The following is a 115,343-nucleotide window of genomic DNA, read 5'->3' as shown; positions in this document are numbered from 1 at the left end:
TCGCAGAAATTAAAGAAAAAAATTTGGACTGTGAAATTGTAGACATTACAGCATCAATGGCAAACTTAAAGAGATTTTTAAAGGAGAGAGATTTCTCCGAAGAATTTGACGAAATTGTAAAAGAAGGCAGAGTTGGCGTTCCTGCACTTATGCGTGACGAGGATTTTTACTTCTTTGATGGAAATTTAGATGAATTTTTAAGGAGATAATATGGAATTTACCGATTTTAAAGAATTGGCAAAAATAAGACAGTCTTGTAGAGATTATGATCCAGATAGAAAGGTTGAAATAGAAAAATTGCAAACTTGCCTTGACACAATTAAGCTTGCACCTTCAGCTTGCAATGCACAACCCTATTACTATTACATTGTTCACGGCGATAATGCGAAAATTATTTCAAAATACCTTCAACTTGGAAAAATGAATTCTTTCACAAAAGATGTAAATGCTTTTGCCATTGTAACAGAAGAAAACTACAATTTGACTGCAAAAATTGGCTCTAAGGTAAAAAATCAAGATTTTAAATCAGTTGATATTGGAATATCTACGGCTTATTTTACAGCAGAGGCAACAACACTTGGGCTTTCAACTTGCATAATAGGTTGGTTTGACGAGGAAAAAATTCAAAAATTCTTAAATACTAAAAGTAGAATTAGACTTGTAATAGCAATTGGCTACGCAAAAAACGAAGAAATTCGCGAGAAAAAAAGAAAGACATCAGAGGCATTGTATAAAATAATTTCAGAAGATCTTTAATTTAATAATTTGCTCTTTGTCAAATAATGTTGGTGAAGAAAAATTAATTTATATGGTATATGGTTTATTGCCTAAACCATATATTTTTTTATGTTTCATCTTTTTTATTTTTCAAAGAGTAAAATATGGCATTTTATTGGACGTAAATTTTTCCAAGAGTTTTACTGCAATAAAAAATGGAGATAAATATCTCCAAATTTTTACTTATTAAGTTCTTCTTCCATAAATTGTACAAGTTTAGAAAAATATTTTTCTTCTAGGCTTGTGAAGCGGCCTATTTTTGGCGAATCCAAATCTAAAACTGCAATGACTTCGCCCTTTATTTTTATTGGCAAGACAAGCTCGGAATTTGATGCACTGTCGCAGGCTACATGTCCTTTAAATTCATGGACATTTTCTATTCGCATAATTTTTTGTACCTTCCAAGCTGCGACGCAAACTCCTTCATCTTTTAATCTAGTGCAAGCTGGCAAACCTTGAAAAGGTCCAAGGACAAGTTCATCTCCACGCACGAGATAAAAACCTGCCCAATTCAAATTCTCTACTACATTAAAAATTATGGAAGAAAGATTTGCCATCATGGCGATTAAGTCTTTTTCTGTTTTTATCGTGGCTTTCCCAAAGTCCACCATGTACTCAAGTCTTTCCTCTTTGTTTAAATTTTTTATTCCTTTGATTTCTAAAGTCATAATATATTAAAACTACCTTTTATAAACAATTTTACCGCCAACAATAGTCATTAAAGGTTTAATTTCCTTAATCTCCATTGGGTCAATAGTGAATATATCTCTGTCTAAAACTACAAAATCTGCCAAGAAGTCTTTTTTTATTCTTCCCTTTATGTCTTCCGCAAATTCTACATAGGCAGATTCAGTTGTGTAAGCATCAATTGCTTCATATACATCTACGCATTCCTTTGGATAAAATCCACCTTCAGGCTTTCCCAATTTGTCCTTCCTAGTTACTGCCATGTAAATATTTGGGAAAGGATTCAAATTTTCCACTGGTGCATCGGTACCATAGGCAACATGAGCACCAAGGTCTTTTAAAGATTTAAATGCATAGGATGTGCTTGCAAGTTCCTTTCCACATCTATCCTCAACTACTTTCATGTCGTAATCTAAAAATATTGGCTGTGCCATTACGCAAATGTCGTCTTTTGCAATTCTTTCTACAAGTTCTTTATCTGTTATTTGACAATGAACTAAAGTGTGTCGAAGGCTGTTTTTGCCATTTTTAAAAGATTCTTCATAACATTTTACTGTATCTTCAATTGCCTTATCGCCAATTACGTGAGTAATGACTTGGAGATTATTGTCGCTTGCAAGTTTTACATACTTCCTCATCTCTTCATCCTTTATCCAAGGAAGTCCGTGATTTTCTTTGTCATCATTGTAACCGTTGCGCATTAAAGCTGTCCTTGCGCCAAGTGATCCGTCCTTAAATAATTTAAGGGGCCCAAGTTTTAAGTAATTGTCCTTATAATCTTCTGACTTAAATTCTCCAACAGTTAAGTATTTTTCAAATTCAGAAAAATCATTGAAACAAACTTGATGTCTATATCTAATTTTTTTATAGGATTTATAGATGTCCTTTAAAAGTGCAAAGGCAACTGGTCCATTCATAAAAGTTGTGCCCACATCATTTGATTGTACAGATGTAAGTCCACAAGATATTGCATAATCCATAGTTTCGATTAGCATTTCTCGCCTTTCTTCTAAAGTAAAATCGGGGATTACATCCTTTGCAAAGTTGCAAGCATTGGCAGTATAAACTCCGCTTGGATAGCCGTCTTCTCCTATTAAAAATTCTCCGTCAGGATACTGTGGACTGTCCTTAGTTAGTCCAAGAATTTCAATTACCCTTGTGTTAGATGAAACTATATGACCGCAAACTCTTTCTAGTACAATGGGAATTTCTGTTGAAATTTTATCTAAATCAAATCTATTAGGGATTCTCTTATCTCCAACAAATAAATCTTGATTCCATCCAATTGCGTGGATTCCCTTTTCACATCTCTTGGGATTTTTTTCCATAAAGATTTTGCATCTTTCTATCATTTCTTCAATAGACTTTACGCCTTCTATATCAACTTGGTTCCTGCTTTCTCCAAATTGCATAAAGTGCAAATGTGAATCATTTAGTCCTGGGATTACAGTTTTTCCATTGCAGTCAATTTTTTCTATTGCTGAATCAGAATATTTTTCAAAAAGATCTTCACTTTTTCCTACTTCTTTTATAAATTCATCTTCAGTGTAAATTGCCTCTTGAAATTCATCTCTATTTACATAAACTTTTCCATTGTAAAATAATTTTTTCATCTTATACACCTTTTTCTTTTTTTAATTTTGCATCAAAAATCATATAAGTGATTGCTCCAAGAGCTGGTACTACAAGTCCAGTTAGCCCTGTAATTGGATCTTCAATTGCACCTTGAACTACAAGTCCTGCAAAAATTAGAGCTGTTATTATTACGGAAACTGGATAAAACCAAACTTTGTAAGGTCTTTCTATATTCGGATATTTTTTTCTAAGTATTGGAACACTTAAAATTGTAAGTACTGAAAAAATCATTCCTGTAATTACTACCATATTAGTAAGCTGGTCTAAGTTTGATGCCATTACAAGTATACAAGAAAATACACATTGCACAATAATTGGTGCTGTCGGAACTTTATATTTTGGATGAAGTTTTGCAAATGCTTTAAAGAAATGACCTTCCACCGCCATGGCATAGTACATTCTTGGTTGTGCAAGAATAAGTCCATTTAATGTTCCAAACATTGCAAGTATCATTCCTGCACTTACTATAATTACGCCAACGTGACCAAATACTCTTTTTGCAACTTCTGTGCCAAGATAAAGATTGCCGTTATTTATCATGGATACAATTTCGTCGTGAGGTATTACTTTCATAATTGCAAAGTTAAATAATGTATATAAAACTGTGATGCCACCAATTCCTATTATTAGTGCAAGGGGCAAATTTTTGTGAGGTTCCTTTATTTCCTCTGCAACTGTATTTAAATTTGTCCACCCTTCATATGCCCACAAAGTTGCAACAACAGCTATGGCAATTATGCCAAAGATATTTGTATCACTTGTCCTTGAATATTCAATTGCACTTCCAAGGCTCAAATCAGGACTTATCTTTCCAACAAAAAGTGCAGCCACCATTACAATTCCTATGGGAACAAGTTTTGCAACCATTGATAAATTTTGAAGAATTGACGATGCCTTTACACCAAATAAATTGTATATTGTAAGTGCAATAATTAAAAATATTGCTGCAATTTTTATTCCAAAGTCAGAAATTTCGAAAAAACTTTTAAAAACACTCATAAGGGCGATGGAAACTGCAGCAACTGAACCCGGTCCTCCCACTATCCAATCAGTAAATCCAGATATAAATCCAGCTATTGGATGATATGCTTCATTTAAGTAAACAATTCTTCCACCTGCTTTTGGCATTGCTGTGCCAAGTTCTGCATAGCAAAGTCCACCAAAAAGTGTGATAAGTCCACCAATTATCCAGCAAATAAGAGCTAGACCTGAATTCATATTTGTCCTTTGAAGAACATAGGATCCAAGATAAAAAATACCAGATCCGATCATAATTCCACCGATAATACTTACGCCGCCAAAAACGCCAATCTCTCTTTTAAACTCTGTATTTTCAGTAGTTAACCTTTCAATATTCTTTGAATTATTATTCATAGGACACCTCTTTCCTTTTTATTTTTACATTAATTTTTAAAGCTGTGAACTGGAGCAGGTATAAATCCTCCTCGATTTGCAAATCTTTCACTACTTCCTTGTTGAACTGGAATTATTGGTGCAGAACCTAAAAGTCCGCCAAAGATAGCCTCTTCGCCAACACCCTTTCCAATTACTGGGATAAGTCTAACCGCAGTAGTCTTTTGATTTATAATTCCAATCATTGCTTCGTCTGCGATTATTGCAGCTAATGTTGACGCCTTTGTGTCCCCTGGAATTGCAATCATATCTAGACCTACGGAACATACGCAAGTCATTGCCTCAAGTTTATCAAGTCCAATGTGCCCATTTCTCGCCGCTTCAATCATTCCTTCATCTTCACTTACTGGAATAAAGGCGCCACTAAGTCCTCCAACGTGACTTGATGCCATAATTCCGCCTTTTTTTACCGCGTCATTTAACATTGCAAGTGCTGCAGTAGTTCCATGTCCTCCTGCAAACTCTACTCCAATTTCTTCTAAAATTCGTGCAACAGAATCGCCAATAGCTGGTGTCGGTGCAAGAGATAAATCAATTGTTCCAAAAGGAACTCCTACTTTATTCGCAACTTCTGTGCCAATAAGCTCGCCCAATCTCGTTATTTTAAATGCTGTTTTCTTAATAGTTTCAGAAACTACATCAAAGCTTTTGCCTCTAACTTTTTCTAGTGCGTATTTAACTACACCAGGTCCAGATACCCCAACGTGAAGAACTACATCTCCCATTCCAACACCGTGGAAAGATCCTGCCATAAAGGGATTGTCTTCAACTGCGTTTGCAAAAACAACTAATTTTGCGCAACCAATAGAATCAGAGTCCTTAGTTTTTATAGCAGTTTCGTGAATAATCTCTCCCATAAGTTTAACTGCATCCATATTTAGACCCTTTTTTGTAGTTCCAACATTTATTGAAGAGCAAACTTTTTCTGTTTCGGAAAGTGCACGAGGAATGGAATTTATTAAAATTTCATCAGCTGGCGTCATTTCTCCATGAACTAATGCAGAAAATCCACCAATAAAATCTACTCCTATTTCCTTTGCAGCTTTGTCGAGAGTCCTTGCAAATTCTGTGTAGTCTTTTTCATCAGTCGCACCTGCAATAAGGGCAATAGGTGTTACGGAAACTCTTTTATTTACAATTTCAACACCGTATTTTTTGCCAATTTCATTTGCATATTCAACTAGATTCTTACCGTATTTTATTATTTTGTTATATATTTTTTTGCGTGCAGCTTCTCCATCTTTGTCTATACAGTCCAAAAGTGATATGCCAAGAGTTACAGTCCTAATGTCTAGGTTTTCTTGGTCAAGCATCCTAACTGTTTCTAAAATTTTTCTTTTATCCATAGGTTACTCCTTAAATTTGGTGCATCTTGTCGAAGATACCTTGGTGTTGAACTCTAATAGAAAGATCTAATTCTTCGCCAAGTTTTTCGTAAGCATCAACAACCTCTTGGAATTCAACATTCATTTTAGTTAAATCAACTATTACTATCATTGTGAAATAACCGTCTAAAATTGTTTGAGTGATATCTACAATATTTAGATCAAACTCCACCATTTTCTTTACTACTTCATATACAATACCAATTTTGTCACTGCCGATGACAGTTATAACAGCCTTCATAGCATCCCCCTTAATTAAAATTACAACTATTATATCATACATTTAAAGCATTAATAATCCCTTTATGGTTGCCCTTTATTTTACTTTATTATATTATAATATAAAAGGAGGAAAGTATGAAAAATTTTAAAATTTTAATAATATCTTTGATTACAATTTTGTTATTTACAGCTTGTGGGAAAAATATTGTTGAAAAAAATAAAATAGAAGATAAAGAAAAAACTGTGACAAAGGAACCTGAAATAAATCTTTATATTGCCAGAGAAAATCTTGGAGAGTCCAGTGAAAAATTTCCTCTTTCACAAATTATTGGCGAAATAAATTTGAATCAGTATGAAAAACTTTTTAATAATGCAAACTTTACTGACAAAAAAATAGAGAAAAGCAAAAACAATGTAGGTGATGTAATAATTTCATCAAATTATAGAAAAATTAAATTTGCAAAAAAAGCTAAAAATAATATTTTTGAAAATGAAGAAATTAAAAAAAGTGGATCAAAAATAATTGAGTCCCAAATTTCTCTAAGAGATAAAGCTTTTTCATATTTGCTTTCAAATAAAATGCGAGAAATTGATAATCCAAAAACTCCAGATAAACTTGGTGCTTATAGCACTTATTTTGTAAAGGACTTCTTTGAAGATGGAAAATTAATTTTACTTGCTAATGTATATAATTTAAATTATTCCTTTAAAGATGGAATTTTTGAAGAAGAATCTGGTTCTCATATGCCTATTGAATTTCAATATGTATTAAATAAAGATAATAATTTTGTCTTTGACAAGGTAATTTATGCACAAGATGGATCTTTGTATGCTCCTTCTATTAAAAAAATGGCTCGTGGCGATAAAATGACTTTTGATTATTTAATGAAAGAGGGCTATAACAAAGAAGACTACGATGAGTTAATGGATGATTTGTTTTATTTAGCTCAAGAAAAGGGATTAGATAATTTTTCCCACAAACTAAAAGAAATTCCTGGATATGAAAATGACGTAGTCTACATTGAAAAGGCTCCAAGACTAATTGAAGGCAATGTAGAAATTGCAAAGAAAAAGGATTACGAAGAAGCTAAAAAAACTGTAGGTAAAGATAGCTGGTCACACTGTGAAGGTATACTTTACAACAAAAAAACAGGTATTGCAGTAAAAACTTTTATAGATTATTTTGAGTAATTGAAAAACCCTTGATTAGAATTCTAAACAAGGGTTCTTTCGATTTTTTATTAATTTTTCTTACAAGCTTCAATAAATTTTTCAAAAATTTTATTCATACCTTTATCGTCGTACATCATTTCTGGATGCCATTGAACTGCTAAGGCAAACTTTTTGTAATCGAGATATACAGCTTCCACAAGTCCTTCTTCTGAAAGTGCTGCTTTTTTTAAGTTTTTGCCAAGTTCATTTATGCCTTGATGGTGGTAGGAATTTGTCCAAATTTCATCTCTTCCAAAAATTTCATAAAGTGGAGAACCCTCTATAATATTTATTGAATGTGATGGTTCATTTCTAAGTGAGTTGCTCATTGAATGTGCGGGAAAACCTGCTGATGGCAAGTCTTGATGAATAGTTCCTCCTAAAGTGATATTTAAAATTTGAAGACCTCTACATATTCCAAGAAAAGGAATATCCCTTTCAAGTGCATACTGTGTCATGAAAATTTCTTCATGATCTCTAAGATTGTCAAATTTTCCAGCTTTTCCACTGTTTCTTTCATTATAAGTCCTTGGGTTTACATCGTGTCCACCAGATAAAAGCAATCCGTCAACTTTGTCTAGCACAATTCTCATGTCTTCCAAGTTCTTTACATTTGGTATTAATATTGGCACGCCGCCATTTTTTTCGATAGCTCTAATATAATCAGCTGCAATAAGTTGCCAATCTTGACCTTCCACTCCAATTTGTCCAACATCATTTTGAGAAATGTCTCTAAGTGAGTTTACAGAAATTCCTATAATTGGTTTCATAATCTTCCTCCCGTAATTTAATATCTTTATTATATCAAAGAGATGAAAAATTTGGTAATATATAAGATCTCTTTGTTTTATTGATTCAAATTTTATGCTGATATATAATTAAAAAATTAGAGGTGTTTTATGAACTTAAGAAGACAGTTTTTCAAATTTGTGATCCCATCAATAATTGCCATGTGGGTCTTTTCAATTTACACAATTGTCGATGGATTTTTTGTTGCAAATTTTGCAGGCGAATTAGAATTATCTGCTGTAACAATAGTAATTCCATATGTAAACTTTCTCTTTGCTATTGCTATTATAACTGGCGTTGGGTCTCAAACTATAATTGGTATTGAACTTGGCAAGGGAAATAGAGATAAGGCAAATAAAGTTTTCACTTTTATAATCATTTTTATACTTGCCTTTGCAGTTCTTCTTGCTTTTTTTGCACTAATTTTTATGGATAAAATCATTCTTTTTTTGGGTGCTGACTCTAATTTATTTCCACTTTCACACCAATATTTGTCTGTAATCGTGTTCTTCTCTCCCTTTTATATAATTTCTTATGCCTTTGAAGTTTTGGTAAAGGTAGATGGATATCCTAGAACTGCCATATTAGGAGCAATCTCCGCTTGCGTTACAAATATTATTTTAGATTATATTTTAATTGACAAGTTTCAAATGGGTGTAAAAGGTGCTGCCTTGGCTACAGGCATTGCACAATTTCTATCTTGTGTTATATTTTTTATTCACTTTAGATCTACCAAGGGCTACCTTCGCTTTATGAAAATAAAAATGAGTGCTAAAGAAATTTTTGATTATTTAAAAACCACAATAGCCTATGGTTTTGGCGAATTTATATCGGAACTAAATACAGCTACCTTTGTCTTCATTTTCAATCTATTTGTAATAAAATACATCTCCGCAGAATTTTTATCTGCCTACGCAGTTATAAATTATATGTCTATTTTTGCAAACTCAACTTTCCAAGGAGTCTGCCACGGCACTCTTCCTCTTCTATCCTACTATCACGGATCACAGGAAAGAGAGAAAAGTTTAAAAATTATAAAAATGAGCTTCATTTTTATATCTATAATTGCAATTATAATGTATGCAATATCTTTTTTTGGCGCAGAAAAACTATTCAATATGTTTTTAGAAAATAAGACCATGATTTCATCTTCTATTAGACCACTAAAGCTTTATGCTTTGATGTTTTTCCTAGCAGGAAGCAATTTGTTTATCGCATCACTTTCTTCCGCTATTGGAAACCCAAAATATTCAATTATAATAAATATTGTTAGAGGATCTATTTCTCTATTTATTTCTATTTATCTCTGCGTAAAAATTTTGGGAACGAGATATTTATTTCTAGGAGCCTTTGTGTCTGAATTTATAGTATTTTTAATCTCCCTTTATTCATTAAAAAAGATGACTAAAAACCTTAACTTCAGAAGTTTAAATTAAAAAAGAAGTCAATAGTTTTGACTTCTCTTTAAGTTTATTCTTTTCAATCTAAATACTTTTTGAATTCTTCTGGAATATTTTCTTTTAAATAGGCTAGACCACAGATGTCTGGACCAACATGCACTGCAATTGTGTGACCTATCTCTAGGCACAAAAATTTATCATACCCTTTGTCTTTTAATTTATCAATTAATGGATTTAAAATTTCTCTGTCATCTGCATAAACTGGAAAAATTATATCACTTCCATCTGAGGTGGATTTTTCAGAAATAATTTCTACCATTCTTTTATAGGACTTATTTTTCCCACGAACTACATCGGAAACATAAAGTTTTCCCTCTTCATCGACTTCTAATATTGGAAGGATATTTAAGACATTTGAAATTCTTGCCTTTGTCTTTGAAACTCTGCCGCCTTCGTAAAGATATTTTAAATCAAAAACTGTAAAAATATGCTTTGTGTTTGCGATCAAGAATTCTATAAACCTTGACACTTCTTCATAGCTCGCCCCATTTTTTGCAGCTAGTCCTGCGAAATAGGTTATTTGACCAAAGCCAACTGATGCCGCAAGAGAGTCATAAACTTTTATTTTTACATTATACTTTTCTTCAATATCTTTTTTTGCCATGTAAGCATTTTGAAAAGTTCCGCTAAGTCCAGACGAAAGTGTCATACAAATGATGTCAATTCCTTTTCCCGCAAGCTCTTCGAATTTTTTTAAGTACTCATAATAAGTAATTTGACTTGTCTTAAAAAATTTTCCATTTCTCATATCTTGGTAAATTTCTTGATTAGTAATTTCTTCGGGCAAGTCTTCGCCATTTTCGTCTATACTTTTTATTTTTAAAACATCTACACTTAGTTCCTCCAGCGTTTCTTTGTCTAAATCGCATGAAGAGTCGGATATTATTTTAAAAGTCATTTTTCCCTCCTAGCTAGTCTCTGCTATTATTTTTATTGTATCTATTGTCTTATTTATTTCGTCCTCAGTGTTAAAATAGGAAAGTGATAGCCTCACTATGCCCCTTGTCTTTGTTCCAACTCTCTCGTGAAAAAGTGGTGCACAGTGTATTCCACCCCTAGAGGCAATTTTATTTATTTTATACATTCTCCTACAAATTTCAGAAGATGGGTAATCCTTGTAATTAAAGGAAACTATGCTTGAATCCTTTTCATTTGAAAATAATTTTATCCCTGGAGTTTCTCTTATACCATAAAAAAGCTTTTGTCGCAATGCGTGAATTTTTTTTGAAACTCTTTCTATTCCAATTTCGTCGATAAATTTTACTCCTGCACCAAGTGCCAATATTGAGTGGAAATTAATTGTACCATATTCAAAAACATCTGGCATCTCAACGGGATTAAATCTATGAAAACTATTTACCCCACTGCCTCCAGTAAATACATTTTTAAATTTTTCCCCTGACAAATCTATTATTGCTCCAGTCCCTGTTGGTCCAAAAAGAGCCTTGTGTCCCGTTATGCAAAAAATTAATTTTGGATACTTTCTCTCGTTAAATTTTATCTTTGCAGTTCCTGCAACTTGTGCTCCGTCAATAATTACTAAAAGGTCATGGGCTATTGCAAATTCGTAAATATATTCTAAATCAGTTTGGACTCCACTTGCATTGGACTCGGCAGTTATAACTATTGCCCTAGTATTGTCTTTTAAACAATTTTCAAGTTCCTTTAATTTTAAATTGTAATTTTCATCAATGTCTATAAAGGAAAGCTCAACACCTCTATCTTCAAGTTGATATAGTGGTCTTAAAACAGAATTGTGTTCCGTTACGCTTGTAATTATGTGGTCGCCACTTTTAAAAAGTGAATTTAAAACTAAATTTAGTGAAGTAGTAACATTTGCCGTGAAGGCAATATTTAGTGGGTCTTCTACTCCAAAAAATTCCGCTATAATTTCTCTTACATCATAAACTCCTTCGCTGGAATTTATCGCCTCTTGGTAAAATCCACGAGAAGGATTTGAAAATTTTTGGCTTGCAATAGCTTCGTATAAAGTCCTTGAAACCACATCTGGTTTTATAAGTGTAGTAGATGAATTATCTAAGTAAATCATTTTTCACCAATCTTTGTAATTTTTCTTACAGAATCTTCTTTGAGCTTATATATTCCCTTTGGAGAAATATTTTTTTCTTTCAAAAATTCTTTGGCAACCTTTATTTCACCCTCTAGCTTTATACAAAATCCACAACCCTTTGAAAGTTCTTCCGGAACAGGAATTACCCTCGCCCTTAATTTGTTTTTTCGAAGGATCCTCTCTGCCTTAATGGATCTATTTGAAGAATCAAAGGTCAAGATATAGTATTCTAACATGGTTTTACAACTCTATAATTTGTCATTATTTCACAAATTCTATACATATTTGTTATTTCGCCAATTTTTAATTTATCTTTTAATTTATAGTTTTCAAGGCAAAGTCCACAAGATAAAATTTCCGTGCCCTTTTTTTCTAAATTTTTGAAATCTTCTACAGTTTTTTCATTTATTGTTGTTAAATGAACTCCATAATTGTAACACAAAATATATTTTGGATGTCTATCTTCTTCTGAAAGGGAATAAGTGAAAGATTCCATTAATTTTTTGGAAAATTCTTCTTCGCCAATACCAAGTTTGTCTGATGAAAAAATCACTACATACTCGTCATTATTATTTTCAAAATTTTTAACATCTTCCATTTTTTTAAGATGGACTTCATAATCACTTTTAGAATTTTCAATAACACTTGCCTTATATCCCAATTGGTCTGCCATCTTTTTCAAGTTTTCTGTTGCAACTTCGTTATCAACTTTTATTAATAATTCTTCTGCATTGCTTTTGCTAATTGCCCTTTTAGTCATAATAACTGGCTTTGGACAAGCATATCCTCTTGCATCAATTTCCATTTATATCACCTTGAATTTTTTATTTTCCCTTGGAATTACACGACCAACATAAAAAGCTGGAATTCCATTTTTTTTCATTTCATCTAAAATTTTATCTGCTTCTTCTTTTTTTGCTGCAAATAAAAGACCACCTGAAGTCTGTGGATCAAATAGAACTTCTTCTAGGGCAAAATCATCGAAAGTAAAGACAACTTCATCTTCTAGTGCCTTCCTATTTCTCTGTCCTCCTGCAGTAAATAAAAATTCACTGGCAGCTTCATAACTTCCTGGCAAAAAATTTATTTCATCTGCAAAAATTTCCACAGAATTTTCAGTGCATTCATCTAAATGACCTATTAAGCCAAATCCTGTAACATCTGTAACAGAGGAAACCTCATATCTTTTTAAAATTTCTGCTGCATATTTATTTAATGTAGTCATTTTATTTATTGCTTCTATGTAATTATTTTCTGATGTCATGCCTACGGAATAGGCGCTCATAACAAGACTCACGCCAAGTGGTTTTGTCAGAATAAAATAATCTCCCACTTCTGCACCATTGTTTTTCCAAATTTCACTATTTTTAACAATTCCCGTCACACATTGACCAAACTTTATCTTCTTATCGTGAATAGAATGTCCGCCCGTTATGGAAACCTCCGCTTCTCTGCAAACATCACTTGCACCTCGAAGGATTTCCCTTAAAATTTCGAGATTCTCTTCCTCTGGAAAACAAACTATGTTTAGTGCAAATTTTGGCTCTCCACCCATTGCATAGATATCAGAAATTGCATTTGTTGAAGCAATCCTTCCAAAGTCGTAGGGATTTTTTACCATTGTAGAAAAAAAGTCTAAGCTCTCAACAATTGAGATATCCTCGTTTATTTTGTATACACAAGCATCATCTCTTTTATCAAAACCCACAGTTATTTCTTCTCTTTTATAGGGCCTTAAATCTTTTAGAATGCTAGTTAAATCTTTGACTCCAATTTTTTCATTGCATCCGCCACAAACTTCAAGTTCTAAATTTAATTCTGACATTTTATCACCTTTAAATATTATATCACAGAGATGATTTTTCATATAAACTTTTATAAAAGTAAAGGTCCTACACACATTTGAAAAATTTATTTGATATAATAATTTTATGGAAATTAAATATATGAAAAAGGCAATCCATTACGCAAAGAAATCACTTTTATCAGATGATGTGCCCATTGGATGTGTAATAGTAAAAAATAATAAAATAATTGGATATGGATACAACAAAAAAGAGGAACTTCAATCCCCCATTGCTCATGCAGAAATTATGGCGATAAATATGGCCTCTAAAAATTTAAATTCCTATCACTTGGAAGGCTCAGACATCTATGTAACTTTAGAGCCATGTCTAATGTGTGTGGGGGCAATTTTAAATTCTAGAATTAGAAATTTGTATTTTGGTGCTAAAAACAAAAGATTTGGAGCAGTTGTTTCTCATCAGAAAATAGAAAAACTCATAACTAATCACAATATAAGTTATGAGTCTGGTATTTGCGAAAGAGAATGTGCAAATCTAATTACCGAATTTTTTTTAGAACTTAGGAATAGGTCTAAATAAAAATGTAGCATTATTTTGCAAAAATTCTAAAATATATTTATCGTAACTATTTTTTGTTAAAATAGCAATTATCATTCCAAGCATTGCCCCAATTATTACATCACTTGGATAATGTACAAAATGATAAATTCTTGATAGTGAAATTAATGTTGCAACAACTAGAAAAAATATTCCCATACCTCTAAAATAAAAATAAATAGTTAGTGCAGCGGCAAAGGATGAAGATGCGTGACCCGATGGAAAAGAAAAGTCTGTTGGATTCTTTATCAAAAGTTCGACCTTTGAAATCCAAGAAGGTCTTTTTCTTTTCAAAATATTCTTTAAAAGTAAATTGCATACTATTCCGTTAAAAAATAGTGCTAAAGCTATATTTATGCTTTCAATTCGAAAGCCAAGATAAAATAGAATAAATATTGTAAATAGCCAAATAGCACCACCTGTGCCAAGATGTGTAATTGCAATCATATATCTATTTAATGTATTAGTCCTTATGCTAAGGAGCCAATCTAAAAATTTTTTATCCATTTGCACCTCTCGTAAAAAAAGGCCTATCATTAGGCCATATTTTACATTCTATTTTCTTTGTCAACCCATTCTTTAGCTTCTTCAACTTCTGCATCTGTTGGGATTTCAATTCCCGTTTTTGGATCTTTCCCTTCAGTTTTAGCATATACATCAGAATCTGGTCTATCTTCGGGTTTTATTTCCCTTTGTTGCTCCATGTTTGCTTTCATTTCTTTCTTTTTTGAATCAGAAAGAGTCTTTGAATTTTCAATTAAATTTTTTTCTTTTTTATCGTCCGTCATAATATCCCTCCATATATATATTATTACAAATAAAGTTTAAATACAATTCATTTAAGTAAAGTATTATAATATTTTTAGTAAAGTGTTTGACAAAATTATTTTGGGTATATATGTATCAAAATTAAATAGAATTTAGGAAGTGTTATATGTTAAAAATTATTTTTAATAATTTAGGCGAGTACAAAAAGTATGCAGTGCTCTCGCCTTTTTTTGTTTTGTTAGAAGTTTTAACGAATACATCAATTCCCTTTTACATGACAAAAATTATTGATCAAGGCATACTAAAAAATTCAAGTAAAAATATAATTCATTTTGGCATTATATTATTTATATTTGCGGCAATTTCTCTTACAACAGGTATAATTTCAGGTTATCTTGCTACAAAGGCTTCAAGTGGGCTTGCAAAAAATATGCGTTACTCCATGTTTGAGAACATTACAAATTTTTCCTTTGAAAACATGGACAAATTCAAGAGGGGAACTCTCATCACTAGAATGACTACTGATGTGCAAATGGTACAAATGGCATTCCAAATGACTACTAGAATGGCAATAAGGGCACCTCTTACAACCATCTTTTGCTTCGTCATGAGTTTTAAACTATCCAAAGAACTTGCTCCAACCTTTGTAATTATAATTCCACTAATCGCCACTGGAATGGGACTTATTATCAAGGGAGCCTACCCAATTTTTGAAAGAGTTTTTAAAATCACAGACAAATTAAACACGGATGTATCAGAAAACTTGTCTGCAATTAGAGTTGTTAAGTCCTTTGTAAAAGAAGATAAGGAAATAAAAAAGTTTAATGATATTTCTGATGAACTTCAAAATAATTACATCAAGGCGGAGAAGCTTCTTGCCTTTACAAATCCACTTATGAATTTTTCCACATATCTTATGACTATTTTAATTGCATGGCTTGGTAGTCATTTCATCGTGGCTGGAAACATGAGCACGGGTGCGCTAACAGGTCTTGTAACTTATGCAATTCAAATTCAGATTTCACTTATGATGCTTTCAATGATTACCGTACAAATTACCATCGCTAGAAATTCAATTGTTCGTATAAATGAAGTAATTTCCACAAAACCATCTATATTTAGTCCTGAAAATGCTGTAAGTGAAGTGAAAAATGGAGAAATTGTTTTTGACAATGTTTATTTTTCTTATTCAGGTGATTTAGACAAATCAGTTTTAGAAAATATTAATTTAAAGATAAACTCTGGAGACTATGTTGGCATAATTGGTCCAACAGGATCTGGTAAATCCACTCTCATAAGTTTAATAGCAAGACTATTTGACACTACAAGTGGCGAAGTATATGTTGGTGGAAAAAACGTTAGAAATTATGATCTCGTAGCTCTTAGAGACCAAGTATCTGTCGTTTTACAAAAAAATCAACTATTCACTGGCACACTTCGTGAAAATTTAAAATGGGCTAATGAAAATTTATCCGATGAAGAATTAAAAGAGGCACTTTACATTGCATCGTGCGACGACTTCATTGATCCAGAAAAGGATCTCGACATGACTGTACAAAGAGGTGGCACTAACTTTTCTGGTGGACAAAAACAGAGAATTTCTATTGCAAGGTCTATTTTAAAAAACCCGAAAATTTTAATTATGGATGACTCAACTTCAGCCCTAGACAATAAAACCGAAGAAAAAATAATTAATTCTCTAAACAATTTAAGGCCGGATATGACAAAAATTTTGATTTCACAAAAAATTAAATCACTAAAAAATACGGATTACACCATTGTCATGGATTCAGGTGAAATAGAGAACATTGGAACACACGAAAATTTAATTAAAAATAGTCCAATTTATAAAGAAATCAATGAAACTCAAGAAAGCGACGGTGATTTTGATGCGAAAGAATAAGACAAAAATTACATCTCCAGAAAATAAAGATGCAGCAAAAAAATTATTTTCCTTTATTTTTAAAAGACATAAATATAAACTCCTAGCAGTTTCTTTATTTGTAATAATTTCATCCTTTGCCACGATTTCCGTTTCACTTTTCATGAGATTTTTAATAGATGATTATGTACTACCACTTTTAAAAACTGATGTCCCTGATTTTTCAAATCTCTTGGACTTGCTAATTAAAATGTCTTTATTCTTGGCAATTGGTGTGCTCTCATCCTTTGCATATTCAAGACTAATGGTTTACATTTCCGAGAACACTCTTGGCGAAATTAGAAAGATGATGTTCAAAAAGATGCAATCTCTTCCCGTATCTTACTTCGATAGCAAAAGTCACGGTGACATTATGAGTTATTATACAAATGATGTAAGAGCACTTGGAGATATGATTTCCCAATCTTTTCCTTCTTTTGTATCATCACTTATGACAATAACAATGGTTTTAATTGCCATGTTTTCTCAATCTGTATTTTTGTCTCTCATAATAATTCTTACAGTTGGACTTATGATTTTTGTAATGAATGTAATTGGCGGAAAATCCTCTCATTATTTTATGAGCCAACAAAATTCTCTAGCAAAAACCAATGGATACATCGAAGAAATGACTGACGGACTAAAAGTCATAAAAGTTTTTAATCACGAAGAAGCTGCGAAAAAAGACTTCAAAATTATAAATGACGAACTTATGAAAAACACGATGATTGCAAATAGATTGGGACTTTTCCTTTTTCCAATGATTTTTGGAATTGGAAATTTTCAATACATTTTATTTGCATTAATCGGTGGACTAATGGCAGTACACGGCGGCTTTGGTATTACTGTCGGGGTAGTTGCATCCTTCTTACAATTATCAAGAACTATTACAGGTCCCATGGGTCAAATCGGCGGCAACATAAACTCCGTTGTTCTTGCAATTGCAGGCGCAAGAAGAATTTTTGACTTCTTAGAAGTTAGTCCCGAAGACTATTCTGGTGATGTAGAAAAAGTTGTACGTGAAGTTAATGGAAAAGAAAAATATTTTTGGCATGACCTTACCACAGATGAATACAGAGAACTTTCGGGCGACATTAAATTTAATGATGTGTCCTTCTCCTATGACGGCAAGAATAAGATTCTTAAAAATCTAAATCTATATGCAAAACCAGGGCAAAAAGTTGCCTTTGTTGGTGCAACTGGTGCAGGAAAAACCACAATCACAAACTTAATAAATAGATTTTACGACATTGACAGTGGTGAAATTACCTTTGATGGCTTCGATATAAAGAGAATAAGAAAGAAAGACCTTCGCTCATCACTTGGTATGGTCCTTCAAGATACACATTTATTTACAGGTACAATTGCAGAAAACATAAATTATTCCGTAGATGAAGTTGACATGGAAAAGACTATTGCAGCTGCCAAGAGAACTAACGCCCATAATTTTATAAAAAATCTAAAGGATGGCTACGACACAATTATCACTGGAGCAGGCGGCGAATTGTCTGAAGGTCAAATGCAACTATTATCCATAGCTAGAGCAGAAATTTTTAATCCACCAGTAATGATTCTCGATGAGGCAACTTCCTCCATAGACTCTCATACAGAAAAAATTGTGCAAAGGGGAATGGACGAAATTATGAAAGGCAGAACAACTTTTGTAATCGCCCACAGACTTTCAACAATTATGAATTCCAATGTAATAATAGTTTTACAAAATGGAGAAATTGTAGAAAGAGGAGACCATAAAGACTTACTTGAACAGAAAGGAATTTATTACAACCTCTACACAGGCGGCTTCGACAATGAATAGAACTAAAGTCATAAAATAGACTTTTGATTTTACGCAGACTATAAAAATCAAGAACAAAAACTAATTTATAATAAAATTTATGAAGTATAGCCTTCCTAAAAATGATAGGCTATAAATACAATATATGTACAAAAAAATTCCTTAGAGTTAATTTTCTAAGGAATTTTTAATTACAATACAGCTTGTAAAAATTTTTTCGTGTTTTCATTTTTTGTTTCATAAAAGATATAGTTTGGATCACCTATATCTTCTACGATGCCATTTTTCATAAATACAATTTTATCAGAAATTTCTCGCGCAAAACCCATTTCATGAGTTACTATTATCATAGTAAGACCCCTTTTTGCAAGGGCTTTTATTACATTTAAAACTTCTTTTACCATTTCTGGATCAAGGGCTGATGTTGGTTCATCAAACAAAAGTACCTCCGGTTTATTTGCAAGAGCTCTTGCTATGGCAACCCTTTGCTTTTGACCTCCAGATAGAGAGTCTGGATAGGCGTACACTTTATCTTCTAAACCCATACTTTTTAGAAGGGCAATTGCATTTTCCTTTGCAGATTTTTCATCTTCACCTTTAACTTTTATTGGTGCTAGAGTAATATTCTCAATTACAGATTTATTGGGAAATAAATTAAAGTTTTGAAAAACCATTCCAATTTTTAATCTTATTTTTTCTAAATTGGGATTTGCACCAGTTATTTCATAACCATCGAGAAAGATTTTTCCATCATCACACTTTTCTAAGAGATTAATTGTACGAAGGAGAGTTGATTTTCCTGATCCACTTGCTCCAATTATTGTTGTAACAGTTGAATCTTTGATGTCTAAGTTTATTCCCTTTAAAACTTCTTTATCTCCAAAGGATTTATATAAATTCTCAATTTTTATCATATTTCCCCTCCACAAATTTTAGTAATCTCGTAAGAGTAAAAGTAATTGCAAAATAAAGCATTGATCCAATTATAAGTGGCTCTAAAGATTTATAAGATGAACCTCTAACTAAGTTTACATTGTACATAATATCTGTAACACCTATTGTAGATATAATTGAAGTCTCTTTTATTACTGCAATAAATTCATTTGCAAGAGCTGGAAGTATATTTTTTGTAGCTTGTGGAAGAATAACCTCCTCCATTGCTAAAGATTTTTTCATTCCTAGAGAAATTGCCGCTTCCATTTGACCTTTGTCAATTGCATTTATACCAGCTCTAATAATTTCAGATACATAAGCCGCAGAGTTTAAACTCACTGCAATAACTCCTGTTACATAAGCAAAGGATGAAATTGAAATTCCAAAACTTTTAAAATTTATAATACTTGCCAGTCCAAAGAATACAAAAAATACTTGAGTAAGCATTGGAGTTCCTCTTATTATTTCAATGTATAAATTTGCAAAGATACTTAGACTTTTTATTTCCGAAGATTTCATCAAATATAAAAATAATCCAAATATAGAACCTAAAATTACAGATATAAGGGAAAGTGAAATAGTAGTCAAAAGTCCCTTTATATAATAGGAGCTGTACTTTTCAAAAATTTCTACTGTCGTGTTAAAAAAATTTATAATTAAATTGCCAAATATAAAGATAAAAATTACAAAGGCAAAAATTACTAAATAATTAATTATATTATTTTTTGAAAGTTTTTTATTTTCCAGTTTATATATATTTTCCATGAAACACCTACTTTGTTGAAAGTTCTAGTGCATCTTCATAATATTTTTCAAGCTTGCCTTCCTTTTCTAATCGGTCTAGCGTTTTGTTTACTACTTCTAAAAGTTCGTCATCGCCTTTTTTAAGACCAATAGCAGTTCCGCTAGTTTCAGCCTTAAAATAAAAACTATTTTCCATCTTTAAATTTTTATTGGAAAGTTCATAATTATCTCCAACACTTTTTTCAACTATTATTCCATCGATCAAGCCTTGATTTAATTGTGCAATTAAATCTGGTGTCTTTGGTAGTGAAACAATATTTTTAATCTTTAAATTTTTTGCAATTTCCTCTTGAACTGTCGCTGTCTGAACTCCAATAGTTAAATCAACAACACTCTTTTCATCTTTATATTTTCCTAAATCCTTAGAATTTACTAATAAATAATTTTTTGGGTCATAATAAACCTTTGAAAATAAAATTGATTTTTCTCTTTCAGGAGTCTTTGAAATTCCAGAAAGGGCAAGGTCAATTACGCCAGAGTCTAAACTTGCAAGCACAGATGAAAATTCCATATCTGAGATTTCAAGTTTTACTCCAAGATCCTTTGCAATTTCTTCTGCAATGAAAACATCAAATCCAACAATTTTATCTTTTCCATCAATGTTTTTGTGAAATTCAAAAGGTGGATAGTTTGCATTACATCCCATTACAATTTTCCCAGATTTTTTAATATCATTTATTCTTGCATTAGAATTACCATTAGACTTATTTAAAAATAATGCCACAAATAAAATAAGGGCAGCTAAAACTATTACTGATATACTTATTATTTTTTTCATTTTTTTCCTCCAAATTTTAAAACTTTGCAATATCTCACAATTAAGACTAAAAAAAGTATAAAAAAATCGCCTCTATGAAAGAGGCGAAGTCCGCGGTACCACTCTAATTATCTTTTAGATATCTCAAAACTTTAAGGCAGTTAACCTCTGTAAATACTAATTTCCTTACAGAATCTCTGTGGTTCTATTATATTCTTTCCCTTTACAAGCTTTCACCTAACCTTGCTCTCTAAAAAAGTTATAGGAATACTTTTTTTCCACTTCATTGATTTCTAAATACTTTACTATGCTAAATTGAATTTGTCAAGAATTTTTTTAAATTTTTTCAAATAAAAATTTTTGTCGATTTATTTTTATTACATTTATTTGTTGCCTTTAATAGATAAAAAAATTTTACAATGAAAAAATAAAAATTTTTTTTAATTCTTCTTGACAAATATGATTTATCTTGTTAGGATATCAAACAATAAAAGTTTTGAAGAGCGAGTAAAATTATCTAAGACTTTAAGAGAATTTTCGTTTGGTGAGAGAAAATAGGGAGGATAATTTGAATAGGAGCTTGGAACTTGCATCTCGATATTTAGATTTGCACGGTTACGCGTTATAGTTTTTGAGGTATAGAAATATACAAATTTGGGTGGTACCACGATTTTCGTCCCTTTATAGGGGCGATTTTTTTATACTTTTTTTGAGTCTCAATTGTAAGATATTTTAAAGTTTTGAAATTTGGAGGAAAAAAATGAAAAATAATAATTATAAAAAAGTTGCCCTAGCATATTCAGGTGGTCTTGACACATCTATAATAATTCCATGGCTAAAGGAAAATTATAACTGCGAAGTTATAGCAGTCGTTGGAAATGTTGGACAAAAAACTGAAATTGAAGGTCTTGAAGAAAAGGCAATAAAAACAGGAGCTTCAAAAATTTATATAGTAGATCTTGTGGATGAATATGTTAAAGACTTTGTATTTCCAACTTTAAAAATTGGTGCAAAGTACGAAAAGAATTATCTTCTCGGAACTGCAACAGCAAGACCTCTAATAGCAAAAGCACTAGTTGAAATTGCAAAAAAAGAAAATTGTGATGCTATTTGTCACGGATGTACTGGTAAAGGTAATGATCAAATTCGTTTTGAAATGGGAATAAAACACTTTGCACCAGAAATGCCAATAATTGCACCTTGGAGAATTTGGGATATAAAATCTCGTGAAGAGGAAATTGATTACGCAGAAGAACACAATATTCCACTTAAAATTTCAAGGGAAACAAATTATTCTAAAGATCTAAATATAATGCATCTATCCCATGAAGGTCTTGATCTTGAAAATCCAGAAAATTATCCAGATTATGATAAAATTTTAGAACTTTCAGTATCGCCAATGAAGGCAAAGGATGAAGTTTTTGACTTAGAAATTGAATTTCAAAGTGGAGAAGCTACTGCAGTAAATGGAGAAAAAATGACACCTGCAAATCTTTTAAAATATTTGAATAAGATTGGCGGTGAAAATGGAATTGGTATTGATGATATAGTTGAAAATCGTCTTGTGGGAATGAAAAGCCGTGGAGTTTACGAAAATCCAGGTGGAGCAATATTATATAAGGCACTTGAAATTTTGGAATCCATCACTTTAGACAAAGATTCAGCACATCTTAAAAATTATTTATCAATTAAATTTGCCGATCTTGTCTACGATGGAAAATGGTATTCAAATTCTTTAAGGGGTCTACTTGCCTTTAGCAACGAAATTTCAAAAAATGTAACTGGTAAGGTTAAACTAAAACTTTACAAGGGAAATATAATCCCAGCAGGAGTAAGCTCTAAATATTCACTTTATAACGAGGACTTGGCTTCCTTTGGAGATGGTGCAGAAAACTTATATTCTCACAAGGATGCCGAAGGATTTATTAATTTATATTCACTATCTACAGTTGTTGATGCTAAGATAAATAAAGGAGTTTAATATGTATTTATGGGGCAGTCACTTAGACGGACTTGAAAATTTTACACATGAATTCAATAAGTCCATTGACTTCGATAAAATTTTATTTGAGGAAGATATAATAGGTTCTCTTGCTCATGTAAAAATGCTCAGTAAAGTTGGAATAATAACGCAAAACGAAGAAAAAATTATTTCACGCGAACTTCAAAATATTTTAGACGAAATAAAAGAAGGAAAACTTGAAATTAATTTAAAGGAAGAAGACATCCATTCTTTTGTGGAAAATGAACTAACAAAAAGAGTGGGTGTTGTGGGGAAAAAGCTTCACACAGCTAGGTCAAGAAATGATCAATGTGCCTTAGATTTAAGATTATATTCTAAAAAATCATTGAAAGAAATAAAAATAAAGTTATTGGAATTAATTGAAACAATTATTGATTTAGCAGAAAAAAATATAGAAACAATAATGCCTGGTTTCACTCATATGCAGCATGCTCAAGTAACAACTTTTGCTCATTATATTTTAAGTTATGCCCAAATGTTTTGTAGGGATCTTAATAGATTAGAAGATACTTTTAATAGATTAGATGAAAATCCCCTTGGAAGCTGTGCTCTTGTTACAACAAGTTTTAACATCGATAGATTTATGACTTCAAAATTATTGGGCTTTAAAAAGCCAACAGAAAATTCTATGGATTCCGTTTCTGATAGAGATTATGTACTTGAAATTTTATTTAATAATTCAGTAATTATGACTCATCTTTCAAGACTTTGTGAAGAACTAATTTATTTTTCCAGTAGTGAATATAATTTTGTTAAGTTTTCTGATAAATTTTCTACTGGTTCAAGTATAATGCCTCAAAAGAAAAATCCTGACATGGCTGAATTAATAAGGGGCAAAAGCGGTAGATGTTATGGAGATTTATTCGCACTTTTTACAGTTTTAAAGGGCACGCCTCTTTCTTATAATAAGGATTTTCAAGAAGACAAGGAACCTCTTTTTGATTCAATAAAAACAGTTTTTAATTCTTTAAAAATTATGAAGGGGATTTTAAATACAATTTATATTAATAAGGAAAAAATGAAAAATTCTGCTGAAAAAGGATTTTTAAATGCAACAGATTTAGCTGATTATTTAGTATTAAAGGGCATAGCTTTTCGTGAAGCTTATAGCGTAGTTGGTCAAATTGTTAATTATTCAATAGAAAAAAACTTAAAACTTGAAGATATAAGTCTAAAAAAATATAAAGAATTTCACAAAGTTTTTGAAAAAGATCTTTATGATTTTATAACAATAGAAAAATCTTTAGAAAATCGCAATGTCTATGGTGGTCCTGCAAAGGATGCAGTAAATATTCAAATAAATAATTTAAAAAATTTTATAAGTAAAATAAAATAATTTCAAATAAGTGAACTGACCCACAAAACTAGAGTTAAAATCTAACTTTAAAAGGTCAGTTTTTTATTACAAACTTAAAAGTTTTTTTGAAAACATAATAAAATTTGTTGATTTCATACAATATATAGAAGAAAATACTTAAAATTTATTAAAAAAATTGTGGCGCTATTTGCACCACAATTGGTTAGATTATACTATTGGGTTAGGATATTATTCTTTATGTTAATCTAAATTAAACATATATCTTTTATCCATTTCATTATATTTATCAATATTTACTGTATCTAAATACTTTTCAAATGAAATCATTTTTTCGTAAAATGCTTCATCAGTTCCATTCTTTTTAATTTCATCTAATATAGCAATTTGAGCTGATACACTTGACATTAATTGTGCAAATGGGAATGTAATAATTTTATATCCCATTTCACCACAGTCTTTTGCTGTTATTCCCTTCGTTGTTTCCTTTCCATAAGTGAATCCTAAATGAATTGGTGCCTTTAAATACTTAGGGTAATCTTCCAATTCTTTCCTTGAGTGAGGCATTGGCTTAACCATATCAGCTCCTGCTTCTGCAAATATATTTAATCTTTCAACGGCTTCTTCAAAAGGTGCATCAGTTCTTGCAACTATTACAAAGTTAGGATCTTTTCTTGCGTCAACAGCTGCTTTTATTTTACTTACCATTTCCTCTACTGGAATCAATCTAGTTCCTTTTATATAAGGACAATTTGGAGGTAAAACTTGATCTTCTATAAAAAGTCCTGCTACTCCAGCATTTTCAAATTCTGTTATGGTTCTACTTGTATTAATTGCATTGCCATATCCGCCTTCAGCATCTGCCATCATTGGAATATCAATAGCACTGGACATATTTCTACACATTCTTAGCATTTCTGTAAATGTTAAAAGCCCATTATCAGGTACGCCTAGCATTGTGCCATGCATTCCAAAACCAGTTGTTGCAACTAAGTCAAATCCGCTATACTCAATTAATCTTGCAGATAAAGCATCAAATGCGCATGGAGCTACTACAGCGTCTTTCCCGTTAATTAAATCTCTCAATCTTTTAGTTTTTGTCATTCTTAACACCTTTTTCTTTCATATTACACTAAAATCTAACTTTTTTTCTTAGGAAGTTCTAATTTTAAATCATCTGATTTTCCAGCCTTTAATACATAGCTTCCAACATCATGATTTACCTTTTGTCTTATTTTTTGTCCAATTTCAATTACTGTATCAATATTTATTCCTGTGTTAATCTTCATTTGGTTAAACATATTCAAAACATCTTCTGTGGATACATTACCTGCGGCACCAGGAACAAAAGGACATCCTCCTAATCCTGCAAAAGAAGTGTCAAATTTTTTAACTCCTTCTTCTAAACCTGCTAGTATATTTGCAATTCCCAATCCTCTAGTATTATGAAAATGCAATATCCAACTAACATCCTTATATTTGTTTTTCACATGTCTAACTATCTCTTTTACTTGTAGAGGATTTGCTAACCCTGAAGCGTCTGAAAGTGATAGTTCATTAATATCATTTTTTAAATATGCCTCAATAATAGTTTCTATATCTTTCATAGGAATTTCATCTTCCCAAGGAGAACCAAAAGGCATAGATATTGATCCTGAAACCTCAATATTATTTTCTCTAGCAAGTTTTACACAATCCTTAAAACCATTAACACTTTCTTCTGGAGTCATATTCAAATTAGCAATATTATGAGCATAGCTTGCAGAAACATTTAATTTAACTTTTTTGCATCCACAATCAATTGCTCTTTCAACACCCTTTAAATTAGCTATTAAAGCTCTATACTCTACATCTTGTTTTAATTTTGCTTTTTTAAATACCTCATCTGTGTCTGCCATTTGAGGTACAGCTTTTGGACTCATAAAAGAACCTACTTCTATTATCTTAAAGCCCGCATCTGTTAATTTGTTTAAAATTTCAACTTTTTCATCCGTTGTAAGAAAAGATTTTTCATTTTGTAAACCATCTCTTAATCCAACCTCACAAAGTATTACATCTCTTTCTTTTTCCATTATTCCCTCCCTTTTACAAATTTATTACAATATGCTTTTGCTTTATCTAAGCAATTTTGAGCATGTCCTTTTAAGCCATATTCTTTTATATGAGCACTATTTGGTAATTCAATGGAGTAAGGAACTATTGGCATGCTATTTAGTATAGAAGCAATGTCTATTCCACCATCGCCAACATAATCCCTAGCTTCTCTCATTATTCTAATCATTTCTTCTTTTTCTTTAGGAATCTCTCCACTTGCATCACATAAGTGTGCAAAATGGAACCATTCTTTAGGAATTTTAGCTATATCTTCTGTATTATCTCCTGCTCTATGAATGTGATGCATGTCTAACATTATACCAGCATTATCTCTGTTAACATCATTTAACAATTCTACTGTTTGTTTCAAGTTGTTAACTCCTGCTATTGGCACATATTCTACATCAACTGTTAGTCCATTGCTTTTTGCTAAATCACAAAGTTTCGCAAATTCTTCTGTGTAAAAATCTTTGTTATCAGTCCATATAGATGACAAAATATGCTTTCCGCCAAGTTCTCTACAGGTTTCCATAGCAGGTTCATAATCTTTTATATTTACACCATCAAATATTCTTGCTAATTCTATATCTAAAACTTTGAGCCCCGTGTTTTTTAAAATTCCCTTTAGTTCCTGCATTAATTTTTTATCTTTTCTTAAATCATAAATTTTTTCGCCTTTAACACCCATATAAATTTGTCTTAAACTAACATAATCATAACCACATTCTGTTGCAATTTTTGCAATTTCAACAGGTGAAGTTTCTAAAACAGTGAGTTGTGCTAGCGAATATTCAAAAGTCATACTATATCCTCCTTATAAAAATATGCCTAAATACATAGAGGCACTATATCTAGTGCCAACTATACTAATTGTTACTATGTTTTTTATGAATCAAATTTTGACTATTCCAATCCCAATTCTTTTTTTACATAATCAATTGGCATATCTTTACCAGTCCAAATCTTAAATGCTAATGCACCTTGCCAGAGCATCATATTGATACCATTGCAAGTCTTACAACCTGCTTCTTTTGCAAATTTCATGAACTTTGTTTCTTTTGGTTCATAAACAATATCATATACAAAGGTATTAGGATTTGTGATTATATCGCATGAAGATATTGAACAAGCATCAATATTTCCCTTCATGCCTAATGGAGTTGCATTTACAAATAAATCAGCATTTTTTAGTTCTTCTTTTAATTCATCTTCATTATTTGAAAGCAATTTAACATTGCATTTTGGAATTCTTGATTTTATAGTATTTATAACTTCATCAGCTACTTCTTTATTTAACTCTTTTATTACAAGTTCTCCAACGCCAGAATATGCACTTTGTATAGCAATTGCTCTTCCTGCTCCTCCAACGCCTATTAGAACCATTTTCTTGCCTTTGTATTGAATTCCACTTTTTTCAAGAGATTCAATAAAACCTAATCCATCTGTGTTATAACCTTTTATCTTTTTAGTCTTATCGTCAATTGATATTGTATTTACAGATCCAATTATTTCTGCAGCTTCATCAATTTCATCTAAATACTTTAATACTTCTTGCTTATTGGGATAAGTTATATTTGCTCCAACTGCATCAAATGTTTTTAAAGCATTTAAAGCCATTTCTAAATCTTTATTTTCAATTTCAAAACATAAATAAACCAAATCCTCTTTCAAAAATTCAAAGGCTGAATTATGCATATGTGGAGATCTGCTATGCCTGATTGGCTTTCCTAAAAGTCCAACAAGTCTAGTAGTTCCTTGTATTCTATTGGTCATATTTTCTTCTCCTTATTTAATTTATATTTAATTCTTTTTCCGCCTTATCAATTTCACTTCTTAAAGTATCGACAAGATCTTTTCCTATTTGTTCTTCTAGTGATTTCCATACTGGTTCACTTGCAGTTCTCATATCATTAAATAATTCTTCGTTAAAAGGTATTATTTTTGTTCCACTATCTTTAATAATTTGAACTCTGCCTTCATTTCTTTCATCTGTCATTTTTCTAGCATATACTTTTGCTTCATCTGCTGCTTCATAAATGATTTTTTGAAGTTCTTCAGGTAATTCATTTATTATAGAAGGTGAACCAATTAAACATAATGTATGAAGAATATGATTTGTTAATATAACATCATCTTGTTGTTCGTATACTTTACTTGCAACAATTGTCTCTATTGGATTTTCTTGAGCATCAATAGAGCCTTGTTGTAATCCTATATAAACTTCAGACCAAGCCATTGGTGTTGGGTTTGCCCCTACTAATTTCCAAAATGCAATGTGATTTGGGTTTTCCATCGTTCTTATTTTTATACCTTTTAAATCACTCATTTTTTCAACTTTTTTATTTGAAGACATTACCCTGAAATCTTGATCTGCAAAGCCTAATAAAATAAGTTTTTTCTTAGCATAGTAATCCTTTAGTTTATCTGTTAGCTTGCCATCAAGAACTTTTCTTGCAACCTCTAGATTTTTAAATGCCATTGGAGCATCAAATATTGCTGCTTCAGGAACAAAGGAAACTTGTGGAGCTGTAGTTTGAACAACAAATGCTATGTTTCCATTTTGAACAGCTTCTGTTATTTCACCGTCTCCGCCTAGTTGTGAATTTGGAAATCTATTAATTTTCATTCTTCCATTAGATTTTTCTTCTAGTAAATCAGCAAATTTATTCATAAAAATACCTGTTACAGTATCTTCTTGTGAATCTATTGCTATTGATAATTCATATACATCTTTTTCTTTTGCTTCTCCCCTTCTCTCTTCAGTGCTTAAACAGCCTGTAAGTGTTAAAGGAATAATCATTAGTAAAGATGCAATACATATAATCTTCTTTTTCATTTTTATTCTCAACCTCCTAATAAAATTAAACTTGTTTTTGGAATGAATGTTATTAAGAGTAAAGCAATTAAAAATGCTATTATAAATGGAATTGCTTTTTTAACTATGCTTTCAACTTTTACACCCGTCAATGAGCTAGCAACAAAGAGGTTGATTCCAAGAGGTGGCGTTACAAATCCTATTGCCAAGTTTACAACTAACATTACACCAAAATGTATTGGATTTACTCCATAACTTACTACTATTGGAAGCAATATTGGTGTTAATACTAATATTGCTGGAGTTGTATCCATAATCATTCCTACAAATAACAACACTAGGTTTATAACTAATAAAACTGCAATCTTAGAAGAAACTGCATTTGTTATAAATCCTGCTATTATTTCAGGCGCTTTCATGAATGTAAGAACTCTGGCAAATCCAGTAGCTGCTGCAATAATAAATAATATTGTTGAATAAGTACCTACAGATTCTTTTAATATTTCTATAAAATCTTTCAATTTTATCGTTTTATAAATAAAAACTGAAACAATTAAAGAATAAAAAACTGAAATAACTGCGGCTTCTGTTGGAGAAGCTACACCAGTATAAATACTACCTAAAATTATTATTGGAGATAATAATGCCCAGAAGCTATTTAAAAATAGCTTTATAAAACCATCTTTCTTTACTTCTTTTTCATAAGCTTGTAATTTTTCTTTATCTTCTCCATTCTTTTTGCAGTAATACCAAGAATAAATCATTAGACATAATCCAATTAACAATCCTGGAACTACACCTGCCACGAATATATCTGCAACAGATACTCCAGCACTTTGTCCATAGAATATAAATGGTATTGAAGGAGGTATAATAACTCCAAGTCCTCCAGCTACCGCAACAAGAGCCGTAGAAAAAACGATATCATAACCTAGATTAGTTAAAACAGGAATCGCCATTGCTCCTACTGCAGCAGTTGTAGCTGGCCCTGAACCAGATATTGCTCCATAGAATAGACAAGTTACAATTGTTGCTATTGGAAGTCCTGCTGTCTTGTTTGCTATAAAAAATGAAAAGAAATTAAATAGTTTTTCACTAATTTTTCCCTTTGCCATTAGATTTCCAGATAAAATAAACATTGGAACTGCCAATACTGGAAAACTATTAACTCCACCTATCATCGCTCTAATAATATATTGAGGGTCAGCAGAAAACCAAGGATCTATCAAGTTTGGTAGTATTCCCAATGTCGCCAATATCATTCCTATAGGAATCCCTAAAAATATTAAAGCTAAAAATAATATAAATATACTTGCTATAGTCATTTAAGCCTCCTGTTTCTCTTCCTCAAAACTATCTCTTCCCTTTATTAAATCAATAAAGTTTTGAGTTATTCTTATCATTGAAAGCACTGAACCTACAAAAACAGAAGACTGAACTATCCACATAGGAATTCCCATAGCTGCAGAAGTTTGTCCGCTTATGTAAGTACTTCTTATTACATCAAAGGAAAATAAAGCTATTATTAAAAACAATACAAAAATAATTATTTTATCTATATAATTAAATGCCTTTTGAACACCTACGGGCATCATTCTTCTAAATTGATCTACTTTTATTGATGCTTTTCTTCTTATGCAGTATGGAACACCTAAAAAAGCTGACCATACAAACAAATATCTAACTAACTCTTCAGACCAAGCTAAAGAATTCCCGAAAACATATCTTGCTACAATTTGAATTCCCAATATAATAGTCATAATAACTAATAAAACGCATAATATGCTCTCTTCAAATTTTTTATCAAGTTTATTTAACATTTTTCACCTCTTTTGTTTTGGGAGAAAGAAATTCTTTCTCCCTTTCTTTTATTGGTTATTTAATATAAACATTTATATTATTAATCTGTGCTTACATGACTGGATCTTGTAGCTTCTCCTGACATCAAGTGTCCTTCGAAGATATTATCTTTAGGAGTGTAAATATCATTAATATTCCATATTCCATCTGTTGGCACTGGTATATTTTCCATAGGCACATCTAATAAATAAGGTTCATTTGAATTTAATGCTTCTTCAAAAGCTTCTTTAAATTCTTCAGCACTTTTTACTTTTTTAGCTTTTATGCCATAACCTTTGGCAATGTCTGCCCATTCAGGATTATAAGGTTGTCCATCAATCTTAAATACAGTACCAAAATTGTGATTATAGTGAGCTTTTTCAAGTCCAGCAATTGTTCCAAATGCATAATTATTCATAACTACCCATACGACTGGAATATTATATTCCTTAGCACAAGCTAGTACGGAAGGGTTTGTTCCAAATCCGCCATCTCCGATTAATGTAATAACTTTCTTATCAGGCTTTGCAAGTTTTACTCCTAAAAGTGCTGCGGAACCAAATCCCATAGTAGCGAATCCACCTGGATGCATTATTGTTCCTGGATTTACTATGTCAAATTGTTGTCCTACTCCATTTTTATTCCAACCTACATCAGTACAAATAATTGCATCCTCTGGTAAAACTTCTCTCACATCTTTTAATATTTTTTGTGGAGTCATTGGGAATCTAAGGTCGTTTTCAATTTTTTTGTTTGCTTCTTTAAAATCATGTTTAAATTTAGCTATTTCTTCTTTTAAACCTTTTCTTTCTATTGGTCCTGAAATTTCTTTTACTGCTTTAATAATTTCTTGAAGTGCTAACTTAATATCTGCAACAGCTCCAATTTCAAGAGGATAATTTCTTCCAATTTCTTCTTCTGCAATATCTATTTGTATAAATTTAGTATTATCTTCGTTAAATGTTACTCCCTTATACCATGATGAAGAGTCTGCTTCTGCAAATCTTGTTCCAAGACCTAAAATAACATCAGCATTTGAAGTTTTATTATTTATAAAGTCAGTTCCCCAAAAGCCTGTCATTCCTAACATTAATGGATGTCTGTCAGAAAGCGCTCCTTGTCCCATAAGTGTTCTTGAAACAGGTATGTCAAGGTATTCTACAAGTTCTTTTAACTCTTCTGTTGCTTTTGATAAAATAACTCCACCACCTACATGTATAATAGGTCTTTCAGCTTCAACTAATAATTTTGCAATCTTCTTAGCTGTTTCTCTTTCAAGTGATGGTCTAATTGTTTTTAAGTTATTATTTTGAACTCTTTCGAAAAATCTTGTATCTAATTCTCTTGAGAACATATCCATTGGAACAGAAATCAATACTGGTCCTGGTCTTCCAGATTCAGCAAGTCTAAATGCTCTATCAAGTATTTCTGGAAATAATTCTGGAGTATTAATTCTGAAAGCTCTTTTTACAAAAGGTCTGTAAATTTCATATTGGCTTCCATCTGCGTGAAGATTTACTTCTTGGTGAGGATGTTTTCCAAAATAATAGCTTGGAACATCTCCAGCAATAACTACCATTGGTATTGAATCGGCTTGAGCATTTGCAACACCAGTAGTTGCATTTGTAAGTCCTGGTCCTAAGTGGCACATAACAACGCTTGCCTTACCCGTAGCTCTTGCGTAGCCATCGGCAGCAGTAGATGCAATTTGTTCATGTCTTACAGAGATGTATTTTAACTTTTCACTCTTTTCAAGGGCATCAAGCATTGCTATTACAGTATGTCCACAAAGTCCAAATACATATTTTGTATCTCTATTTTCTAAATATTCAACTAACTTTTCCGAGATTAGTTTTTTCATAATTCCTCCTAAGTTTTATATTTGTTTAAAAGCCACTTAAAAAAGTAGCTTTTAAACATCCTTTTATTTTTCTATTATTCTTGATCCATTCCTTCTACATAAAATTCTTGGAATAATTCTTCAAGTGATGGCATATCTTCTTTAATAGGTCTTGCTACCCAAGTAGTGTTTATATAGTGTTTAAGTGCTATATTTTCAGATACAATATTTCCACCCCAAGTTCCACATCCCATAGAAGATGTAGCAGGCATACCATTTGTTGCTGATCCAGCATTTCCCTTGTTATTAGGTTGTCTAATCATAATTCTAGAAACAGGAGCAGCTTTTCCAAGTGCATCAATGTGATCATCGTCAAATGAATATAGACCACATGAGTGTCCCTTTCCGCCTACTTCAAATAATGCTCTCATCATGTCTAGGGCATTTTCGAAATCTCCTTCATATTTAAATAAAGTCAATAATGTAGTTAATTTTTCAGATGAGAAGAAGTGTTCTTTTCCAACGCCTTCCATTCCTCCTCCAGTTACCATTAAGAAATTAGCTTCTTCTGGAACTTCAGTTCCTGCAGCTTCTCCTAATTTTTGAGGACTAATTGCAACTGTTTTTGGAAGTCTGTGTCCTTCTTCATCCCACATTACTTTTTTAACTTTTTCAGCTTGTTCATCATTTAAAAGGTATCCGCCTTCTGATTTTAAAGCTTCAACTAATTTATCGTAGATTGATTCATGGATTACTAAATTTCCATCACATGAACATCCTGATCCAAAGTCTGATGTTTTTGAAATTCTTGTATTAGAAGCTGCTTCTTTAATTCTCTCATCAGTATTAGCAGTTTCATCAATAATAACAGTAGCATTTCCTGCTCCTGATCCATAAGCTGGTGTTCCTGAGCTATATGCTGAGTGAACCATTGCTTTTCCACCTGTTGCGATAACTAGATCGGCATCAGCCATTAAATATTGAGTTAATGAAATTGATGGGTTTTTAATACATTGAACTATATCAGCTGGTGCTCCATTTTCTACAAGAGCTTCTCTAATTAAATCAACACATTTATTAGTAACGTTTTTTGCTCTTGGGTGAGGTGAACAAATCATTACGTCTCTTGCTTTAACGCAGTATATAGCTTGACCTGCTGGTGTTAAACAAGGATTTGTTGTAGGTACTAAAATTGCTAAAAGTCCTGCTGGCTTTGCGTATTTAGTAATACCTTTTTCTTCGTCTACTTCAATAGCTCCAACACTCTTTGCTCTCATACAATCTCTTAGGATTAGTTTAAGTTTGTTTCTTTTATTTCTTTTTGTAACTTTATCTCCTAATCCTGTTTCGTCTACAGCCTCATCACATAATTCTGCCCAAACTTTTGCATCATATAACTTTGCACATATTGCACGACATAATTTGTCTACTTCTTCTTGAGTATAATTTTCAATAACCTTTTGTGCTTTTCTTGCTCTTTCAACTAATTCTTTTAATTCACTTAATTGTTCTTGTGTAACTTCTTTTGCCAAAATAATCCCTTCCTTTAATAAATTCTTTGAAATTGTTTTCCGTATCTTTATAATATCTTCAAATTTGTTGGTATTCAATGATTTCAAATTGAGGTATCGTTTTCCTCCTCTCCAATCTTTCGCTCAATCATTTAGTTTTTTTGAATGATTAATGCCTGTTTTTGCCTAATTTTTTTGTGATTTTTTTTAAATTTATCACTATATCATGACAAAACCTTGAAAATAGGGTATTATGTAAATAATTAATCATTCGATTATTTTGCTTGATTGTACAAAATTTTGAAACAAAGGGAGTGATTTTTTGAATATACAGCAATTATATTATTTTAAATCTTTAGCAAAATATGAACACTATGGAAATGCCGCAAAAGAAAATCTAATATCCACTTCTAGTTTAAGTTACTCAATAGCTTCTCTAGAAGAAGAATTAGATACTACATTATTTATTAAATCTGGCAGAAATATTAAAATTACTTGCTCTGGAAAAATTTTCTTAGAATACGCAAATAATATTTTAAATAATTACGAAAGTTGTCTAAAGGAAATTACCGCTTTTTCAAAAGAACAATTGAATAGTATAAATTTAATATCTATTGATTCATTAAGTTCTGATTTTATAGCTAATCTATTAAAGGAATTTAATACTAGTTTCCCTAAAGAAAAAATAAACTTTAAGCTTTCAACAGGCACTGACTCAAATTTTGTTGTTGAAAGTGTAAAATCTGGTAAATGTAGGTTTGGATTTTGTAATAGGATCGACGATCCTTTAATAATTAATTATTCTTTATTCAAAGAAGAATTTGTTTTAATCGCTCCTAAAAATAGATACCATTTTATAGATAAAATAAGTGACTTCTCTATTTTTGAAAATACTAATTTTGTCGCATTTAATGAATCTTATCCTATGGCCAACAATATTAAAAAAATATATCAAGCATATAATTTCCATCCCAAAATTCTTTATAATGCTTCGTCAGATATTCAGTTACATTCTTTTGTAGAAAGCGGACTTGGACCAGCAATTACACTAAATTCAGAAAAAATTAAGCATTCAAATGTAGATGTATTTAAACTAGATAAATTGTTTGAAAGGGATTTCTCTTTTATATGGTTACAGGGATCAGAACTCAACAAAAATGAGCTTGAATTTAAAAAGTTTGTCATGAGTTATTTTAAAAATAAAAAATTTTAATTAAAAAGCACTAGTAAACTTACTTTTCGGTAATTCACTAGTGTTCTTTTGTGTATTTAATTGATTGAAAAACGATTTATCTGTGGATATTACAAAGCCATTAAAAATTTTTTCTTAATATATATGACACTGATAGAATATTTAGTTTTTAAAACTCTCTTTTCTTATAGTATTTTTCTGATATCTTTACTGAAGAAGAAATTATAACCAAAATAATCAATGTTATTATTAAAAGGCTAAAAAATTTATTTTCAGTCATAAGTATTAGCATACCCTTTATATTGTCCCTAAGATATACTGTGGCAAATGACAAAACTCCAAATGCAAGAAAAGTAAAAGATGACAATGTCTTTGCCTTCTTGTATCCATATTTAAAATAAAGTGGATATTGAAGCGAAATTAAAATTACATAAATTATGAGATAAGCTGCTATATTTGCAAATACTATTTGTATATGGATTTTTCCCACAAAAAATAATGCCGCAATGGAAAAAATTAATCCAATTATTATACTTATAACAAATAAAACTAAGGTAAATACATATCTTCCTCTCACAACATTTTTATAATTTATCCCAAAAATTTTATAGAGTCCGTCAATTCCAGCTTCTTCTCCAATTAAGAAGGGATAAGATGAGTAAATTATTGCAAAAAGAAGTGGCATTGACATTGCAATAAATGGATTTTTACTTAAATAACAATAAGATGAATACAATAAAAGCATTATTGCTAAATTTTTTAATGTAAAATAGGGTTTAATAGAAATATAATCTAGCTTAATTATTTTTTTAATGTCTTTCATTTTTTCCTCCCATATAAAACTAAAACTTTATTTATATCTGGCTTTTCAACAATTATTCCTTCTGGGATACTCCCTTCTTTTATATTTTTCACAAGTGCTTCAAAGTAGGTTGCGCTTGATTTTATGCCAAGGACTTCAAAATTTTCTAAGAGTTTTAATTCTTCTTCTCCACCTTTTAATACAAAATATCTTTCTTCAAATTCTTCTTTACTGCAGTCGTCAATAATTTTTCCCTTATCTATAAAAATTATATAATCAGCAATTCTATCTAAATCTTCTGTTATGTGAGTTGAAAATAATACTGTATTTTTCTCATCTTCCACAAATTCCTTTAAAATATCTGTAAGTTCATCGCGCATACTTGGATCAAGTCCACTTGTTGGCTCGTCTAAAATTAAAAGATTTGAATCATGGGATAGAGCAATTGAAAACATAAGCTTTATTTTCATTCCTCGAGAAAGTTCTTTAACCTTTTTATTTTTTTCAATCTCAAATTTATTCAAATAATCAAAAAATTTTTCTTCATTCCAGTTTTTATAGCCACATTTCATTGCTTCATTTACAAGAGAAATGTTCCAATCTTTCGACAAAAAAGAATCGTCCATAATTATTCCCACATCTTGAAGATACTCTAAACCTCTTGCATCTTTCCCATCAACAAAAATTTCTCCTTCATAATTAATTAATGACAGCAATGACTTTATTGTAGTCGTCTTTCCCATTCCATTTTTGCCAATAAAACCTGTGATAAATCCCCTTTTTATTCCAAAAGAATTTGGCCCAAGAGTAAAACTTCCATAATTCTTTTTTAAATTTTTTACTTCAATTTTATTTATCATAGTCCACCCTTTCATCATATAAAAATTCAAATAATTCTATAATTGTCTTCTTGTCTAACTTTAACTCTGCCGACAAATTTATTGCTTCTTGTAAGTGATTTTCTAAATTTTTTTGTAATTCTTCTCTTTTTACTTCAGAGTCCTTTATAGATACAAAAGTTCCCAGACCTTGTCGCGACTCAACAAATCCTTCAGCTTCAAGTTCGTCATAAGCTTTTTTAACTGTCAAGATGCTTACCTTTAAATCCTTGGAAAGACTCCTAACTGAAGGAAGTTGTTCACCAGCAGCCACAAAATTTTTTAAAATATTTTCTTTAATTGCGTTTTTTATCTGCTCATAAAGAGGAACTGCAGATCCATTTACCAAAATAATTTTCATTCTATTCTCCTTGTTGCATAACAGTATATAACACTATATAACACCTGTCAACTTTAATTTTATATATAATTTTTACAAATTAATTCATAAATTTTGCTATAATAAGCTAAAGGAGGGAGCTTTGAAAAAGAAAAAGAAAATTATGATTTTAATTGTTTTATTGATTATTTTTTTGCCAATTTTATACAGCTTAAATACAAAAAACCCAGCTGGAACTAATATTTCCAGTGAGTTTAAGCCTTCCGATTGTGAATTTTTATACGACCTTACTTATCTGAAAGATGGAGAGAGAATTCACCAGCAAAAAATCTTTAATCGCGAGATGGAAACTATAAAGAATGCTCAAAAATTTCTAATGATTGATTTTTTCCTATTCAACGATGAATACGACAAGTCCATGGACTTCCCTAATCAAGTAGAAAAAATGACTGATCTTTTAGTTGCAAAGAAAAAAGAAAATCCAGAGATGCCAATTTTATTTGTTACAGATCCAATAAATAATTTTTACGGAGCTTATGAAGAAAATAATTTAAAAAAACTTCGCGAAAATGGAATTTATGTTGTGGTTACAGATTTGAATAAAATGCGTGATTCCAATGTATTAATATCTGGCGGTTACAGGGCCTATGTAAAATGGTTTGGTACATCTGGCAGTGGCTGGATCAAAAACTTTTTTGACAAAGACGCAGAAAAAGTAAATGTGAGATCAATTTTAAAGCTCTCAAACTTTAAGGGCAATCACAGAAAAGTTGTAATTTCTGAAAAGGAAGCCTTAATTGCATCAGCAAACCCACACGACCCAAGTGCTTACCATTCCAATGTTGCTATGGTCTTTCGCGGCAAATCTATGGAAGATTTAATTAAATCTGAAAGTATATTTTTTGACAAACTTCCTAATGTAATAGAAAATTTTAAGGCAGAAGAAATTACTTCTCCTTACAAATTAAAAATCATCACTGAGGGAAAGATTTATGAAGAAATTTCAAAAAATATAAGAAAAGCGAAAAAAGGTGATGAAATAAATCTCGGAATGTTTTATCTTTCAGAATTTAGAATTTTAAAAGATTTAGGTGAAGCTTCAAAGCGTGGAGCATATGTTAAAATTATCGCCGACCTAAATAAAGATGCCTTTGGTCTTGAAAAAAATGGCACGCCTAATAGACCTGCCCTCTCTGAATTAAAGGAAGATTATCCAGACATAAATATTCGCTGGTATCAAACTTCTGGTGAACAATTTCACACAAAATTTATTTATTTTAAATTTAAGGACAAAAATCCCCTTGCAATACTTGGAAGTGCTAATTATACAAGGAGAAATTTAGATAATTTTAACTTGGAAACAAATTTGGCTGTGGAAATGGAAAAAAATTCTACATTGCCAAGAGAAATGGAAGAGTATTTTTCTAGAATTTGGAATAATAAAAACGGCGAATATACTTTACCTTTAGAAAATTTTTATGAAAATAGATTTTTTATGAGAATACTTTGGAAAATACAGGAAAAGACAGGACTTTGCACTTGGTAAAAAATCTATAAAAAATCACGGCATAAAAAAGACCGTGATTTTTCTTTGTTTTTATTTTATTATTATACTATGCTTTTTATCTTTGAAATTAAATCTTCGTCTGAAAAAATTGCTGGACTATCGTATTTTCCAAGACTACCTGAAAATGTGTAGTGGAATTTTTTTGTATTTCTATCTCTTTTGGTATCATACATATAAATCATGTCCTCATTCTTTTTGTTTTTAAATTCAAGCAACAAAGACTCGTGGTCTGGTATTGAGTCGTAAGCGTATCCTCCATCGACAACTTCACATTTTTCAAGTAATTTTATTATTTCTTTCATCTTTTCTTGATCTTTGTCATCAAGGCTATTAAAAATTTCTCTTGTAGTCATTTTTTCTTCATCGTCAATTACTTTCACAGATAACTCTTCAAATTTATAGCTTTCTCCAGATCTAAATTTTATTTCATAGCCTTTGCTTTTTTTGCAAGATGTTAAAAAAGCCAAAGCAATAAATAAAATTGCTATTTTTTTCATAAATAACTCCTACTTTGAAAGCTTATTTATTATGCTATTTATTTCTTCAATTTTTTCGTCGATTTCTCCTTCACTCTTATTATAAGATTCTTTGACGCAGCCCTTTAAATGTGCTGTTAAGACATCTCTGTTAATGTTCTTTAAGATGGAAATTGATGCCATAAGTTGGTTTGAAATGTCTATACAATACCTGTCATCTTCAACCATTTTTATGAGTCCGTCAATTTGTCCTCTAACAGTTTTTAATTTTCTAAGCTGCACATCTTTTTCTGCTCTCATTTTTCTATTTTTGCAGAATAACCTGCTTCTTCAACTGCTTTTACAAGCTCATCAGATGAAACTTCTTTGTCGAGTTTTACTTCTGCTCTTTTTTCTTCTAACAATACATTGGCTTCAGACACGCCTTCTACACTTTCTAGTGCTTTTTTTACTGTTGCTACACAGTGATTACAAGACATTCCTTCAACTTTTAAAATTTTTTCCATATTATCTTCTCCTTTATTTTTAATAATTTCATAACCAACATCTTCAACTGCTTCTTTTATCTCTTTAGGTGTTATTCCCTCGTCAATAAATTTTACAGTCCCACTATTGTGATCTGCAACTACTTCTCTTGCTTTTTTTGTATTTTTTATTGCTTCAGATACTCTCTTTTCGCAATGTTCACACATCATTCCACCAACTTTTATTGTAGTTACCTTTTCTTTTTTAGTTTCTATATTTTCATTGTGTTTTTCTACAGAATTTATACCCCTTGGCTTAAATTTTCTAAGCCTAAGAGCATTATTTACAACAAAAACTGAACTCATACTCATGGCAAAGGCTCCAATCATTGGCGATAATTTTATGCCAAATTTTGGAAATAAAATTCCCGCAGCAATGGGAATTCCTATTGTATTATAGAAAAATGCCCAAAATAAATTTTCCTTGATGTTTTTTATTGTTGCTTTTGATAGTTCAAGTGCAGATACTACATCTAAAAGGTCAGATCTCATTAGCACCACATCTGATGATTCAATTGCCACATCTGTGCCATGCCCTATTGCCATTCCAATGTCAGCCTTAGCTAGAGATGGTGCATCATTTATTCCATCGCCAATCATTAGGACTTTTTCACCAGATTTTTGAATTTCATCAATTTTTTTATTTTTGTCTTCAGGGAGCAATCCTGCAAAAGTTTTATCAACGCCAATTTCATTAGCAATGGCCTTTGCAGTCTTCTCATTGTCGCCAGTTAACATAATTATTTTTTTGCCCATTTTCCTTAAAAGTCCTATTGCATCTTTAGAACTCTTTTTAGGAAGATCTTTTACAGAAATTATGCCAATAACTTCCTTTGAATTTGCAAAGTACATTGATGTTTTGCCTTCTTCTTGAAGCTTCTCTGCTTTGTTTTCATAATCTTTTGTGTCGATTTTTTCTTCAAGCATAAACTCTTTGTTGCCGGCAAAGTATTTTGTGCCATCCAAAGTCCCACTAAGACCTCTACCACTAACTGAATTGAAATTATTTACATTCTTTAATTTTATTTTTTTCTCATTAGCATATTTTAATATTGCAGATGCCAGTGGATGTTGTGAATTTTTTTCCACTGATGCCGCAATTTTTATAAATTCTTCTTCATTTAGGTCTGTTATAATATCTGTTATTTCTGGTTTTCCCTCTGTTATAGTACCAGTTTTATCCATGACTATGACATCAATTTTGCCAAGATTTTCTAAAACTTCTGCATTTTTAAAGAGTAGTCCAAAGTCCGCACTTTTACCCGTCGCAACCATTATTGAAACTGGAGTTGCAAGTCCAAGGGCGCAAGGACAAGATATTACAAGAACTGAAATTGCAAAATTAAGAGAAGTTTCAAATCCGTATCCCATTATCATCCACGCTACAAAGGTTACTAGCGAAATAATTAAAACTGCTGGCACAAAAATTCCTGCAATTTTGTCTGCTAATTTTGCAATTGGTGCCTTGGACTGATTTGCCTCATCCACTAATTTAATAATTTGTGAAATTGTCGTATCTTCGCCAACTTTTTCTGCCACAAATTTAAAGGACCCCGTTGTGTTAATGGATGCAGAGATAACTCTATCACCAATAGACTTTGAAACTGGCATAGATTCACCCGTTACTGCCGATTCATCGAGAGATGAAGAACCCTCTATTATTTTACCATCAACTGCAACAGATTCTCCTGGTCTTACAATTAAAACATCGCCAATCCTTACATCTTCAATATTTTTTTGGGTTTCTTTGTCATCTTCAATTACAGTTGCCACTTTGGGTGCAAGATCCATAAGTTTTGAAATTGATGACCTAGTTTTATTTTTAGATTTTTCTTCCAAATATTTTCCAACTGTTATTAAAGTTAAAATCATGGCAGAGGATTCGAAATAAAGATTGTGTCTGTAATTATCAACAATTTCCATTTTGCCATATCCAAATCCATAAGCCATCATGTAAATGGCAAAAATACCATAGACTAATGCCGCCAATGATCCTATGGCAACTAAACTATCCATGTTTGGCGCCCTGTTTTTAAGTCCCTTAAATCCTGAAATGTAAAATTCTCTATTGATGTATACTACTGGAAGTGCCAATAGAAATTGTGTGAATGCAAAAATTATTGAACCTTCTCTCCCTTGGAAAATCCATGGACTTGGTAATTTTACCATATGTCCCATGGCTACATACATTAGCACGAGCATAAAAATAGTTGAATAAATAAGTCTATTTTTTAAATTTTTTTCTCTATTATCTATTTTATTTTCTACTGAATTTTTTTCACCAGCAACTCTTGCTCCGTAGCCAATCTTCTCCACCGAATTTATAATTTTTTCATCATTTACTTTATTTTCGTCGTAATTTACCCTCATTGAGTTGGTCATGAGATTTACATTTGCATCTATAACGCCATCTAGCTTTTCCACAGCTTTAGTTACATTGGCAACGCAAGATGCACAAGTCATTCCACTCACATCAAATTTTTTCTCCATATTGCCTCCTACACTCCCCCTGGGGTGTCTATGTTTTTATAGTAACACTTCTTTGATTTTTTTACAAGTATTTCAAAATAATTCTTAGTACAATAAAAAACAGTTACAAAGGAAAATCTTATAAAAACAAAATATAACACTAAAATAATAAATACTATTAATTTTTTTCAAAGAATTGGTAAAGGAGATAAAATTGATATACTCAATAATTTTTATAATAAAAATAAACCAATTGGAATTATGTAACTAAAATAATCAAAAAATGGTCTAGCAAAGCTAAACCATCCCTAATTATTTATTAATTGCTATTACATCTTAAATAAAATTTCGTTTTCGATGTAAATATGTCTTCTCATGTCTTCGTCAAGTTCACCCATAAGTTTGTTAAGTTCTTTAACTTCAGGCTCCTCTGCATTCATCTTATAGTCGCGAGTTAGGTATTTTATTCTGTCAAAAAGTCCAATTGTCTTTTCATGTTCTGCAATAAGATTTTCAAAATCCACGTTCTTTCCTGCTAAAGAGTCCTTAAATTCAAACTCTTCTTCGCTAGAAAAGTGTGAAACAAGTTCTGCCTTAATTAGTAGAAGCACTTCATAAATTACAAAAAGTTGTTCCCCTCTTTCTCTATAATATTTTTTGATTGCGCCTCTAAAAATGCCATCAATTTTTTCAATAGTTTCAAGTTCCTTAGGATGAATTTCGTCTATAATATAGTTTATGAGCTCTTCTTTATTCATCTTTCTAACTCTTTGCATATCTTTAAAATCAGTGTGGTCTTCAACTTTTTTTATAAAGACATCGTAGTTTTCGCCAAGAGATTTTAGTGCGTCTTCCAGACTTTCCATAGCGATAAAATCATATTCTGCACCAAGCTTTTGAAGTTCCATTAAAACTTTTGGGTTTTCCATTACTGCAGCTTCAACTGTCATATTTCTGTCTAACATAATTCCTCCTAATTTTTAATAGAATTTAAAAATCCTCTTACGTCTTCTTCTGATGTTCTGTAATTTGTAACTAATCTAATTATTGAGTCTTTCTTATTATCTATTTCAAAAATATTTTCTTTTTCTAATTTTTTGATTTCATCTGGATTTGACTTTATAAATATTTGGTTTGATTCGCCAAAAAGTGGCTCTCTTCCAATTTCCTTTAGACCTTCAACTAAAAGTCTTGACATTTCATAAGCTCTATTTGCATTTTTGTAATAAAGTCCGTCCTCGAATAATACTTTAAAAGACAAACCTATCAAAAAAGTTTTTGCCATCATGGCTCCCCTTTGTTTTAAATAATATCTAAAATCTTTTTTCAAGTCATCTTCTAAAATTACTAAAGCTTCGCCAAAAATTGCACCATTCTTTGTGCCGCCAATAGAAAAAATATGAGAATACTTAGCATAATCCGATAATTTTGTATTATTTGCAGCCATTGCGTGAGCAATTCTCGCTCCGTCAATGTATAAATAAAGATTTTCTTCCTCGCAAACTCTATAAATTTCTTTTATCTCTTCAAGGGAATAAACTGTTCCAACTTCTGTTGTTTGTGAAATGTAGACAACTTTTATTTTTACATCAATTTCTCCAGATTGATTTTCCACTAAATCTTTTATTTCACTTGCCCTTATTTTGCCATCTGAGGTTTTAATTGTCACAACTTTATGACCCGTTGCCTCAATAGATCCCGTCTCATGATGAGTTATGTGCCCAGTAGAAGCAGACAAAACTGCTTCATAAGGTCTTAAACAAAAAGTTGTCGCCAAAATATTTGTAGCAGTACCACCTGAAACAAATTCAATATCTGCATCCCTATCTATTTCTTTTAAAATTAATTCTCGTGCAGAGTTTGAAATTTTATCTAATCCATATCCAGAAATTTTCTCGTCAAAAATTTTACTTATTTCGTTGTAGATTTCTTTTGAACCAAAATCATTGTAATCGTTTAAAAAAATATTCATAGCCACCCACCCTATTCTTAATCAACATTATATATTAAATGTAAAAATTTTACAAAATAGTGTACAATAGAAAAGAGGTGTTTAAATGAATAGTCACGGTGCAAATGTTTTTGAAATTGCAAAAAATAACGACATTGATATAAGGAACATCATGGATTTTTCATCAAATATAAATCCCCTTGGTCCTAGCAAAAAAACTCTCGACGAGCTAAAGAATAATTTAAATCTACTTTCCACTTATCCAGATGTAGATTACATAGATCTAAAAAACTCTATTTCAAAGTATGTAAATTGTGATAGTAAAAATATCGTGCTTGGGCTTGGATCCACAGAAATTCTAAAAGATGCGATAAAGTTTTTCGCTCCAAAAATTTCCATGATCCTTTCGCCATGTTACTCTGAATATGAAAATGAACTCAGAAAAATAAATTCAAAAATTATAGAGTATAAATTAGATGAAAAAAATAATTTTAAAATAAATTTAGATGAGCTTATTAAAAATATTATTGAAGAAAAAATTGAGTTTGTTGTTTTTGCAAATCCAAATAATCCAACGGGCACAATTTTAGATACAGAACAAATTGAAAAAATTCTAAAAGAAACAGATGCAAAAATTTTGATCGACGAAACTTACATCGAATTCACAGATATATCAGTTTACTCTTCCACAAAATTAATTGATTCTTATAAAAATCTTGCAGTAGTACGGGGAACATCCAAATTTTTTGCTCTTCCTGGCATTAGACTTGGCTATGGACTTTCTTCTGATGAAAATTTTTTAAATTATTTTAAAAATAAAGAAATACTTTGGCAAATAAATTCTGTTGCAGAAATTTGTGGCAAAGTTATGTTTTCTGATGAAGATTATATTTCTCGCGTCTTTAACTTTATAACTTCAAGGAGAAATTATATATTCCACGAGATTTCAAAAATAAAAAATTTGAAACCTCAAAAAAGTTTTGGGAATTTTATCTTGATAAAAATTTTAGATGGAATTAAGTCGACGGAACTTCGCGAAAAACTTTTGGAAAAGGGCATAGTAATTCGAGACTGTAAAAGTTTTAAAAATTTAGATGAAAATTATTTTAGGATTTGTGTTTTAAATGATGACTCAAATGAAAAACTTTTAAAAAACTTAAAAGAAATTTATATGAGGTGAAATTTTGAATAAAAATAAAAAATTAACTAAAATAAAAAAAATATTTTCTGTTTTAGTTTTAGTTCCAACACTTCTAATTCCAAGTGTTGCAAGTGCCACAGCTAATGCTCCTATTGTAACAGAAATTAAATCTGAAAATGTAAAAATCGAGGAAAACCAAAATACTTTAAACAAAAAAATAAAAGAAGCTCACGAGATAAAATCCAAAAAAGATAATTTATCCGAAACTAAAAACCCAGTTTTTAGTCCATGGGCTACAAAGGACCTAAACGAGGCACAGTTTATGGGGCTTTATCCTGCGAAAGGTTTTTTCAATGGCAGGGACTTTAGGAAACCAGTAACATTTGAAGATGCCAAAACTTGTTATAAACTTTCAAAGAAAAAAATTGAAGAAAGAGGTATAGAGACAGCTGGAAACTTCACTTTTAAAAAACTTACCCGTGGAGAAATTTTAAATTCAATTTCAAAACTATTAAAAGATGAAAAATTTGAAATAAAAAATTTGAAAAAAGCAAAAATATTTTTAGGTTCTGAAGATGAAAAGTATTTAAATTCAAAAATTTCTCTAGAAGAGATGATCTCTTTATATTCAAGAGCTGTGAATAAAGTTTTGCAAGACAATGATAAAGTTTCTAGAGGATTTTTCTACGAAATAAACAACAAGGAAAATAAAATTTATATGCTTGGCTCAATTCACCTTGGAAATAGTTCCCTTTACCCAATAGACAAAAATATTTTAAATGCACTAAAATCTTCCGACAAGATTTTTATGGAAATTGATTTGTCAAAAAAAGATGAAGCAAAAAAAATGCGTGAAAAAATTTACTATAAAGATGGCAAAACTTTAAAAGATGATTTAGGCGATGAACTTTATTCAAGAGTTCTAAATTTATTTAAAGGTTTTGGAATGAAGGAAGCTGATATAAAAACTCTTAGACCTTGGGCAGTTTACAACACTTTGTCAATTGATCCATTAGGAGAAACTGCAAGAGCAAGTTTTGGAGTTGAATCCTACTTTATGAATCTAAGTCTATTAAATAAAATTGAAATCGGAGAACTTGAATCCATAGAGTATCAATCAAATATCCTTGCAAACTTTGACAATGCATCCTATATAAAGATGATTGAATCTCTAACAAGTGAAATAGAAAAAAATGGCTATAAAAATATAAATTTAAGTCTAGACAATTTGCTAGATGCCTGGCAAAGTGGCGACAAAGTTAAAATGAGATCTATTTTATCTGCTGAAGGAGACGAAGAGTCTGAAAAATTTAACGAAGCACTTTTAAGCGAAAGAGACAAAGGCATGGCAAAAAAAATAGATGCAATGCTAAAAAAAGATGGAAAAAACACATACTTCATATTAGTTGGATCCGCTCATTTAGTTCCAGAAAATTCTGTAACAGGAATTTTAAAAGCTATGGGATACAATGTAATTGAAAAATAATCGTAGTTTAAATATAATCAAATACCTCCAAGCAGTAGCTAATTTTAATAAACTATTTACTTGGTGGTATTTTTTTGTATAAAATCTAAATAAAATGTATAAATAAAATTAAAAATATTTTTGTATTTCAAAAAAACATCAGTTCGATCTAGTTAGAAGGCACTAATACACAAAAATTTTCACACTACCAAAGATATTATCTATTAAAATTTTTTCATCTATAATTTCATTTTCTTGTCCTTTCTTTTTTTATTTTAAACAATAAAAACAGTAAATCAATTTGATCTACTGTCCTACATTAACCTCGTCTTTAATTGTTAATTGTTAATTGTTTATTTTGTTATAATTGTATTATTTTATTTGCTATATCTTCTACAAATCGCTTATCATGTTCAACAAATATTAGTGTCGGCTTTGCTTCTTTTATAATTTCTTCAATTTGTATTCTAGATATTGCATCTATATAATTCAGCGGTTCGTCCCAAACAAAAATATGAGCTGGTTTTGACAAGCTTACAGCAATTAAAACTTTCTTTTTTTGTCCATCACTATAATTTTTCATATCCATTTCAAATAATTCTCTAGCAAAATCTAATTTTCTAAGAATTGTTTTACACAATGTTTCATCGACCGATTGCCTATGAATATACTCATTTAAACTCCCTATTAAATTAGATGTATCTTGAGGAATATAGGATGTTTTTAAATTACTTGCTAATTTTATCTCACCTGTATATTCATGATTTAAGCCTAATAAAATTTTAATCAAGGTTGATTTTCCACTGCCATTACTACCATATATAGCTACTATATCGCATTGTTTTATCTCAAAGCTTACATTGCTTAATATCTGCTTTTCTCCATAGTATGATGATAAATTGTCAATTGATATTAGAGAATTTTTATGATGATGTAAATTATGCAATAATAGACTTTCCTTTGTTTCAATATCTTTTAGTAAAATCTGTTTTTCTTCTATTGCCTTATTTTGTCTATTCTCTAAATTCTTGGACTTCTTCATCATCTTAGCGGACTGATGTCCTATATAACCCTTGTCTGGCTTTACGCCAGATACCTTTACGCCATTTTTCATGTTTTCAATTTTATCCGCCCAAATTTTACTTTGTCTCGCTGCTTCCCTTAATCGCTTAATATCTTTTCTTATTTTCTCATTTTGACTGATTTCAAATTGGTCTTTCATCAATTTATTTTCATACCATGATGTAAAATTTCCTGATTGAACATCAATAGAATTTCTATTAATTGAAATCACATGATCGATACAACCATCTAAAAAATCTCTATCATGAGATATTAACAAAAACCCTTTTTTACTTTTCAGATATTCACTTACAATTTTTCTTCCGTCCATATCTAAATGGTTTGTTGGTTCATCAATAAGTAAAAAACCATCTTCTCTTGTAAACAAAATAGCTAAAAGAATTTTTGTTTGTTCTCCTTTAGAAAGCTTTTCAAACTCTCTATAAATTAGATCTTCATCTATATTTAGCAAATTAAGTTCTCTAAATAATTTCCATTCTTCCTCATCTGATATTAGTTCTTTATATAAATCAATCCCTAATTTTGAAGTATCGTTTATATTTGGTGGGAATTTAATAAAGTCAACACTTTTGCTGATTTTGCCTTGATAAATCTCTTGATTTAGAAGTAGCTTAAATAGAGTAGACTTGCCAGTTCCATTTCTTCCTATTAGTCCTGTTTTCCAGTTTGTATCAAAAGAAAATGATACATTTTCAAATACCGGTCTCACATATCCATAATATGAGAAAGTGAGGTTTTCAATTTTAATTACTGACATAAAACACCTCTCGCAAGCATATTTTGCTTAATATTATACTATCTTTAAGCCATTTTTCTATTTAGTACCTCGTCTTTTAATTTTTATTTTCCAATCATTTCTTTTAAAATAACCTCGTCAGTTTCTCTCATTCCATCCTTTGCAATGTGTCCAACTGTTTTAATCATATCGTCTACATCGCTCTTTACTATTCCGTCACCAGATTTAAATGAGTTGCCAGACTTTGCTTGCTTATATGCAAGGAGTGACATTTTTAAGCTAGATGCAATTTTTATGGCACAAGATTCCTTTGCTCCATCACAAATAATTCCTGAATTTGTCGCAAGTGCATTTTTTAGAATTTCTTTTATAAGGTCTTCATCTTCATCTTTCATAAAGGCAATTCCACATACAGAAGAAGCTGCGGCAGACACAACTCCACAATAAGCAGATAATTCGCCAATTCCCTCTTTTATGTAAAGACCAATTAAATTTGCAAAAATAAGAGATCTATATAATTTATCCCTTTCTATATTGTGGTCTTTTGCATAAATAATTATAGGAACAGAAACTGTTATTCCTTGGTTTCCACTTCCAGAATTTATAACAACAGGTTTTTCACAGCCAGACATTCGAGCATCGGAACCTGCAGCTGCGTAGGCAACTAATTTGTCATTATAGTTATCTTTTGCATCTTCTAAAATCATTTTTCCAATGTTTGCACCCCATGGGTTTTCAATTCCTTCTACTGCAATATCATAATTATACTCAATTTCTTTATCTAAGACGTCTGTTATGTTTTTATAGTTTCCATTTTTTGCAAAATCATAAATTTTATCAAAGGATAAATCTATTTTATCTTCTGGCTTTTCATCTTCATTTTTATTTTCGAAAAGTACTTTATCATTTATACTCTCATAAATAATATTCGTATGGTAATCCTTAATTACTACACGAGATTTATTTCCATTCTTCTCCATAATTATGTCTATGTAAAGTCCCTTAATATCATGAACAAGTTCTATTTTAACTAAACCATTTTTTATAAGATCATCTAACATATTTAACTTGCCTTTATCAACACTAGATAAAACTTCAAGTTTCTTATTATAATCTCCAAGAAAGGCGCCCGCAGCAAGAGAAATTTCAATTCCCTTTCTTCCATCAGTGCCTGGCACTTTCACACTATTCACGTTCTTAATCATATTGCCCGATAACTTTGCCGTAATCTTTTCAGGGTCTTCTCCTAATATAGATCTTGCACGACTTGCGCCATAAGCCAAAGCTATGGGCTCGGTACATCCAAAAGCTGGTACCATTTTTTCTCTCAAAAAATCATTGTAATCCATAAAAATCTCCTCATAATTTTTTTATTAAATATATTATAGCAAAAATGATAACCTTATCCTATTAAAAACTCTTTCTTAAAAATTAAATATTCATGCATTCTTACAACTTATTTTTTATTATTTCGCCCAATTCATAGAATATTTTATGGCTTCATGCCATCTATCCATCTTTTTATTTCTTTCTTCCTCTTCCATTTTTGGCTCAAAATATTTTTCTATTTCATTATTTTCCCTTATTTCATCTATATTCTTCCAAAATCCTACTGCCAGCCCAGCCATGTAACATGCACCAAGAGCTGTCAATTCAATTACTTTTGGTCTTGTGACTTCAACTCCAACAATATCTGACAAAAATTGCATCAAAAAATTATTCTTGCTAACTCCGCCATCAACCTTTAGTGATTTAATTTTTATCTTTGAATCTTCTTGCATTGCTTCTACTACATCACAACTCAAGTACGCTATTGATTCCAATGCTGCTCTTATTATGTGATATTTATTAACTGAGCCTGTTAGTCCAATTATGCTGCCTCTTGCGTATTGATCCCAATAAGGCGCTCCAAGACCTGTGAAGGCTGGTATAAAATAACAGTCATTGGTGTCCTTTACCTTGCTTGCCATGTATTCGGAATCGTCTGCTTGGTCTATAATCCTTAGATTGTCACGCAAAAAATTAATGCATGAACCTGCTTCGAAAATTGATCCTTCAAGTGCATATTTAATCTTCCCATTTATTGACCATGCAATTGTTGAAACAAGACCATTTTGTGATCTTATTAGCTCGTCGCCAGTATTCATTAAGATAAAAGCTCCTGTGCCATAAGTTGATTTTGCCATGCCTTTTTCAAAGGATGCTGTGCCAAAAAGTGAAGACTGTTGATCACCTATTGCAGAGGCAATTGGTATTTCACAACCTAAGTATTTTGATTTTGAATTGCCATATACTTCGCTAGAATTTTTTATTTCGGGAAGCATGGATCTCGGTATGTCAAAAATTTCTAAAAGCTCATCGTCCCATTTCTTTTCTTTTATGTTAAATAACATTGTCCTTGACGCATTTGTGTAGTCTGTTATGTGAACTTCACCATCTGTTAATTTATAGATTAGATATGTATCTACTGTCCCAAACAAAAGTTCTCCGCGATTAGCCATTTCTATTGCACCGTCCACATTTTCAAGAATCCACCTTATTTTTGTGGCGGAAAAATAAGGGTCTATCACAAGTCCCGTCTTTTCTTTTATTTTTTCTTCAAGTCCTCTTTCTTTTAGTTCTTCACAGTATTTTGAAGTTCTTTTGCACTGCCATACAATAGCGTTATAAACTGGCTCCATTGTCTTTTTGTTCCAAACAATTGTAGTTTCTCTTTGATTTGTAATTCCAATCGCCGCAATATCTTTTGGGTCGATACCTTTTTTAGACATTGCTTCCACTGCCGTACCTATTTGCTTTGACCAAAGATCTTCTGGCTCTTCTTCAACATATCCAGGTTTTGGAAAATGTTTAATAAGTTCCTTTTGCGCAACAGATACTGGATTTCCCTTTTTATCAAAAATTATTGTCCTTGCAGATGTAGTACCTGCATCAAATGCCATTATGTATTTCATTTAATCACCATCTTCATTATATCATTAATACATTATTTTTCGATTTTACTTTTTTTTAATTAGTGCTATAATTATTTTATTATTTGCTGATATGGCTCAGTTGGTAGAGCAATTGATTCGTAATCAATAGGTCGGCGGTTCAAATCCGCCTATCAGCTCCATTTATATCTTTAAAAAGCTGACTTTTTAACTAAGCCAGCTTTATTTTATCTTCCATACTTTTCTATTATATTATCAATCATTTTTGAGTTGTTTGAACTAATATTGTAATAAATATTATTTACTCTAATAGTAAGACCTGTTTTTACAAAAGAAATTTTATTTCCACTTGTAAAATAGACGTTTATATAATTTGCAATTTCTGCATTAGTGTCTTTATTTGCCTGTTTTCCTCTCAATCGATTTAAATCTTTTACTATTTTATTTACAATTTTTTCTTCCTTTATTGTCTTCATATTGTCGGTTTTAAAACCAATTATCTCAATGTAATCAACATCTTTTGGATTAATATCTACTATTTTATTCCGTGAAGAAACTAAACTAACTCCAAAAAACATAATTACTACAAAAAATACGAAGAGAACAATTTTTGATTTCTTTGATTTTTTCTCTTTTCTCGCCATTATAAATATAAAACTCCATTCATAAATACGTAAGCTCTTCCCCCAACGCGAATCCTTTTTTCTCTATCTGTTATGCTAGTAAAAACTTTTGAAATTCTTCCAATGTAATCGCCTTGTATTGCTGTAATACTCTTGCTTTCTGTTATTCTGTTTGAACTTAGATAATACATAGTTGCAGCTGTTGATGTTCCGCTTCCAAATTCTTCATCCTCGCCGATTATTGGAGAAAAAGTTCTTTGTTTAATTGTTTTTCCATCATTAGTTGTGAAAGCATGAATTGATATTAAATTTTCATCTCTCGAAATTTTAAGTGCTTCTTTTTTATCTAATAATATAGAAGAAAGTGATTCCTCATTTTTTACAGGTACAATTATGTCACAAGTTCCCGTTGATATTTTTTTCATACTTAAATTTTCAGCTATTTCAAGTCCTATATCTTCTTTTTTTAAGTTAAGAATTTTTAAAATTCTATCTTCGTCTTCAAATTTTTCATCTAGTTTAATATCTAAATTCATATAAATATTTTGAATTTTTCCATTCCTATATTCAAGTTCAACAGGTATTTTCCCAATTTTTGTGTGTTGAATAATCTTCTTTATACCTTCTTCTTCACTTTTAATATATTCATTTTCTGCTAGTGCATAAAAAGTTGCAACAGTCGCATGTCCACAAAGATTTATCTCACCTTCAGGAGTAAAAAATCTCGTTAAATATCGATCCCTATCTAGTTCTCTTACAAAGACAATTACAGATTGATTAATATCCTTTGCAATATTTTCCATTTCTTGATCTGAAAGTTTTCCATCATCGTCAATTACTACACCAGTCGAATTACCCATAAAAGCCCTATCCGAAAAGGCCGATACTAAATATGTCGTATAAAATCTTTTCATTACATTAAATCCTTTTTCAAAATAAGATCAACAATTCTAGATAAGTCCTCTTCGCCATAATATTCGATTTCTATTTTACCGACTTTTCCTCTTTTTTTGAAACTTACCTTTGTTCCAAGTGATCTTTCAACTTCACTTCTTATGTCTTCCAAAAAAACATCTTTTACTTTTTCTTTTTTTCCATTCTCAGCAACTTTTTTGTTATCATTTACTGGAATGGAATTTTTTATAATCTTCATGGCCTCTTTATATTGTTTGTCCCCATCTTTTATGGAAAGCAAGTTTTTACCATGAGATGTGCTAATCTTTTCCTCTTCCAAAAGTTTTAGAACTCTAGGGTCTAGCTTTAAAAGCCTAATAGTATTTCCAACGTATTGTCTACTTTTGCCAATTTCATCAGCAAGTTCTTTTTGTGTTAGTCCTTGTGAATCTAATAGATGTTTGTAGCTCATAGCCTCTTCCACGGGATTTAGGTCTTTTCTCTGAATGTTTTCAATGATTGCAATTCTACTAGAAATTTCATCAGATACATCTTTTACAATCGCAGGGACCTTTGTTACTCCAGCATCTACTGCAGCTCTATATCTTCTTTCTCCAGCAATGATTTCATATTTATCATTTTTTTTCTTTAGTAAAAGTGGCTGAATAATTCCATATTTTTTTATTGATTGAGAAAGTTCATATAACTCATCTTTGTCAAAATTTTTTCTAGGCTGATCCTCATTTGGAATAATGTCAAATACATTGATTTCCATAAGTTTTGAACTATCTTCTTCAATAACTTCTCTTATTTTTTCACTAGATGTTAAAAAGTTTCCTATTCCTCTGCCAAGTCCATTTTTTTTAGTCATTTATTTCACCTATTACTTCTTTAGCAAGATCTGTGTACGCTCTTGCACCCTTAGATTTGCTGTCATAATCATATATATTCATGCCAAAGCTTGGAGCTTCTGCAAGTCTAACATTTCTTGGTATGAAAGTTTTAAAAACTTTGTCCTTAAAGAATTTTTTAACTTCTTCTGCCACTTGATTAGAAAGATTATTCCTTCCGTCGTACATACACATCACAACGCCTAAAATACTCAAATTTGGATTAAAATTATCTCTTACAAGAGTAATTGTGTCCATTAATTGTGAAACACCTTCAAGAGCATAGTATTCGCATTGTACAGGAATAAGAATTTTATCGCTTGCAACTAAAGACATCATAGACAATACTCCTAGAGATGGAGGAGAGTCAAGAATTACAAAATCATAATTGTCCTTTACCTTATCTATCATCTTTTTTAACTTAAACTGCCAGTCATCGTATCTTGCAAGTTCAATTTCCACTCCTGCAAATTCCCCATTTGAAGGAATTATGTCAAGCTTATTAAAAGAAGTTTTATAAATAGAATCTACTTTTTCATCTATAACAAAGTCGTATATCATATTTTCAAACTCGTAAACTCCAAGCCCCGATGTAGAATTTCCTTGTGGATCCATGTCGACAATAAGTGTTTTTTTACCTCTCAAGGCAAGTGCTGAACTTAAATTTATAACAGTGGTACTTTTCCCAACTCCACCTTTTTGATTAAAAACTGTAATTACAACAGACATTTTTTACCTCATTTCTATATAATTAATGATAACATGTTTGAATTTTTTTTAAAAGGTAAAGCAAAAAAATAAGCTCCAAAAATTTTTTGAAGCTTTGCTCCACGTGGAGCATTTTTATATTTATATAACTTTTTCCTTTGTTGCTCTACGTAGAGCATCTTTATTTTATTGATTAATTTGATTTTTGAAATTTATAAAGGTGCTTTCCTTGGCTTTCCTCCGCCTCTCGGATATTTTTTGTCGGTTTTTTTTAATTTCTTGACAACTATAATATAGTGGTCTATGTCCTTTGGTAGTGGAGTATGGATTACATCTTCTACAATTCCACCCATTAATTCAATTGCTCTTTTTGCTTTTTCAAGTTCTTCTTTATATTCCGGACCTTTTTGAGAAATAAAATACCCACCAACTTTTACAAATCCCATTGCATATTCTGTTAAAGTAGCTAGATTTGCAACTGCTCTTGATACTGCTATGTCAAATTGTTCTCTATATTCCTCTGTCCTTGCAATTTCTTCGGCTCTAGCGTGAATTGCCTTTATTTTTTTTAGATTAAGCTCTTCGATTACGCCATTTAAAAAATCAATTCTTTTTCTTAGTGAATCAAGAAGAGTTATATCTAATTGTCCGTTATAAAGCTTTAACGGAATTCCTGGGAACCCTGCTCCAGTTCCAATATCAATGATTTTTTTCTCTCCATCAAATTTTTTTGTCTTAAAGAGGCTTAATGAGTCCAAAAAATGTTTTACATTAAATTCATCATCTTCAGTAATTCGAGTGAGATTTGTGTGTTCGTTGTATTTTAATATTAGTTCTTTATATTTTTCAAATTTATCAATATTATCTGTATCCAAATCATAATCTGTCATATAATCAATTAGCATTTTTTCTCCTTAATTGTTCAAGATGTATTAATAGCACATTTATATCTGCTGGGGAAACTCCCGTTATTCTAGATGCTTGACCAATAGATTCTGGTCTAATATCAGATAATTTTTCCTTTGCTTCTAACCTAAGTCCTTCTATGTTTTTATAATTAATATCCTTGGAAAGTTTTTTGTTTTCAAGCTTTTTAAATTGTTTTATTTGTATTTCTTGTTTTTTAATATATCCTTCGTACTTTATTTCAATTTCAATATTTCTTATTACATCACTTCTAACAAAAGGTCTATCTTTGTCAAATACTGCAAGTTTTTTATAGTCAAGTTCCGGCCTTTTTATAAGTTCATAAAGTGAAAAAGAATTTTGAGTTTCTGTTGATCCTAAGCATTTTAGGATTTTATTGTTTTCAACAGTTGGGTTAATTTGAATTTTTTTAATTCTATTAATTTCTTCTTCGATGGCATTTTTTCTGTATAAATATCCTTTATATCTCTCGTCATCTACAAGTCCAATTTCTCTTCCTCTTTCTGTAAGTCTTAAATCTGCGTTGTCTTGTCTTAGAGTGAGTCTATATTCAGCTCTTGAAGTCATTATTCTATAAGGTTCCCTAGTTCCCTTAGTTACTAAATCGTCAATTAAAACTCCAATATATGCTTCAGATCTATCTAGCACGAAGGGTTCTTTTCCCTTGACTTTAAGAGCTGCGTTTATTCCTGCAACAATTCCCTGTGCTCCTGCTTCTTCATATCCACTAGACCCGTTAATTTGTCCAGCAAAAAATAATCCCTCATAGTCCATATGCTCAAGAGTCCTCTTTAAGAGAGTTGCGTCAATTGCATCGTATTCAATAGCATAGGCTGGTCTTAAAATTTTGCAGTGTTCCATTCCTATTATTTCTCTGTAAAACTGATTTTGTATTTCAACTGGTAGGGAAGATGACACACCTTGGATGTACATTTCATCAGTAGTAAGACCTTCTGGCTCAATAAAAACTTGATGTGAATCTCTGTCGGCAAATCTAGTTACTTTATCTTCAATAGATGGACAGTATCTTGGACCTTTTCCCTCAATATCACCAAGAGCAAGTGCAGATCTTTCGATATTATTTCTAATAATCTCGTGACACTTTTTAGTTGTATAAGTCAAATAACAAAATTCTTGTTGAATATCATATTTTTTATCAATATTTAAGAAAGAAAATGGGATTATTTCCTCATCTCCTTTTTGTTCTGTCATAACAGAATAATCCATTGATTTGCGCAAAACTCTTGCAGGAGTACCTGTTTTCAATCTCCTGAGTTCCATTCCAAAATCTTTTTCAAGACTTTCTGAAAGATAATTTGCTGGACCAAATCCACTTGGACCAGAAGAATAATTTACTTCTCCCATAAATACCTTTGATCTTAGGTAAGTTCCGCTACATATTACAACGCATTTAGTGTTGTATTTAGCACCATTTCTCGTTAAAACTCCTGTTACTTTCTTCCCATCTTTTAAAATTCTAATAGCTTCATCTTGAACGAGATATAAATTATCTTCATTTTCCAATACTCTTTTCATCTCGTCGTGATACTTTCTCTTGTCAGCTTGCACTCTAAGTGAATGAACAGCTGGACCTTTTGAAGTATTGAGCATCCTAGATTGGATAAAAGTCTTGTCTATATTTTTTGCCATTTCGCCGCCTAGAGCGTCAATTTCACGAACTAAATGGCCCTTGCCTGTTCCGCCAATGTTAGGGTTGCAGCTAAGTTGTGCTATTGAATCTAAATTTATACATAATAAAAGAGTTTTTGCTCCAAGTCTTGCAGATGCAAGAGCAGCTTCACTTCCTGCATGACCTGCTCCAATTACAACTGTATCAAAATCTCCAGCTTCAAAATATTTAATATCTGACATCTTTACCTACTTTCCTATACAAAAATCAGAAAATACTCTGTCCAAAATATCTTCTGTTGTAATTGTTCCTGTTATCTCAGAAATATGTGCAATTACATTTTCGAGGTCAACTTCAATTAGATCTAAAAACACCTTTTTATTTAAGCTTTCTTTTACCTCTAAAAGCTCTTTTCTTGCTTCCTTTAATGCATTTATATGCCTAATATTAGAAAGCACTGTGTCAGATGAAATTTGAAGTTCTCCATCGAAGAACAAATCTAAAATTAGTTTTTCAACTTTTTTAACAGATTCATTTTTCATAACTGAAAGTCTCAAATAATCATCTTTAAAATACTTTACAATTTCTTCGTTAGAAATCTTTTGTTCTAAATCATCTTTGTTTAATATAATAATATGTTTTTTATTTTCGATTAATTTTAAAATTTCTTTATCGTTCTGATCAAACTCTCTTGAAATATCAAAAATCGCAATCACTAGATCAGCATCTTTCAGTTTTTCTCTTGCAATATTTACGCCAATTTTTTCAACTTCATCATCAGTTTCTCTAATTCCTGCAGTATCAGAAATTTTTAATAAAACACCATCTAAATTTATATAATCTTCAATCACATCTCTAGTTGTGCCTGCAATGTCAGTTACTATGGCTCTTTCGTACTTTAAAAGTCCATTTAAAAGCGAAGATTTGCCAACATTTGGTTTTCCGAGAATTACAGTATTTATTCCATCTCTAAGGAGTCTTGAGTTTTTGGAATTTTCAAGAAAATTATCCATTTTGTTTAAAATTTTTTCACTCCTATCAATAAGGTCATTGTAGGCAGCATCTTCAATATCTTCGTCAGGAAAATCTATGTTTGCGACAATAAGAGCCTGCATAGAGATAAGTTCATCTTTTAATTTATTTAGTACCTCGCTGAGAGCGCCACTAAGTTGATTTAAGCCAAGATCAAAAGAAATATCTGTTTTTGCCTTAATCATATCTATTACTGCCTCAGCTTGAGTTAGATCGATTCTTCCATTAAGAAAACCTCTCTTAGTAAACTCCCCTTTTTCTGCCAGCCTTGCGCCCTTAGATAGAATTAAATTTAAAATTCTTTTGACAGAAACAATTCCTCCGTGACAGTGAATTTCAACAATATCTTCAGCTGTATAGGAGTGAGGTCCCTTCATCTTTACAACTAAAACTTCATCTATTTTTTTGTTTCCATCACATATGTGACCATACAAAAACTTTCTATTTTCAGCATCTGCTATCTTTTTTCCACTGGCAGATACAAAAATTTTATCTATTATATTTATTGAATCTTCGCCGCTCATTCTTACAATTGCAATACCAGCTTCGCCAATTGCAGTAGAAATTGCAGCAATAGTATCATTTAAATTTCCCATTATATCAGTCCTTTTAAACTATATTACTACAATTAAATCAAATAAAAAAGAAGGCTTTTAAAATAAAGCCCTCTTATAAAATTTTAATATTTTCTTTCTTTTTGAATTACAACTTTTCTAAAAGGATCTTTCCCTTCAGAATGTGTTAAAACTCCTTCAAAATCTTGCAAAGCTGTGTGAATAATTTTTCTTTCATAAGAATTCATAGGTTCAAGCTTAACTGATCTGCCAGTCTTTGTAACCTTATTAGCCATTTTATTTGCAAGGTTTATAAGAGTTTGTTTTCTCTTTTCTCTATAACCACTAGAATCTAAGTTTACTCTAATATATCTTGAAGATTTTTTATTAACTATTAAATTTAAAATATATTGAATTGAATCGAGAGTTATGCCTCTTTTTCCAATTAAAATTCCAAGTCTATTTTCATCTCCATTGATATTAATGTTTAGAGTATTATCTTCCAATTCCATTTCCACAGTATTGTCAAGTTCCAAAGTATAAAGAATTTTTGAAGTAAATTCTCTAGCAGCATCTAAGATATTTTCATTTTCTTCTTCGATGCTATTTGAACTTTCTTCAACATATACATCTTCACTAATTTCAAGACTATCTTCTGTTGTTTCTGTGGAGATTTCATTATTTTCTATTTCAAGTTCAACATTATCTTGAACTGCGTCTTGGCTCTTCTCTGGTTCAATTTTTTCGTTAAATATTTCATCTAAAATACTTTTAGTTTCATCTTTCTTTGGCCAAACTTTTACAGTTGCATCCTTAGAACCAATAAGTCCCAAAAATCCCTTTTGACCTTCATCTAGCACTTCGATTTCAGCATTTTCTCTTGAAATATTTAACTCACTTAGAGCCTCTCTTACTGCTTCATCAACGGATTTTCCCGTTTTAATTACATAATTCATTACTTATCCTTAACCTCAACTTCTTCAATCTCTTCTTCTACAATCTTATTAGTAATAAGCTGTTGGACTATTGAAAATATATTAGAAACAGTCCAATAAATAACAAGACCAGCTGCATATCTTCTCGCCATTGAAAAAATTAAAATAGGCATTACAACCATCATAGTAGTCATCATTGACTTAGCCTGATCAGCACCTGCACCTTGAGAGGCAGGGTTTTTAGTAGTAATAAAACTTACTAAAAAAGTTGAAACAGCAGCTATAACAGGCATAATAAAAGTTGGATCTACATGATCAATATTCTCTATATAAAAGAAGTTCTTGTTCATTGTTTCATAAAAACCTGGATCCGTAAAAGCGAAGGTTTGTGGGTTTAAAAACACTCTATAAAAAGCAATTAACACAACCATTGTTATAATCATTGGCAGACATCCACTAGCGACGTTATAATTAGCATCTTTATAAAGTTTTTGTTGTTTAGCAGCTAAAGTTTGTGGATCATTCTTGTACTTTTGTTGTATTTTTTTAAGCTCTGGTTGAAGTTTTGCCATTTTCTTTTGACTTTTCATCTGAGAAATATTTAGTGGCAAAATTAAAAGCTTAATAATAATAGTAGCAATAATAATCGAAAGTGCAAAGTATGAAACTTGAGCTGGTTCATTTTGCATAATTGTAGCGAGTCCATCATAGATGAACTTTACAAAAATTCCAAGTATAGAACTAATTAAATGCATTAATAATTTCCTCCAATATTAAATGAGAGGATCGTAACCGCCTTTGTGAAAGGGATGGCATTTTAAAATTCTTCTAATAGTAAGATAAGTACCTTTAAAAAAACCATACTTCTCGTAGGCTTCATAACTATATTGTGAACAAGTGGGTGTAAATCTACAATGTCTTCCTGGTAAAAGATATGTAGAAATAAATTTTTGATAAAATCTTATTAATAACATACAAATTTTACTCATTTAATCATCTTCTTTTGTCTTTTTAAAACAGAAAAAAAAGAACTCCTAAAGTCTTTAAAATCAGAATCACATGCATCCTTTTTTGCAACGAATACATAATCGTAACCTGGTTTTATTTTATGAGAATTCTCTCTTAAAAGGTGTTTTAATCTTCTTCTAACAAAATTTCTATTTACGGCATTTCCAATCTTTTTAGTAGCAGTAATTCCAAATCTTGGATAATCTCTTTTATTCTCAACAGTAAAAAGAGTAATATACTTAGATCCAGAAATTTTTTTGTTAGAATAAACCCTCTGAAATTCACTATTCTTTTTTAAATAACAATCCTTCATTATAAACCTAAGCTGAAAGTCTCTTTCTGCCCTTTCTTCTTCTTGCCTTAATAACGGCTCTACCTGCTCTAGTTCTCATTCTTGAACGAAAACCATGTTCTCTTTTTCTTTGTTTATTTTTTGGTTGAAAAGTTCTCTTCAAAATTCTCACCTCTTTCTATCTTTATCATTTTATTTACAAACGGTTAAATTGTCAAGTAATATAGATGATTTAATAGTAAATAGGCTAAAATTTTTATTTTAATTATTTCAAAAATTAAAAATTTTAAAATCTTGTAAAATCCCTTATTGTTGATAAGTCTAGCATTATTTGTTAAAATATATGTGGATAAATATAAATTGTTTGTAGATAAAAACAAAACTGTTTATAAATAAAGTTATTAACATTGTGTTGATAATATGTTGATAATTTTATTTTTATTTTGTAAAAATTAGAAATAATCTAGTTTTTATTCAAAGTTATCAACAATTCTAGTTAAAATATATTGTTTATATTTTTTTATCCACAGATTTATTCACAATTGTAGATTTAATTATTAACTACAATTTATCAACAATATAAAAATTGTTAATGAGGAGGAAATATGGACAAAGAACTTTCCACAATGTGGGAATCTTTCTTAAAAGAACTTGAAAAAAGATCTATGTCTCAAGTTACATATTCCACTTGGTTTTCACGAATGCTTCCAAAATCAATAGACTACGATAGCAAAAAAATTGTAATTAAAGTTCCGTCACCTTTTATAAGAGATTATCTCGTAAATAACAAAAGACACTTTGATTTAGTTGGCGATGCTTTAAAGGAAATTACTGGAATTGATTTTGACATTAGCATTATTTCAGATGACGAATCTGCCGATTCAAATCCTGCTGGACTTATAAATAAGCCATTTTTAAATGTATCAAGGCTCAATCCAAAATATACTTTTGAAACATTTGTAGTTGGAAAGAGCAACGAATTTGCCCATGCAGCAGCACTTGCAGTTTCTGAGAATTATGAAAATCCGCAAAATGCCTTTTCAAATCCACTCTTCATATATGGAGGTGTTGGACTTGGCAAGACCCATTTAATGCACGCAATTGGACATTTTGTACTAGAGCAAGATCCTACTAAAAAAATTTTATATGTTACAAGTGAACAATTTACAAATGAACTTATAAATTCCATTCAAACTAATAAAAACGAAGAATTTAGAAATAAGTACAGAAAGGTAGATCTTCTCTTGATCGACGATATTCAATTTATAGCTGATAAAGACAGAACTCAGGAAGAATTTTTTCATACCTTTAATGAACTTCACGAACAAAATAAACAAATTGTATTAACTTCTGATAAACCGCCTAAGGATATTAAAAGTCTTGAGGAAAGGTTAATTTCAAGATTTGCTTGGGGACTTGTAGTAGACATTGGACCTCCTGATTTGGAAACTAGAATTGCAATTCTTAGAAAAAAAGCTGACTCTGAAGGTTTTGAAGTTAGCCAAGAAGTTATGAATTTTATAGCTGAAAATGTAAGAAGTAATATTAGAGAACTTGAGGGAGCACTCTCTCGCGTTATGGCATATTCAAAGCTAACAGATTCTGATATTTCTGTTGATTCTGCAGCTATAGTCCTTCGAGATATTTACGAAACTAAAGAAAAAAAACAAATTACAGCAGAATTTATAAAAGCAGAAGTTGCCAAAAAATATGGTTTAACAATAGATGATTTGAATTCACGAAAGAGAACCAATGCTATTGCTTATCCAAGGCAAATAGCTATGTATATTACTAGAGAACTTACTGATTTAAGCCTTCCAAAAATAGGCGATGTATTTGGTGGTCGTGATCACTCAACTGTAATTCACGCATACGATAAAATAACTCAGGATTTAGATAATGATCCTATATTTAAAATTGAGATAACAAATTTAATAAAAGAAATAAAATCTTAATTGTTGATAACTTTTTAAAATTAAAAAACTTATCAACATGTTATCAATATTAATTTTTATTAAATCTCAAGATTTTAAGGACTTATTCACAAATTAACAAGCCCTACTACTATTACTATTTTATATACTATTTTCTAGGAGGAAAAAATGCTAATAAAGGTTAACAGAAAAGAACTGACAAAACACATTTCAATAGTTCAAAAAGCAATTTCTCAGAGAACAACTATGCAAATACTTGAAGGCATAAAAATAACAGCTAAAGATAACACTTTAATATTAGCTGCTACTGATACAGAAATAAGCATTAAGACTAAATTAAATGCAATAGTTGAAAGAGAGGGAGAAATCGTAATAAATTCCAGACTATTTGGAGATATTGTTAGAAAACTTGAAAATGACATTATAAATATAAATGTAGAAAATTATGTGATGAATCTAAAGTGTGGTGATTCTATTTTTAATATTTCTACTCAAAAGGCAGATGAATATCCAGATCTTCCAAAGGTTGAAGATGATATTAAGATAAATATTTCATCAAATGATTTAAAAAACATTGTAAAGAAAACTACTTTTGCAGTTTCCAATGACGAATCTAGAATTGTTTTCACTGGTGTACTTATGGATATAAGGAAGAGTTTTATAAACTTCGTTGCACTAGATGGATTTAGAATGGCAATTCAAAAACTTGAAAAGGAAACGGGAATTGAAAATTCAATTATTATACCATCAAGATCACTTAATGAACTTGTAAAAATAATAGATAATGATATAGATGTAACTCTTAATATTTCAAAAAATAATATAGTTTTTAAATTTGATAACACTGTATTTTATAGTACATTATTAAGTGGCGAATTTTTTAGTTACGGTGCACTTCTAAGAGATGAACACAAAATTTCTACTATTGTATCGAAAAGGGAATTTCAACTTGCAGTTGAAAGAGCATCTCTTCTTGCAAGAGAAGATAGAGCAAATCTTATTAAATTAAATGTATTAGAAAATTACATCAATATTAAGAGTAATTCAGAAATAGGAGATGTTTTTGAAAAGGTCAAGACATCAGAACATGAAGAAGTTTTAGATATTGCTTTTAATTCAAGATATATTTTAGATGGAGTTAAAATTTTAGAATCTGAGGAAATTGTACTTAACTTTACAGATTCCGTAAATCCATTAATAATAACAGAAAAAGAAGATGACTCCTATATATATCTTGTACTTCCAGTTAGACTTGCGGGGTAATTATGGAAACTATAAATATAGATACTGAATTTATAAAACTAGATTCTTTTCTAAAACTTACAGGACTTTGTGAATCAGGTGGTTTTGCCAAGGCTCTGATTTTAGATGGAAATGTAAAAGTTAATGGAGAAGTTGAAACTAGAAGAGGAAAAAAATTATACAAGGGAGATAAAATTTCCTTTGAGGGAAATGAATATATAATTGGTGAGAAATGAAACTCAAATATCTAAGACTTTTTAATTTCAGAAATTATAAGAGTTTAGATTTTATTCCTGGTGAAAATATAAACGTGCTCTATGGTTTAAATGCTTCGGGAAAGACAAACTTAATTGAATCTATATATATGTCTATAAGGGCAAATTCTTTTAGAAATCCAAAAGATAAAGATCTCATTAATGTTGATGAAAATTATTCTAGTATTATTACGAGATATAATATAGAGGATTATAAGGACGATTATAGAGTTGAAATTTCAAAATTTGAAAATAAAAAATTATTTATAAATGATGAAAAAGTAAATACTAAGGATTATAGAAAATCTAGGTTTGTTGTTCTTTTTAATCCCGATGATCTCAATATGATAAAATATTCACCTAAGGAAAGAAGAAAATTTTTAGACGATTTATTGTCAAATATTGATCTTAATTATGATTTTTATATGTACAAATATAGAAGACTTTTATTCGAGAGAAATAAACTTCTTAAGATGAATATGGATAAAAATCTTTTAGATGTATATGACAGAGAAATAGTAAAAAATGGGACTAAAATAATTATTATGAGGTTAAAAACCATAAAGAGATTAAATGAAATTGCTAAAGAGCATTATAAATTAATTTCTGGGGATGATCTTAATATTACTTATCTTTCAACGGTTCCAGTTTTAGTTGATGAGAGAGAACTTATGGAAAATTATTTAATGCTTTTAAAGGATTCTCTTTCTAAGGATTTGGAAAAAAAATACACGACTATTGGCCCTCATAGAGATGATTTAGATTTTAAGATTAACAAATTTTCTTCTAAGAGTTATGGATCTCAAGGCGAACAAAGAAGTATTGTACTTAGTTTAAAGTTAGCTGAAGCAGATTTAATAAAGGATTTATATAAAATAAAACCACTTCTTCTTTTAGATGATGTTTTTTCAGAGATTGATTCAAATAGAAGTAAGTATTTATTACATTCATTAAAAGATTTACAGACATTTATTACTACAACAGAAACTGATAATTTTTTAAAGTCGGTTGATGCAAATTTTTATAGAATAAGTGAAGGTAAATTAATTTATTAGAACAGGAGATAAAATGGCGAAAGACAAAAGACATTATGACGCATCGGACATACAGGTATTGGAGGGACTAGATCCCGTTAGAAAAAGACCTGGTATGTATATTGGTTCTACTGGACCAAGAGGACTCCATCATTTAGTATATGAAGTTGTGGACAATTCAATTGATGAGGCTCTTGCCGGTATATGCGATCATATAATTATAAAAATAAACAAAGATGGAAGTATAGAAATTTCTGATAATGGTTCAGGTATTCCAGTTGCAATACACCCACAAACTGGCAAATCAACAGTAGAAACTGTACTTACAATTCTTCACGCAGGTGGAAAATTCAACAATTCTGCTTATAAAGTTTCTGGTGGACTTCACGGTGTAGGTGTGTCTGTAGTAAATGCTCTTTCAAATAAATTAGTTGCAACTGTAAAAAGAGATGGCAAAATTTATAGACAAGAGTTTTCTAGAGGTATTAAAAAAACTGAACTTGAAGTTATAGGAGAAACCAAAATTGATGACACTGGTACTAAAATTTATTTTGAACCAGATGATACAATATTTGAAACTGTAGAATTTTCTGACGAAATTCTCTCTAAGAGATTTAGAGAAATGGCTTTTTTAAATAAAGGGATTAAAATTGAATTCATAGATGAACGAAAAAATTCAAGAGAAGTGTTCCACTATGAAGGTGGAATTAAATCCTTTGTTGAATTTATTAATCATAAGAAAAAGCCAATTCATGACGAAATAATATATATAGATGAAGTAAGGGAAGAAACTGCAGTTGAAATTGCAATTCAATACACAGATTCTTATTCAGAAGTCGTACTTTCCTTTGCAAATAATATTAATACTGAGGAAGGTGGAAGTCACCTTTCAGGTTTTAGATCTGCTCTTACTAGAACTTTAAATGACTATGGAAGAAAAAATAATATTATAAAGGAAAAAGAAGAAAATCTTTCAGGTGAAGATGTAAGGGAAGGAATTTCTGCAGTAATAAGTGTAAAACTTCCTGACCCACAATTTGAAGGACAAACTAAGGGAAAACTTGGCAATTCAGAAACAAGGGGAATTGTAGATTCAGTTTTATCTGAAGATTTGACAATTTTCTTGGAAGAAAATCCAAAAATTGGAAAACAAATTTTAGATAAAGCTCTTTCAGCAAGGCGTGCAAGAGAAGCTGCTAGAAAGGCAAGAGACTTAACTAGAAAGAAAAACAACTTAGAGTCAATGACTCTTCCAGGTAAGCTTGCAGATTGTCAAAATGACGATCCAGAGAGAAATGAAATCTTTTTAGTCGAAGGTAATTCTGCTGGTGGCTCTGCAAAGGACGGTAGAGATTCAGAGTATCAGGCAATTCTTCCTTTAAGAGGAAAGATCATGAACGTTGAAAAGGCAAGATTGGATAAAATGCTAAATTCATCTGAAATTCGTGCAATGATTACTGCCTTTGGAACGGGAATTGGCGAAGAATTTAATATAGACAAACTAAGATACGATAAAATTATAATCATGACTGATGCCGATGTTGACGGTGCTCACATCATGACTCTTCTTTTGACATTATTCTTTAGATATATGAAACCTCTTATAGAAGAGGGACATGTCTATGTTGCACAAGCTCCGCTATATGGTATAGAAAAGGGAACAAAAATACTTAGATATTGTCACAATGAAAAGGAACTTAAACTTGCACTTAAAGAATATAAAGACGCAAAAGTAAATATTAAGAGATATAAAGGTCTAGGAGAAATGAATCCTGAACAACTTTGGGAAACTACAATGAATCCAGACAACAGACTTCTTTTAAAGGTAAATATAGATGATTTAACAGAAGCTGATGATACTTTTACAATTTTAATGGGTTCAGAAGTTGAACCAAGAAGAGAATTTATAACAGAAAATGCAGTTTATGCAGATTATATAGATGCATAGGGGTGAAAGATGACTGAAAATAATTTTATAGAATCAGGAATACTTGATGTTGATATTAATAAAAAAATGAGGTCTTCTTATCTCGATTATTCAATGTCTGTAATAGTGGCAAGAGCACTTCCTGATGTAAGAGATGGACTTAAACCAGTTCACAGAAGAATTTTATATGGAATGCAAGGACTAAACCTTGCATCTAATGGACCATATAGAAAATCTGCAAGGCTTGTTGGGGATGTAATGGGTAAGTATCACCCTCATGGTGATTCTTCAATTTATGAAGCAACAGTAAGACTTGCACAAGATTTTAATACTAGATATCCATTAGTAGATGGACAAGGAAACTTTGGTAATATCGACGGCGACGGTGCTGCAGCAATGCGTTATACAGAAGTTAGAATGACTAAGCTTGCAGAAGAAATGCTAAGAGATATAAATAAAGATACAGTTGATTTCGTTCCAAACTTTGATGATAACGAAAAGGAACCAACTATTCTTCCAGCAAGATTTCCAAATCTTTTAGTAAATGGATCTAGTGGTATTGCCGTAGGTATGGCTACAAATATGGCTCCACATAATATGAATGAATCAATTGATGGAATCATCGCTTATATTGACAACGACAATATTTCCATTAGTGAATTAAATGAAATTATAAAGGGACCAGATTTTCCAACAGGAGCTCAAATTATGGGAACTGAAGGAATTAAGGAAGCCTATGAAACAGGTAGAGGAAAAATAATTGTAAGGGCAATTGCAGAAATAAAAAGTTTTAAAAATAATCGTGAAAAAATAGTTATTACAGAACTTCCTTATCAAGTTAACAAATCTGCACTTATAATGAAAATTGCTGATCTTGCAAAAAATAAAGTAATTGACGGAATTTCAAATATTACAGATGCTTCAAATAGAAAGGGTATCAACATAATTGTTGAATTAAAAAGAGATGCCAATGCAGAAGTTGTTTTAAATAAACTTTACAAAAATACGCAAATGCAAACAACTTTTGGAATTATAAATCTTGCACTTGTAAATGGAAAGCCAGAAATTTTAAATTTAAAAGAAATTATTAGGTACTATGTCGATCACCAAGTTGAAGTAGTTACTAGAAGAACTAAATTTGATTTAGACAAAGCTGAAAAAAGAGCTCATATAGTTGAGGGACTTTTTATAGCACTTGATAATATTGACAGAATTATAAAAATAGTAAGAGCATCAAAGGATGATTCTGAAGCAAAGAAAAAATTCTATGAAGAATTTAACTTATCTGATGCACAATCTCAAGCTATTTTAGACATGAGAATAAGAAGACTTACAGGACTTGAAAGAGAAAGACTTGAAGCTGAATATGAAAAACTTCAAGCTGATATAAAATGGTTTAAAGAAATTTTGGAAGACAATAATGTACTTATGAAACTAATAAAAGAAGAGCTTCTTGAGATAAAAACAAAATATGGAGATTTGAGAAAAACTGTAATTTCTCACGATAGAACTGATATAGAAATAGAAGATATTATAAAGAAAGAAGATGTTGTAATAACACTTACTCAATTTGGATATATCAAGAGAATGAGCGAGGGAACTTATAAACCACAAAAAAGAGGTGGCAGAGGAGTTTCTTCAGGAAATATGAGAGACAATGATTTTGTAAAGGAACTTTTTGTAACATCAACTCACGATATGATTTTATTCTTTACATCTTTAGGAAATGTATTTAAATTAAAAGCATATGAAATTCCAGAGGATTCAAGAACTTCAAGGGGAACAGCAATTGTAAATCTACTTGAACTAGAAGAAGGAGAAAAAGTTACATCAATAATTCCAGTGGAAGAATACGACCCTGACATGAATGTCTTAATGGTAACTGAAAAGGGACTTATAAAGAGAACCCCATTTAAAGAATACAAAAATATTAGAAAATCTGGAATAATTGCTATAAAATTAAATGAAGATGATAAGTTAATTAATGTTCATTTAACAAAAAATAATGAAGATGTAATACTTGTAACTAAAAAAGGTCTTGCAATAAGATTTAACGAAGAACAAGTTAGAAAATCAGGTAGAAATTCTATGGGAGTTAAGTCAATTGATCTTGCTGATGGTGACATTGTAGTTTCATCTGATCTTGCATACGATGATAAATATTTATTAGTAATATCTGAAAATGGATTTGGAAAATTAACTGAAATATCCAAATACAGACCACAAAACAGAGGCGGAAAAGGTCTTTTAACTTATAAGATTACTAAAAAGACTGGCGATTTAGCATCTGCTGCAGTTGTGGAAAAAGAAGATGATGTAATGATAATTGCAGATTCTGGAGTTATTATTAGGATTTTGACAGAAGATATTTCTATCCAAGGAAGAAATACATCTGGTGTTAAACTTATGAATTTGACTGATGCAAAAGTTGTAGCTGTAGCTAATTATATTGGAGATTAGGAGGCTTTATGGAATTTAAATTAGAGTCAAAAAACACTGATGAATTTTTAATTATATATCCAAAGGGAGAATTGGATGTATACAATACAAAAAAATTCAAAGAAAAATCTATAAAATACTACGAAAAAAATAAAAAAGATATTTTATTTGACTGTATAGACTTAGAATATCTTGATTCAACTGGTCTTGGTTCACTTATCTATATTTTAAAAGAGTTAGAAAAAGATGGAAATAAAATTGTAATTGAAAATTTAAACAAATCAATTATGAAGCTTTTTAAGATAACCAAACTTGACGATATGTTTGAAATCAGGGGGTAATATGGATACACTTAAATATCAAATACCTAATGATGCCAAATATTTTTCAACAGTAAGATTAATGTTATCTGGTATTTTAAATCTATTAAATAGAAACATTGAAGAAATAGAAGATTTAAAAATGGCAGTTACAGAAAGTTTGAATATTTCACTATGTTTAACTGACCTAGATCATATCGATTTAGTATTTGAAATAGAAGAAAATAATATAAAAATTTGTGTAAGCGAGATCAATGAAGAAAAGTTAGAAAAATCTGAAAAATTGTTTCTTTCAAAAACCATTATTGAATCTCTTGTAGATGAATGCTATTTTGATGGAAATAAATTTATTTTGTCAAAAAAATTGTAAGGATTTGTTATGAATTTAAAAGAATACAACAACTTAGATAGAAGACTTACAAAGGAAGAGAGAAGAGAACTTTTTAAAGAATACCACAAAACTGATGACCAAGAAATAAGGGACATTTTAATCGAAGAGCATCTTTATATAGCAGAAATCCTATCCAAAAAATATGCAGGCAGGGGAATAGACTACGACGACATCTATCAAGTGGCATCTATTGGGTTAATCTATGCAATACAGAGATATGATCCAGACAAGGGATTTGAATTTTCATCCTTTGCAACGCCAACTATAATTGGAGAAATAAAAAAATATTTTAGGGACAATGGATGGACAATTAGGGTTCCAAGAAGAATACAAGAGCTTTCTAAAAAAATTGCAAATGCAACTGTTACTTTATCCCAAAAATATCAAAAAACTCCAACTATTGATGAAATTGCAGAATTTTTAAATTCAACTCCAGAAGAAATTATGGAATCAATGGAAGCATCAAAAGTTTATACTCCTCAGTCCCTTGATGTAACTTATGAATCAGGTGATGAAAGTGAAGTAAATCTATCTGATTTAATAGGAGTAGAGGAAAAGTATTTCGATAAAATAGAATCAAATGACTTCTTTAAAAGAGCAATGGAAAATTTAGACGAAGTTGAAAAAACTATTTTAATCGACAGATATTTTAACAAAAAAACACAAGTTGTAATTGCAAAGGAACTAAACATTTCTCAAATGACAGTTTCTAGAATAGAAAAGAAAGTTTTAGAAAAAATGAAAAAAGAACTTGCTAAAACTATGGAGGTTTAATGAATAGAAATAGGTACCTAGTTACACTTTTAAAACTAGTAAATTTATTTGAAATAGTTGTGTCCGTTATGCTAATAGCTGGAGTTGTAATATCAGTGCCTGATATTTTAAAATACTATTTAAAAATAATAACAAGCGATGCCACACACTCTTATAAAATATTCCAAAATTTTCTTTCTCATGTGCTTTTACTTGTAATAGCCATAGAATTTGTGGTATTAATGATTGCTCATACCGATACAAATATAATTCATTTAATACTACTTGTAATATCTAGGAAGATGTTGGTGTACTCAGACACAATGATAGACTTACTTATAGCAACTGTTGCAATTGCAGTATTGTTTGCCGTAAGAAAATTTTTATTGACTGGCGTTAGTATGGACAGCACAGCAAATGAACAAAATGAATATTCCGCATCAACCCCAATTAAAATACTCAATCGAAAGTATGGATTTGACATAGACCCAGGGGACTCAACAACACTTGGAGGTTATGTAACTGCACTTCTAATTAAAAATGCAGAAGAAGCAGATACTGGAGTAATAGTAGAAGATGGAAATTACATTTTCCAAATTGTAAAAATGGCAACTGGTGGAGTTATACAAACAGTTTCAGTAGAAAAAATAGACAAAAAAGATAAATGAATTTTAACCTATGAGATTTAGATTTAACTCATAGGTTTTTTTAATAAAAACTTAATAACAAATGTAGATAAAAAACAAAAAATGTGAATAACTTTAACAAAATTTTAAAAAATAAAAAGACTTATCCACAAAAAATAAAAAAGACTCGGTTTTCCCGAGTCCAAATAAAATTACATAGTTCTTTTATCTGCTGGTAAAAATGAATCCACAATACCAAGAATAAAAGCACCAACAACAGCGCCAAGAATTGATACAGTAAATCCATCTACGATTTTACCTGTAATGAATAGAATAATAGCTGCAACTACAAATCCTACAGCTCCTCTACCAAAGGGTGAAGCGTCAATACCTGTAAATTTATTTATAGCCCAGTCTAAAATTCCAATAACAATAGCTGCCATAATAGCAGTCGAATATCCGTCTGTTTGAATTCCTATAGAAAGTGCAGAAGTTACAAGAATAGCTAATCCACTTACAAGGATTTTAATTATTAATTTTATCATAATTTCTCCTTCCAGTTTATTTATAGCCATTGGACAATAAATTAAACAATTTTAATTAATTTGGGTATAAAAATATGGGAGGATTGTAATGAAATTTGTAAAAATAGAAGTATTTATCCCGAGAGAAAATACAAAAAAACTAATGGAAAAAGTAAATAAAGGCGGATTTTTAAAAGAAGAAAACTATGACTTTTGCTATGCAGAAACTCCTGTTATAGGACATTTCAGACCAATAGAAGGTGCAAATCCATATATAGGAAGCCTTGGAAAAATAGAAGATGTTTTAGAAAATAAAGTTGAATTTAGAATAAGACAAGAAGATTTATCTAAAGTAATGAAAATAATAAAAGAAAATCATCCTTATGAAGTACCAGTTATAAATATAATAGAGCTTTATGATGTTTAACAAGCATAAAAAAATCACCTGCAAAAGCAAGTGATATGGCGTCCGCGAGAGGAATCGAACCTCCGACCCCACGCTTAGGAGGCGTGTGCTCTATCCTACTGAGCTACGTGGACCTATAAAATAATTGTATATAAAATTTTAAGAAGTGTCAATTTTTTTTGACACTTCAAATATTTAAATTATTTTTTATTTGAAAATTTTTAACAAATTCCTTATTACTAAAAAGCTTATTTTTCAAAATTTTAAGCAGCTTTATCTATATTTACAAATATTTCTTCAAAAACTCTTTTGAATTTATTAAAAATTCCTCTTTCATAAACCTTGTCTTTAACTATTAAATCTGTTGTATAAATTAAGTTGTCGTCTTTGTAAAAGCTAATTTTTCCGACGGAGGAGCCTCTTTCAATAGGAGCTTTTAAGTTTTCGTCTATGCTTACAACTTCTTTAAATTTTTCGTCAGTTTTTGAGAGAATATATCCCACTTCCTTTTGGTAAACTGGGATATTTTCGTCTTGAGAGTTGAGAACTTCTATGGTTCTAACTTCCTTTTTTGTATCACCTATGGCGTTATAACCATAGTCTTCAAAACCTTTTGTTATAAGTCTTTTGCAAGCTACAAATCTTTCAAAGTCAGAATTGGAACCAGTTGTAATACAAATTAATCTCATGTCCTTAGATTTTTCGTCTACACCTTTTTTAAGTCCTGTTAAAATTACGCACCTTCCTGCTGCATTTGTGTATCCAGTTTTTAGTCCGTCAACTTCTGGCACAATTCCAAGTACGGGGTTTGTGTTATATTCGATAAAATTTCTTTCAGGTTCTTCCAATTTTTCAATAGTTGTATATTTTAAAATCTCAGGGTGGTATTTTAATAGTTCTGATGCTAGTTTAAACATTTCTCTAGTGGTCATCTTATTGTAGTCTGTGATTTCATAATTTGTAAGTCCTGTTGGGTTGACCATTAGGGCATTTTTTAGTCCAAGATCCTCACATTTTTTGTTCATCATTTTTACAAAACCATCAGTTGTGCCTCCAACATATTTTGCAAGTGCTGTTATAGCATCATTACCAGATACTACCATAGAGGCCTCTATTAATTTTTCTACGCTTACATTGTCGCCTTCTTTTAATTTGAAAGAAGACCCCATAAGTGATGCTACTTCGTGGTCAATTTTTACTTCGTCATTTAGCGAAATTGTTCCATCTTCTATTTTATCTAGCACTACGAATATAGAAACTAATTTTGAAGTTGATGCCATTGCACGAACTTCATCTAAGTTATAGCCTTCTATAATCTTTCCTGATTTATAATCTCCAAGTAGATAGGATTTTGTAAGTCCTTCTAGGGGAACGTCTTCTAATTTTTTAATTTTATCTGCTTCATATTGGTTTGCTTTTTGTACACCTTGTTTTGTCGGTACTAAAAAGTTTTGATTTCTAATTGCTAAGGGATCGGTAACTTGACTTGATCCGTTGTTATTCAAATTTTCATTTGTATTTAAACTTGAATTTTCTACTGCCTGATTGTTTTCAGCCATTGTGCTTATTGGCGATGTTAAAAATATAATGGCAATAGATAAGTATAGAAGTAATTTCTTCATCTTACACCTCGGCAAATATTGTATCAAATTATAAATAAATTGTAAATTAAAGAGAAATGCACATATTTAATAAGATTATAATCGCCAATTTATCGGTATTAGTTATTAATATAAACGCTAATGTGTTATAATAAAATTTATAAATTTTACAAATAAATTTATGAGGAGATTATAATGGATAAACAAAAAATAGAAAAAGCTGTAGAAATGATAATCGAAGCCATAGGAGAAGATAAAAACAGAGAAGGTTTAATTGAAACTCCTGCTAGAATTGCAAGAATGTATGAGGAAGTTTTTGCAGGTATAGGTAAAACTGCCGAAGAACATTTATCAAAAACTTTTGAAATTACTGAGGACAATATAGTAGTAGTAAAAGATATAAACTTTTTCTCGATGTGCGAACATCACTTTCTACCTTTCTATGGCAAAGCACATATTGCATATATTCCAAATCAAAAAGTTGCAGGTCTTTCTAAATTAGCAAGGACTGTGGAAACTTATGCAAAAAAACCACAATTACAAGAAAGACTTAGCATTGAAATAGCTGATGCAATGATGAAATACCTTGAACCAAAGGGAGTTTTAGTTGTAATTGAGGCTGAGCATATGTGCATGAATATGAGAGGTGTTAAAAAACCAGGGTCAAAAACTGTTACTTCTGTTTCTAGAGGAGTTTTTGAAACTGATGAAAAACAAAAGCAAGAAGCTTTTAGATTAATTAAATTCTAATGGAAGATATATATTTAAAAGAAACAAATATAATTGTAAAGAGTAAAATTTATAAGGACTATTTAAAGGAACTTGAATATCTTGAAAGTGATAGATTCTTTTGCAGACACAATTACGAACATTTTATATCCGTCGCTAGAATTTGCTATATTTTAAAATTAGAGGAAAATGTAGATGTTTGTAAAGATATGATTTATGCCACTGCACTGTTGCACGATTTAGGTCGTATTTTTGAAATAAAAGAAGGAATAAATCATGCCTTAGCGTCAGTTACAATTGCAAAAGAAATTTTAAAACTAACAAATTTTTCTAAGGAAGATAAAGAAAGAATTTTAAACTGTATAAGTTACCACAGAAAAAAAGAAAAATCAGAAGATGAATTTTTTAATATTTTTTATAGAGCAGACAAATTATCAAGACCTTGTTTTAGATGTCCTGCTTATGAACAATGCAATTGGAGTTTCCAAAAGAAAAATCACGAAATAATATATTGATGGGAGAATTATGGATTTCATAAAGATAAATGATCTTGAAGTTTATGCAAATCATGGACTTTTTGGAGAAGAAAAAAAACTTGGACAAAAATTTTTAATAAGTGCAGAAATAGGACTTAGCTTTAGAAAATGTGCAATAGAAAAAAACTTGGATGAATCCATAGATTATGGAAAATTATCCCATGAGTTATATGATCTATTTACAAGTGAAACTGAAGATTTAATCGAGACACTTGCCTATAAATTAACAAAATTTATTTTCGAAAATTATGAAATTGCAGAGTCTGTCGATTTAACTATAAAAAAGCCATGGGCACCAATAAATTTACCCTTGGACACTGCTTCAGTTAGATGCGCTAAAAAGAGAAGAAATTATTATATTGGAATTGGTACAAACCTTGGCGACAGAGAAGGGTATATTAATAGTGCCATTAAAATGATGGAAGATTCTGGTCTTAAAATTAAAGAAAAAGCAAATATAATCGAAACAAAAGCTTGGGGAAAAACTGATCAGGGAGACTTTTTAAATACAGTTGTAAAGGTAAATTCCTACGAGGATCCCTTAGACCTTCTTCATATTTTGCAAAAAATAGAAATTGATTTGGGAAGAGTAAGACATGAAAAATGGGGCGAAAGGACAATTGATCTAGATATTTTATTAATAGATAGAGAAGTTCACTTTACAGACGAATTAATAGTGCCACATCCATATATTGCAGAGCGTGAATTTGTTTTGGAATCTTTGAATGAACTAATTCCAAATTATTTTCACCCAATATTAAATAAAAAAATAAGCAAACTTTATGAAGAAGTGAAAAATGAAAATTAAGAAAGTTGGTTGTGGATGTCTCACGATTATTTTAACTCTTCTTGGCATTATTTTTGTAATGAGTTTTTTAATAAATAGAGCATCAGAAAAAAGAGCTTTGGAAGAACTAAATTATAGACAAACTTATATTGCTGAGACTGCAGATTTAGCGGTAAGAATTGCAAATAAAAACAAGCTTTTTCCATCAGTTATGATTGCACAGTCAATTCTTGAAAGCAATTGGGGAAAGTCCCAGCTTTCACAGGAGTATAATAATTATTTTGGAATAAAAGCAGTTAAAAAGGATGATGGCATAGTTTTTGAAACAGAAGAATATGTGGAAAGTGAAAGTGGAAGGTACATGGAGAATTTTAAGAAATATTCTTCAAAAAGAGATTCCTTTAATCATTACGCAAAACTTCTTACAAGGGCAAATAGATACAAAAAGGTTAAGACTGCTAAAGACTACAAAGAAGCAGCAAAATATATTCAAGAAGGCGGATATGCAACAGATCCTAATTATGCAGATAAAATAATATCTGTAATAGAAAAATACGAATTAAATAAATACGACGAAAAATAATCTCATTATAGATTATTTTAATTAGAAGGGAGTAGAAATGAATAAGAAATTACAAAATTTAATTCTCGCAATTTCCATAATAATACCATTTGGATTTCATGTTTCAGGACTAAAAAGTGAGTTAGGTCAAGGAAGCTTTATGTATTCTGTACTTTGGGGAATTATAAACTACTTATTTTTAATGACAACAGCGGATTTTATGTCAAAATTCAACAAAATTTTAAAACTGCCGGGATTAAAAATTAGAAAAAGAACTTATTTTATCAATATAATTGTTTATATAGGATTTTTGATTTTTGTAAATATATATTTTTTACAACAAATATATTTTAGAAATGTAAAAATAATAAATTACTTGGCGAGTCCATTTGTTATAATTGGATTATTTTTATTATTCTTATTCAATCTTCAAAATGGAAAATTTCTTAAAAAGGATGAAAAGGAAACAGATATATACGAAATTTCAAAGAAGCGTTCCTTTAGAGAAGGTAATGATGTCCTTGGAACTGTAGTTGGATCCTATGAACAAGGATTAGTTATAGGAAATTATTACTTCTCTTATGATAAGATGAAATCTATTTCTAAGTCAAAAGATAATGAAATAATAATAAAGGGAAAAGAGGATTCCAAAAATTATATTGTTAAAATTGGCTCTTTAAACTCTGCAAATCAAGTAGTTACTGAAGTAAACAATGCCTTAAATCAAGGAAAAATTGACGAGCAAAAGGTAAATTTAAAAAAGATAAAAAATTTTTAGGAAAACATTGACAAAATTACTTTCATGCTCTATACTATAATTAAGCTAGCTGATGAAAATAAATTGGTAACTAAGAAAAGGTGATTCCAATGAAGATTTTTAATTTGTCCCGCAAGGGAAAGGTAGCAAAGTATCTCATTTGAAAGTAGCTTATTGCTAAAGGTTGAATGCTTAATTTAAGAGATATAGAGCTATAGTTACATAACAATTGAACATTTATATTAAAGAGACTCGAAAGGGGTCTCTTTTTTTAATCCTTTGAGTTCTTGAAGGAGAAAACAATTTCAAAAAAAATTTTTAAAAATATTGTAAAAATTCTTGACAAATAGATATGGATAAATTATAGTGTAAATATAAGGTATACACACTTAAAAATACTTATGTTTTGAAAAGATTTTGAAAATTTAATAATTCAAAGTAACTTTAAATCAAAGCTGAAAATATTTAATTGAAGTAAATTAAAAGGTTATCATGAAAGTGTTATTCTAAAAAATATAATTTATTTTAATTTGCAAAAGCTTTTCATTCATAGTAAAATCAAAACAAATAGGAGGTATATAATGAAAAAGAAATTTTTAACTATTTTACTTGTATTAGTAGCTGCAATTACGCTTGGTGCTTGTAGTGCAAACACTACATCTTACCTAGATGCAGCTGAAAAAGTTGGAAACTGGAAGGGAGCAAAGGTTTCAGGAAAATTTGACTATAATATAGAAGTTAAGAACCCTGAAAGTAAAGAAACAATTAAAATTAATTTCCCTGTTACAATGACTGGTGAACAAATTGGAAAAGACAAAGCTCATGTTTTAATGAATATGGACTTTTCAAAGTTCAAAGAAGTAGTAGCTAAACAAGCTAAGTCAGAAGAAGATTTGACAGGTCTAAACAAGGACTTCCCTAACAATATTAAAATGGATATCTTTGTTAATGGCAACGAAGTTATTATATCAAAGGATATCTTTGCTATTGCTGGAAATGGATTAAAGGACATCAAGGAAGACTATATCTCATTTGCCGACGAAGCAAATGGTCTTTCTCCAAAAGCCACAAAATATTTTAGTTCTGAAGAATTTAAGGCTGATTTGTTAAAGTTAATGAATATTGCTTTTAAAGACGTAAAACAAGGAATTGACTACAAAGTTGAAGGAAATACTTATACTTTAAATGCAACTAGTGATCAAATCATCGATGAATTTATTAAGGCATCTGATGGAGTTATGAAGAATTGGGATGCTGTTTCAACTAATTTACTTACAATTATTGATAAAGCTGGTATTCCAGTAACTGATGAAGAAAAGAAAGATTTCAAAGAACTTAATAAAAATTACAAAGCAGAAGATTTAAAGAAAGCTGCTAATGAAATTAAAGAAACTGTTAAGGGATCTAGCATTTCTGAAAAGAGCACTTTCGGAGAAAATAAATATACACAAGAAATTGGTGTTAACTTTAATTTTGCTGATTCTATAAAAGTTTCTGTTAAGGGAAATGTTGAAACAATTAAAGATGAAAATGTAAAAATTAACTTCCCTACTTCAGTTAAAAAATTAACTTTAGAAGAATACACGAGTTTAGTAATGCCAAAAATGGATGTAGTTACTGTAAGAGTAAATGGCGAAGACATTACTTTTGAAGATGCAGATGCTCTTCCAAAGATTATAAATGATAGAACTATGCTTGCAGCTCGTACTTTCTATGAAAAAATTGGCGCTAAAGTTGATTGGAATGGAAAAGATAAAACTGTAACTGTAACTAAAGATAATGATAAAGTTATTCTTACAGTTGGAGCAAATAAGGCTCTTGTAAATGGAAAAGAAGTTAAACTTGATTCACCAGCAACTATTATCAATGACAAAACTTATATTCCAGTAAGATTTGTATCCGAAGCTTTTGGTTATAAAGTTAAATACGATGCAAACGAAGGAATGCCAATAGTTGACATCTTTAACATCACAGAAAAAGAACTTGCAGATAAATTAGCAAAAGTTGAAAAAGAAGAAGTAGCTGAAAATAAAGATACTAAAGAAGTGAAAGCTGAAAAGAAAGAAAATAAAGAAGTTAAAGATGAAAAGATTGTTGAAAAAACAGAAAAAACTGCAGAAAAAGCAGCTAAAGTTTTGTTTTCAGTAATTAAATAATTAGACAAAAAATCCCAAGCTCAAGGGCTTGGGATTTTTTATGCCTTTAGATAATACTTTTAAAAGTCTATAATAAAATTTTTAAAAATTTATATGAATAAAAATCTAAAGTTATTTTTATTTAATAAGGGTCTACTTATAATATTTGGTTTGTGATAATATATAGTAGTATTTAAAAAGAAATATTAAAATAATATACTATATGGGGGATTCATGAAAATATTAAAAAGAGACAAGAGAGAGGCAACTTTCGATCATTTGAAGATTAAAAATGCAATAGAAAAGGCCTTTGATTCTGTCGGTAAAAAGTACGACGACAATGTTATAAATAATTATGCTCTTGATATTAAAGATAAGCTTTTGAAAAATTATGATCCAAAGAATCCACCCACTGTTGAGGAAATTCAGGATTTAGTTGAGTTAAAGCTAATTGATGAAAAGGAAATCGAAGTTGTCAAGGCATACATTCTTTATAGAAATAGACACTCTGAAGAAAGACAAATTTTAGAAAAATTTGGAAATTTCATAAAAGATGAAAAAGTCCTAAAGATTTTAAAATTCGTGAGAAAAAACTATGACCAAAAAAAATACGAACTTGAAAACTTGTACAATAAGTTCCAATCTTTTGTAAAGAAAGACCAAAGTGAAGATGCCTATCTTTCTGAAATTATAAAAGCCGCAAGTGAGCTAACAGACAAGGATTCGCCTAAGTGGGAATTTATTGCAGCATTATTTTTGAATTACGATTTGGAAAAGAAAATAGCAAAAAATTTAGAGGATTTTAACATAAATAATTTTTACGAAAAAATTGTATTTTTAACTGAAAGGAACCTCTATGGAAAATACATTTTAGAAAATTATTCCCGCGATGAAATTTTAGAGTTAGAAAATTATATAGATAATTCTAGAAATAAGCTTTTAAATTATTCTGGTCTAGATCTTTTAATAAAGAGATATGTAATAAGAAGTCACGACGGAAGATTTGTAGAAAGCATACAGGAAATGTTCATGGGCATTGCAATGCACCTTGCAATACCTGAAAAAAATAAAATTTATTGGGCGAAAAAGTTTTATGATATTTATTCTACTTTAAAGGTAACAGTTGCAACGCCAACTATGTCAAATGCTAGAAAGCCTTACAATCAGCTTTCATCTTGCTTTATAGACACAGTTCCTGATACTTTAAAGGGAATATATCGCTCAATTGATAACTTTGCACAAATATCTAAACATGGTGGCGGAATGGGTCTTTATTTTGGAAAGGTTCGTGCAACAGGTTCTGACATAAGGGGTTTTAAAGGTGTTGCTGGTGGAGTTATTAGGTGGATTAAGCTTGCAAATGATACTGCTGTTGCAGTTGATCAACTTGGTGTTAGACAAGGTTCAGTGTCATGTTATCTTGATGCTTGGCACAAAGACATCCCAGAATTTTTGCAACTTAGAACAAATAATGGCGACGATAGAATGAAGGCTCATGATATTTTCCCTGCTATTTGTTATCCAAACTTATTTTTTGAATTGGCGGAAAAAGACATTAATGCAACTTGGTATATGTTTGATCCTCATGAAATTCTTGAAAAAAAGGGTTATTCTCTTGAAGATTATTATGGAAAAGAGTGGGAAGAAAAATATAGAGAGTGCGTTTCTGACGAAAATATTTCAAGACGTGAAATGAGCGTCAAGGATTTAGTTAGACTTATTATTAAATCTCTAACAGAAACTGGAACTCCCTTTGCCTTTTATAGAGATAATGTAAATGAAATGAATCCAAATAAGCATGTGGGAATGATTTATTCCTCAAATCTTTGCACAGAAATTATGCAAAATATGTCTGCAATAGAAACTCTTGAAACTAAAATAGAAACTGAAGACGGAGATGAAGTAATAGTTACAAAAACTAAACCTGGAGATTTTGTAGTATGTAATCTTGCATCTCTTGTACTTGGAAATATCGACTTACAAGATGATGAAGAGTTAAAAGACATTGTAAAAACTACAGTTAGAGCACTTGATAATGTAATAGATCTAAATTATTATCCAGTTCCCTACGCAAAAGTAACAAATAGAAAGTATAGATCCATTGGACTTGGAACAAGTGGTTACCATCATGCTCTTGTAAAAGCTGGCATGGCCTTTTCTGACATTGAAGATCACTTGAAGTGGGCTGATGATGTCTATGAAAGGATAAATTACCACGCAATAACTGCTTCTATGGAACTTGCAAAGGAAAAGGGATCCTATGATTTCTTTGAAGGTTCAGATTGGCAAAATGGAAATTATTTTGATTTAAGAGATTATAAGGATGAAAAGTGGCAAAAACTTCGCGAAGATGTAAATAAAAATGGACTTAGAAATGGATATATAATGGCAATTGCACCAACGGGTTCTACTTCTATAATTTCTGCAACTACTGCAGGTGTTGACCCTGTAATGAATAGATATTTCCTAGAAGAAAAAAAGGGTTCAATTTTGCCTAGAGTTGCACCAGATTTAACACCACAAAATTTTTGGCTATATGAAAATGCTCACGAGCTAAACCAAAATCTTGTAATTGAAGCTGCAGCAATAAGGCAAAGACATATTGACCAAGGTCAGTCAATTAATTTTTATATTACTACGGACTTTACTATGAGAAAGATTTTAAACCTTTATATCAAGGCTGCAAAGGAAAAAATAAAGTCAGTTTATTATGTTAGAAGCAAGTCTTTAGAAGTTGAAGACTGCGATTATTGCGCATCATAATTTAGAATTAGGAGGAAATATGAAACTTTCAAAAAGAGGACTCTTTAACGAAAAGGGAGATATTGAAACATATAAGAGAAGAATTATTAATGGTAACACTACAAACTTAAATGATTTTAACAATTTGAAGTATAGTTGGACTAGCGACTGGTATCGCCAAGCTATGAATAATTTTTGGATTCCAGAGGAAATAAATCTTTCTCAAGATGTGAAAGATTATAGGATTTTAGATTTGCACGAAAAGACTGCCTATGACAAAATTTTGTCTTTTTTGATATATTTAGATTCTCTTCAAACTGCACAAATTCCTAAGCTTCAATCCTATGTAACTGCAAATGAAATAAATTTATGTCTTTCAATCCAAGGTTATCAAGAGTCTATTCACTCTCAATCCTATTCTTATATTTTGGATACAATTTGCTCTCCAGAAGAGAGAGAAAAAATTTTGTACCAATACAAAGACGATGAAGTTCTTTTAAAGAGAAATAAATTTATTGGCGACCAATATCAAGATTTTTATGAAGATGAAAATTTAGATAACTTTATGAAAGCATTAATTGCAAATTATATTTTGGAAGGAATTTATTTTTATTCAGGTTTTTCTTTCTTCTATAATCTCGGAAGAATGGGAAAAATGCCTGGCACAGTTTCTGAAATTAGATACATCAATAGAGACGAGAACACACATCTTTGGCTCTTCAGAAGTATTATTTTGGAAATGAAAAAGGAAAATCCAGAAATATTTACAGATGAAAACATAAAAAAATATAAAGAAATGCTTAAAAAAGGTGTTGAAGAAGAAATATCTTGGGGTAAATATGTCATAGGCGATGATATTAGAGGTCTAAATGAAAAAATGATCGAAGATTATATAATGTATCTTGGCAATTTGCGTTCAAGAAACTTAGGTTTTGGAAATCTTTTTGATGAAAACATTGAAGAACCTGAATCAATGAAGTGGGTTAGTGAATATTCTGATCCAAACCAAATAAAAACAGACTTTTTTGAAGCAAAACCATCTGCATATTCAAAATCTTCTGTAATTGAAGATGACCTTTGATAAGAAATAAATTTTAGCCGGATTTTGTGTCCGGCTTTTTAATTTCTACATATCGCAATAAATTAGGAGGTTAAATTAATGGATGATAAAGACAATAAAAATAAAAGACCCCAGTATAATTTACTTAGATATTATCTAATTGTCATCTTGGCAGTTTTTGCACTTAATTGGTTGATTATTCCAATGCTTTCGCAAAATAGTATAGAGAATGCAGCTTATTCTGATTTCAGAAGAAATATAAGTGAAGGAAAAGTAGATGAAGTTAGATTTAAACAAGACCAAATTCTTTTCACTTTAAAGGGCGATAAAAAAGTTTATAAAACGGGAAAAATGGAAGATCCAAACATAGTAAAAGATCTAGAAGAAGAAAATGTAAATTATTCTTCAGAAATTCCTGAAAAACCAAATTTATTTATGTCCTTTATAATGACTTGGGGAATTCCAATTCTATTATTTTTCTTTTTACAAAGAGCTTTTACAAAGAGAATGCAAGGTATGACAAGTGGAGCTGGCGGAATTTTTGGCGGAGGAAAGAAAATTCAAAAGTACGAGCCTAATGGCGAAACCGTAAACTTTGACGATGTTGCAGGTCAGGAGGAAGCAGAGGAATCTCTTGTAGAAATTGTGGATTACTTAAAAAATCCTGGCAAGTACACAAAGATTGGTGCGAAATGCCCTAAAGGAGCACTTTTAGTTGGACCTCCTGGAACAGGCAAGACATTACTTGCAAGAGCAGTCGCTGGCGAAAGTCATGTACCCTTTTTCTCTATCGCAGGTTCAGAATTTGTAGAAATGTTTGTAGGTCGAGGAGCTGCAAAAGTTAGAGAACTTTTTGACGAAGCAAAGAAAAATGCACCTTGTATTATTTTTATTGACGAAATCGACACAATTGGAAAAAAGAGAGATGCTGCTGGAATTTCTGGAAATGATGAAAGAGAGCAAACTCTTAACCAACTTTTGACTGAAATGGATGGATTTGATGGCAATATTGGAATTGTAATGCTTGCTGCTACTAATAGACCAGAAATTTTAGACCCTGCACTTTTAAGACCAGGCAGATTTGACAGACAAATTCGAGTTGAACTTCCTACTCTTAAAGATAGAATTGAAATATTAAAAGTTCACGCAAAAGGATATCAAATGGAAGATGATATAGACTATTCACTAATTGCTAGGTCAACAGCAGGTGCATCTGGAGCTCAACTTGCCAATATTTTAAACGAAGCTGCCCTACGTGCAGTTAGAATGGGCCGAGATAAAGTTAAACAAGAGGACATCCAAGAGTCCATTGAAGTTGTAATTGCAGGTGCACAAAGAAAGCAGGATATTTTATCTCCAGAAGAAAAAAAGAGAGTATCCTATCACGAAATTGGCCACGCACTTGTGGCGGCACTTCAAACTGGATCTGAGCCTGTGGAAAAAATTACAATCATCCCAAGGACTTCTGGTGCACTTGGTTATACAATGCAGGTTCCAAAGGACGAAAAAAATCTATACACGAGAGAAGACCTCATAAATCATATTACAACTTTATGTGGTGGCCGTGCGGCAGAAGAAGTAATCTTTAATGAAGTATCAACTGGTGCTGCAAATGACATCGAAAAGGCGACAGATACTGCAAGGGCAATGATAACTCAATATGGCATGGCTGACGAATTTGGAATGGTTAAGTTCCAAGAAAATGGTTCGAGATATATGGGAGATTCAGGAAATATGAATTGCTCTGAAGAAACTCGTAAGGAAATAGACGATTTAATTGTAAAAATCGTAAAAAGTGCACAAGAGAAAGCAAGAAAACTAATTGCCGACAACAGAGATGCAATGAAGGAACTTGCCGAGTTCTTGCTTGAAGAAGAAACCATTACTGGTAAACAGTTTATGGAAATTTTATTAAAATATAAAGACTTTGATGAAAAAAATGAATAAATAATGGGGCGGCTTAGGCTGCCCTTTGTTTTGCAGAAATTTCAGTGTATGAAATAGTAAGTAAAAAAAGTGATAAAAGAGATTATTAGTTAAGCAAGTGGATAGATGAAGTTAAAGACATGAGTTCTATAAAAGCAGACTAACCCTTTAGATGTCCTTTTAGTAGAGAAAAATTTTGCTAATAGGTTTAGAAATTAATTTTAGTTTGTAAATTTTTATATATGCAAAAATCCTAGAATTTTCTAGGATTTTTTTAATAGATAATTAAATTTTATTTAAACATAAATTTATTTAGAAAGTTTAGAAATAATTTGAGCAACTTCTGCTCTTGTAAGATTTGCCTTTGGAGAGAATTTATTTTCTGAAGTTCCCGTTAAAATTCCTTTATTTGCTAAGAATTGAATATCTTCATAAGCCCAATCAGAAATTTCTTTTTCGTCAGCAAAATTAACTAATTTAAGAGTTGAAGTGTCGTCGCCTGTTAATTTTAGATAAGATGCTAAAATATGTGCCATTTCTTCACGAGTGATTTTTTCAGAAGCTATTGCTTTTGAAGTTTTTGGAAGGAGGTTATTAGAAACTGCCCAGTTCATGTACTCAGTATAGAATTTTCCTGCTTCGATATTTTTATCTTTAATTTCAGCATATTTTTCGGTATCAACTTTGCCAAGTCTACCTAAAATTGTAATAAATTCTCCACGAGAAATTTTTTCGTTTGGAGAGAAGTAAAGATCAGATGTGCCAACCATTAATTTTTTATTTATAGCTTCGATTATTGGTTTTCTTGCCCAGTGATCGATTAAGTCAGCCTTTGAAACTTTAGAAAGTTCGCTTTGAAGTGATTTTTCAAGTTCAAATACTTCTTTTTCCCATTCCATTGTTTTTGCAGTAGAAAATTCAGCTGCTTTTTCTTTATCCTTTGCATAAAGAGCGATCCATTCCTTTTCAACTTCTGGAAGTTCTTTTTTAACTTTTTCTTCGAATTCATTTATTTTCTTGCGAGTAGGTTCACCAAGTTCTTCTCTATTTCCTGAAACTAAATCATTTACAGATGATCCAACCCAGTAATATGAGTTTGCATCATAAGTTGCAGAATTATTTTTAGCTTCATCAGTTGAGTCATTTATGTCTGGGAAAATTGGAATCCAAGGAATATTTAGAGGACTTCCAAGAGTCATCCACATAATGCCAGGAGCATCCTTTGGATAACCATCTTTGATTTGGAAGATGTGAGCTTGCATTGTGTTAATGCTGCCAATTGGTCTCTTATGAGTCTTTGGATTTGCTTTTCTTTCAGCCTTATTATCTGATGGAATATAATCTGTTCCTTCAAATCTATTTCTAAATACGTTTAGAGCATGATCAATTGTAATTTTTTCTGAATCTTTAGAAAGATCGTTTAATAGGTCAAATCTCTTAGCGTCGTAAGGAATTTTAGAATTTGGATCTAAGTCGTGAATGCCTGACCAAATTCTTGAACGGCTTGTATCAGAAATTTCCTTTGGTCCGTAAGATCCAGCCATGTCCATTAAACCCTCTTCAGTTTCTTTATAAGTCTTTGCATCCTTTGCAATTTTTACAATATCTTTGGAAGCAATTACATTTTCCTTATCTTTAAGGTCAACTCCACCTAGCCAAAAATCGTTAGGGAAAATACTGAATTTATCTGCAGGGTATTTAATTGCAACATATTGATGTCCAGAATAAATTTCCATGTACCAAACTTCATTTTGGTCACCAAAAGCAACTATATCTCCCATGGAAGCACCTTGTTTGTCAATTGTATCAGCTAAAAGTTCAATTGCTCCCTTAGCAGATTTTGCGTGTGCAAGTAAAAATGTAGTCATACTTGCTTCGTTTACGCCATTTTTAACAAAGGGATCGGCTTTTTCAATTTCTTCTGATGGATCAGCAGAAACTGTACAGAAAATGCCAACGCCAGCTTCGTTGTAACCAGCAGCATCGTATACCCCTTGTTCCATATCCTTTGGCTTAACACTTGAATCTGGAGTAGAGAAAAATTTTAATGAATCCTCAGGGTGTATGTATTCAAATCCGTTGTTTACGTCAACTAATTTGCTGCCTTTTTTAAATTCTCCACGCGGATGAGTTACAAGCCTCATAGTTCTATTTCTTTGGTAATCTTCAGTTCTACCAAAGATAAAAGATCCGTCAGCTGTAAGGTCCTTTCCTACAATAATTCCTGTACAGGCAAAAGTTGGTATTGCCATAGACATAATTAGTGTAGAGGCAAGACCTGCCACTAATAATTTTTTCTTACTATTTTTCATAGTAACCTCCTCATAAAAATTTCTCTTTATAAAATTGTTTTCCTTATGTATAAATACAAATTTAAAGAGTATTCTTAAATATAAATTAACACTAGACTGTAATAGTGTCAATGTTTTAATAAAGTACAATGATTTTGGTAAATAAAACTTAAAATCGATGCAATAAAGTTCATAAAAAATATCTGCAAAGTTAAACTTTACAGATATCACTATTTTGTATTTTTGAAAAATTTTTAGAATTATTTTTACGATTAATTTTTGAAATAAGTAGACATACTAACATTCCTAGAGATGCAATTATTACAATTGAACCACCTGGTTTCACATCAAAGTAATAAGAGAGAGTTACGCCTAAAAGTGTGTAGACAACTCCCAAGAATATAGTATTAAAAAAAGTTTTTTTGTAGCTTCTACTTATTAAAAGTGAAGATGCCACAGGCAAAACTATTAGAGATGTTACCATAAGTGCGCCAATTATCTTTGATGAAAGTGCAATAGTAATTGCAGAAAGAAAGGTGAAAATTGCATTTATTCTTTCCACATTAACTCCACTCATCTTTGCAAGTTGTTTATCTACAGCTATGCTCAAAAGTCCAAAATAATAAACAAAAGATATTACAACTACAAAAATAAAGGTTATAAGGACTATTACTACATCAACATTAGAAACAGATGCAATGCTTCCAAATAAATAAGCATCAAAGCTATTTCCTCCAGGAGAAAAATCTGAAAGCACTGCTGCAAGTCCAAGACCTACTGAAGTTATAATAGCAGTTGCCATATCGCCAAACTGAGGGAATTTTTTTCTTATTTTTTCAATTGAAAAGGCACCTATAATACAGGCTATTATTGCACCTATTAGTGGATTAATAGAAAAAATAAGACCAATAGCAACTCCTGCCAGGGATACGTGGGAAAGAGCATCTCCAATCATGGCAGTGCCACGATTTACTATTACTATTCCAATAAGTGGTATTATTATGGAAATCATAACTGATACTAAAAGAGTTCTAATCATAAAGCTATATTGTAACATCTACAAGACCTCCCTTTTTTAGTTCATAAATAGAGTCCATTTTTAAATTATTCTTTATCCAGTCCAATTCATGTGTTATTAAAATTATTGAAACGTCAAATTTTTCGTTTAATTCTTCAATAGTTTTTGCAAACTGTGCTTTGGAATTTTCATCGACGCCAGAAGTTGGTTCGTCAAATATTAAAATATCAGGATCATTCATAAGAGCGCGAGTTATTACTACCCTTTGTCTAAGTCCACCTGATAATTCTCTTATGGGATAGTCAGCATATTTTTCTAAGTTCATCTTTTTTAATAAATTCATAGTCTTGAGGTAATGTTCTTTTCTCGGTATTTTAAATTTGCCAAGACTGTCGTATAACTGCAAGGTTACAAGTTCCTTAACGGTAATTGGAAAAGTATATAAATTTTCCTTTTGCGATTGTGGCACATAGCCAATTCTTTTTAGTAAATCAGTATTAAAATCTTCCTCAAAAATTTTAATGCTGCCACTGTCAAGTTTAAGTTCACCTACAATTATTTTTATTAAAGTTGTTTTTCCAACGCCATTTCCTCCAATGATAGTGATTTTTTCTTTATTTTTAACAGTTAAATTCAAATCTACCAAGATAGGATCTCTATCATAGGAAAAGCAAGCATTTTTTATTTCTATTGCCTTCATATATCACCTCAATGAATCATAAATAGTTTTTAAATTGTATTCAATCATGTCAATATAATCTTTGCCAATGTCATTTTCAATATCTTTATTTATATATTCCATAGAAATAAGCCCCTTTAAATCGGCATCAATTTCTTCTGCAATAATATCTGCTCCATTTTTGGGCATTCCATATTCATAGAAAATAGTATTAATATGTCTAGCCTTAGAATCTTCAATGACCTTTATAAGCTTTTTAATACTTGGAGAATCTGTGCTTGTGAGGCCTTGTAATGGATACTGAATTAAATCAAAGTCCTTTGCTAAGTATGCAAAAGCAAAATGACTTACTATAAATTCTTTTCTCTTTGTATTTTTAAAGAGATCTCTATATTTATAGTCTAAAGCTGTGAGCTCTCTCAAAGTTTTTGAAGCATTCTTTCTATAAATGTTTTTATTTTCAGGATATAATTGGTTCATTTTGTATTCAATATCATTGACATATCTTTTTGCATTTCTAATGCTCATCCATGAATGAGGATCATAGGTTATTTTATCCTCATTAGTAGTGGAAGTGTCTCGCAAAACCTTTAAATTGAGGTCATTACCATGTAGGTCGAGCATTTTATATGAAAGTAAGTCTGTGGAAATTCTATCGCTAAACATTATCCACTCACCCTTTTTAGGCAGCTTGTAATAAATTTCGCCATGTTCATGACCCATCTCCAGCTTATAGACTTTTCTATTCTCTACATTAATTAAGTGTTTTTGTGGAATATCTTCGCCAGTATTTTCCATTAATTTTCTTCCAATTTTAACGAGTTCCCTTTCAGAATACTTTTTGTCACAATATAAAAATGCAATTCTCATATTGTCTTCGTGAGTGTGTCCAAAATCAAAGGAGTAAGTTTCTGTATCGAAATCACCCATAACCATGTATTGAAAGTCGCCGATTGCTGCAGCACCTTTATAAGAAATAAGATTTACACCACTTGCCAATTTTAGAATATCTAAATTTGGAAGAGTTTTTGAAATAGAATCTGACCAATGTTCTAAGTTTGCTCCATTTATTATTAAAAGATCTGCCTTAGATAATTCTTTAATTTTTTTAGGAGTAGGCTCCCATAAATGAGGATCTTGATTTTTTGGCATAAACATTTTAAGGTCAACAGTATCGCCAACCACACTTTTAGTAAGACTATAAACTGGATAAAAAGAAGTGTAGACTACAGGCTTATCTATAGTATTTTTTTCTTTTTCGCAAGAAATCAAAGAAGATGCCAATAGAATTACCAACATAATTTTTATTATTTTTGACATATTACTCCTTTCAGAAAAATATCCCCGATAAAAATCGAGGATAAGAAAAAGATAAAATATTATTCAGCAACTTCTTCGTAAACTTGATCTATTGTAACTGTTGGACTTACAAAAGTAGGATACCAGTTGTCTTTTGCTAACATTTCTTCTGCAGTTCCGCCTACTCTCAAGTGGAAGTGTGGCATATTGTCTTCGCCATGGACAGGCATCATTAAAATTGTAGGATATTTTCCATCAGAAGAAAATTCATACCAATATAGTGTTTTTCCGCCATGTTCCATAGGATGTTTGTCAACATATTTGAAATTAGCTTTTTCTATTTCTTCTCCACCAGGTTTAGAGAAAAATGTAATGCTATCCTCATCAACTTTCATTGCACCGAAATCAACAGCAACACGGTCAGAAAAATTTTTCTTAGCTTGCTCTTCTGTAATATTATCTCTCTTAGCTACTTCCTCATAGGCTCCTTTTAAACCTGCATCGTCAATATAACTTGCAATATTATTCCATTCACCAGACCAATCAGAAAGAGCAACATCTTGAGATTCCTCTTTAGCATGATCAGAATGTACATTATGTTCTACCTTAGTGTTGTTTTCCTTTGGACTTGCATTATTTGTCGAATTGCTTGAGTTATTTTTATTACAAGCAACAAGTAAAGCTGAAGACATGAGAACAACAGCTAAGGACATTTTAAAATTTTTCTTCATAATTCCTCCTAATTATTAAGTTTTGATTTTGTTTAAGATTAAGATATGAAAATTAGCTAAATTTTATAATTTAAAATCAGTAAAATTATATTATTAAAAAGTTTATGGGATTTATTATTTGAAAATATGTCAAAGATTTTTATTAAAGCTTAAAATTTCATAAAATAAATAAAAACAAATCATAAATCATAATTTGATATTAATTATCATTAGTATTAGTGTAACAACTTTAAAAAAAATATATTAAAATATTTATTAGAATTTATTTAATAAATAATAATTATTATTGTTTAGAAATTGATTTTATAAAATTTGGGTATAGTATTACTGGTGATTTTATGAAAAACATTAAAGTTATATATTTAGCAGGCGGATGTTTTTGGGGAACAGAAGCCTATTTTAAAAAATTAAAGGGAATTGTTAAAACTGTTGTAGGATATGCAAATGGCGACAGCGATGAGACTAATTATGAAATTGTATCAAGGACAGATCACGCAGAAACTGTAAAAATTTATTATGATTTCTCTAGAATTTCTTTAACTGAGATTCTTTTACATTATTTCAGGATTATAAATCCAAAATCTATAAATAGACAAGGTAATGACATTGGAAGACAATATCGCACTGGAATTTATTGGGATGAGGAAGATACTAATTCTAAAGAAATTGTAAAAGATTTTATAGAATATGAGGAAGAAAAAATAGGAAAAGTTGCTGTTGAAATCTCTCCTATAAAAAATTTTGTTAAAGCAGAGGATTATCATCAAGACTATTTAGACAAAAATCCTAATGGATATTGCCATGTAAATTTAAATTCAGCTGAAGACCCAATAATAGACGATGATAGAAAATTTGTTGAGAAAAACAAAAGGGAATTTTTAGACGATATCTCCTATGATGTAATGGAAAAGGCAGGCACTGAAAGACCTTTTACTAGTGAACTTAATAAAGAATATAGAAGGGGAATTTATGTCGACAAACTTTCTAAGAAACCTCTTTTTTCATCAACTGACAAATTCGACGCAGGTTGCGGATGGCCATCTTTTTCTCGTCCCATTGTTTCAAATTATTTAGATGAAATAAAAGACACTTCCTTTGGAATGATTCGTACTGAAGTTAAATCAAAATCTTCTGATTCACATCTTGGTCATGTATTTGATGACGGTCCAGTAGATAAGGGTGGACTTAGGTATTGCATAAATGGTGCAGCACTTGAATTTATTCCCTATGAAGAAATGGATGATAAAGGATATTGTGATTACAAAATTTTTGTTAAATAAAAAATTGTTATGATTTTAGGACCTAAGGTGCATTTAGGTCCTTTAACAGTTTTTGTAAATATAAAATAGTATGTAATTTTAAGGATATAGTTTTAGAAATAGATTGAAAAAAATTTTGTGATATGGTAACCTATTATGGCTGGGAAAACAATCTCAAATAAAATTAAAGGCGTGAGAATAATGATTTTTACAGAAGAAGTTTTAGAAGAAGCTCTTAATATAGGCAGAAAATATTTGCATGAAGGAGCTGTTGCAAATTATATTCCTGAGCTTGCAAAAGTTGACCCCAATAAGATTGCAATTTCAAAAATAGAAGATGGAGAGCTTTTTAGTGTGGGCGACTCTAAAGTAAAATATTCAATCCAATCCATTGTAAAAGTAATTTTATACGCACTTGCAATGAAAAATTATAGATTATCAGAGCTTAAAAAATATGTTGGCGTAAGACCATCTGCAAAACCTTTTAATTCTGTTATAGAACTAGAACTTTCAGAAAAAAGAATTCCAGTTAATCCCTTCATAAATGCTGGTGCAATTATTATAGTAGCTATTTTATATAATGTTTATAGAGAAAAAACTTTTGATGTAATACTTGAAAAAGCGGGAGAATTTCTAGGAGAAAAAGTTGATTATAGCAGAGAAATTGCCCAATCAGAAAAAGAATCTTCCTTTACTAATAGGACGCTAATTTATTTAATGCTAGCTAAGGAAATTTTGCCAAGCGATACAAAAGTCGAAGAAGTATTAGATACATATTTTAAAGCATGTTCAATTCTCGTAAATACTGAAAACTTAGCACATATGTCTTATGTAATTTCTAACAATGGAGTGGATCTCGAGGGTAGAGAAATTGTTACAAAGAAAGAATCAGAAGTTTTAAGAGCACTTATGGCAACTTGTGGAACTTATGACTATTCAGGAGATTTTGCAATAAGAGTTGGACTACCTGCTAAATCTGGAGTCGGTGGAGGAATAGTTACTGCTTCAAGAAATAAAACAGGACTTGCAGTATACGCACCAAGGCTTGACAAACATGGCAACTCTTACAGTGGCGTTAGAATGCTAGAATACTTATCAGAAAAACTAGATTTATCAATTTATTAAAATTATTAATAAAATTATAATATTAGACCTAAGCAATTAGGTCTTTTATTGATTAAAAATAAAGTGGCATTAATATACCATGCTTTATCAATTTCCCTTAGAAAAGATATTAAATTATTTTCCAGCAATACCGTCAAGTCCTTTGTCAACAAGAGCTTGTTTTGCTGGATCAATTTTGTGTATGTGATAACATATATTAATATATTTTTTGTAAAATTTTCTCTTAAAATAGATTTAAAATCTCCTTTATGTTAAAATGATTTTATATGGAGGTGTTTACATGGATACCAGTCGACCCTGGAAAAATGTATTAGTCTATGCGATAAAGGAGAAATTCAGAAGGCTTATAAATTCATAAGTCTATTTAATGATGCCTCTTTACCGCTTAGATAGCGGCTTTTTTTATGCAAAAAAGTCATAAAAATTAAGGAGGCTTTATGAAAAAATACAATAGAGAAGAATTATTAAAGACACAAGATACCATCAATAAAATGGATCCTGTTGATATCGCAGAACAACTAGAGGACCTTCCAAAGGAAGATGTTGCCATTTGGATAAAACTTTTAAACAAAGACCTTTTGGCAGACGCCTTTTCCCTATTGCCAGGAGATAAAAAAGTTGAAATAATAGGTTCCCTTTCCCAAGATAAAATATTATCTCTTATGAAAGATTTGGAAGAAGATGAACTTGTAGACACATTGCAAGAGTTGCCAGCCAATATGGTTAGAAAGCTCATGAACCACTTTATAGAAGAAGAGAGAAGACCAGTTATAAATGAACTTTTGGGCTATCCTCAGGAATCTGTTGGTTCAATTATGTCCGTTGGATTTATCTTTGTAAAAAAGACAGCAACTCCAACACAGGCCCTAGAAAAAATTATTCATTCAGACTTAGATGCAGATAGATTGGAACAAGTTTGGGTTACAAACGAATCCCTTGTGCTAATTGGCTATGTATACTTGGCAGACTTACTTCGTAACAAAAATAAAAATATCGAAGAATTTATACACCCAATAAACTCTAGCGTCTATGCAACAGATGACCAAGAAGTTGTAGCAAAACTTGCCTATAAATACGACCTATCAGAAATTCCAGTAACGGATTCTGAAGGAAGACTTGTAGGTATTGTACCAGTTGAATGGGCAATTGACGTAATGCACGATGAATATGAAGAAGACTTGGGAAATATCCACGGTATTAGCGAATCTTCACCAGAACATTATTGGGACAAATCTGTATTTAGGCTTGCAAAGGATAGAACTATGTGGCTTATAATTTGTCTTGTAACGGCAACTTTTACAAGTTTTATAATAAAAAGATATGAAGCACTTTTAGCATCAAGCGTTGCACTTGCAGCTTATATTCCAATGTTAATGGACTCTGGTGGAAATGCAGGAACACAATCATCCACTACAATAATTCGTGGGATTTACACAGGCGAAATTGAGTTTAAAGAATGTTTACAAGTAATGTTCAAAGAATTTCGCATTGGAATTATTGTTGGATTAATTTTAGTAGTAGTAAATATAATTAGGATGTCAATTTTAGACACTGTGGATATTGGCGTAACTCTAACAGTATCAGCAACACTGCTTACTACCATAGTTTTGTCAAAGATGATTGGCGGCATACTTCCCTTAATTGCAGAAAAATTGAAAATCGACCCAACTATTATGGCTGGACCACTTATCACAACAATAGTAGATACCCTAGTATTATTTGTATATTTTGAAATTGCAACAATTTTAATAGGTGTTTAAATAAAAGTTAGAGGAAGACTTAAAAGTTTTCCTCTTTTTTAATGGAAAATAAAATTTAATACTTGACACAAATAAAGCAATAGTATATTTTTAAGATGAAAATATATGATATTTTTAAATTTACAAAGGTATAAGAAAAGTTATGTATAATATTATAAGATGGAGTGAAGATTTAATCATTACGGCTAGTTAGAATTTCATAAGGGGGTAAAGTTTTGAAAAAAGGTTTAACTATTCTTCTTGTTTGTCTATCATTTTTTGCAGGTTTTTTTACAAATAAGACTATTGCAAAGGAAGGCCAAGGATTGACCAAAACTCAAATGGAAAAATTAATCAATAGAAAGATTTCCGAAGATGAGTGGAAAAAAATGACTAGAGATGGAGATGTACAAATGATTGGTGGAGCAGACGAGCCTACACAAATTTTTACAAATTCAGATAAATAAAAATTAGAAGACAAAAAATTATGTAAAAAACTATGCTAAATATTTTGCCATAGCTTTGGTAAATTTTAAAGAAGGGGAAACTAATTGTAGTCTCCCCTTTTAATTATTTATAAAATTTTCTAAGTTTTCTCTGCTTTCTGATATTTTTTCTAGACTTGTATTTTCTTTTTTTAGATTTTCTTCTACTTCTTTTCGATTATATGTAAAGATTTCTCTTTCATTTTCATCTATATAATATAAATTGTCTAAGTTTTTTATTAGGGCAAGAGTTGTGGCTGCATTTTTAAACAAATCTTTTTTCTCTAAATTTTTATAATTTTTACAGAAGACTTTTAAGCCATAGGGTTCTTCTTCTGATAAAATTTTTATTTCACTTGTTTGAAAATTTTTTGGATATGCTTGCATATTAATTATTTGGGAAACTTTTGAGTTGTCGCCAACAAAATCGGTTTTAAAATCGTATATTGTCTTTTCCTTTTTTTGACAAGCTGAAAAAATAAAAATCACAGCAATAAAAAGTACTAAGTTAAATCTTTTCATTTCAATCCACCTCTTTATTAAAGCATAGCAAAAATAAAAAAAAGTCACAAGGACTTTTTAGGTGCATAGCTTACATTATAGTTCTTAAAAATATTCCAAAAATTAAAATTATTAAAAATATTAGGGTAAATTTGTAGTTCACGATTTTCTCCTAGAATTTATTTTAAAATTTCCTTTAATTCATTTATTAGAGTTAAGTTTGTAACATCGTATAAAAGTGGACTTACTGTGGCATAGTTTTGTCCAAGAAAATATACATCTGAATCATTGGTGCTATTTTCCTTTGGAAAGCCCCTTAGCTTCATGTTGTAACCTTCGCCGTCTTCTGATATGTCATATATGCTCATGACATCGGCACCAACTTTGCAGACCTCTATTCCCTTTAATTCTTCGTAATCGAGATAGGGAACATTAATATTTAAAACTTGCAACTTTTTAAAATCTTCAAGCTTATTAAAAACATCCATTGCAACTTTTGCTGCTGTTTCAAATTTTGAATGACCCTTAACCCATTGAGCTGATACTGCAATTGCCGGTATGTTAAATAAATTTGCTTCGATGGCTGCAGAAACTGTGCCTGAGTAGAGTACATTTGTGGCTGTGTTAAATCCAGAGTTAATCCCAGAGAAACAGTAGTCGAATTTTTCGTCTAAAAGATGTACTGCCGCTCTTACACAATCAGCTGGTGTGCCATATACGCAAAGGCTTCTTACATCTTCAAGTCCTTCTAATTTTGTATCTTGTACAATTAGTGGACTTTTAAAAGTTATTGCATGGGATTTTCCTGAATTTTCAACATTTGGTGCTGCGATTGTAATTTTGTGTCCCTCTTTAATAAGTGCCTTTGCTAGGACTTCTATACCTTCGGCGTTAATTCCGTCGTCATTAGTAACTAGTATATTCAAATTTTCCTCCCTTTAAAGTTCAAACACTTCCGATGGCAAAAATCTTGGTGCAACATCTATTGTGTAGTCTACATTATTTTCTTTATGTTCGGCTGAGAGCAAATCCTTAACTGTCTTTAGTGCTAATTCTGGCAAATTGTTGTCAGATGAAAGGTGTCCCAATAAAATTTTTTCTTTTTTCTTCTTTAACATCATTGATAGGACTTCTGCTGCATTTTCATTGGAAAGATGTCCCTTTGTAGACAAAATTCTTTGTTTTGTGGGATAAGGATAAGTTCCGTTTATTAACATATCAACATCGTGATTTGATTCAAGATAAAAAAGGTCAGAACCGTCCATTTTTTCCATTGCATCTGCGTTTACCCAACCTGTGTCTGTGAGAAGCGAAATTTTTTTGTCGCCAGTTACCACAAAACCACAACCACTTGCACAGTCGTGAAAAGTAGAAATAGGCATAATTTCTAAGTCTTTAAAGGTAAAGCTCTTTCCATTTTCAAAGATAAAAGTGTTTTTTGGGTCAAGCTTTTTCACAATAGGAAGCATTCCATCAAGAGTCATCATATTGGAAAAAACTTTTATATTATGTCTTCTCGACAAAACTCCCACAGATTTTATGTGGTCAATGTGCTCGTGAGTAACTAAAATTGCATCGATTTCGCTTGCCTTTACTCCAATTTTTTCTAAGTTGTCTTCAATTTTTTTGCCTGAAAGTCCAGCATCTATAATAATTTTTGTATTTTTATATTCAATATATTGGCAGTTGCCACTAGAGCCACTTGCCAATGAGCAAAATTTCATAAAAACCTCCAAGCTTATTCTAACACAGCGCCATTTATTTGTTAAGCTTAGTAATTGGATAGGACTGTGTATTCTCCGTCAGCAAATTCTACTTTCCAAGCTGGGATTGCACGACCATTTACTGCACGAGTTATGTCTTCAATATAGCCCTGGTCTTCGGGATTAAAATAAAAGCAAGGGATAATTTTTTCTATGGTCTTGTTGTAATAATCCACCTTATTTAATAGTGTCAAGAGTGCACGTGGTGCAGGTGCTAGATATATTTTTTGGTCGGATTTATCCATTACATTTAGCCAAAGTCTATCCATTGACATTACACCTCGCGAGTCGATGACAAAATTTGTGTAGGAACTTTCTACTGGTATGCTGTCGAAAATTTTTGTGTAATTTAAAATGTATTTATCGTCATCAATTTTGTAATAACTTAGATAAATATCCCTTGTATCGTATTTTTTGTCTAATAAAAATTTTTGGGCAATATTTTGGGCTTCTTCTAAACTGTCAATTTTATATTTATTTTCCTTAGTTCTATTTTCGTAGAAGGATCGTCTTCCATTAACGAGATTTATATATTCGCTGCCACAAGAAATTTCTGCAAGATCTGTACTTGGCCTTGCAATTTGACCCTTTCCATTAAAGTATCTGTCGTTGATGTCTTCCTCTGTTGAAGTTTCAAAGGAAACTAAAACTGATGGAAGTTTTTTAGTTTTTCTTGGGATTTTTGTGTCTAACTTAATATTTTTTTCAGCTAAAAGTTCTGTTACTTCTCTTACAAAATCCCTTGTTGTAGATTCATTTCTTAGTCTGAAATTTGTATAATTTGTGTAGAAAAATAAAATTGCATTGGCAACTAAGAGTGCTATTATTAAAGTTTTTTTAATTTTTTTCCAATCCATAATACTACCTAACCATCATTAACTTTCCAGTTTCTGTGTTAAAATAATAAATATTACCCATATATAGAATTTCGTAGGCAAGCATTGGTTCAGTTGCCTCGACATCATTAAAGCTTAGATATACTAAATTCAAATTTTCTATTGAATTTAAAACATCCATAGTTGAATTATTTTTAAATACATCTCTATTTTTATTAATGACTCTGTGAATATCTTTAAGATAAATTTTTTCTTTTTTGTAAATTGGGTTGTTGTCCTTCCTAATGTAATACTCTCTATAATTTTTTACAAATTCAGAATATACATCAATTTCAATAAAGCTGTGTTTCTTTGAAGGAAGCACTAAAGGAATTTGTCCGTCTTTTAGGTTAAAATAAAACCTATATCCAAGATTACCGTTGTAGTCACAAGGTTCAATTTTTTCAAGATAAATTCCATTGCTAATTCCAGTTTTTTGTGCAATAAACTCCACTGCTCTATTAAGGGATTTATTTAGATCTCTTGATTTCACATCAAAAAGTGATTCTAGAGAATATTCTATTATGCCGTCATAGGAAAGTGATAGGTACTCATTTTCGTATATATAAGTATTTTTGCCATCCACGGTAATTTCTCTAATGTAATCAATGGGAACGTCTAAAAACCTTTCGGCAAGAGTAGATTTTTTATCTTCTTCAAGATTATAAAGTCCAGACAAATAGGAAACCTTTTGAAGAGAAATATAATCTTCATTAGGAATATAAATATCCTTTTTAATTCCATAGGCTTCATAAAAATTTACAGAGCGAAGTCCCTTCTCCTTTACTTCAGCTATAATGTCGTCTATGGGGAAATCTACTTTAATATCCATTAATTTGTAAAAGTTTTTGCTACCAGAAATGTAAATTTCTCCAAGCTCAGATATATATATGGAGTCTACACTAAGGTTTATGTCGTTGTTATTTCTATTGTCGCCAATTAAATTTACAAAAACTGACCCCGATAATGGCGAATTAAATGTAAAAATAATGGATTTTTTCTTTTGTAGATTCAAATATTCTTCAGTACCAATTAATTTTAAATTTTCAGAAGTTGCCTTTTGTAGTTTTTCAGAAATATTTTGGGCAGTTTTTTTCCAATATTCAGAAAGGTCCGTAGTCATGTAATGTTCTCTATCGCCTAAGTTTGCAATAATTCTTTGTGGAGTTAAGATTTCTTTTAAAAATTCATTTACATCTCCAACTGTTTTTTTATTTTCGTCTCTCGTGTCAAAGGATAGCCAAAGATTTTTTGATTGGAAAACCAGTAGGAGTATTAAAAACATTATTGCAAAAGTGGATAAATATCTATGAAATTTCTTCATCTTTATCACCTGTTTTAAAGAGTAGAGTAATTGTTGTGCCTTCGCCAAAAACTGATTCTACTTTTAAATTTCCACCAAGGGATTTTATCATTTCGTTGGCAATAGATAGACCAAGCCCTGTGCCGCCCATTTCTCTACTTCTGCCCTTTTCCACGCGGTAAAATCTTTCTGTAATTCGTGGAAGATCTTCCTTTGGTATGCCAATGCCATTGTCTGAGACTTTTATTTCAACAAAATCTCCAACATTTTTTGCAAATATTGAAATTTTTCCAAAGTCTGGAGTGTACTTGCAGGCGTTGGAAATAATATTTGTAAGAATTTGGTCAGCACCATTTCTGTCGGCGTAAATGTCCTTTATGTCCATGGCAATGTCGAATTCGATTTTGTGATGCTTTTGCGTGATAAGTAGTGATTGAGATTCAATAGCCTCGTCAATAAATTCATAGGTATCAAATTTTACTAAATTCAAATTGTCCTTGTTGTAGTCTATATTTGATAGAGATAAAAGATCTGTAACAATCCTAGACATTCTTGAATTTTCTCTGTCGATTACTTTTAAAAATTTCTTTTCAGAATCAGAGTCTAGTTCGCTATCCAAAAGAGTTTCTGTGTAAGATTTAATTGTAGTAATTGGAGTCTTTAATTCATGACTTACATTTGCCACAAATTCCTTGCGCATAATATCAAGCATATGTTCCTTATTTACATCTTGGAGTACAATTATTAGTCCAGAGTTTATAAGGGCATCGGATTTATATGGGGCATACTTAATTTTGTAGAAAGTGTCGGAAATTTTTGTAAGCTCTTCGCCCTTTAGAGTATCTTCATTTTTGTAGTCGATATTGTAAAGATTTATACTCTTTAAATTTATTTCACGGTTAAAGTCCTTTTCAGAAATATTTAAAATTTTCTTGGCAATAGAATTTGCGTGGATCAATTTATTATTTCTGTCAATGGCAATTACACCTTCAGCCATATAATTAAAAATTGTGTTTAGCTTTGACTTTTCAAGATCCATTTTTTCTATGGTTTCGCGAAGTTCCTTTGTTAAAAAGTTAAACATCAGACCTAATTCGCCAATTTCGTCGTCGCTTTTAACTTCAACGCTTTGGTTAAAATTACCCTTTGCCATGGCTTTTGCCTTTTTTGTGATAGCACGAATTGGACCAGAAATGGAGTTGGCGATAAAATATCCCAAAATTGATGTGGTGATAAGAGAAATAATAGTTGCATAAGTAATTATTACTTTTGAGTCTTCTATTACAGAATAAATAGAATTTAAATTTCTCGTCATATAAATAATTGCAAGAATTTTTCCGTCGCCAGATAAAATTGGTCTTGCAATATGCTTTTCAACGCTGCCTTCGTTTTTATATTCAACAATTTTTTCGCGAGTATTGCCCTTTAATGCATCCATTACAAGTTTTGGCTCAATAAATTTATAGTTGTAGGCATCCTTTAAATCATCGGATGAAATATTTTTTGTGCTTGCAAGTATTTTTGGAGCTTCATCAGAAGAAATAATGTAAGCAGATTCTTCACTGGAAATACCCCAGTCTTTTAGGGTTGCATCAAGCTGGGGTAGTGTTTTATAATTATTATCTTTAAAAAAAGCTGAAGTTGTAGTTGCAAGTGTGTCCATGGTTTTTACCATGGAAGTAGTTGCAGTTTCTATCTGCACATTTTCAAGTCTATCTATTATAAAGGTAGAAGCGATAAACATGGAGATTAGAACAAGTACAACGTAAATTAAAACAAATCTCGATTTAATAGAGTGGCTCATTAGGATTCTCCACTATCTGCTGCAAATAAGTATCCAACTCCCCTTTTAGTCTTGATGTATTTAAAATCTTTATTTTCATCTTCGATTTTTTCACGGAGTCTTCTTACAGTTACATCAACTGTTCTTATATCGCCATAATATTCATATTCCCAAACTTCTTCAAGGAGTTCTTCTCTTGAAAAAACTATACCGGGATGTGAAGCTAAATATTTTAAAAGTTCAAATTCGCGAAGAGTGAGTTCGATGTTTTCACCATTTCTCTTAACTTGATATTTATTTAAGTCGATCTCAAGGTCCATTACCTTTAAGACTTTTGTATCTTCTTCCTTTTTTTCTTGTGAATCAAAGCGTCTTAGAACTGCCTTTACTCTTGCAAGGAGTTCTCTCATAGAGAAAGGTTTAACCACATAATCATCTGCACCAAGCTCAAGCCCAAGGACTTTATCAACTTCATCCTCTCTAGCTGTTAGCATAATAACAGGTACATCAGAAAATTTTCTTATTTCTCTAAGGGCCTCAAACCCATTTAATTTTGGCATCATAATGTCAAGTAGAATTAAACCGTAATTGTTCTCGCCTGCAAGTTCAATTGCACTTTTGCCGTTGTCGGCAGTGTCAATTATATATCCTTCTTTTTCAAAATTAAATTTTATAATTTCAGAAATTGCAGATTCGTCGTCTACTACGAGTATCTTCTCTTCCATAAAACCATCCTTTGTTATTTTTTATCAATTCTTGTGAAAATTTCGTTGCTTCCCTTTTCTGAATAGAGAATTAATAGAGTTTTTGTATCAAGTATTCCATCTATCTTTAAAATCATATCATAAAACCTTGTGAGGTCTGAAGTATTTACAGTTTTTATTCTTAACATAATGCAATGTTCGCCTGTAACTCTATAACATTCAAAAATTTTAAAATTTTCATCTTTTATTTCCATTATTTTAGAAATTAAATTTTCAAAGTTATTTGTATTAACTTTTGCAAGGACATAAGTGTCTACATTGTAGCCAATTTTTTGCCAATCAACTAAGACTTTATATCCCTTAATAAAACCAGCATCTTCCATTTTGTATATTCTTCTGTGGATTGCAGGTCTTGTAAGATTTAACTGTTTTGAAATATCTTCATGACTCATTCTTCCATTTTTTCTTAAAAGTTCTAAAATTTCGATATCTATTTCATCTAAATTTTCATTTTTTTTCATAAAGATTCTCCCTGTTACGAATTGTATAATTTTTTTTTACTAACTTTACTTTATTTTAACATAAATTGAAAAAAATAAAATATATTTAAACACTGTAAAAGATTATGTAAATTACAAAATTAATATTTAATAAGCGATAAATCTTTATAGAGATTATAAAATAGTATATAATAACTTGTACGGAGGCTCTTATGGAAAATTTTTCAGCTCTTAGTTTTAGAAAAATGGAAGTAGAGGATGTTTTTACTTTTAGAAATTGGGGAAAACATAATTCAATTTTGTTTTTAGAATACAATTTTATTGAAGATGGAGAAGAAAATATTATTGCTTGGTTTAATTGGAAGACTAAGAGACCTTTTTCAGAGTATTATGTAATTCTTTTAGAAGAAAAAGTAATTGGCTACTTATCCTTAAAAAATATTAATATTTTTTTAAAAAGAGGAGAACTTGGAATAGTGCTTGACCCAAATTATGTAGATAAGGGCATTGGCAAAAAAATTCTAAAAATATTTTTAGACTATCTAAAGAGTAGAAATTTTAAAAAGATAATTTTATTTGTAGCAGATTACAACAAAAGAGCAAAAAAAGTTTACAATAGCCTTGGATTTACAAAAAAGTATGAGTTCCTTATGCGCTTTACTAATGGAAAATATGAGGAAAATAATTTGGATTTTAAAAATAACAGCAAATCCTTTAAAATTATTTTTAATAGAACTTTTTATTACGCCATAAAAATGGAACTAGACCTTGAAAGAGATTGGTGAGATATGTTTTTACTTGAAAAAAATAAATATGACCTTGGAGAAACTTCCATAGAAAATATTTTTATAAATGATTTTATGCCAGGTGCCAATGGTGAATTTGTTAAAGTTTATATCCTCGGATACAAATTTGCAAAGGAAAATAGAGAAGACTTGACTAATGAAAAACTCGCCGATTACCTTGGCATACTGGAATCTGATGTCAATAGAGCTTGGCAATATTGGCAGAAGATGGGCATAGTTGAAATAGAAAATGAAAAGATAAAGTTTGTTAATTTAAAGGAACTTTATATTAAAAATGTTTACAATTTGAAAGAAGAAAAAAAGAAGGACAAGGGTTACTCGGAAATTGTAGAGAATCCCGTTTATGCAAATTTACTTACTCGAGTAGAATTTTTGATGAGAGAACCTATTGCTCCAATGAAAAAAATTGATATTATTAATTGGATTACATCTTACAATATGCCAGCTGATTTAATCGAAGAGGCATTTTTTTATACAACGGAAATTAAGGGAATTTACAGTGTTTCCTATGCTGAAAAAGTTGTAAGGAATTGGTCCCGTGATAATATTAGGACCATGGAAGATGTTGAAAAATCTTACATTGAACACGATGTAAAATATTATAGATATAAAAAGGTCATGAGGTATATTGGAGTGGACAAAAAATTTTCTCAAGCTGATTTTAATATTATTAATTCTTGGTTTGATGAATTTAATTTTTCAAAGGATTTAATCCTCGCCGCTTGCAATAGAACTTCAAAAATTTCTAAGCCAAATGTAAATTATGTTGATGCTATTTTGAGAAAATGGAGGGAACTTAACATTAATTCAGTTGAAGAGATTGAAGAAAAGGACCAAAAGAAGAAAAAGAGAAAACCAACTGCTTTTCATAATTTTAAGCAAATTACAGATAAATATTCAGAAGATGAATTAGTTGATGTTGCAATGCGAAAACAGCGTGAAGGTTTTAAAAAATTAGGTGTTGATTATGGAACTCACGGCAAAGATAAGTAATTATTACGAAAACTTGAGAAAGAAAAATATTGAAACTCATGAAAAAAGAGTGGAAGAAATTTACAAAAAAATTCCAGAAGTGAGAGAAATCGACGGACTTATTAGAGATATTGCTCTAAGGGCTTCCATTGAACAGATAAAAAATCCAAATCAAGATAAATCCATAGAGCAGTCAGAAAAAATTTATAAATTAAAACTTAAAAAGATGGAGTTTTTAGAAAAAATGGGTTATCCTAGAGATTACCTAGAAGAGATATACACTTGCAAGGATTGTCATGATACAGGTATCAATGAAGACAATGAGAAATGCCACTGCTTAAAGAAATTAATTGTATCTGAACTATACGACATGAGCTCAATTTCCTATATGCTTGACAAAGAAAATTTCGATAAATTTGATTTGAATGTTTTTTCTGAAAAAGTTTATGAAGAATTTAATATGTCGCCAAGAGAAAATATGAAAAATATCCTTGCCATTTCAAAAAGTTTTATAAATAATTTTGATGAAAAAAATGATGTAAATTTACTTTTATGGGGACCAACAGGTCAGGGCAAGACCTTTTTACTCAATTGCATAGCCTCTGAACTTATAAATAAAGACGCAATAGTAATTTATCAGACAGCCTATGAAATTTTAAATACAATTGAAAATAGAAAGTTTAAGAATATAGATGATGATAGGTACAATTTGTACTTTGAGTCCGATCTTTTAATCGTAGATGACCTTGGTATTGAACTTGTAAATTCTTTTACAACATCAGAGATTTTTAACATTATTAATACAAGACTTTTGCGAGGAAGAAAAACTTTAATTTCTACAAATTTATCGCCTAAAGAACTTTCAGAAACTTATACTGATAGAGTTTTTTCGCGAGTTTTTCAAAAATTTGTGCCAATTAGATTTTTTGGACCAGACCTTAGATGGCAATGAAGGGAGAAAAGATGAAATTATCAAAGAGAATTGAAGAGGTAGAGTATTCTGCAATAAGAAAGCTTACACCCTATGTTGACAAGGCTAAAAAAGAGGGTAAAAAACTTTATGAACTTAATATTGGTGCACCGGATATTGACGTGCCAGATATTTATTATGACACCTTCCACCAATTTAGAAAGGGACCACTTCCCTATGCTCATGCACAAGGACTTCGTGAATTAAGAGAGGCAACTGCAATTTATTATAAAAATAGAAATATAAATTTTGATGCAGATGATATTTACATTACAAATGGAGCAAGTGAAGCTATTTTATTTACCTTTCAAGTTATTGCTGATGAGGGAGCTAGCGTTCTTACAACTGACCCCTTTTACACAAACTATATGACAGTTTTTGAGCAACTTGGCGTTGAATTAGATGCTTTTAAAACTGATCCAGATAAGGGTTTTGCACTTCCTGAAGAAGAGGAAATTGAAAAGCATATTACAGACAAGACTGTGGCAATTTTACTTTCAAACCCAACTAATCCAACAGGAGCGCTTTATTCTGAAGAAGAAATTACTAGAATAGTTAATCTTGCAAAAAAATATGATTTATTCATTATAGCAGATGAAGTGTATAGAGAGTTTGTCTACGATGGCAATACTTATAAATCCTTTGGAGAAGTGGAAGGAATAGAAGAAAACTTAATTTTAATCGATTCAATTTCAAAAAGATTTGGCGCTTGTGGTGCAAGAATTGGTTCAATTGCATCAAAAAACAAAGCTTTTAACGATGGAATAAATAAACTTTGTAATTGCAGGCTTGCTGCACCAACTATTGAACAAATGGCTGCTGCAAAGTTATATGGAATTGACAAAAGTTATTTTGAAGAAGTAAACAAAGAATATCAAAAAAGGCGCGATGTAATTTACGAAGAATTAATTAGTATTCCAGGAGTAAAAGTAGAAAAGCCAAAGGGAGCTTTTTATGTAATGCCAAAACTTCCCGTTGACGATACAGAAAAGTTTGCAATTTGGATGATTGAAAATTTTGATATTGACGGAGAAACTCTCGTATTTGCACCAGCAAAGGGATTTTTTAAAAACAAAGAAGACGGAAAGCAAATGATAAGACTTGCTTTTATATTAAATACAGATGCTCTTAAAAAAAGCATGAAAATTTTAAAAGAAGGCATTAAGGCTTATGTGAGTGAAAATGAAAAAAGATAAAATTTTAAAAATTCTAGAAAAAATTCTAATTTTTATAGTAACACTTATAATGATTTCAGTTTTAGCAAATCAATATATAAAGACAAGCGCAGGAGCGATAAACGAGAGCTTAAGAATGGTACAAATTATTCTCGCAATCGTGATAGTATTGTTAACTCTTTTAATGGCAGTTATAAATAAAAATAGAGCATTGTTTTTTATTTTAATAGGATTTTATGCTTTGACGGGAATTTTGTTTTTTATCTTTAAATCTGCAAATAAAATTTAAAGTTAATTATTTTTAACTTTAATTAGCTAAATATGTTATAATTAAAAAACATGGAACTGTCATAGGCAGTTCCTTTTTCAAAAAAGAGGAGAATTATGAATCTATTACTTATAACATTGGTACTATTATTGGCGATAATCGCCATGAAAATTTCAAACAGGTCAGGTCTTCCATCATTGCTGTTATTCTTGGCACTTGGAGTTTTATTTTCAGCACTGGGATATGATTTTAACAATTATAAAGTTGCAGAAAATATTGCCGCTATTTCACTTATGATAATAATTTTTTACGGTGGTTTTGGCACAAACTGGACAATGGGTCGTCCTACTGCTAAAGAGGCTATAAGTCTTGCTACCTTGGGAGTTTTTGCAACTGCAATATTAACTGGACTTTTTTGCCATTATATTTTAAAAATTAATTTTTTGGAATCAATGCTACTTGGTTCAGTTGTTGCTTCAACAGATTATGCTTCTGTATCAAATATTTTAGTTTCAAAAAATTTAAACTTAAAATATTCCACGGCATCACTTCTCGAAATTGAAAGTGGCTCTAACGACCCTACTGCATACACAATGACAATGGTGTTTTTGTCTATTTTATCGGGATATAGTGTTTCAGTTCCAGTAATTATTTTGCAACAAGTTGTCATTGGAGTTCTTGGTGGATTTTTACTTGGATTTATTTTTATAAAGATTATAAAAATATTATCCCTTGACGAAGAGGGTCTATTCTCAGTTTTTATAGCGACTATGATGTTGGGAACCTATTCTCTAACATCACTTGTTGGTGGCAACGGGTATTTAGCACTATACATCCTTGGAATTTACATTGGAAATCACGAATTTAGAAGAAAAAGAGATGTAGTTTTTTTCTACGATGGGCTTTCAACAATATTTCAAATTGCAATGTTCTTCTTATTGGGACTTCTATCTGACATACATTTAATAATAAGGGCAATACCAATTGGATTTATAATTACAATATTTATGTTGCTTGTAGCAAGACCACTTTCAGTTTTTGGACTAATGGCACCCTTTAAAATGAAAAAAAATCAGTTGACATTAATTTCCATTGCAGGACTTAGAGGAGCAGCAGCCATTGCCTTTGCTATAATGGTTGTGAACTCTGGATTAAATATTTCCATTGACATTTTCCACATAGTTTTTGTAATTTGTATATTTTCACTTTTAATACAGGGAACAGCGCTACCCTTTGCAACTAATAAGCTGGATATGTATGATCCCGACGACTCAGTTTTAAGGACCTTTAACTATTATTCAGATAAGACAGATCTTGAATTTATAAAAACTTATGTTGCAAAAAATTCTCCATGGGTAAATAAAAAAATATCAGAGATAAAAATAGCTTTTAATATAATTATTGCAAAAATCGAAAGAGATAAAAAGAGCATTGTACCAAGGGGCAACACCGATCTAAGAGAAGGAGATGTAGTTGTACTAGGTGGCGAAGCTTACTTTGATTCAACAGGTCAGGATCTATTAGAAATAAAAATTTCTGAAACGCATAAATGGGCAGGTAAAAGAGTAAAAGACATTGACATAGATAAGCATGAACTTATAATTATGGTGCAAACTCCAAGTGGAGATATAATTGTGCCAAGGGGCGACACTGTTTTAAATCCTGGAGATAGAGCAGTTATTTCTAAAGAAACAAATGAAATAGAAGATCCAAAATAGGAGGAATTATGTCGGATTTTAAAGAAATAAATGAAGCTAGGGATGCACTTTTGGATTTAAGAAATGAAATTGATGAAGTTATAAAAAACACAGAAAGTGCAAGCAGGTGGAGTATGTTTGACATTTTTGCAGATTCCGGTATAGTGGGATTTGTAAAAAGATCAAAAATAAAGGACATCAACAAAGGTTTAGAAATTATTCGAGAAAAATTAGAAATTGCAAAAAAAGAACTTGGCGATTTAAGATTAAATTTAGACGAGGAAATAAGCGATACAGACTACGACTTTTTTGTAGATGTAATTTTTGACAATATATTTACAGACCTTCGAGTGAATAGAGAAATAAAAGAGATAAGAGAAAATTTATACAATCTTCGTGAAAGAGTTGAAGAAATTTTAAAAAAATTAAATTAAATCTTGACAGAAAAAATTAAAGATGCTAACATAGTTAAAAATAAAAAATAAACCGTTTGAAGAGAAGAGTAATCTTACTTAGAATTTTACAGAGAACCCCGTTTGGTGAAAGGGGCAAAGGAAAAGAAAGATGAACATGGCCTCTGATGGGATTAGTCGATATTAGACTTTTACGGGAGCTCCCGTTATAGAGATAGAGTATGTTGGTACTTGAGAGTGGCATTTATGCAAAATAGGTGGTAACGCGGAAAATTTCGTCCTTATTGTTTTTTAAAACAGTAAGGACTTTTTTTATACATTCTCAAGATGGATTGAAAAGGAGAAAGAAAATGACAAAAATTTTAGCACCAAGTAAGTACGATGTAGTAGGATCTTTTTTAAGACCAGTTGAACTAAAAATAGCAAGAGAAAAATTTAAAAAGGGAGAAATAAATTCCCAAGAACTTAAAAAAGTTGAAGACAGAGAAATTGAAAAACTAGTTAGAAAAGAAAAAGAAGCTGGATTAAAAATTATATCTGATGGAGAATTTAGGAGAAGCTGGTGGCACTACGATTTCTTTTGGGGACTAGAAGGAATTGAAAAATATATTTTAAAAGAAAACGAGCTAATTCACTTCCATGGCGAAACATTAAGACCAGAAGGAGTAAAAATAGTAGGAAAAATTGGCGGAAAAAATCATCCCTTCTTAGAGCATTATAAATTCATAAAAGGCTTTGAAGATGAAAATACTGCAGCAAAACAAACAATTCCAGCCCCTGCACAACTTCTAAGAACTGTTTATAAGCAAATAGGCAGCGGAGAAGTTTACGAAGATGAAAATAAATTTGTAGAAGATGTGGCTAGAGCTTACGGAGAATTTTTCCACGAAATTTATGAATTGGGTTGCAGAAATTTACAAATTGACGATTGTACATGGGGTGCATTAGTAGACGAAGACGCCACAAAAATTTACGAATCTGATGGCAAGAATATTGAGGACTTAAAGAAAATTTATCTAGAAATAAACAATAGAGCAATAGAAAATGCACCAGAGGGATTAAATATCACGACTCATATTTGCAAGGGAAATTACAAATCATCCTTTCACTTTAAGGGAGGTTACGATGCAGTAGCTGATTATGTACTTGCAAGAGAAAATGTATCTGCCTTCTACCTTGAATACGATGACGAAAGAAGTGGCGATTTTAAAGCACTTTCTAAAATTCCAGAAGGCAAGAAGGTAGTCCTTGGCATAGTAACAAGCAAAAGACCAGAACTTGAAGACAAAGAAAAATTAAAGGAAAGAATAAAAGAAGCATCACAATATATACCACTAGAAAATATATGTATTTCACCACAATGTGGCTTTTCATCAACAGAAGAAGGAAATACATTGACAGAAGAAGATCAATGGAAAAAAATTGCACTACTAAAAGAAGTTGCAGAAGAAATTTTAGGATAATTTTAAACATAATAATTAAAAATCTCCGATAGCTCGGGGATTTTATTTTTTATATATGCACACACATAGAAGAAAACTTATAACTTTTTATCCTTTTATCTTAATTAAAAAATAAAATTGTATTTTTTAATTTAAAATTATTAAAAATATTTTTAAAACAAAAAGAACCCACTTAGTGCTATAAACTAGAAGAATTCTGTATTTAATTGAATCCTAAACTTTATATAAGAATTGGTTTAAACAGATACAAAAGATTTATTAAAAAGTAAAATGTTTTCAATATTATGTAAATATACTAGACGACATATTTATTTTTGGATATAATTAATTTGATCTTGCAATTATAATATGAGAGGAGACAAAAAATGCAAGATTCACAAAAGAAAATCAAGTGGTATATGCTGTCATTTATGGCATTCTCCACTTTATGGGGCTTTGGAAATGTTGTTAACGGTTTCGTATTCTTTAACGGAATTCAAGTAATATTTTCATGGGTCCTAATGTTCGCACTTTATTTTATACCTAATGCCCTAATGGTAGGGGAACTTGGTTCTGCTTTCAAAGACGAAGGTGGTGGAGTTACTTCATGGATTAGAGCAACTTCAAGCGATAAGCTAGCTTATTATGCAGGTTGGACTTATTGGGCTTGCCACATCACATACATTGCTTCTAAGGGTTCTGGTGGACTAAAGGCAATGAGTTGGATGTTCTTCCAAAATGCAGAAGTTTATGACTCATTCCCTACTGTGTATGTTCAACTAGCAACTTTAGCAGTATTTTTAATATTCTGTTGGGTAGCCAGCAAGGGACTTAATCCACTTAAAAACTTGGCAACTATTGCTGGTTCTAGTATGTTTGTAATGGGAATTCTTTACATCTTAATGATGTTCGCTGCACCAAAAATTAATCCTAATGGTGGTTATCAAGCTATGGACTGGTCACTTGACAATTTAATTCCAACATTTGATATGAAGTATTTTACAAGTTTATCAATACTTGTATTTGCCGTTGGCGGAATTGAAAAAATGAGTCCTTATGTAAATCACATGGATGGAAATTCTTCAACTGAATTTCCTAAGTCAATGATTTTTGCAGCAGTAATGGTAGTTATTTCAGCTATATTTGGTACTATTGCAATGGGTATGATGTTTGACCCTGCTATAATTAATTCTGATCCAGCAACATTTGACTCTTATGCAGCAAATGGTGCTTATTGGGCTTTCCAAAAATTAGGAGAATATTATGGCGTTGGCAATGCAATTATGATTATTTACGCATTGTGTAACATGATCGGTCAATTCTCTACACTTGTTGTAAGTATTGATGCACCACTAAGAATGCTACTTGACGACGACAGAACAAATAAATATATACCAAGAAAGCTTCTTAAGAAAAATAAATACGGAGCTTACATCAATGGTATTAAACTTATTATAGTTCTTGCAGGTTCTATTATTCTTGCACAAGTTCTTGTGCCAGGAGCTGCAACTGTATTAAGACAACTTACAAAACTTAATTCAATTACAATGCCACTTCGCTACCTATGGGTATTTTTGGCATATATTTACTTGAGAAAGAATAGAAAAGATGTAAAAAGAGATTTCTTCTTTACTCGTAACCAAGGCATTGCATTATTCTTCGGATTTTGGTGCTTTATAGTAACATTAGCTTGTTGTATATTGGGTATGATTTCAGATGACCCAATGCAAATGGCACTTAATGTAATAACACCACTTGTACTTGTTGCGCTTGGAGTAATTTTACCAAAGATTAGAGCAAATGAAGACAGAAAACTTAGCTAATTTCTTAAAGGAGGAAGCATGAATTATTTAGAAACTTCAAAGGAATTGTTAGAATTTATTAGAAAAAGCGCAAGTATGTTCCACACAATTGACACTGTGAAATCTTATCTTGATGCAGAAAACTTTATTGAACTAAAGGAAGGCGAAAGCTGGAATATTGAAAAGGGCAAAAATTATTACACAACTAGAAATGGTTCAAGTGTAATTGCTTTTAAAGTAGGTAAAGATCTTTCAGATTATCACTATCAACTAGTAGCTTCTCACTCTGATTCTCCAACATTTAAAGTAAAGAGTATTCCAGAGCTTGAAGGTCCAGAAGATTATATAAAATTAAATGTCGAAGTATATGGTGGACCAATTGACTCCGTTTGGTTTGACAAACCTCTTACAATAGCAGGAAGAGTATTAGTTGAAGAAAAAGATGAGATTGTATCTAAACTTTTATACATCGACAAAGATATTTTAATTATTCCAAATGTAGCAATTCACATGAATAGAGATGTAAATAAGGGCTATAATTATAATAGACAAGTAGATTTGCTTCCATTATTTACAACAGGAGCTATGAAAAAGGGCGATTATGATAAAATGATTGCAGATGAACTTGGAGTAAATGTTGATCAAATTATTTCTAAAGATTTATTCTTAGTAAATAGGCAGGAAGGAAAAATTTGGGGATACAAGGATGAATTTGTATCTTCACCTAAACTTGACGACTTAGAATGTGCCTTCACTTCACTTAAAGCATTTATTCAAGGTTCAAATGATAAGGCTGTAAATGTATATTGTTGCTTTGACAACGAAGAAGTTGGTTCAAATACAAAACAAGGTGCAATGAGTACATTACTTCAGGATGCATTAAAAAGACTAAATGCATCTCTTGGCTTTGAGGAAGAAGAATACCACAAGGCTGTGGCAAAATCCTTCTTAATAAGTGCAGACAATGCCCACGCAGTTCATCCAAATCATAAAGAATTAACTGATGATGAAAATAAAACTTTCATGAACAAGGGAATTGTTATAAAAGAAGCGGCAAATCAAAAATATACATCAGATGCTTTTTCACAAGCAGTATTTAAAAAGATTTGTGCTTTAGCAGATGTACCAGTTCAACACTTTGCAAATAGAAGTAATATGCAAGGAGGTTCAACTCTTGGAAACCTATCTAACACACAAGTTTCACTTCACGCAGTTGACATTGGACTTCCACAACTTGCAATGCACTCAAATTATGAAACAGCTGGCGTAAAGGATCCAGTTTATATGATTAAAGCACTTACAAAATATTATAACTTAAATATTAAAATTGACGGAGCATCAAAAATTTCTATTGAAGAATAATTTTTGCTTACAAATAAAAATTATTTGAGTAAAATTAAAAAACACTTAAAGAGCGGACTTATAAAGTTTGCTCTTTTTTTTACGAGATATCCAACTTGATTTCGTGATTTTATATTTAAGTCTTTATTAAAGATCTTTCGCATAATCTTTTTTGTGTAAAAGGGAATAAAATACTTTA

Annotated in this window: 110 protein-coding genes, 2 tRNA genes and 3 other annotated features (1 of these 115 running past the window's edge); of the genes, 48 read left to right on the top strand and 64 right to left on the bottom strand. The window is 30.8% G+C overall.

Going from position 1 to position 115,343, the window contains the following annotated elements; genetic code table 11:
* Nucleotides 1–209, top strand: the 3' portion of a protein-coding gene (locus ACQRC6_RS01810) for a DUF188 domain-containing protein (protein ID WP_427847466.1). The gene continues 481 nt to the left of window position 1, outside the view; 209 of the gene's 690 nt are visible here — the last part of the coding sequence; its start codon lies off the left edge, out of view; it ends in the stop codon at nucleotides 207–209.
* A 1-nt stretch (nucleotide 210) separates the two neighbouring features.
* The gene (locus tag ACQRC6_RS01805) at nucleotides 211–756 is read left to right on the top strand and encodes a nitroreductase family protein (RefSeq protein WP_427847465.1); all 546 of its coding nucleotides are present in this window, start codon (nucleotides 211–213) and stop codon (nucleotides 754–756) included.
* A gap of 200 nt (nucleotides 757–956) precedes the next feature.
* Here the strand turns inward: ACQRC6_RS01805 and ACQRC6_RS01800 are convergent, their stop codons facing one another.
* Genes ACQRC6_RS01800 through ACQRC6_RS01780 form a run of 5 tightly spaced genes read right to left on the bottom strand, consistent with a single transcriptional unit; the run spans nucleotide 957 to nucleotide 6,138 of the window.
* A complete protein-coding gene (locus tag ACQRC6_RS01800) occupies nucleotides 957–1,445 on the bottom strand; it encodes a GAF domain-containing protein (protein WP_427847464.1) in 489 nt (162 codons plus the stop codon).
* A 12-nt stretch (nucleotides 1,446–1,457) separates the two neighbouring features.
* Nucleotides 1,458–3,077 carry an amidohydrolase gene (locus ACQRC6_RS01795; protein ID WP_427847463.1) on the bottom strand — a complete coding sequence of 540 codons (1,620 nt, stop codon included), beginning with the start codon at nucleotides 3,075–3,077 and terminating at the stop codon, nucleotides 1,458–1,460.
* Nucleotide 3,078: 1 nt separating this feature from the next.
* Complete coding sequence (locus tag ACQRC6_RS01790) at nucleotides 3,079–4,473, bottom strand: APC family permease (protein WP_427847462.1); 1,395 nt, start codon at nucleotides 4,471–4,473, stop codon at nucleotides 3,079–3,081.
* A gap of 29 nt (nucleotides 4,474–4,502) precedes the next feature.
* Nucleotides 4,503–5,858: a PFL family protein gene (locus ACQRC6_RS01785; protein ID WP_427847461.1), complete on the bottom strand. Its 1,356-nt coding sequence runs from the start codon at nucleotides 5,856–5,858 to the stop codon at nucleotides 4,503–4,505.
* Between the two features lie 10 nt (nucleotides 5,859–5,868).
* Nucleotides 5,869–6,138, bottom strand: coding sequence for an ACT domain-containing protein (locus ACQRC6_RS01780; RefSeq protein ID WP_293558030.1), 270 nt, complete (start codon nucleotides 6,136–6,138; stop codon nucleotides 5,869–5,871).
* A gap of 116 nt (nucleotides 6,139–6,254) precedes the next feature.
* Between ACQRC6_RS01780 and ACQRC6_RS01775 the strand changes: the two genes are divergently transcribed.
* On the top strand, nucleotides 6,255–7,310 hold the full coding sequence (locus ACQRC6_RS01775) for a hypothetical protein (RefSeq protein ID WP_427847460.1): 1,056 nt from the start codon (nucleotides 6,255–6,257) through the stop codon (nucleotides 7,308–7,310).
* Nucleotides 7,311–7,360: 50 nt separating this feature from the next.
* Here ACQRC6_RS01775 and ACQRC6_RS01770 read toward each other — a convergent pair whose 3' ends face one another.
* The gene (locus ACQRC6_RS01770) at nucleotides 7,361–8,101 is read right to left on the bottom strand and encodes a gamma-glutamyl-gamma-aminobutyrate hydrolase family protein (protein ID WP_427847459.1); all 741 of its coding nucleotides are present in this window, start codon (nucleotides 8,099–8,101) and stop codon (nucleotides 7,361–7,363) included.
* 129 nt (nucleotides 8,102–8,230) lie between these two features.
* On the opposite strand from ACQRC6_RS01770, the gene ACQRC6_RS01765 reads away from it, so the two are divergent.
* Nucleotides 8,231–9,556: an MATE family efflux transporter gene (locus tag ACQRC6_RS01765; protein ID WP_427847458.1), complete on the top strand. Its 1,326-nt coding sequence runs from the start codon at nucleotides 8,231–8,233 to the stop codon at nucleotides 9,554–9,556.
* Between the two features lie 43 nt (nucleotides 9,557–9,599).
* Here ACQRC6_RS01765 and ACQRC6_RS01760 read toward each other — a convergent pair whose 3' ends face one another.
* Genes ACQRC6_RS01760 through selD form a run of 5 tightly spaced genes read right to left on the bottom strand, consistent with a single transcriptional unit; the run spans nucleotide 9,600 to nucleotide 13,476 of the window.
* On the bottom strand, nucleotides 9,600–10,478 hold the full coding sequence (locus tag ACQRC6_RS01760) for a DegV family protein (RefSeq protein ID WP_427847457.1): 879 nt from the start codon (nucleotides 10,476–10,478) through the stop codon (nucleotides 9,600–9,602).
* A 9-nt stretch (nucleotides 10,479–10,487) separates the two neighbouring features.
* The gene (locus ACQRC6_RS01755) at nucleotides 10,488–11,630 is read right to left on the bottom strand and encodes an aminotransferase class V-fold PLP-dependent enzyme (protein WP_427847456.1); all 1,143 of its coding nucleotides are present in this window, start codon (nucleotides 11,628–11,630) and stop codon (nucleotides 10,488–10,490) included.
* Nucleotides 11,627–11,887, bottom strand: a complete 261-nt coding sequence (locus ACQRC6_RS01750) for a DUF3343 domain-containing protein (protein ID WP_427847455.1) — start codon at nucleotides 11,885–11,887, stop codon at nucleotides 11,627–11,629. Before ACQRC6_RS01750 ends, ACQRC6_RS01755 begins: the two co-directional genes overlap by 4 nt.
* Nucleotides 11,881–12,456, bottom strand: coding sequence for a sulfurtransferase-like selenium metabolism protein YedF (yedF, locus tag ACQRC6_RS01745; RefSeq protein WP_427847454.1), 576 nt, complete (start codon nucleotides 12,454–12,456; stop codon nucleotides 11,881–11,883). The genes ACQRC6_RS01750 and yedF overlap by 7 nt, the downstream gene beginning before the upstream one ends.
* Nucleotides 12,457–13,476, bottom strand: a complete 1,020-nt coding sequence (gene selD / locus ACQRC6_RS01740; RefSeq protein ID WP_427847453.1) for a selenide, water dikinase SelD — start codon at nucleotides 13,474–13,476, stop codon at nucleotides 12,457–12,459.
* Between the two features lie 106 nt (nucleotides 13,477–13,582).
* On the opposite strand from selD, the gene ACQRC6_RS01735 reads away from it, so the two are divergent.
* Nucleotides 13,583–14,035, top strand: a complete 453-nt coding sequence (locus tag ACQRC6_RS01735; protein WP_427847452.1) for a nucleoside deaminase — start codon at nucleotides 13,583–13,585, stop codon at nucleotides 14,033–14,035.
* Here the strand turns inward: ACQRC6_RS01735 and ACQRC6_RS01730 are convergent.
* Entirely contained in the window at nucleotides 14,009–14,560 is a 552-nt protein-coding gene (locus ACQRC6_RS01730; RefSeq protein WP_427847451.1) for a phosphatase PAP2 family protein, read from the bottom strand. The genes ACQRC6_RS01735 and ACQRC6_RS01730 overlap by 27 nt on opposite strands.
* Before the next feature lie 41 nt (nucleotides 14,561–14,601).
* On the bottom strand, nucleotides 14,602–14,841 hold the full coding sequence (locus ACQRC6_RS01725) for a CDIF630_02480 family spore surface protein (RefSeq protein ID WP_427847450.1): 240 nt from the start codon (nucleotides 14,839–14,841) through the stop codon (nucleotides 14,602–14,604).
* A 146-nt stretch (nucleotides 14,842–14,987) separates the two neighbouring features.
* On the opposite strand from ACQRC6_RS01725, the gene ACQRC6_RS01720 reads away from it, so the two are divergent.
* On the top strand, nucleotides 14,988–16,724 hold the full coding sequence (locus ACQRC6_RS01720; protein WP_427847449.1) for an ABC transporter ATP-binding protein: 1,737 nt from the start codon (nucleotides 14,988–14,990) through the stop codon (nucleotides 16,722–16,724).
* Complete coding sequence (locus ACQRC6_RS01715; RefSeq protein ID WP_427847530.1) at nucleotides 16,711–18,558, top strand: ABC transporter ATP-binding protein; 1,848 nt, start codon at nucleotides 16,711–16,713, stop codon at nucleotides 18,556–18,558. The genes ACQRC6_RS01720 and ACQRC6_RS01715 overlap by 14 nt, the downstream gene beginning before the upstream one ends.
* 170 nt (nucleotides 18,559–18,728) lie before the next feature.
* On the opposite strand, the gene ACQRC6_RS01710 is transcribed toward ACQRC6_RS01715, so the two are convergent.
* From ACQRC6_RS01710 to ACQRC6_RS01700, 3 genes are read right to left on the bottom strand one after another with little or no spacing between them, the layout of a single operon-like run.
* The gene (locus ACQRC6_RS01710; RefSeq protein WP_427847448.1) at nucleotides 18,729–19,451 is read right to left on the bottom strand and encodes an amino acid ABC transporter ATP-binding protein; all 723 of its coding nucleotides are present in this window, start codon (nucleotides 19,449–19,451) and stop codon (nucleotides 18,729–18,731) included.
* Complete coding sequence (locus ACQRC6_RS01705; protein WP_427847447.1) at nucleotides 19,438–20,235, bottom strand: amino acid ABC transporter permease; 798 nt, start codon at nucleotides 20,233–20,235, stop codon at nucleotides 19,438–19,440. The genes ACQRC6_RS01710 and ACQRC6_RS01705 overlap by 14 nt, the downstream gene beginning before the upstream one ends.
* Before the next feature lie 7 nt (nucleotides 20,236–20,242).
* On the bottom strand, nucleotides 20,243–21,052 hold the full coding sequence (locus ACQRC6_RS01700; protein ID WP_293557999.1) for a transporter substrate-binding domain-containing protein: 810 nt from the start codon (nucleotides 21,050–21,052) through the stop codon (nucleotides 20,243–20,245).
* Between the two features lie 76 nt (nucleotides 21,053–21,128).
* Nucleotides 21,129–21,327, bottom strand: a binding site (T-box leader).
* Nucleotides 21,328–21,518: 191 nt separating this feature from the next.
* Nucleotides 21,519–21,715: a binding site (T-box leader), on the top strand.
* 76 nt (nucleotides 21,716–21,791) lie between these two features.
* Between ACQRC6_RS01700 and ACQRC6_RS01695 the strand changes: the two genes are divergently transcribed.
* The gene (locus ACQRC6_RS01695; protein ID WP_427847446.1) at nucleotides 21,792–23,012 is read left to right on the top strand and encodes an argininosuccinate synthase; all 1,221 of its coding nucleotides are present in this window, start codon (nucleotides 21,792–21,794) and stop codon (nucleotides 23,010–23,012) included.
* Nucleotide 23,013: 1 nt separating this feature from the next.
* Nucleotides 23,014–24,390: an argininosuccinate lyase gene (argH, locus tag ACQRC6_RS01690; protein WP_427847445.1), complete on the top strand. Its 1,377-nt coding sequence runs from the start codon at nucleotides 23,014–23,016 to the stop codon at nucleotides 24,388–24,390.
* 222 nt (nucleotides 24,391–24,612) lie between these two features.
* Here argH and ACQRC6_RS01685 read toward each other — a convergent pair whose 3' ends face one another.
* From ACQRC6_RS01685 to ACQRC6_RS01645, 9 genes are all read right to left on the bottom strand, one after another.
* Entirely contained in the window at nucleotides 24,613–25,473 is an 861-nt protein-coding gene (locus tag ACQRC6_RS01685; protein ID WP_427847444.1) for an isocitrate lyase/PEP mutase family protein, read from the bottom strand.
* A gap of 35 nt (nucleotides 25,474–25,508) precedes the next feature.
* Nucleotides 25,509–26,441 carry a hydroxymethylglutaryl-CoA lyase gene (locus ACQRC6_RS01680; protein ID WP_169968002.1) on the bottom strand — a complete coding sequence of 311 codons (933 nt, stop codon included), beginning with the start codon at nucleotides 26,439–26,441 and terminating at the stop codon, nucleotides 25,509–25,511.
* Entirely contained in the window at nucleotides 26,441–27,265 is an 825-nt protein-coding gene (locus ACQRC6_RS01675; protein ID WP_427847443.1) for a sugar phosphate isomerase/epimerase family protein, read from the bottom strand. Before ACQRC6_RS01675 ends, ACQRC6_RS01680 begins: the two co-directional genes overlap by 1 nt.
* A gap of 101 nt (nucleotides 27,266–27,366) precedes the next feature.
* The gene (aroE, locus tag ACQRC6_RS01670) at nucleotides 27,367–28,236 is read right to left on the bottom strand and encodes a shikimate dehydrogenase (protein ID WP_320850333.1); all 870 of its coding nucleotides are present in this window, start codon (nucleotides 28,234–28,236) and stop codon (nucleotides 27,367–27,369) included.
* A 16-nt stretch (nucleotides 28,237–28,252) separates the two neighbouring features.
* Nucleotides 28,253–29,299 carry a TRAP transporter substrate-binding protein gene (locus ACQRC6_RS01665; RefSeq protein ID WP_320850332.1) on the bottom strand — a complete coding sequence of 349 codons (1,047 nt, stop codon included), beginning with the start codon at nucleotides 29,297–29,299 and terminating at the stop codon, nucleotides 28,253–28,255.
* 8 nt (nucleotides 29,300–29,307) lie between these two features.
* The gene (locus ACQRC6_RS01660; protein ID WP_427847442.1) at nucleotides 29,308–30,603 is read right to left on the bottom strand and encodes a TRAP transporter large permease; all 1,296 of its coding nucleotides are present in this window, start codon (nucleotides 30,601–30,603) and stop codon (nucleotides 29,308–29,310) included.
* On the bottom strand, nucleotides 30,604–31,098 hold the full coding sequence (locus ACQRC6_RS01655) for a TRAP transporter small permease (RefSeq protein WP_320850330.1): 495 nt from the start codon (nucleotides 31,096–31,098) through the stop codon (nucleotides 30,604–30,606).
* Between the two features lie 80 nt (nucleotides 31,099–31,178).
* On the bottom strand, nucleotides 31,179–32,978 hold the full coding sequence (locus tag ACQRC6_RS01650; protein ID WP_427847441.1) for a thiamine pyrophosphate-binding protein: 1,800 nt from the start codon (nucleotides 32,976–32,978) through the stop codon (nucleotides 31,179–31,181).
* A 74-nt stretch (nucleotides 32,979–33,052) separates the two neighbouring features.
* Nucleotides 33,053–34,576 carry an aldehyde dehydrogenase family protein gene (locus ACQRC6_RS01645; RefSeq protein ID WP_427847440.1) on the bottom strand — a complete coding sequence of 508 codons (1,524 nt, stop codon included), beginning with the start codon at nucleotides 34,574–34,576 and terminating at the stop codon, nucleotides 33,053–33,055.
* A 214-nt stretch (nucleotides 34,577–34,790) separates the two neighbouring features.
* On the opposite strand from ACQRC6_RS01645, the gene ACQRC6_RS01640 reads away from it, so the two are divergent.
* Nucleotides 34,791–35,681: a LysR family transcriptional regulator gene (locus ACQRC6_RS01640; protein WP_427847439.1), complete on the top strand. Its 891-nt coding sequence runs from the start codon at nucleotides 34,791–34,793 to the stop codon at nucleotides 35,679–35,681.
* Between the two features lie 148 nt (nucleotides 35,682–35,829).
* On the opposite strand, the gene ACQRC6_RS01635 is transcribed toward ACQRC6_RS01640, so the two are convergent.
* From ACQRC6_RS01635 to ACQRC6_RS01625, 3 genes are read right to left on the bottom strand one after another with little or no spacing between them, the layout of a single operon-like run.
* Nucleotides 35,830–36,483, bottom strand: coding sequence for an ABC-2 transporter permease (locus ACQRC6_RS01635; RefSeq protein WP_427847438.1), 654 nt, complete (start codon nucleotides 36,481–36,483; stop codon nucleotides 35,830–35,832).
* Entirely contained in the window at nucleotides 36,480–37,322 is an 843-nt protein-coding gene (locus ACQRC6_RS01630; protein WP_427847437.1) for an ABC transporter ATP-binding protein, read from the bottom strand. Before ACQRC6_RS01630 ends, ACQRC6_RS01635 begins: the two co-directional genes overlap by 4 nt.
* Complete coding sequence (locus ACQRC6_RS01625) at nucleotides 37,312–37,701, bottom strand: GntR family transcriptional regulator (RefSeq protein ID WP_293559227.1); 390 nt, start codon at nucleotides 37,699–37,701, stop codon at nucleotides 37,312–37,314. The genes ACQRC6_RS01630 and ACQRC6_RS01625 overlap by 11 nt, the downstream gene beginning before the upstream one ends.
* Nucleotides 37,702–37,822: 121 nt before the next feature.
* On the opposite strand from ACQRC6_RS01625, the gene ACQRC6_RS01620 reads away from it, so the two are divergent.
* Nucleotides 37,823–39,226, top strand: coding sequence for a phospholipase D-like domain-containing protein (locus ACQRC6_RS01620; protein WP_427847436.1), 1,404 nt, complete (start codon nucleotides 37,823–37,825; stop codon nucleotides 39,224–39,226).
* 62 nt (nucleotides 39,227–39,288) lie between these two features.
* Here the strand turns inward: ACQRC6_RS01620 and ACQRC6_RS01615 are convergent, their stop codons facing one another.
* The 5 genes from ACQRC6_RS01615 to ACQRC6_RS01595 all read right to left on the bottom strand — a co-directional run bounded on the left by ACQRC6_RS01615 (nucleotide 39,289) and on the right by ACQRC6_RS01595 (nucleotide 44,688).
* The gene (locus ACQRC6_RS01615) at nucleotides 39,289–39,744 is read right to left on the bottom strand and encodes a hypothetical protein (RefSeq protein ID WP_075659740.1); all 456 of its coding nucleotides are present in this window, start codon (nucleotides 39,742–39,744) and stop codon (nucleotides 39,289–39,291) included.
* A gap of 9 nt (nucleotides 39,745–39,753) precedes the next feature.
* A complete protein-coding gene (locus ACQRC6_RS01610) occupies nucleotides 39,754–40,023 on the bottom strand; it encodes a metal-sensing transcriptional repressor (RefSeq protein WP_427847435.1) in 270 nt (89 codons plus the stop codon).
* Nucleotides 40,020–42,737: a heavy metal translocating P-type ATPase gene (locus tag ACQRC6_RS01605; RefSeq protein WP_427847434.1), complete on the bottom strand. Its 2,718-nt coding sequence runs from the start codon at nucleotides 42,735–42,737 to the stop codon at nucleotides 40,020–40,022. The genes ACQRC6_RS01610 and ACQRC6_RS01605 overlap by 4 nt, the downstream gene beginning before the upstream one ends.
* 308 nt (nucleotides 42,738–43,045) lie before the next feature.
* Nucleotides 43,046–43,681 (bottom strand): hemerythrin domain-containing protein, encoded by a 636-nt coding sequence (locus tag ACQRC6_RS01600; protein WP_293559217.1) that lies wholly within the window; start codon nucleotides 43,679–43,681, stop codon nucleotides 43,046–43,048.
* Between the two features lie 8 nt (nucleotides 43,682–43,689).
* Nucleotides 43,690–44,688 carry a threonine aldolase family protein gene (locus ACQRC6_RS01595; RefSeq protein ID WP_427847433.1) on the bottom strand — a complete coding sequence of 333 codons (999 nt, stop codon included), beginning with the start codon at nucleotides 44,686–44,688 and terminating at the stop codon, nucleotides 43,690–43,692.
* Nucleotides 44,689–44,773: 85 nt separating this feature from the next.
* Between ACQRC6_RS01595 and ACQRC6_RS01590 the strand changes: the two genes are divergently transcribed.
* Both ACQRC6_RS01590 and ACQRC6_RS01585 read left to right on the top strand, forming a co-directional pair.
* The gene (locus tag ACQRC6_RS01590) at nucleotides 44,774–45,847 is read left to right on the top strand and encodes a pyridoxal phosphate-dependent aminotransferase (RefSeq protein ID WP_427847432.1); all 1,074 of its coding nucleotides are present in this window, start codon (nucleotides 44,774–44,776) and stop codon (nucleotides 45,845–45,847) included.
* 4 nt (nucleotides 45,848–45,851) lie between these two features.
* Complete coding sequence (locus tag ACQRC6_RS01585; RefSeq protein ID WP_427847431.1) at nucleotides 45,852–47,294, top strand: TraB/GumN family protein; 1,443 nt, start codon at nucleotides 45,852–45,854, stop codon at nucleotides 47,292–47,294.
* A gap of 340 nt (nucleotides 47,295–47,634) precedes the next feature.
* On the opposite strand, the gene ACQRC6_RS01580 is transcribed toward ACQRC6_RS01585, so the two are convergent.
* The 3 genes from ACQRC6_RS01580 to glpK form a co-directional block, all read right to left on the bottom strand.
* A complete protein-coding gene (locus ACQRC6_RS01580) occupies nucleotides 47,635–49,113 on the bottom strand; it encodes an Lsa family ABC-F type ribosomal protection protein (protein WP_427847430.1) in 1,479 nt (492 codons plus the stop codon).
* 83 nt (nucleotides 49,114–49,196) lie between these two features.
* Complete coding sequence (locus tag ACQRC6_RS01575; RefSeq protein WP_427847429.1) at nucleotides 49,197–50,441, bottom strand: serine dehydratase subunit alpha family protein; 1,245 nt, start codon at nucleotides 50,439–50,441, stop codon at nucleotides 49,197–49,199.
* A gap of 117 nt (nucleotides 50,442–50,558) precedes the next feature.
* Nucleotides 50,559–52,046, bottom strand: coding sequence for a glycerol kinase GlpK (gene glpK, locus ACQRC6_RS01570; RefSeq protein ID WP_427847428.1), 1,488 nt, complete (start codon nucleotides 52,044–52,046; stop codon nucleotides 50,559–50,561).
* A gap of 85 nt (nucleotides 52,047–52,131) precedes the next feature.
* Here glpK and ACQRC6_RS01565 point away from each other — a divergent pair.
* A tRNA-Thr gene (locus ACQRC6_RS01565) sits at nucleotides 52,132–52,207 on the top strand.
* Nucleotides 52,208–52,252: 45 nt separating this feature from the next.
* On the opposite strand, the gene ACQRC6_RS01560 is transcribed toward ACQRC6_RS01565, so the two are convergent.
* The 12 genes from ACQRC6_RS01560 to rpmH form a co-directional block, all read right to left on the bottom strand.
* The gene (locus ACQRC6_RS01560; RefSeq protein ID WP_293558339.1) at nucleotides 52,253–52,669 is read right to left on the bottom strand and encodes a hypothetical protein; all 417 of its coding nucleotides are present in this window, start codon (nucleotides 52,667–52,669) and stop codon (nucleotides 52,253–52,255) included.
* Entirely contained in the window at nucleotides 52,669–53,562 is an 894-nt protein-coding gene (locus ACQRC6_RS01555) for a PhzF family phenazine biosynthesis protein (RefSeq protein ID WP_427847427.1), read from the bottom strand. Before ACQRC6_RS01555 ends, ACQRC6_RS01560 begins: the two co-directional genes overlap by 1 nt.
* The gene (locus tag ACQRC6_RS01550; RefSeq protein WP_427847426.1) at nucleotides 53,562–54,413 is read right to left on the bottom strand and encodes a ParB/RepB/Spo0J family partition protein; all 852 of its coding nucleotides are present in this window, start codon (nucleotides 54,411–54,413) and stop codon (nucleotides 53,562–53,564) included. Before ACQRC6_RS01550 ends, ACQRC6_RS01555 begins: the two co-directional genes overlap by 1 nt.
* Nucleotides 54,406–55,161 (bottom strand): ParA family protein, encoded by a 756-nt coding sequence (locus ACQRC6_RS01545; protein WP_320850040.1) that lies wholly within the window; start codon nucleotides 55,159–55,161, stop codon nucleotides 54,406–54,408. Before ACQRC6_RS01545 ends, ACQRC6_RS01550 begins: the two co-directional genes overlap by 8 nt.
* A 191-nt stretch (nucleotides 55,162–55,352) precedes the next feature.
* Entirely contained in the window at nucleotides 55,353–56,045 is a 693-nt protein-coding gene (gene rsmG / locus ACQRC6_RS01540) for a 16S rRNA (guanine(527)-N(7))-methyltransferase RsmG (protein WP_427847425.1), read from the bottom strand.
* Nucleotides 56,035–57,939, bottom strand: a complete 1,905-nt coding sequence (gene mnmG / locus ACQRC6_RS01535) for a tRNA uridine-5-carboxymethylaminomethyl(34) synthesis enzyme MnmG (RefSeq protein WP_427847424.1) — start codon at nucleotides 57,937–57,939, stop codon at nucleotides 56,035–56,037. The genes rsmG and mnmG overlap by 11 nt, the downstream gene beginning before the upstream one ends.
* Before the next feature lie 6 nt (nucleotides 57,940–57,945).
* Entirely contained in the window at nucleotides 57,946–59,325 is a 1,380-nt protein-coding gene (gene mnmE, locus ACQRC6_RS01530; protein WP_427847423.1) for a tRNA uridine-5-carboxymethylaminomethyl(34) synthesis GTPase MnmE, read from the bottom strand.
* 83 nt (nucleotides 59,326–59,408) lie between these two features.
* Complete coding sequence (gene jag, locus ACQRC6_RS01525) at nucleotides 59,409–60,239, bottom strand: RNA-binding cell elongation regulator Jag/EloR (protein WP_427847422.1); 831 nt, start codon at nucleotides 60,237–60,239, stop codon at nucleotides 59,409–59,411.
* On the bottom strand, nucleotides 60,239–60,973 hold the full coding sequence (locus ACQRC6_RS01520; RefSeq protein ID WP_293558323.1) for a YidC/Oxa1 family membrane protein insertase: 735 nt from the start codon (nucleotides 60,971–60,973) through the stop codon (nucleotides 60,239–60,241). Before ACQRC6_RS01520 ends, jag begins: the two co-directional genes overlap by 1 nt.
* Nucleotides 60,974–60,991: 18 nt before the next feature.
* Nucleotides 60,992–61,207 (bottom strand): membrane protein insertion efficiency factor YidD, encoded by a 216-nt coding sequence (yidD, locus tag ACQRC6_RS01515; RefSeq protein WP_075659723.1) that lies wholly within the window; start codon nucleotides 61,205–61,207, stop codon nucleotides 60,992–60,994.
* A complete protein-coding gene (rnpA, locus tag ACQRC6_RS01510; RefSeq protein ID WP_293558321.1) occupies nucleotides 61,204–61,539 on the bottom strand; it encodes a ribonuclease P protein component in 336 nt (111 codons plus the stop codon). The genes yidD and rnpA overlap by 4 nt, the downstream gene beginning before the upstream one ends.
* A 7-nt stretch (nucleotides 61,540–61,546) precedes the next feature.
* Nucleotides 61,547–61,681, bottom strand: coding sequence for a 50S ribosomal protein L34 (rpmH, locus tag ACQRC6_RS01505; RefSeq protein ID WP_019139068.1), 135 nt, complete (start codon nucleotides 61,679–61,681; stop codon nucleotides 61,547–61,549).
* Between the two features lie 442 nt (nucleotides 61,682–62,123).
* Between rpmH and dnaA the strand changes: the two genes are divergently transcribed.
* The 10 genes from dnaA to ACQRC6_RS01455 all read left to right on the top strand — a co-directional run bounded on the left by dnaA (nucleotide 62,124) and on the right by ACQRC6_RS01455 (nucleotide 72,480).
* Entirely contained in the window at nucleotides 62,124–63,473 is a 1,350-nt protein-coding gene (gene dnaA, locus ACQRC6_RS01500) for a chromosomal replication initiator protein DnaA (RefSeq protein WP_293558316.1), read from the top strand.
* A gap of 147 nt (nucleotides 63,474–63,620) precedes the next feature.
* Nucleotides 63,621–64,715, top strand: coding sequence for a DNA polymerase III subunit beta (dnaN, locus tag ACQRC6_RS01495; protein ID WP_293558314.1), 1,095 nt, complete (start codon nucleotides 63,621–63,623; stop codon nucleotides 64,713–64,715).
* A gap of 2 nt (nucleotides 64,716–64,717) precedes the next feature.
* Complete coding sequence (gene yaaA / locus ACQRC6_RS01490; RefSeq protein WP_427847421.1) at nucleotides 64,718–64,930, top strand: S4 domain-containing protein YaaA; 213 nt, start codon at nucleotides 64,718–64,720, stop codon at nucleotides 64,928–64,930.
* Complete coding sequence (recF, locus tag ACQRC6_RS01485) at nucleotides 64,927–66,003, top strand: DNA replication/repair protein RecF (protein WP_293558310.1); 1,077 nt, start codon at nucleotides 64,927–64,929, stop codon at nucleotides 66,001–66,003. Before yaaA ends, recF begins: the two co-directional genes overlap by 4 nt.
* A gap of 13 nt (nucleotides 66,004–66,016) precedes the next feature.
* Nucleotides 66,017–67,930, top strand: coding sequence for a DNA topoisomerase (ATP-hydrolyzing) subunit B (gene gyrB, locus ACQRC6_RS01480; RefSeq protein ID WP_427847420.1), 1,914 nt, complete (start codon nucleotides 66,017–66,019; stop codon nucleotides 67,928–67,930).
* Nucleotides 67,931–67,939: 9 nt separating this feature from the next.
* Nucleotides 67,940–70,369 (top strand): DNA gyrase subunit A, encoded by a 2,430-nt coding sequence (gyrA, locus tag ACQRC6_RS01475; protein ID WP_427847419.1) that lies wholly within the window; start codon nucleotides 67,940–67,942, stop codon nucleotides 70,367–70,369.
* A gap of 8 nt (nucleotides 70,370–70,377) precedes the next feature.
* A complete protein-coding gene (locus ACQRC6_RS01470) occupies nucleotides 70,378–70,689 on the top strand; it encodes an STAS domain-containing protein (protein WP_427847418.1) in 312 nt (103 codons plus the stop codon).
* Between the two features lies 1 nt (nucleotide 70,690).
* On the top strand, nucleotides 70,691–71,038 hold the full coding sequence (locus ACQRC6_RS01465) for an anti-sigma factor (protein ID WP_427847417.1): 348 nt from the start codon (nucleotides 70,691–70,693) through the stop codon (nucleotides 71,036–71,038).
* Nucleotides 71,039–71,047: 9 nt separating this feature from the next.
* The gene (locus tag ACQRC6_RS01460; RefSeq protein WP_427847416.1) at nucleotides 71,048–71,833 is read left to right on the top strand and encodes a SigB/SigF/SigG family RNA polymerase sigma factor; all 786 of its coding nucleotides are present in this window, start codon (nucleotides 71,048–71,050) and stop codon (nucleotides 71,831–71,833) included.
* Nucleotides 71,833–72,480, top strand: a complete 648-nt coding sequence (locus tag ACQRC6_RS01455; protein WP_427847415.1) for a transporter associated domain-containing protein — start codon at nucleotides 71,833–71,835, stop codon at nucleotides 72,478–72,480. The genes ACQRC6_RS01460 and ACQRC6_RS01455 overlap by 1 nt, the downstream gene beginning before the upstream one ends.
* A 170-nt stretch (nucleotides 72,481–72,650) precedes the next feature.
* On the opposite strand, the gene ACQRC6_RS01450 is transcribed toward ACQRC6_RS01455, so the two are convergent.
* On the bottom strand, nucleotides 72,651–72,983 hold the full coding sequence (locus ACQRC6_RS01450) for a phage holin family protein (RefSeq protein ID WP_427847414.1): 333 nt from the start codon (nucleotides 72,981–72,983) through the stop codon (nucleotides 72,651–72,653).
* Nucleotides 72,984–73,071: 88 nt separating this feature from the next.
* On the opposite strand from ACQRC6_RS01450, the gene cutA reads away from it, so the two are divergent.
* The gene (gene cutA / locus ACQRC6_RS01445) at nucleotides 73,072–73,389 is read left to right on the top strand and encodes a divalent cation tolerance protein CutA (RefSeq protein WP_427847413.1); all 318 of its coding nucleotides are present in this window, start codon (nucleotides 73,072–73,074) and stop codon (nucleotides 73,387–73,389) included.
* 36 nt (nucleotides 73,390–73,425) lie between these two features.
* Here the strand turns inward: cutA and ACQRC6_RS01440 are convergent.
* Nucleotides 73,426–73,502, bottom strand: a tRNA-Arg gene (locus tag ACQRC6_RS01440).
* A 129-nt stretch (nucleotides 73,503–73,631) separates the two neighbouring features.
* Nucleotides 73,632–74,990 carry a D-alanyl-D-alanine carboxypeptidase family protein gene (locus tag ACQRC6_RS01435; RefSeq protein WP_427847412.1) on the bottom strand — a complete coding sequence of 453 codons (1,359 nt, stop codon included), beginning with the start codon at nucleotides 74,988–74,990 and terminating at the stop codon, nucleotides 73,632–73,634.
* A gap of 174 nt (nucleotides 74,991–75,164) precedes the next feature.
* Between ACQRC6_RS01435 and folE the strand changes: the two genes are divergently transcribed.
* The 9 genes from folE (at nucleotide 75,165) to ftsH (ending at nucleotide 86,224) form a co-directional block, all read left to right on the top strand.
* Nucleotides 75,165–75,719, top strand: a complete 555-nt coding sequence (gene folE, locus ACQRC6_RS01430; protein WP_427847411.1) for a GTP cyclohydrolase I FolE — start codon at nucleotides 75,165–75,167, stop codon at nucleotides 75,717–75,719.
* Nucleotides 75,719–76,213 (top strand): HD domain-containing protein, encoded by a 495-nt coding sequence (locus tag ACQRC6_RS01425; protein ID WP_427847410.1) that lies wholly within the window; start codon nucleotides 75,719–75,721, stop codon nucleotides 76,211–76,213. The genes folE and ACQRC6_RS01425 overlap by 1 nt, the downstream gene beginning before the upstream one ends.
* A gap of 10 nt (nucleotides 76,214–76,223) precedes the next feature.
* A complete protein-coding gene (folK, locus tag ACQRC6_RS01420) occupies nucleotides 76,224–77,042 on the top strand; it encodes a 2-amino-4-hydroxy-6-hydroxymethyldihydropteridine diphosphokinase (RefSeq protein ID WP_427847409.1) in 819 nt (272 codons plus the stop codon).
* A complete protein-coding gene (locus ACQRC6_RS01415; RefSeq protein WP_427847408.1) occupies nucleotides 77,032–77,604 on the top strand; it encodes a glycoside hydrolase family 73 protein in 573 nt (190 codons plus the stop codon). The genes folK and ACQRC6_RS01415 overlap by 11 nt, the downstream gene beginning before the upstream one ends.
* Before the next feature lie 37 nt (nucleotides 77,605–77,641).
* Nucleotides 77,642–78,361: a hypothetical protein gene (locus ACQRC6_RS01410; protein ID WP_427847407.1), complete on the top strand. Its 720-nt coding sequence runs from the start codon at nucleotides 77,642–77,644 to the stop codon at nucleotides 78,359–78,361.
* 560 nt (nucleotides 78,362–78,921) lie between these two features.
* Nucleotides 78,922–80,496 (top strand): copper amine oxidase N-terminal domain-containing protein, encoded by a 1,575-nt coding sequence (locus tag ACQRC6_RS01405; protein ID WP_427847406.1) that lies wholly within the window; start codon nucleotides 78,922–78,924, stop codon nucleotides 80,494–80,496.
* Nucleotides 80,497–80,709: 213 nt separating this feature from the next.
* The gene (locus tag ACQRC6_RS01400) at nucleotides 80,710–83,238 is read left to right on the top strand and encodes a ribonucleoside-diphosphate reductase subunit alpha (RefSeq protein ID WP_427847405.1); all 2,529 of its coding nucleotides are present in this window, start codon (nucleotides 80,710–80,712) and stop codon (nucleotides 83,236–83,238) included.
* Between the two features lie 19 nt (nucleotides 83,239–83,257).
* Complete coding sequence (locus ACQRC6_RS01395) at nucleotides 83,258–84,298, top strand: ribonucleotide-diphosphate reductase subunit beta (RefSeq protein ID WP_427847404.1); 1,041 nt, start codon at nucleotides 83,258–83,260, stop codon at nucleotides 84,296–84,298.
* A gap of 78 nt (nucleotides 84,299–84,376) precedes the next feature.
* On the top strand, nucleotides 84,377–86,224 hold the full coding sequence (ftsH, locus tag ACQRC6_RS01390; protein ID WP_427847403.1) for an ATP-dependent zinc metalloprotease FtsH: 1,848 nt from the start codon (nucleotides 84,377–84,379) through the stop codon (nucleotides 86,222–86,224).
* A 287-nt stretch (nucleotides 86,225–86,511) separates the two neighbouring features.
* On the opposite strand, the gene ACQRC6_RS01385 is transcribed toward ftsH, so the two are convergent.
* The 5 genes from ACQRC6_RS01385 to ACQRC6_RS01365 all read right to left on the bottom strand — a co-directional run bounded on the left by ACQRC6_RS01385 (nucleotide 86,512) and on the right by ACQRC6_RS01365 (nucleotide 92,221).
* A complete protein-coding gene (locus ACQRC6_RS01385; RefSeq protein WP_427847402.1) occupies nucleotides 86,512–88,515 on the bottom strand; it encodes a C69 family dipeptidase in 2,004 nt (667 codons plus the stop codon).
* A 190-nt stretch (nucleotides 88,516–88,705) separates the two neighbouring features.
* Nucleotides 88,706–89,551, bottom strand: a complete 846-nt coding sequence (locus ACQRC6_RS01380; protein WP_427847401.1) for a metal ABC transporter permease — start codon at nucleotides 89,549–89,551, stop codon at nucleotides 88,706–88,708.
* A complete protein-coding gene (locus ACQRC6_RS01375; RefSeq protein WP_427847400.1) occupies nucleotides 89,538–90,212 on the bottom strand; it encodes a metal ABC transporter ATP-binding protein in 675 nt (224 codons plus the stop codon). The genes ACQRC6_RS01380 and ACQRC6_RS01375 overlap by 14 nt, the downstream gene beginning before the upstream one ends.
* Nucleotides 90,213–90,215: 3 nt before the next feature.
* Entirely contained in the window at nucleotides 90,216–91,511 is a 1,296-nt protein-coding gene (locus tag ACQRC6_RS01370; RefSeq protein WP_427847399.1) for a metal ABC transporter substrate-binding protein, read from the bottom strand.
* Between the two features lie 59 nt (nucleotides 91,512–91,570).
* Entirely contained in the window at nucleotides 91,571–92,221 is a 651-nt protein-coding gene (locus ACQRC6_RS01365) for a ZinT/AdcA family metal-binding protein (protein WP_427847398.1), read from the bottom strand.
* Between the two features lie 338 nt (nucleotides 92,222–92,559).
* Between ACQRC6_RS01365 and msrB the strand changes: the two genes are divergently transcribed.
* From msrB to ACQRC6_RS01345, 4 genes are all read left to right on the top strand, one after another.
* The gene (gene msrB / locus ACQRC6_RS01360; protein WP_427847397.1) at nucleotides 92,560–93,501 is read left to right on the top strand and encodes a peptide-methionine (R)-S-oxide reductase MsrB; all 942 of its coding nucleotides are present in this window, start codon (nucleotides 92,560–92,562) and stop codon (nucleotides 93,499–93,501) included.
* A 135-nt stretch (nucleotides 93,502–93,636) separates the two neighbouring features.
* The gene (gene glsA, locus ACQRC6_RS01355) at nucleotides 93,637–94,605 is read left to right on the top strand and encodes a glutaminase A (protein WP_427847396.1); all 969 of its coding nucleotides are present in this window, start codon (nucleotides 93,637–93,639) and stop codon (nucleotides 94,603–94,605) included.
* Between the two features lie 437 nt (nucleotides 94,606–95,042).
* Nucleotides 95,043–96,365: a magnesium transporter gene (gene mgtE / locus ACQRC6_RS01350; protein ID WP_427847395.1), complete on the top strand. Its 1,323-nt coding sequence runs from the start codon at nucleotides 95,043–95,045 to the stop codon at nucleotides 96,363–96,365.
* 215 nt (nucleotides 96,366–96,580) lie between these two features.
* The gene (locus ACQRC6_RS01345) at nucleotides 96,581–96,811 is read left to right on the top strand and encodes a hypothetical protein (RefSeq protein WP_427847394.1); all 231 of its coding nucleotides are present in this window, start codon (nucleotides 96,581–96,583) and stop codon (nucleotides 96,809–96,811) included.
* Between the two features lie 99 nt (nucleotides 96,812–96,910).
* Here ACQRC6_RS01345 and ACQRC6_RS01340 read toward each other — a convergent pair whose 3' ends face one another.
* The 8 genes from ACQRC6_RS01340 to ACQRC6_RS01305 form a co-directional block, all read right to left on the bottom strand.
* Complete coding sequence (locus ACQRC6_RS01340) at nucleotides 96,911–97,351, bottom strand: DUF4825 domain-containing protein (RefSeq protein WP_427847393.1); 441 nt, start codon at nucleotides 97,349–97,351, stop codon at nucleotides 96,911–96,913.
* A gap of 158 nt (nucleotides 97,352–97,509) precedes the next feature.
* Nucleotides 97,510–98,256 carry a 5'/3'-nucleotidase SurE gene (gene surE, locus ACQRC6_RS01335; RefSeq protein WP_293557203.1) on the bottom strand — a complete coding sequence of 249 codons (747 nt, stop codon included), beginning with the start codon at nucleotides 98,254–98,256 and terminating at the stop codon, nucleotides 97,510–97,512.
* Nucleotides 98,257–98,268: 12 nt separating this feature from the next.
* Entirely contained in the window at nucleotides 98,269–99,054 is a 786-nt protein-coding gene (locus ACQRC6_RS01330; RefSeq protein WP_293557202.1) for an MBL fold metallo-hydrolase, read from the bottom strand.
* Nucleotides 99,055–99,101: 47 nt separating this feature from the next.
* A complete protein-coding gene (locus tag ACQRC6_RS01325; protein WP_427847392.1) occupies nucleotides 99,102–99,950 on the bottom strand; it encodes a hypothetical protein in 849 nt (282 codons plus the stop codon).
* A 4-nt stretch (nucleotides 99,951–99,954) separates the two neighbouring features.
* On the bottom strand, nucleotides 99,955–101,292 hold the full coding sequence (locus tag ACQRC6_RS01320) for a hypothetical protein (protein ID WP_427847391.1): 1,338 nt from the start codon (nucleotides 101,290–101,292) through the stop codon (nucleotides 99,955–99,957).
* On the bottom strand, nucleotides 101,276–103,075 hold the full coding sequence (locus ACQRC6_RS01315) for an ATP-binding protein (RefSeq protein ID WP_427847390.1): 1,800 nt from the start codon (nucleotides 103,073–103,075) through the stop codon (nucleotides 101,276–101,278). Before ACQRC6_RS01315 ends, ACQRC6_RS01320 begins: the two co-directional genes overlap by 17 nt.
* Complete coding sequence (locus tag ACQRC6_RS01310; RefSeq protein ID WP_293557198.1) at nucleotides 103,075–103,779, bottom strand: response regulator transcription factor; 705 nt, start codon at nucleotides 103,777–103,779, stop codon at nucleotides 103,075–103,077. Before ACQRC6_RS01310 ends, ACQRC6_RS01315 begins: the two co-directional genes overlap by 1 nt.
* Before the next feature lie 14 nt (nucleotides 103,780–103,793).
* Nucleotides 103,794–104,279 carry an Lrp/AsnC family transcriptional regulator gene (locus tag ACQRC6_RS01305; RefSeq protein WP_427847389.1) on the bottom strand — a complete coding sequence of 162 codons (486 nt, stop codon included), beginning with the start codon at nucleotides 104,277–104,279 and terminating at the stop codon, nucleotides 103,794–103,796.
* Nucleotides 104,280–104,470: 191 nt separating this feature from the next.
* On the opposite strand from ACQRC6_RS01305, the gene ACQRC6_RS01300 reads away from it, so the two are divergent.
* From ACQRC6_RS01300 to ACQRC6_RS01255, 10 genes are all read left to right on the top strand, one after another.
* Nucleotides 104,471–105,043, top strand: a complete 573-nt coding sequence (locus ACQRC6_RS01300) for a GNAT family N-acetyltransferase (RefSeq protein WP_427847388.1) — start codon at nucleotides 104,471–104,473, stop codon at nucleotides 105,041–105,043.
* Between the two features lie 3 nt (nucleotides 105,044–105,046).
* Nucleotides 105,047–106,057, top strand: a complete 1,011-nt coding sequence (locus ACQRC6_RS01295; protein ID WP_427847387.1) for a DnaD domain protein — start codon at nucleotides 105,047–105,049, stop codon at nucleotides 106,055–106,057.
* A complete protein-coding gene (locus tag ACQRC6_RS01290; RefSeq protein ID WP_293557194.1) occupies nucleotides 106,032–106,988 on the top strand; it encodes an ATP-binding protein in 957 nt (318 codons plus the stop codon). Before ACQRC6_RS01295 ends, ACQRC6_RS01290 begins: the two co-directional genes overlap by 26 nt.
* A gap of 11 nt (nucleotides 106,989–106,999) precedes the next feature.
* Nucleotides 107,000–108,202 (top strand): pyridoxal phosphate-dependent aminotransferase, encoded by a 1,203-nt coding sequence (locus ACQRC6_RS01285; protein WP_427847386.1) that lies wholly within the window; start codon nucleotides 107,000–107,002, stop codon nucleotides 108,200–108,202.
* A complete protein-coding gene (locus ACQRC6_RS01280) occupies nucleotides 108,189–108,470 on the top strand; it encodes a hypothetical protein (protein ID WP_427847385.1) in 282 nt (93 codons plus the stop codon). The genes ACQRC6_RS01285 and ACQRC6_RS01280 overlap by 14 nt, the downstream gene beginning before the upstream one ends.
* Nucleotides 108,471–108,565: 95 nt before the next feature.
* On the top strand, nucleotides 108,566–110,167 hold the full coding sequence (locus ACQRC6_RS01275; RefSeq protein WP_427847384.1) for a potassium/proton antiporter: 1,602 nt from the start codon (nucleotides 108,566–108,568) through the stop codon (nucleotides 110,165–110,167).
* 8 nt (nucleotides 110,168–110,175) lie between these two features.
* The gene (locus ACQRC6_RS01270; protein WP_427847383.1) at nucleotides 110,176–110,580 is read left to right on the top strand and encodes a hypothetical protein; all 405 of its coding nucleotides are present in this window, start codon (nucleotides 110,176–110,178) and stop codon (nucleotides 110,578–110,580) included.
* A 47-nt stretch (nucleotides 110,581–110,627) separates the two neighbouring features.
* Nucleotides 110,628–110,845 (top strand) — a binding site (T-box leader).
* A 64-nt stretch (nucleotides 110,846–110,909) separates the two neighbouring features.
* Nucleotides 110,910–112,022, top strand: a complete 1,113-nt coding sequence (locus ACQRC6_RS01265; protein ID WP_427847382.1) for a 5-methyltetrahydropteroyltriglutamate--homocysteine S-methyltransferase — start codon at nucleotides 110,910–110,912, stop codon at nucleotides 112,020–112,022.
* Nucleotides 112,023–112,387: 365 nt separating this feature from the next.
* Nucleotides 112,388–113,824: an APC family permease gene (locus ACQRC6_RS01260; protein ID WP_427847381.1), complete on the top strand. Its 1,437-nt coding sequence runs from the start codon at nucleotides 112,388–112,390 to the stop codon at nucleotides 113,822–113,824.
* 18 nt (nucleotides 113,825–113,842) lie between these two features.
* Entirely contained in the window at nucleotides 113,843–115,165 is a 1,323-nt protein-coding gene (locus ACQRC6_RS01255; RefSeq protein WP_427847380.1) for a M18 family aminopeptidase, read from the top strand.
* Nucleotides 115,166–115,343: the final 178 nt, after the last annotated feature.

The sequence above is a fragment of the Peptoniphilus sp. SGI.035 genome (genome assembly GCF_050315115.1).
Taxonomy (GTDB): Bacteria; Bacillota; Clostridia; order Tissierellales; family Peptoniphilaceae; genus Peptoniphilus_A.
Note: the sequence above shows the minus strand (reverse complement) of the source record. Positions and strands in the feature narration are given on the sequence as shown.

Coding starts and splice junctions, on each gene's coding strand:
- ACQRC6_RS01805 (WP_427847465.1), top strand. CDS start 211: ATGGAATTTACCGATTTTAAAGAATTGGCAAAAATAAGACAGTCTTGT.
- ACQRC6_RS01800 (WP_427847464.1), bottom strand. CDS start 1,445: ATGACTTTAGAAATCAAAGGAATAAAAAATTTAAACAAAGAGGAAAGA.
- ACQRC6_RS01795 (WP_427847463.1), bottom strand. CDS start 3,077: ATGAAAAAATTATTTTACAATGGAAAAGTTTATGTAAATAGAGATGAA.
- ACQRC6_RS01790 (WP_427847462.1), bottom strand. CDS start 4,473: ATGAATAATAATTCAAAGAATATTGAAAGGTTAACTACTGAAAATACA.
- ACQRC6_RS01785 (WP_427847461.1), bottom strand. CDS start 5,858: ATGGATAAAAGAAAAATTTTAGAAACAGTTAGGATGCTTGACCAAGAA.
- ACQRC6_RS01780 (WP_293558030.1), bottom strand. CDS start 6,138: ATGAAGGCTGTTATAACTGTCATCGGCAGTGACAAAATTGGTATTGTA.
- ACQRC6_RS01775 (WP_427847460.1), top strand. CDS start 6,255: ATGAAAAATTTTAAAATTTTAATAATATCTTTGATTACAATTTTGTTA.
- ACQRC6_RS01770 (WP_427847459.1), bottom strand. CDS start 8,101: ATGAAACCAATTATAGGAATTTCTGTAAACTCACTTAGAGACATTTCT.
- ACQRC6_RS01765 (WP_427847458.1), top strand. CDS start 8,231: ATGAACTTAAGAAGACAGTTTTTCAAATTTGTGATCCCATCAATAATT.
- ACQRC6_RS01760 (WP_427847457.1), bottom strand. CDS start 10,478: ATGACTTTTAAAATAATATCCGACTCTTCATGCGATTTAGACAAAGAA.
- ACQRC6_RS01755 (WP_427847456.1), bottom strand. CDS start 11,630: ATGATTTACTTAGATAATTCATCTACTACACTTATAAAACCAGATGTG.
- ACQRC6_RS01750 (WP_427847455.1), bottom strand. CDS start 11,887: ATGTTAGAATACTATATCTTGACCTTTGATTCTTCAAATAGATCCATT.
- yedF (WP_427847454.1), bottom strand. CDS start 12,456: ATGGAAATTGATGCAAGAGGATATGCTTGTCCAAAGCCAGTTATTATG.
- selD (WP_427847453.1), bottom strand. CDS start 13,476: ATGTCAGAATTAAATTTAGAACTTGAAGTTTGTGGCGGATGCAATGAA.
- ACQRC6_RS01735 (WP_427847452.1), top strand. CDS start 13,583: ATGGAAATTAAATATATGAAAAAGGCAATCCATTACGCAAAGAAATCA.
- ACQRC6_RS01730 (WP_427847451.1), bottom strand. CDS start 14,560: ATGGATAAAAAATTTTTAGATTGGCTCCTTAGCATAAGGACTAATACA.
- ACQRC6_RS01725 (WP_427847450.1), bottom strand. CDS start 14,841: ATGACGGACGATAAAAAAGAAAAAAATTTAATTGAAAATTCAAAGACT.
- ACQRC6_RS01720 (WP_427847449.1), top strand. CDS start 14,988: ATGTTAAAAATTATTTTTAATAATTTAGGCGAGTACAAAAAGTATGCA.
- ACQRC6_RS01715 (WP_427847530.1), top strand. CDS start 16,711: ATGCGAAAGAATAAGACAAAAATTACATCTCCAGAAAATAAAGATGCA.
- ACQRC6_RS01710 (WP_427847448.1), bottom strand. CDS start 19,451: ATGATAAAAATTGAGAATTTATATAAATCCTTTGGAGATAAAGAAGTT.
- ACQRC6_RS01705 (WP_427847447.1), bottom strand. CDS start 20,235: ATGGAAAATATATATAAACTGGAAAATAAAAAACTTTCAAAAAATAAT.
- ACQRC6_RS01700 (WP_293557999.1), bottom strand. CDS start 21,052: ATGAAAAAAATAATAAGTATATCAGTAATAGTTTTAGCTGCCCTTATT.
- ACQRC6_RS01695 (WP_427847446.1), top strand. CDS start 21,792: ATGAAAAATAATAATTATAAAAAAGTTGCCCTAGCATATTCAGGTGGT.
- argH (WP_427847445.1), top strand. CDS start 23,014: ATGTATTTATGGGGCAGTCACTTAGACGGACTTGAAAATTTTACACAT.
- ACQRC6_RS01685 (WP_427847444.1), bottom strand. CDS start 25,473: ATGACAAAAACTAAAAGATTGAGAGATTTAATTAACGGGAAAGACGCT.
- ACQRC6_RS01680 (WP_169968002.1), bottom strand. CDS start 26,441: ATGGAAAAAGAAAGAGATGTAATACTTTGTGAGGTTGGATTAAGAGAT.
- ACQRC6_RS01675 (WP_427847443.1), bottom strand. CDS start 27,265: ATGACTTTTGAATATTCGCTAGCACAACTCACTGTTTTAGAAACTTCA.
- aroE (WP_320850333.1), bottom strand. CDS start 28,236: ATGACCAATAGAATACAAGGAACTACTAGACTTGTTGGACTTTTAGGA.
- ACQRC6_RS01665 (WP_320850332.1), bottom strand. CDS start 29,299: ATGAAAAAGAAGATTATATGTATTGCATCTTTACTAATGATTATTCCT.
- ACQRC6_RS01660 (WP_427847442.1), bottom strand. CDS start 30,603: ATGACTATAGCAAGTATATTTATATTATTTTTAGCTTTAATATTTTTA.
- ACQRC6_RS01655 (WP_320850330.1), bottom strand. CDS start 31,098: ATGTTAAATAAACTTGATAAAAAATTTGAAGAGAGCATATTATGCGTT.
- ACQRC6_RS01650 (WP_427847441.1), bottom strand. CDS start 32,978: ATGAAAAAACTAATCTCGGAAAAGTTAGTTGAATATTTAGAAAATAGA.
- ACQRC6_RS01635 (WP_427847438.1), bottom strand. CDS start 36,483: ATGAAAGACATTAAAAAAATAATTAAGCTAGATTATATTTCTATTAAA.
- ACQRC6_RS01630 (WP_427847437.1), bottom strand. CDS start 37,322: ATGATAAATAAAATTGAAGTAAAAAATTTAAAAAAGAATTATGGAAGT.
- ACQRC6_RS01625 (WP_293559227.1), bottom strand. CDS start 37,701: ATGAAAATTATTTTGGTAAATGGATCTGCAGTTCCTCTTTATGAGCAG.
- ACQRC6_RS01615 (WP_075659740.1), bottom strand. CDS start 39,744: ATGAAAAAAATAGCAATTTTATTTATTGCTTTGGCTTTTTTAACATCT.
- ACQRC6_RS01610 (WP_427847435.1), bottom strand. CDS start 40,023: ATGAGAGCAGAAAAAGATGTGCAGCTTAGAAAATTAAAAACTGTTAGA.
- ACQRC6_RS01605 (WP_427847434.1), bottom strand. CDS start 42,737: ATGGAGAAAAAATTTGATGTGAGTGGAATGACTTGTGCATCTTGCGTT.
- ACQRC6_RS01600 (WP_293559217.1), bottom strand. CDS start 43,681: ATGTTAGACAGAAATATGACAGTTGAAGCTGCAGTAATGGAAAACCCA.
- ACQRC6_RS01595 (WP_427847433.1), bottom strand. CDS start 44,688: ATGAATATTTTTTTAAACGATTACAATGATTTTGGTTCAAAAGAAATC.
- ACQRC6_RS01590 (WP_427847432.1), top strand. CDS start 44,774: ATGAATAGTCACGGTGCAAATGTTTTTGAAATTGCAAAAAATAACGAC.
- ACQRC6_RS01580 (WP_427847430.1), bottom strand. CDS start 49,113: ATGTCAGTAATTAAAATTGAAAACCTCACTTTCTCATATTATGGATAT.
- ACQRC6_RS01575 (WP_427847429.1), bottom strand. CDS start 50,441: ATGGATTACAATGATTTTTTGAGAGAAAAAATGGTACCAGCTTTTGGA.
- glpK (WP_427847428.1), bottom strand. CDS start 52,046: ATGAAATACATAATGGCATTTGATGCAGGTACTACATCTGCAAGGACA.
- ACQRC6_RS01560 (WP_293558339.1), bottom strand. CDS start 52,669: ATGGCGAGAAAAGAGAAAAAATCAAAGAAATCAAAAATTGTTCTCTTC.
- ACQRC6_RS01555 (WP_427847427.1), bottom strand. CDS start 53,562: ATGAAAAGATTTTATACGACATATTTAGTATCGGCCTTTTCGGATAGG.
- ACQRC6_RS01550 (WP_427847426.1), bottom strand. CDS start 54,413: ATGACTAAAAAAAATGGACTTGGCAGAGGAATAGGAAACTTTTTAACA.
- ACQRC6_RS01545 (WP_320850040.1), bottom strand. CDS start 55,161: ATGTCTGTTGTAATTACAGTTTTTAATCAAAAAGGTGGAGTTGGGAAA.
- rsmG (WP_427847425.1), bottom strand. CDS start 56,045: ATGCTAATTGATTATATGACAGATTATGATTTGGATACAGATAATATT.
- mnmG (WP_427847424.1), bottom strand. CDS start 57,939: ATGTCAGATATTAAATATTTTGAAGCTGGAGATTTTGATACAGTTGTA.
- mnmE (WP_427847423.1), bottom strand. CDS start 59,325: ATGGGAAATTTAAATGATACTATTGCTGCAATTTCTACTGCAATTGGC.
- jag (WP_427847422.1), bottom strand. CDS start 60,239: ATGAATTATGTAATTAAAACGGGAAAATCCGTTGATGAAGCAGTAAGA.
- ACQRC6_RS01520 (WP_293558323.1), bottom strand. CDS start 60,973: ATGCATTTAATTAGTTCTATACTTGGAATTTTTGTAAAGTTCATCTAT.
- yidD (WP_075659723.1), bottom strand. CDS start 61,207: ATGAGTAAAATTTGTATGTTATTAATAAGATTTTATCAAAAATTTATT.
- rnpA (WP_293558321.1), bottom strand. CDS start 61,539: ATGAAGGATTGTTATTTAAAAAAGAATAGTGAATTTCAGAGGGTTTAT.
- dnaA (WP_293558316.1), top strand. CDS start 62,124: ATGGACAAAGAACTTTCCACAATGTGGGAATCTTTCTTAAAAGAACTT.
- dnaN (WP_293558314.1), top strand. CDS start 63,621: ATGCTAATAAAGGTTAACAGAAAAGAACTGACAAAACACATTTCAATA.
- yaaA (WP_427847421.1), top strand. CDS start 64,718: ATGGAAACTATAAATATAGATACTGAATTTATAAAACTAGATTCTTTT.
- recF (WP_293558310.1), top strand. CDS start 64,927: ATGAAACTCAAATATCTAAGACTTTTTAATTTCAGAAATTATAAGAGT.
- gyrB (WP_427847420.1), top strand. CDS start 66,017: ATGGCGAAAGACAAAAGACATTATGACGCATCGGACATACAGGTATTG.
- gyrA (WP_427847419.1), top strand. CDS start 67,940: ATGACTGAAAATAATTTTATAGAATCAGGAATACTTGATGTTGATATT.
- ACQRC6_RS01470 (WP_427847418.1), top strand. CDS start 70,378: ATGGAATTTAAATTAGAGTCAAAAAACACTGATGAATTTTTAATTATA.
- ACQRC6_RS01465 (WP_427847417.1), top strand. CDS start 70,691: ATGGATACACTTAAATATCAAATACCTAATGATGCCAAATATTTTTCA.
- ACQRC6_RS01460 (WP_427847416.1), top strand. CDS start 71,048: ATGAATTTAAAAGAATACAACAACTTAGATAGAAGACTTACAAAGGAA.
- ACQRC6_RS01455 (WP_427847415.1), top strand. CDS start 71,833: ATGAATAGAAATAGGTACCTAGTTACACTTTTAAAACTAGTAAATTTA.
- ACQRC6_RS01450 (WP_427847414.1), bottom strand. CDS start 72,983: ATGATAAAATTAATAATTAAAATCCTTGTAAGTGGATTAGCTATTCTT.
- cutA (WP_427847413.1), top strand. CDS start 73,072: ATGAAATTTGTAAAAATAGAAGTATTTATCCCGAGAGAAAATACAAAA.
- ACQRC6_RS01435 (WP_427847412.1), bottom strand. CDS start 74,990: ATGAAGAAATTACTTCTATACTTATCTATTGCCATTATATTTTTAACA.
- folE (WP_427847411.1), top strand. CDS start 75,165: ATGGATAAACAAAAAATAGAAAAAGCTGTAGAAATGATAATCGAAGCC.
- ACQRC6_RS01425 (WP_427847410.1), top strand. CDS start 75,719: ATGGAAGATATATATTTAAAAGAAACAAATATAATTGTAAAGAGTAAA.
- folK (WP_427847409.1), top strand. CDS start 76,224: ATGGATTTCATAAAGATAAATGATCTTGAAGTTTATGCAAATCATGGA.
- ACQRC6_RS01415 (WP_427847408.1), top strand. CDS start 77,032: ATGAAAATTAAGAAAGTTGGTTGTGGATGTCTCACGATTATTTTAACT.
- ACQRC6_RS01410 (WP_427847407.1), top strand. CDS start 77,642: ATGAATAAGAAATTACAAAATTTAATTCTCGCAATTTCCATAATAATA.
- ACQRC6_RS01405 (WP_427847406.1), top strand. CDS start 78,922: ATGAAAAAGAAATTTTTAACTATTTTACTTGTATTAGTAGCTGCAATT.
- ACQRC6_RS01400 (WP_427847405.1), top strand. CDS start 80,710: ATGAAAATATTAAAAAGAGACAAGAGAGAGGCAACTTTCGATCATTTG.
- ACQRC6_RS01395 (WP_427847404.1), top strand. CDS start 83,258: ATGAAACTTTCAAAAAGAGGACTCTTTAACGAAAAGGGAGATATTGAA.
- ftsH (WP_427847403.1), top strand. CDS start 84,377: ATGGATGATAAAGACAATAAAAATAAAAGACCCCAGTATAATTTACTT.
- ACQRC6_RS01385 (WP_427847402.1), bottom strand. CDS start 88,515: ATGAAAAATAGTAAGAAAAAATTATTAGTGGCAGGTCTTGCCTCTACA.
- ACQRC6_RS01380 (WP_427847401.1), bottom strand. CDS start 89,551: ATGTTACAATATAGCTTTATGATTAGAACTCTTTTAGTATCAGTTATG.
- ACQRC6_RS01375 (WP_427847400.1), bottom strand. CDS start 90,212: ATGAAGGCAATAGAAATAAAAAATGCTTGCTTTTCCTATGATAGAGAT.
- ACQRC6_RS01370 (WP_427847399.1), bottom strand. CDS start 91,511: ATGTCAAAAATAATAAAAATTATGTTGGTAATTCTATTGGCATCTTCT.
- ACQRC6_RS01365 (WP_427847398.1), bottom strand. CDS start 92,221: ATGAAGAAAAATTTTAAAATGTCCTTAGCTGTTGTTCTCATGTCTTCA.
- msrB (WP_427847397.1), top strand. CDS start 92,560: ATGAAAAACATTAAAGTTATATATTTAGCAGGCGGATGTTTTTGGGGA.
- glsA (WP_427847396.1), top strand. CDS start 93,637: ATGGCTGGGAAAACAATCTCAAATAAAATTAAAGGCGTGAGAATAATG.
- mgtE (WP_427847395.1), top strand. CDS start 95,043: ATGAAAAAATACAATAGAGAAGAATTATTAAAGACACAAGATACCATC.
- ACQRC6_RS01340 (WP_427847393.1), bottom strand. CDS start 97,351: ATGAAAAGATTTAACTTAGTACTTTTTATTGCTGTGATTTTTATTTTT.
- ACQRC6_RS01330 (WP_293557202.1), bottom strand. CDS start 99,054: ATGAAATTTTGCTCATTGGCAAGTGGCTCTAGTGGCAACTGCCAATAT.
- ACQRC6_RS01325 (WP_427847392.1), bottom strand. CDS start 99,950: ATGGATTGGAAAAAAATTAAAAAAACTTTAATAATAGCACTCTTAGTT.
- ACQRC6_RS01320 (WP_427847391.1), bottom strand. CDS start 101,292: ATGAAGAAATTTCATAGATATTTATCCACTTTTGCAATAATGTTTTTA.
- ACQRC6_RS01315 (WP_427847390.1), bottom strand. CDS start 103,075: ATGAGCCACTCTATTAAATCGAGATTTGTTTTAATTTACGTTGTACTT.
- ACQRC6_RS01310 (WP_293557198.1), bottom strand. CDS start 103,779: ATGGAAGAGAAGATACTCGTAGTAGACGACGAATCTGCAATTTCTGAA.
- ACQRC6_RS01305 (WP_427847389.1), bottom strand. CDS start 104,279: ATGAAAAAAAATGAAAATTTAGATGAAATAGATATCGAAATTTTAGAA.
- ACQRC6_RS01300 (WP_427847388.1), top strand. CDS start 104,471: ATGGAAAATTTTTCAGCTCTTAGTTTTAGAAAAATGGAAGTAGAGGAT.
- ACQRC6_RS01295 (WP_427847387.1), top strand. CDS start 105,047: ATGTTTTTACTTGAAAAAAATAAATATGACCTTGGAGAAACTTCCATA.
- ACQRC6_RS01290 (WP_293557194.1), top strand. CDS start 106,032: ATGGAACTCACGGCAAAGATAAGTAATTATTACGAAAACTTGAGAAAG.
- ACQRC6_RS01285 (WP_427847386.1), top strand. CDS start 107,000: ATGAAATTATCAAAGAGAATTGAAGAGGTAGAGTATTCTGCAATAAGA.
- ACQRC6_RS01280 (WP_427847385.1), top strand. CDS start 108,189: ATGAAAAAAGATAAAATTTTAAAAATTCTAGAAAAAATTCTAATTTTT.
- ACQRC6_RS01275 (WP_427847384.1), top strand. CDS start 108,566: ATGAATCTATTACTTATAACATTGGTACTATTATTGGCGATAATCGCC.
- ACQRC6_RS01270 (WP_427847383.1), top strand. CDS start 110,176: ATGTCGGATTTTAAAGAAATAAATGAAGCTAGGGATGCACTTTTGGAT.
- ACQRC6_RS01265 (WP_427847382.1), top strand. CDS start 110,910: ATGACAAAAATTTTAGCACCAAGTAAGTACGATGTAGTAGGATCTTTT.
- ACQRC6_RS01260 (WP_427847381.1), top strand. CDS start 112,388: ATGCAAGATTCACAAAAGAAAATCAAGTGGTATATGCTGTCATTTATG.
- ACQRC6_RS01255 (WP_427847380.1), top strand. CDS start 113,843: ATGAATTATTTAGAAACTTCAAAGGAATTGTTAGAATTTATTAGAAAA.